110 protein-coding genes and 1 pseudogene (2 of these 111 running past the window's edge) are annotated in these 111511 nt (G+C 63.9%); 59 read left to right on the forward strand and 52 right to left on the reverse strand.

Features of this window, described 5'->3' with window-relative positions; all coding sequences use genetic code 11:
- The 3 genes from BPNPMPFG_RS24200 to BPNPMPFG_RS24210 all read right to left on the reverse strand — a co-directional run.
- Window positions 1–802 carry the 5' portion of a sugar ABC transporter ATP-binding protein gene (locus tag BPNPMPFG_RS24200; protein WP_258591150.1) on the reverse strand. The gene continues 761 nt to the left of window position 1, outside the view, so only the first 802 of its 1563 coding nucleotides appear in the window; its start codon is at window positions 800–802; its stop codon lies beyond the left edge, outside the window.
- A 54-nt stretch (window positions 803–856) separates the two neighbouring features.
- The gene (locus BPNPMPFG_RS24205; protein ID WP_258591151.1) at window positions 857–1831 is read right to left on the reverse strand and encodes a sugar ABC transporter substrate-binding protein; all 975 of its coding nucleotides are present in this window, start codon (window positions 1829–1831) and stop codon (window positions 857–859) included.
- A 63-nt stretch (window positions 1832–1894) separates the two neighbouring features.
- Window positions 1895–2905, reverse strand: a complete 1011-nt coding sequence (locus BPNPMPFG_RS24210) for an ABC transporter permease (protein ID WP_258591152.1) — start codon at window positions 2903–2905, stop codon at window positions 1895–1897.
- A 270-nt stretch (window positions 2906–3175) separates the two neighbouring features.
- Between BPNPMPFG_RS24210 and BPNPMPFG_RS24215 the strand changes: the two genes are divergently transcribed.
- Window positions 3176–4207, forward strand: a complete 1032-nt coding sequence (locus tag BPNPMPFG_RS24215) for a LacI family DNA-binding transcriptional regulator (RefSeq protein WP_258591153.1) — start codon at window positions 3176–3178, stop codon at window positions 4205–4207.
- 208 nt (window positions 4208–4415) lie between these two features.
- On the opposite strand, the gene BPNPMPFG_RS24220 is transcribed toward BPNPMPFG_RS24215, so the two are convergent.
- Genes BPNPMPFG_RS24220 through BPNPMPFG_RS24235 form a run of 4 tightly spaced genes read right to left on the reverse strand, consistent with a single transcriptional unit; the run spans window position 4416 to window position 8213 of the window.
- Window positions 4416–5591 carry a mandelate racemase/muconate lactonizing enzyme family protein gene (locus tag BPNPMPFG_RS24220; RefSeq protein ID WP_258591154.1) on the reverse strand — a complete coding sequence of 392 codons (1176 nt, stop codon included), beginning with the start codon at window positions 5589–5591 and terminating at the stop codon, window positions 4416–4418.
- Between the two features lie 9 nt (window positions 5592–5600).
- A complete protein-coding gene (locus BPNPMPFG_RS24225) occupies window positions 5601–6590 on the reverse strand; it encodes a transketolase family protein (protein WP_258591155.1) in 990 nt (329 codons plus the stop codon).
- Window positions 6587–7435 carry a transketolase gene (locus tag BPNPMPFG_RS24230; protein WP_258591156.1) on the reverse strand — a complete coding sequence of 283 codons (849 nt, stop codon included), beginning with the start codon at window positions 7433–7435 and terminating at the stop codon, window positions 6587–6589. Before BPNPMPFG_RS24230 ends, BPNPMPFG_RS24225 begins: the two co-directional genes overlap by 4 nt.
- Window positions 7436–7439: 4 nt before the next feature.
- Window positions 7440–8213 carry an SDR family NAD(P)-dependent oxidoreductase gene (locus tag BPNPMPFG_RS24235; RefSeq protein WP_258591157.1) on the reverse strand — a complete coding sequence of 258 codons (774 nt, stop codon included), beginning with the start codon at window positions 8211–8213 and terminating at the stop codon, window positions 7440–7442.
- A gap of 139 nt (window positions 8214–8352) precedes the next feature.
- On the opposite strand from BPNPMPFG_RS24235, the gene BPNPMPFG_RS24240 reads away from it, so the two are divergent.
- The 11 genes from BPNPMPFG_RS24240 to BPNPMPFG_RS24290 all read left to right on the forward strand — a co-directional run bounded on the left by BPNPMPFG_RS24240 (window position 8353) and on the right by BPNPMPFG_RS24290 (window position 21895).
- A complete protein-coding gene (locus BPNPMPFG_RS24240) occupies window positions 8353–9573 on the forward strand; it encodes a mandelate racemase/muconate lactonizing enzyme family protein (protein WP_258591158.1) in 1221 nt (406 codons plus the stop codon).
- A gap of 132 nt (window positions 9574–9705) precedes the next feature.
- Window positions 9706–12102: a thiamine pyrophosphate-dependent enzyme gene (locus tag BPNPMPFG_RS24245; RefSeq protein ID WP_258591159.1), complete on the forward strand. Its 2397-nt coding sequence runs from the start codon at window positions 9706–9708 to the stop codon at window positions 12100–12102.
- 32 nt (window positions 12103–12134) lie between these two features.
- The gene (locus tag BPNPMPFG_RS24250) at window positions 12135–13145 is read left to right on the forward strand and encodes a C-terminal binding protein (RefSeq protein WP_258591160.1); all 1011 of its coding nucleotides are present in this window, start codon (window positions 12135–12137) and stop codon (window positions 13143–13145) included.
- Entirely contained in the window at window positions 13142–13855 is a 714-nt protein-coding gene (locus tag BPNPMPFG_RS24255) for an E3 binding domain-containing protein (RefSeq protein ID WP_258591161.1), read from the forward strand. The genes BPNPMPFG_RS24250 and BPNPMPFG_RS24255 overlap by 4 nt, the downstream gene beginning before the upstream one ends.
- A 183-nt stretch (window positions 13856–14038) precedes the next feature.
- Window positions 14039–14809, forward strand: a complete 771-nt coding sequence (locus tag BPNPMPFG_RS24260) for a GntR family transcriptional regulator (RefSeq protein ID WP_258591162.1) — start codon at window positions 14039–14041, stop codon at window positions 14807–14809.
- A 261-nt stretch (window positions 14810–15070) separates the two neighbouring features.
- Window positions 15071–16135 carry a substrate-binding domain-containing protein gene (locus BPNPMPFG_RS24265; protein ID WP_258591163.1) on the forward strand — a complete coding sequence of 355 codons (1065 nt, stop codon included), beginning with the start codon at window positions 15071–15073 and terminating at the stop codon, window positions 16133–16135.
- Window positions 16136–16189: 54 nt separating this feature from the next.
- Window positions 16190–17257, forward strand: coding sequence for a sugar ABC transporter substrate-binding protein (locus tag BPNPMPFG_RS24270; RefSeq protein ID WP_258591164.1), 1068 nt, complete (start codon window positions 16190–16192; stop codon window positions 17255–17257).
- Window positions 17258–17529: 272 nt separating this feature from the next.
- Window positions 17530–19032, forward strand: a complete 1503-nt coding sequence (locus BPNPMPFG_RS24275) for a sugar ABC transporter ATP-binding protein (RefSeq protein WP_258591165.1) — start codon at window positions 17530–17532, stop codon at window positions 19030–19032.
- 3 nt (window positions 19033–19035) lie between these two features.
- Window positions 19036–20046 carry an ABC transporter permease gene (locus tag BPNPMPFG_RS24280; protein ID WP_258591166.1) on the forward strand — a complete coding sequence of 337 codons (1011 nt, stop codon included), beginning with the start codon at window positions 19036–19038 and terminating at the stop codon, window positions 20044–20046.
- Complete coding sequence (locus BPNPMPFG_RS24285; RefSeq protein WP_258591167.1) at window positions 20043–21011, forward strand: ABC transporter permease; 969 nt, start codon at window positions 20043–20045, stop codon at window positions 21009–21011. Before BPNPMPFG_RS24280 ends, BPNPMPFG_RS24285 begins: the two co-directional genes overlap by 4 nt.
- Window positions 21012–21013: 2 nt before the next feature.
- Complete coding sequence (locus tag BPNPMPFG_RS24290) at window positions 21014–21895, forward strand: SMP-30/gluconolactonase/LRE family protein (RefSeq protein ID WP_258591168.1); 882 nt, start codon at window positions 21014–21016, stop codon at window positions 21893–21895.
- An 11-nt stretch (window positions 21896–21906) separates the two neighbouring features.
- Here the strand turns inward: BPNPMPFG_RS24290 and BPNPMPFG_RS24295 are convergent, their stop codons facing one another.
- The 12 genes from BPNPMPFG_RS24295 to BPNPMPFG_RS24350 all read right to left on the reverse strand — a co-directional run bounded on the left by BPNPMPFG_RS24295 (window position 21907) and on the right by BPNPMPFG_RS24350 (window position 34620).
- Window positions 21907–22599, reverse strand: a complete 693-nt coding sequence (locus BPNPMPFG_RS24295; RefSeq protein ID WP_258591169.1) for an amino acid ABC transporter permease — start codon at window positions 22597–22599, stop codon at window positions 21907–21909.
- A 104-nt stretch (window positions 22600–22703) separates the two neighbouring features.
- Window positions 22704–23369 (reverse strand): amino acid ABC transporter permease, encoded by a 666-nt coding sequence (locus tag BPNPMPFG_RS24300; protein ID WP_258591170.1) that lies wholly within the window; start codon window positions 23367–23369, stop codon window positions 22704–22706.
- Window positions 23370–23437: 68 nt separating this feature from the next.
- Window positions 23438–24247: a transporter substrate-binding domain-containing protein gene (locus BPNPMPFG_RS24305; RefSeq protein ID WP_258591171.1), complete on the reverse strand. Its 810-nt coding sequence runs from the start codon at window positions 24245–24247 to the stop codon at window positions 23438–23440.
- A 431-nt stretch (window positions 24248–24678) separates the two neighbouring features.
- Complete coding sequence (gene phnN, locus BPNPMPFG_RS24310) at window positions 24679–25308, reverse strand: phosphonate metabolism protein/1,5-bisphosphokinase (PRPP-forming) PhnN (protein WP_258591172.1); 630 nt, start codon at window positions 25306–25308, stop codon at window positions 24679–24681.
- Window positions 25305–26459: an alpha-D-ribose 1-methylphosphonate 5-triphosphate diphosphatase gene (locus BPNPMPFG_RS24315; RefSeq protein WP_258591173.1), complete on the reverse strand. Its 1155-nt coding sequence runs from the start codon at window positions 26457–26459 to the stop codon at window positions 25305–25307. The genes phnN and BPNPMPFG_RS24315 overlap by 4 nt, the downstream gene beginning before the upstream one ends.
- A 49-nt stretch (window positions 26460–26508) precedes the next feature.
- Window positions 26509–27216 (reverse strand): DUF1045 domain-containing protein, encoded by a 708-nt coding sequence (locus tag BPNPMPFG_RS24320; protein ID WP_258591174.1) that lies wholly within the window; start codon window positions 27214–27216, stop codon window positions 26509–26511.
- Between the two features lie 341 nt (window positions 27217–27557).
- Window positions 27558–28370 (reverse strand): 5-deoxy-glucuronate isomerase, encoded by an 813-nt coding sequence (gene iolB / locus BPNPMPFG_RS24325; protein ID WP_258591175.1) that lies wholly within the window; start codon window positions 28368–28370, stop codon window positions 27558–27560.
- Window positions 28371–28375: 5 nt separating this feature from the next.
- Complete coding sequence (locus BPNPMPFG_RS24330) at window positions 28376–28594, reverse strand: DUF3329 domain-containing protein (protein ID WP_258591176.1); 219 nt, start codon at window positions 28592–28594, stop codon at window positions 28376–28378.
- Between the two features lie 75 nt (window positions 28595–28669).
- Window positions 28670–29587, reverse strand: coding sequence for a myo-inosose-2 dehydratase (gene iolE, locus BPNPMPFG_RS24335; protein WP_258591177.1), 918 nt, complete (start codon window positions 29585–29587; stop codon window positions 28670–28672).
- 149 nt (window positions 29588–29736) lie between these two features.
- Window positions 29737–31587: a 3D-(3,5/4)-trihydroxycyclohexane-1,2-dione acylhydrolase (decyclizing) gene (gene iolD, locus BPNPMPFG_RS24340; RefSeq protein WP_258591178.1), complete on the reverse strand. Its 1851-nt coding sequence runs from the start codon at window positions 31585–31587 to the stop codon at window positions 29737–29739.
- Window positions 31588–31621: 34 nt separating this feature from the next.
- Window positions 31622–33556, reverse strand: coding sequence for a bifunctional 5-dehydro-2-deoxygluconokinase/5-dehydro-2-deoxyphosphogluconate aldolase (locus BPNPMPFG_RS24345; RefSeq protein ID WP_258591179.1), 1935 nt, complete (start codon window positions 33554–33556; stop codon window positions 31622–31624).
- Between the two features lie 218 nt (window positions 33557–33774).
- Entirely contained in the window at window positions 33775–34620 is an 846-nt protein-coding gene (locus BPNPMPFG_RS24350; RefSeq protein ID WP_258596898.1) for a MurR/RpiR family transcriptional regulator, read from the reverse strand.
- Window positions 34621–34774: 154 nt separating this feature from the next.
- Here BPNPMPFG_RS24350 and BPNPMPFG_RS24355 point away from each other — a divergent pair, with 154 nt between their 5' ends.
- The gene (locus BPNPMPFG_RS24355; RefSeq protein ID WP_258591180.1) at window positions 34775–35884 is read left to right on the forward strand and encodes a Gfo/Idh/MocA family protein; all 1110 of its coding nucleotides are present in this window, start codon (window positions 34775–34777) and stop codon (window positions 35882–35884) included.
- Between the two features lie 18 nt (window positions 35885–35902).
- Here BPNPMPFG_RS24355 and BPNPMPFG_RS24360 read toward each other — a convergent pair whose 3' ends face one another.
- Window positions 35903–36601 carry a helix-turn-helix transcriptional regulator gene (locus tag BPNPMPFG_RS24360; protein WP_258591181.1) on the reverse strand — a complete coding sequence of 233 codons (699 nt, stop codon included), beginning with the start codon at window positions 36599–36601 and terminating at the stop codon, window positions 35903–35905.
- Window positions 36602–36729: 128 nt separating this feature from the next.
- Here BPNPMPFG_RS24360 and BPNPMPFG_RS24365 point away from each other — a divergent pair, with 128 nt between their 5' ends.
- A complete protein-coding gene (locus tag BPNPMPFG_RS24365; RefSeq protein WP_258591182.1) occupies window positions 36730–37365 on the forward strand; it encodes a LysE family translocator in 636 nt (211 codons plus the stop codon).
- Window positions 37366–37420: 55 nt separating this feature from the next.
- Here the strand turns inward: BPNPMPFG_RS24365 and BPNPMPFG_RS24370 are convergent, their stop codons facing one another.
- Entirely contained in the window at window positions 37421–38527 is a 1107-nt protein-coding gene (locus tag BPNPMPFG_RS24370) for an ISAs1 family transposase (protein WP_258590727.1), read from the reverse strand.
- Window positions 38528–38805: 278 nt separating this feature from the next.
- On the opposite strand from BPNPMPFG_RS24370, the gene BPNPMPFG_RS24375 reads away from it, so the two are divergent.
- Entirely contained in the window at window positions 38806–39906 is a 1101-nt protein-coding gene (locus BPNPMPFG_RS24375) for an ISAs1 family transposase (RefSeq protein WP_258590528.1), read from the forward strand.
- Window positions 39907–39973: 67 nt separating this feature from the next.
- On the opposite strand, the gene BPNPMPFG_RS24380 is transcribed toward BPNPMPFG_RS24375, so the two are convergent.
- The 9 genes and pseudogenes from BPNPMPFG_RS24380 to BPNPMPFG_RS24420 form a co-directional block, all read right to left on the reverse strand.
- The gene (locus tag BPNPMPFG_RS24380; RefSeq protein WP_319945952.1) at window positions 39974–41065 is read right to left on the reverse strand and encodes a 3-deoxy-7-phosphoheptulonate synthase; all 1092 of its coding nucleotides are present in this window, start codon (window positions 41063–41065) and stop codon (window positions 39974–39976) included.
- Between the two features lie 255 nt (window positions 41066–41320).
- A complete protein-coding gene (locus BPNPMPFG_RS24385; RefSeq protein ID WP_258591183.1) occupies window positions 41321–41743 on the reverse strand; it encodes a type II toxin-antitoxin system VapC family toxin in 423 nt (140 codons plus the stop codon).
- Window positions 41740–42024, reverse strand: coding sequence for a type II toxin-antitoxin system Phd/YefM family antitoxin (locus BPNPMPFG_RS24390; RefSeq protein ID WP_258591184.1), 285 nt, complete (start codon window positions 42022–42024; stop codon window positions 41740–41742). Before BPNPMPFG_RS24390 ends, BPNPMPFG_RS24385 begins: the two co-directional genes overlap by 4 nt.
- 167 nt (window positions 42025–42191) lie before the next feature.
- Window positions 42192–42986 (reverse strand): SDR family oxidoreductase, encoded by a 795-nt coding sequence (locus BPNPMPFG_RS24395; RefSeq protein ID WP_258591185.1) that lies wholly within the window; start codon window positions 42984–42986, stop codon window positions 42192–42194.
- A 23-nt stretch (window positions 42987–43009) separates the two neighbouring features.
- Complete coding sequence (iolG, locus tag BPNPMPFG_RS24400; RefSeq protein ID WP_258591186.1) at window positions 43010–44005, reverse strand: inositol 2-dehydrogenase; 996 nt, start codon at window positions 44003–44005, stop codon at window positions 43010–43012.
- A 112-nt stretch (window positions 44006–44117) separates the two neighbouring features.
- Complete coding sequence (locus BPNPMPFG_RS24405) at window positions 44118–44885, reverse strand: ATP-binding cassette domain-containing protein (RefSeq protein ID WP_258591187.1); 768 nt, start codon at window positions 44883–44885, stop codon at window positions 44118–44120.
- A gap of 2 nt (window positions 44886–44887) precedes the next feature.
- Window positions 44888–45964, reverse strand: coding sequence for an ABC transporter permease (locus BPNPMPFG_RS24410; protein ID WP_258591188.1), 1077 nt, complete (start codon window positions 45962–45964; stop codon window positions 44888–44890).
- Window positions 45965–46073: 109 nt separating this feature from the next.
- Window positions 46074–47015: a sugar ABC transporter substrate-binding protein gene (locus tag BPNPMPFG_RS24415; protein ID WP_258591189.1), complete on the reverse strand. Its 942-nt coding sequence runs from the start codon at window positions 47013–47015 to the stop codon at window positions 46074–46076.
- A 364-nt stretch (window positions 47016–47379) separates the two neighbouring features.
- A pseudogene (locus tag BPNPMPFG_RS24420) lies at window positions 47380–48412 on the reverse strand (LacI family DNA-binding transcriptional regulator).
- 168 nt (window positions 48413–48580) lie between these two features.
- Here BPNPMPFG_RS24420 and BPNPMPFG_RS24425 point away from each other — a divergent pair.
- Genes BPNPMPFG_RS24425 through BPNPMPFG_RS24435 form a run of 3 tightly spaced genes read left to right on the forward strand, consistent with a single transcriptional unit; the run spans window position 48581 to window position 51253 of the window.
- Entirely contained in the window at window positions 48581–49669 is a 1089-nt protein-coding gene (locus BPNPMPFG_RS24425) for a fatty acid desaturase family protein (protein WP_258591190.1), read from the forward strand.
- Between the two features lie 34 nt (window positions 49670–49703).
- The gene (locus BPNPMPFG_RS24430; RefSeq protein ID WP_258591191.1) at window positions 49704–50018 is read left to right on the forward strand and encodes a MocE family 2Fe-2S type ferredoxin; all 315 of its coding nucleotides are present in this window, start codon (window positions 49704–49706) and stop codon (window positions 50016–50018) included.
- Window positions 50018–51253 carry an NAD(P)/FAD-dependent oxidoreductase gene (locus BPNPMPFG_RS24435; RefSeq protein ID WP_258591192.1) on the forward strand — a complete coding sequence of 412 codons (1236 nt, stop codon included), beginning with the start codon at window positions 50018–50020 and terminating at the stop codon, window positions 51251–51253. The genes BPNPMPFG_RS24430 and BPNPMPFG_RS24435 overlap by 1 nt, the downstream gene beginning before the upstream one ends.
- A gap of 311 nt (window positions 51254–51564) precedes the next feature.
- Here the strand turns inward: BPNPMPFG_RS24435 and BPNPMPFG_RS24440 are convergent, their stop codons facing one another.
- From BPNPMPFG_RS24440 to hslV, 6 genes are all read right to left on the reverse strand, one after another.
- Entirely contained in the window at window positions 51565–52521 is a 957-nt protein-coding gene (locus tag BPNPMPFG_RS24440) for a DUF1402 family protein (protein ID WP_258591193.1), read from the reverse strand.
- A gap of 174 nt (window positions 52522–52695) precedes the next feature.
- Window positions 52696–54009, reverse strand: a complete 1314-nt coding sequence (gene hslU / locus BPNPMPFG_RS24445; protein WP_258591194.1) for an ATP-dependent protease ATPase subunit HslU — start codon at window positions 54007–54009, stop codon at window positions 52696–52698.
- Window positions 54010–54013: 4 nt separating this feature from the next.
- Window positions 54014–54613 (reverse strand): DUF2585 domain-containing protein, encoded by a 600-nt coding sequence (locus tag BPNPMPFG_RS24450; protein ID WP_258591195.1) that lies wholly within the window; start codon window positions 54611–54613, stop codon window positions 54014–54016.
- Between the two features lie 46 nt (window positions 54614–54659).
- Window positions 54660–55820: a hypothetical protein gene (locus BPNPMPFG_RS24455; protein WP_258591196.1), complete on the reverse strand. Its 1161-nt coding sequence runs from the start codon at window positions 55818–55820 to the stop codon at window positions 54660–54662.
- Window positions 55817–56329: a GNAT family N-acetyltransferase gene (locus BPNPMPFG_RS24460; protein ID WP_258591197.1), complete on the reverse strand. Its 513-nt coding sequence runs from the start codon at window positions 56327–56329 to the stop codon at window positions 55817–55819. The genes BPNPMPFG_RS24455 and BPNPMPFG_RS24460 overlap by 4 nt, the downstream gene beginning before the upstream one ends.
- A gap of 71 nt (window positions 56330–56400) precedes the next feature.
- A complete protein-coding gene (gene hslV, locus BPNPMPFG_RS24465; RefSeq protein ID WP_258591198.1) occupies window positions 56401–56952 on the reverse strand; it encodes an ATP-dependent protease subunit HslV in 552 nt (183 codons plus the stop codon).
- A gap of 226 nt (window positions 56953–57178) precedes the next feature.
- On the opposite strand from hslV, the gene hisB reads away from it, so the two are divergent.
- The 10 genes from hisB (at window position 57179) to BPNPMPFG_RS24515 (ending at window position 63216) form a co-directional block, all read left to right on the forward strand.
- Window positions 57179–57778, forward strand: coding sequence for an imidazoleglycerol-phosphate dehydratase HisB (gene hisB, locus BPNPMPFG_RS24470; protein WP_258591199.1), 600 nt, complete (start codon window positions 57179–57181; stop codon window positions 57776–57778).
- Between the two features lie 4 nt (window positions 57779–57782).
- Window positions 57783–58259 (forward strand): DUF2628 domain-containing protein, encoded by a 477-nt coding sequence (locus tag BPNPMPFG_RS24475; protein ID WP_258591200.1) that lies wholly within the window; start codon window positions 57783–57785, stop codon window positions 58257–58259.
- Between the two features lies 1 nt (window position 58260).
- On the forward strand, window positions 58261–58911 hold the full coding sequence (gene hisH, locus BPNPMPFG_RS24480; protein ID WP_258591201.1) for an imidazole glycerol phosphate synthase subunit HisH: 651 nt from the start codon (window positions 58261–58263) through the stop codon (window positions 58909–58911).
- Between the two features lie 6 nt (window positions 58912–58917).
- Window positions 58918–59208 (forward strand): DUF1330 domain-containing protein, encoded by a 291-nt coding sequence (locus BPNPMPFG_RS24485; RefSeq protein ID WP_258591202.1) that lies wholly within the window; start codon window positions 58918–58920, stop codon window positions 59206–59208.
- Window positions 59209–59212: 4 nt separating this feature from the next.
- Entirely contained in the window at window positions 59213–59962 is a 750-nt protein-coding gene (gene hisA / locus BPNPMPFG_RS24490; protein WP_258591203.1) for a 1-(5-phosphoribosyl)-5-[(5-phosphoribosylamino)methylideneamino]imidazole-4-carboxamide isomerase, read from the forward strand.
- Complete coding sequence (locus tag BPNPMPFG_RS24495; RefSeq protein ID WP_258591204.1) at window positions 59959–60795, forward strand: arginase family protein; 837 nt, start codon at window positions 59959–59961, stop codon at window positions 60793–60795. The genes hisA and BPNPMPFG_RS24495 overlap by 4 nt, the downstream gene beginning before the upstream one ends.
- A complete protein-coding gene (hisF, locus tag BPNPMPFG_RS24500; RefSeq protein ID WP_413776804.1) occupies window positions 60795–61586 on the forward strand; it encodes an imidazole glycerol phosphate synthase subunit HisF in 792 nt (263 codons plus the stop codon). The genes BPNPMPFG_RS24495 and hisF overlap by 1 nt, the downstream gene beginning before the upstream one ends.
- Window positions 61587–61620: 34 nt before the next feature.
- Window positions 61621–61944 carry a phosphoribosyl-ATP diphosphatase gene (locus BPNPMPFG_RS24505; RefSeq protein ID WP_258591206.1) on the forward strand — a complete coding sequence of 108 codons (324 nt, stop codon included), beginning with the start codon at window positions 61621–61623 and terminating at the stop codon, window positions 61942–61944.
- Between the two features lie 24 nt (window positions 61945–61968).
- Window positions 61969–62928, forward strand: a complete 960-nt coding sequence (gene coaA, locus BPNPMPFG_RS24510) for a type I pantothenate kinase (protein ID WP_258591207.1) — start codon at window positions 61969–61971, stop codon at window positions 62926–62928.
- 75 nt (window positions 62929–63003) lie between these two features.
- Complete coding sequence (locus BPNPMPFG_RS24515; RefSeq protein WP_258591208.1) at window positions 63004–63216, forward strand: glycosyltransferase family protein; 213 nt, start codon at window positions 63004–63006, stop codon at window positions 63214–63216.
- 40 nt (window positions 63217–63256) lie between these two features.
- Here BPNPMPFG_RS24515 and BPNPMPFG_RS24520 read toward each other — a convergent pair whose 3' ends face one another.
- Window positions 63257–63820 carry a hypothetical protein gene (locus BPNPMPFG_RS24520; RefSeq protein ID WP_258591209.1) on the reverse strand — a complete coding sequence of 188 codons (564 nt, stop codon included), beginning with the start codon at window positions 63818–63820 and terminating at the stop codon, window positions 63257–63259.
- 15 nt (window positions 63821–63835) lie between these two features.
- Here BPNPMPFG_RS24520 and BPNPMPFG_RS24525 point away from each other — a divergent pair, with 15 nt between their 5' ends.
- Entirely contained in the window at window positions 63836–64783 is a 948-nt protein-coding gene (locus tag BPNPMPFG_RS24525) for a hypothetical protein (protein ID WP_258591210.1), read from the forward strand.
- Between the two features lie 139 nt (window positions 64784–64922).
- Here BPNPMPFG_RS24525 and BPNPMPFG_RS24530 read toward each other — a convergent pair whose 3' ends face one another.
- The 4 genes from BPNPMPFG_RS24530 to BPNPMPFG_RS24545 form a co-directional block, all read right to left on the reverse strand.
- Window positions 64923–65546: an alpha-ketoglutarate-dependent dioxygenase AlkB family protein gene (locus BPNPMPFG_RS24530; protein ID WP_258596901.1), complete on the reverse strand. Its 624-nt coding sequence runs from the start codon at window positions 65544–65546 to the stop codon at window positions 64923–64925.
- A 104-nt stretch (window positions 65547–65650) separates the two neighbouring features.
- Window positions 65651–66121, reverse strand: a complete 471-nt coding sequence (gene lysM / locus BPNPMPFG_RS24535) for a peptidoglycan-binding protein LysM (RefSeq protein ID WP_258591211.1) — start codon at window positions 66119–66121, stop codon at window positions 65651–65653.
- A gap of 87 nt (window positions 66122–66208) precedes the next feature.
- Window positions 66209–66646: an alternative ribosome rescue aminoacyl-tRNA hydrolase ArfB gene (arfB, locus tag BPNPMPFG_RS24540; RefSeq protein WP_258591212.1), complete on the reverse strand. Its 438-nt coding sequence runs from the start codon at window positions 66644–66646 to the stop codon at window positions 66209–66211.
- Window positions 66647–66732: 86 nt separating this feature from the next.
- On the reverse strand, window positions 66733–68343 hold the full coding sequence (locus tag BPNPMPFG_RS24545) for a phosphoenolpyruvate carboxykinase (protein ID WP_258591213.1): 1611 nt from the start codon (window positions 68341–68343) through the stop codon (window positions 66733–66735).
- Window positions 68344–68686: 343 nt separating this feature from the next.
- Between BPNPMPFG_RS24545 and BPNPMPFG_RS24550 the strand changes: the two genes are divergently transcribed.
- From BPNPMPFG_RS24550 to BPNPMPFG_RS24560, 3 genes are read left to right on the forward strand one after another with little or no spacing between them, the layout of a single operon-like run.
- Complete coding sequence (locus BPNPMPFG_RS24550; protein ID WP_013528337.1) at window positions 68687–69388, forward strand: response regulator transcription factor; 702 nt, start codon at window positions 68687–68689, stop codon at window positions 69386–69388.
- 21 nt (window positions 69389–69409) lie between these two features.
- Complete coding sequence (locus BPNPMPFG_RS24555) at window positions 69410–71194, forward strand: sensor histidine kinase (protein ID WP_319945953.1); 1785 nt, start codon at window positions 69410–69412, stop codon at window positions 71192–71194.
- Window positions 71191–71658, forward strand: a complete 468-nt coding sequence (locus BPNPMPFG_RS24560; protein WP_258591215.1) for an HPr kinase/phosphorylase — start codon at window positions 71191–71193, stop codon at window positions 71656–71658. Before BPNPMPFG_RS24555 ends, BPNPMPFG_RS24560 begins: the two co-directional genes overlap by 4 nt.
- A gap of 5 nt (window positions 71659–71663) precedes the next feature.
- Here the strand turns inward: BPNPMPFG_RS24560 and BPNPMPFG_RS24565 are convergent, their stop codons facing one another.
- Entirely contained in the window at window positions 71664–71876 is a 213-nt protein-coding gene (locus BPNPMPFG_RS24565; RefSeq protein ID WP_258597096.1) for a hypothetical protein, read from the reverse strand.
- Here BPNPMPFG_RS24565 and BPNPMPFG_RS24570 point away from each other — a divergent pair.
- The 10 genes from BPNPMPFG_RS24570 to BPNPMPFG_RS24615 all read left to right on the forward strand — a co-directional run bounded on the left by BPNPMPFG_RS24570 (window position 71823) and on the right by BPNPMPFG_RS24615 (window position 86559).
- A complete protein-coding gene (locus BPNPMPFG_RS24570; RefSeq protein WP_056589309.1) occupies window positions 71823–72224 on the forward strand; it encodes a PTS sugar transporter subunit IIA in 402 nt (133 codons plus the stop codon). The genes BPNPMPFG_RS24565 and BPNPMPFG_RS24570 overlap by 54 nt on opposite strands.
- Window positions 72221–72532, forward strand: coding sequence for an HPr family phosphocarrier protein (locus BPNPMPFG_RS24575; RefSeq protein ID WP_258591216.1), 312 nt, complete (start codon window positions 72221–72223; stop codon window positions 72530–72532). Before BPNPMPFG_RS24570 ends, BPNPMPFG_RS24575 begins: the two co-directional genes overlap by 4 nt.
- 181 nt (window positions 72533–72713) lie before the next feature.
- Window positions 72714–74114, forward strand: a complete 1401-nt coding sequence (gene ahcY, locus BPNPMPFG_RS24580; RefSeq protein WP_258591217.1) for an adenosylhomocysteinase — start codon at window positions 72714–72716, stop codon at window positions 74112–74114.
- A 199-nt stretch (window positions 74115–74313) separates the two neighbouring features.
- Window positions 74314–76869, forward strand: a complete 2556-nt coding sequence (locus BPNPMPFG_RS24585) for a sensor histidine kinase (protein ID WP_258591218.1) — start codon at window positions 74314–74316, stop codon at window positions 76867–76869.
- Window positions 76870–76877: 8 nt separating this feature from the next.
- Window positions 76878–78389 carry a tRNA (adenosine(37)-N6)-threonylcarbamoyltransferase complex ATPase subunit type 1 TsaE gene (gene tsaE, locus BPNPMPFG_RS24590; RefSeq protein ID WP_258591219.1) on the forward strand — a complete coding sequence of 504 codons (1512 nt, stop codon included), beginning with the start codon at window positions 76878–76880 and terminating at the stop codon, window positions 78387–78389.
- A complete protein-coding gene (locus tag BPNPMPFG_RS24595) occupies window positions 78386–79114 on the forward strand; it encodes a nucleotidyltransferase family protein (protein ID WP_258591220.1) in 729 nt (242 codons plus the stop codon). The genes tsaE and BPNPMPFG_RS24595 overlap by 4 nt, the downstream gene beginning before the upstream one ends.
- Window positions 79111–82245 (forward strand): double-strand break repair protein AddB, encoded by a 3135-nt coding sequence (gene addB / locus BPNPMPFG_RS24600; protein ID WP_258591221.1) that lies wholly within the window; start codon window positions 79111–79113, stop codon window positions 82243–82245. Before BPNPMPFG_RS24595 ends, addB begins: the two co-directional genes overlap by 4 nt.
- A complete protein-coding gene (gene addA / locus BPNPMPFG_RS24605; protein ID WP_258591222.1) occupies window positions 82242–85748 on the forward strand; it encodes a double-strand break repair helicase AddA in 3507 nt (1168 codons plus the stop codon). The genes addB and addA overlap by 4 nt, the downstream gene beginning before the upstream one ends.
- A 74-nt stretch (window positions 85749–85822) precedes the next feature.
- Window positions 85823–86146 carry a thioredoxin gene (gene trxA / locus BPNPMPFG_RS24610; protein ID WP_111545430.1) on the forward strand — a complete coding sequence of 108 codons (324 nt, stop codon included), beginning with the start codon at window positions 85823–85825 and terminating at the stop codon, window positions 86144–86146.
- Window positions 86147–86277: 131 nt separating this feature from the next.
- Window positions 86278–86559, forward strand: coding sequence for a cupin domain-containing protein (locus BPNPMPFG_RS24615; protein WP_258591223.1), 282 nt, complete (start codon window positions 86278–86280; stop codon window positions 86557–86559).
- Window positions 86560–86821: 262 nt separating this feature from the next.
- On the opposite strand, the gene BPNPMPFG_RS24620 is transcribed toward BPNPMPFG_RS24615, so the two are convergent.
- From BPNPMPFG_RS24620 to BPNPMPFG_RS24640, 5 genes are all read right to left on the reverse strand, one after another.
- Complete coding sequence (locus BPNPMPFG_RS24620; protein ID WP_258591224.1) at window positions 86822–88147, reverse strand: bifunctional folylpolyglutamate synthase/dihydrofolate synthase; 1326 nt, start codon at window positions 88145–88147, stop codon at window positions 86822–86824.
- Window positions 88148–88267: 120 nt separating this feature from the next.
- Window positions 88268–89194 (reverse strand): acetyl-CoA carboxylase, carboxyltransferase subunit beta, encoded by a 927-nt coding sequence (gene accD / locus BPNPMPFG_RS24625; RefSeq protein WP_258591225.1) that lies wholly within the window; start codon window positions 89192–89194, stop codon window positions 88268–88270.
- A gap of 48 nt (window positions 89195–89242) precedes the next feature.
- Window positions 89243–90082, reverse strand: coding sequence for a tryptophan synthase subunit alpha (trpA, locus tag BPNPMPFG_RS24630; RefSeq protein WP_258591226.1), 840 nt, complete (start codon window positions 90080–90082; stop codon window positions 89243–89245).
- A gap of 2 nt (window positions 90083–90084) precedes the next feature.
- Entirely contained in the window at window positions 90085–91335 is a 1251-nt protein-coding gene (trpB, locus tag BPNPMPFG_RS24635) for a tryptophan synthase subunit beta (protein WP_258591227.1), read from the reverse strand.
- A gap of 88 nt (window positions 91336–91423) precedes the next feature.
- Window positions 91424–92083, reverse strand: coding sequence for a phosphoribosylanthranilate isomerase (locus tag BPNPMPFG_RS24640; protein ID WP_258591228.1), 660 nt, complete (start codon window positions 92081–92083; stop codon window positions 91424–91426).
- A gap of 112 nt (window positions 92084–92195) precedes the next feature.
- Here BPNPMPFG_RS24640 and BPNPMPFG_RS24645 point away from each other — a divergent pair, with 112 nt between their 5' ends.
- Entirely contained in the window at window positions 92196–92414 is a 219-nt protein-coding gene (locus BPNPMPFG_RS24645; RefSeq protein WP_258591229.1) for a hypothetical protein, read from the forward strand.
- 96 nt (window positions 92415–92510) lie between these two features.
- Here BPNPMPFG_RS24645 and BPNPMPFG_RS24650 read toward each other — a convergent pair whose 3' ends face one another.
- From BPNPMPFG_RS24650 to BPNPMPFG_RS24665, 4 genes are all read right to left on the reverse strand, one after another.
- Entirely contained in the window at window positions 92511–93269 is a 759-nt protein-coding gene (locus tag BPNPMPFG_RS24650) for a M48 family metallopeptidase (protein WP_258591230.1), read from the reverse strand.
- A gap of 101 nt (window positions 93270–93370) precedes the next feature.
- Entirely contained in the window at window positions 93371–93841 is a 471-nt protein-coding gene (locus tag BPNPMPFG_RS24655; RefSeq protein ID WP_258591231.1) for a DUF2852 domain-containing protein, read from the reverse strand.
- Between the two features lie 74 nt (window positions 93842–93915).
- On the reverse strand, window positions 93916–95100 hold the full coding sequence (locus BPNPMPFG_RS24660; RefSeq protein WP_258591232.1) for a benzoate/H(+) symporter BenE family transporter: 1185 nt from the start codon (window positions 95098–95100) through the stop codon (window positions 93916–93918).
- Window positions 95100–95888 (reverse strand): alpha/beta hydrolase, encoded by a 789-nt coding sequence (locus BPNPMPFG_RS24665; RefSeq protein ID WP_258591233.1) that lies wholly within the window; start codon window positions 95886–95888, stop codon window positions 95100–95102. The genes BPNPMPFG_RS24660 and BPNPMPFG_RS24665 overlap by 1 nt, the downstream gene beginning before the upstream one ends.
- 201 nt (window positions 95889–96089) lie before the next feature.
- Here BPNPMPFG_RS24665 and infC point away from each other — a divergent pair, with 201 nt between their 5' ends.
- From infC to BPNPMPFG_RS24705, 8 genes are all read left to right on the forward strand, one after another.
- Window positions 96090–96626, forward strand: coding sequence for a translation initiation factor IF-3 (infC, locus tag BPNPMPFG_RS24670; protein ID WP_010912915.1), 537 nt, complete (start codon window positions 96090–96092; stop codon window positions 96624–96626).
- 199 nt (window positions 96627–96825) lie between these two features.
- On the forward strand, window positions 96826–97452 hold the full coding sequence (locus BPNPMPFG_RS24675; protein WP_258591234.1) for a methyltransferase family protein: 627 nt from the start codon (window positions 96826–96828) through the stop codon (window positions 97450–97452).
- A 204-nt stretch (window positions 97453–97656) separates the two neighbouring features.
- On the forward strand, window positions 97657–97860 hold the full coding sequence (gene rpmI, locus BPNPMPFG_RS24680) for a 50S ribosomal protein L35 (protein WP_006201248.1): 204 nt from the start codon (window positions 97657–97659) through the stop codon (window positions 97858–97860).
- Between the two features lie 37 nt (window positions 97861–97897).
- Window positions 97898–98299: a 50S ribosomal protein L20 gene (gene rplT, locus BPNPMPFG_RS24685; protein ID WP_023672281.1), complete on the forward strand. Its 402-nt coding sequence runs from the start codon at window positions 97898–97900 to the stop codon at window positions 98297–98299.
- A 193-nt stretch (window positions 98300–98492) separates the two neighbouring features.
- Complete coding sequence (gene pheS / locus BPNPMPFG_RS24690) at window positions 98493–99545, forward strand: phenylalanine--tRNA ligase subunit alpha (protein WP_258596902.1); 1053 nt, start codon at window positions 98493–98495, stop codon at window positions 99543–99545.
- Window positions 99542–99964, forward strand: a complete 423-nt coding sequence (locus tag BPNPMPFG_RS24695; protein ID WP_258591235.1) for a GFA family protein — start codon at window positions 99542–99544, stop codon at window positions 99962–99964. The genes pheS and BPNPMPFG_RS24695 overlap by 4 nt, the downstream gene beginning before the upstream one ends.
- Window positions 99961–102369, forward strand: coding sequence for a phenylalanine--tRNA ligase subunit beta (gene pheT, locus BPNPMPFG_RS24700; RefSeq protein ID WP_258591236.1), 2409 nt, complete (start codon window positions 99961–99963; stop codon window positions 102367–102369). The genes BPNPMPFG_RS24695 and pheT overlap by 4 nt, the downstream gene beginning before the upstream one ends.
- Before the next feature lie 39 nt (window positions 102370–102408).
- Complete coding sequence (locus BPNPMPFG_RS24705; protein ID WP_258591237.1) at window positions 102409–103011, forward strand: nucleotidyltransferase family protein; 603 nt, start codon at window positions 102409–102411, stop codon at window positions 103009–103011.
- 173 nt (window positions 103012–103184) lie between these two features.
- Here the strand turns inward: BPNPMPFG_RS24705 and BPNPMPFG_RS24710 are convergent, their stop codons facing one another.
- Window positions 103185–104180: an aldo/keto reductase gene (locus BPNPMPFG_RS24710; RefSeq protein ID WP_258591238.1), complete on the reverse strand. Its 996-nt coding sequence runs from the start codon at window positions 104178–104180 to the stop codon at window positions 103185–103187.
- A 95-nt stretch (window positions 104181–104275) separates the two neighbouring features.
- Between BPNPMPFG_RS24710 and BPNPMPFG_RS24715 the strand changes: the two genes are divergently transcribed.
- From BPNPMPFG_RS24715 to dapA, 8 genes are all read left to right on the forward strand, one after another.
- Window positions 104276–105166, forward strand: a complete 891-nt coding sequence (locus tag BPNPMPFG_RS24715; RefSeq protein WP_258591239.1) for a LysR family transcriptional regulator — start codon at window positions 104276–104278, stop codon at window positions 105164–105166.
- A 181-nt stretch (window positions 105167–105347) separates the two neighbouring features.
- The gene (locus BPNPMPFG_RS24720) at window positions 105348–105926 is read left to right on the forward strand and encodes a cytochrome b (RefSeq protein WP_258596903.1); all 579 of its coding nucleotides are present in this window, start codon (window positions 105348–105350) and stop codon (window positions 105924–105926) included.
- Between the two features lie 71 nt (window positions 105927–105997).
- Complete coding sequence (locus BPNPMPFG_RS24725; protein WP_258591240.1) at window positions 105998–106573, forward strand: YceI family protein; 576 nt, start codon at window positions 105998–106000, stop codon at window positions 106571–106573.
- Window positions 106574–106877: 304 nt separating this feature from the next.
- On the forward strand, window positions 106878–107864 hold the full coding sequence (locus BPNPMPFG_RS24730) for a Gfo/Idh/MocA family protein (protein WP_258591241.1): 987 nt from the start codon (window positions 106878–106880) through the stop codon (window positions 107862–107864).
- A 65-nt stretch (window positions 107865–107929) separates the two neighbouring features.
- Entirely contained in the window at window positions 107930–109588 is a 1659-nt protein-coding gene (locus BPNPMPFG_RS24735; protein WP_258591242.1) for an FAD-binding dehydrogenase, read from the forward strand.
- A gap of 201 nt (window positions 109589–109789) precedes the next feature.
- Window positions 109790–109981 carry a hypothetical protein gene (locus BPNPMPFG_RS24740; protein WP_258591243.1) on the forward strand — a complete coding sequence of 64 codons (192 nt, stop codon included), beginning with the start codon at window positions 109790–109792 and terminating at the stop codon, window positions 109979–109981.
- 20 nt (window positions 109982–110001) lie between these two features.
- On the forward strand, window positions 110002–110223 hold the full coding sequence (locus BPNPMPFG_RS24745; protein ID WP_258591244.1) for a hypothetical protein: 222 nt from the start codon (window positions 110002–110004) through the stop codon (window positions 110221–110223).
- A 442-nt stretch (window positions 110224–110665) separates the two neighbouring features.
- Window positions 110666–111511, forward strand: the 5' portion of a protein-coding gene (dapA, locus tag BPNPMPFG_RS24750; protein WP_258591245.1) for a 4-hydroxy-tetrahydrodipicolinate synthase. The gene runs 108 nt beyond the window's last position; the window shows 846 of its 954 coding nt (coding positions 1–846); its start codon is at window positions 110666–110668; the stop codon falls past the right edge of the window.

A 111511-nucleotide genomic window follows, 5' to 3' on the forward strand; every position in this document is an offset into this window, starting at 1 on the left:
CCTCCAGCGCGACCGGTGCGCCGGCAGGCGCAGCGTGCTCGGGAAACAGCCGCTGCAATCGCTGGCCCGACATCGAGAAGATGAAGGTCTCGGCATCAAAGTCGTCTCTTGCGATCCGCACCGCCACCTGCCCGTCGCGCAGCACCGTGGCGCGGTCGCAGATGGCGAGCACTTCGGGCAGCCGGTGGGTGATGTAGATCATCGCCACGCCTTGCGCCTTCAGGCGGCGCAGCACGCTGAACAGCGCGTCGACTTCGGTGCCAGACAGCGAGGCGGTCGGCTCGTCCAGCATCAGCACGCGGGGTTTCAGCACGATGGCGCGGGCGATCATCACCAGATGGCGCTGCGCCGAGGTCAGCGACGCGACATAGGCTCTCGGATCGATGTCGATGCCAAGCTCGGCGAAGATCTCGCCGGCCCGCTGTTCGAGCTTCCGCTGGTGGACCAGCACGCCGTCGCCGAGCCCGGTGCGGCCGGCAAAGACGTTCTCGGCGACCGAGAGTTGCTCAAGCACCTCGATTTCCTGCGGCACATAGCCGACACCGTTCGACCGCGCGTCGGCGGGCGAGGCAAAACTGACGGGCCGGCCTTCGAGCCCGATGGCGCCGGTGTAGGAGCCGGCCGGGTGAACGCCGTTGAGGATCTTGACCAGCGTCGACTTGCCGGCGCCGTTCTGGCCAAGCAGAGCGTGGATTTCACCTGATGTCACATCGAAATCGACGCCGCGCAGCGCTTGCACGCCGCCAAAACTCTTGACGATTCCAGTGGCCGAAAACAGCGGCTCTTGCGTGGTGCTGGACACAACGATCCTCTCAGGAGATGCCGGGCCTGCAAGGTGCGGACCCGGCGGCGGGTGCTACTGGCCGGCGCTGTCCAGCATCTTGTAATAGGGGCCGAGGTCGGCGGCGGTGATCACCTTGGCCGGCAACGGATTGCTGTAGGGCACGGTCTTGCCCTGGGCGAGGTCGCCGAGCAGCTCGGCAACCTTGGCGCTCTCTTCATAGAGCGGCTGCGCGACGATGCCGTAGGCGGCGCCCGATTTCACCAGGTCGAGGTTCTGCCTGATGTAATCCATGCCGATGATGACGACGTCGCGTCCGGCCTTGCGAGCCGCGCCCGACCAGGTCTGGATGCTGTTGCCGGTGGTGCCGAAAGCGGCGGTCACATCAGGATTGCCCTGCAGGATCGCCACCGCCTTGGCTTCGGCCGCCGACGGCTCGAAGCCCTCCATCTGCGTGTCGAGCACCTTGATGCCGGGGTATTTCGCCGCGATGGTCTTGCGGAAGGCATCCGACATGGCGTTTTCGGTGTCGTTGGACGCGCCTTGCGTCAGCGTCACGGTGCCCTTGCCGCCCAGCTTGTCGCCGATGGCGATGGCCGCATTGGCGCCGACATCGGCAATGTCCTCGCCGGTCGCAGCCTTGAGGCCGGTGACGGTGCCCTCCGGCGGCAGGACATGCCAGGTGACGATCGGAAAGCCTTCCTTGGCAAGCTTGGTGATGTAGGAATAGATCGCCGGATCCACACCATAGACGCCGATGGCATCGTACTTGGTGCGGGCAAGGGCTGCTTCGGCAAGCGGCACCGTCGCCGGAATGTCCCAGTTTGTCGCGCTCGGGTCGCCGACGACCTCGCAGGTGTAACCGAGTTCCTTGCACTTGTTGAGGAAGCCTGCCTGCATCAGCCGGTGCACGGGATGATCCTTCATCGCCTGCACCCACAGCAGGTGCACGTCGGCAGCCCGGGCAAGGCTCGCCGAGCCGAGCGACGTGGCAACCACCGCCGCCGCCAGCGCGGCGCCGATCAGTCCTTTTTTCAGATCGATTTTCATGTCCTACCTCCCTTGGTTCACCGGCTTTTTGCCGGCGCGATATCCACATTCTCTCCGGGCTGCTTAGGCCCCGGCGATGAAGTAGCGGCGGCGCAAAATGTCGAGGCCGACGGCCATGACCATGATCACGCCGACCGCGATCTGCTGCCAGTTGGAGTTGACGCCGATGACGACGAGGCCGCTCTGCACGACCTTCAGCATCAGGATGCCGACGACGCCGCCGGCGACGGTGCCGGCCCCGCCGAACAGGCTGACGCCGCCGACCACGACGCCGGCGATCACGGTCAGTTCCCAGCCGCTGCCGATCGAGGTGCCGCCGCTGCCGAGATCGGCCATGACGAACATGCCGGCGATCGCCGACAGCGCGCCGACGACGATGAAGGCGCCGATCTTGTAGGCATTGGTGTTGATGCCGACGAGATGCGCCACTTCCTTGTTGTCGCCGGTGGCATACATGTTGCGCCCGAGCACGGTGCGCCGCAGCACGAAGTCGGCGGCGATGGCGGCGATGATGAAGAAGGCAAAGCTCCAGCCGAGGCCGAAGGCCAGATCGGTGCCGCCGATGACGTTGATGGCTTCCGGCAGCGGATAGACCGGATAGCCGCCCGTCACCACCTGAATCAGCCCCTGGCCGATGAACAGCATGCCGAGCGTCTGGATGAAGGCGGGAATGCCGAGCCTGACGACGATCAGGCCGTTGACAACGCCGATCAGCGCGCCAACGCCGATGCCACCGAGAATGGCGACGGCCACCGGCAGGGCGGCAGCGGTCATCAGCTTGGCGGCGACCACGGCGGACAGGCCAGCCACCGAACCGACGGACAGGTCGAATTCGCCGGCAACCAGCAGGATGGTCTGGCCGATGGCGATGATGCCGACAAACGACACGACGTTGAGAATGGCGCGGATGTTGCGTTCGGACAGGAACGCCGGCTCGAGCAGCCAGAAGAAAGCGATCAGCAGGGCCATCGCCGCCAGCACGCCGACTTCGCCGACGGCAATGATGCCGATCAGTCGCCGCCGGAACGATTGCGCATCCCGGGGCGGCGAGCTTACGTCAGCCGCGCTGTTCATCCTGACCTCCCTGGCGGTGCCTGCTGCCGGCTCTTGGCGAGCCAGCCCCTTGCTCCCACGCCGATCCTGGCGCGCTCCTTGATGCCATTAAGATTATAATATTATAACTTGTCAACGGTGAAATTTTCCGGTCGCCCGATGACCAGGCATATCGCTGGGCGATAGCCAGGCGTGTCGCTGGAAAGCGTCCGCCGCAACCGCTATGAATGGGCTGATATCGCGTGATCCGGAGGACATCTTTGGTGGGTCGCGCTCTCTTGGAGCATGGTGATGACCGATAAGCCGTCGGCGGGCGAGAAGAAGCCGCAGCGCCTTGGCGTCCGCGAGATCGCCAGGCGCGTCGGCGTCGCGCCGATGACGGTGTCGCGCGTGCTGTCCAATCCCGACATGGTGTCGCCGGAGACGCGCGCCAAGGTTCTGGAAGCCATCGAGCAGGCCGGATTCGTGCCGAACCGGCTGGCCTCCAGCATGCGGGGCAATGGCAGCATGATCGGCACGGTGGTGCCGCCGCTGATCAATTCGGGCATCGCCGAACAGGTGCAAGGCATGTCCGACGAGTGCCATGAGAGCGGCTATTCGATGCTCCTGGTGCAGGGTGAGTTCACGCAGGAGGCCGAGGAAAAATCGATCCGCACCTTGCTCGGCTGGCGCCCGGTCGGCATGATCCTGCAGAGCTTCGTGCAAAGCGAGGCGGCCCGCGCGCTTCTGAGGAGCAGCGGTGCGCCGGTGGTCGAGATTTCCGAGATCAAGGGCCGCAAGCCGATCGACATGGTCGTCGGCGTCTCCAACTTCGAGACGGCGTATGCCATGACCATGCATCTGGCGGCCAAGGGCTACAAGCGCATCGGCTTCGTCTCGACGCCGATCCACGGCAATGACCGTTTGCAGCAGCGCCGCACCGGTTATCACGCAGCGCTCACCGAACTCGGTTTCACCAACCATGGCGACATGGAGGTCGAGGTGCCGATCACCGCGCAGGGCGGCGCCGAGGCGCTGGTAACGTTGACCTCGAGGCACAGGGACATCGATGCCATCTTCTTTTCCAGCGACACGCTGGCCGTCGGCGCCGTGCAGGAGTGCCATCGGCGGCGCTGGGCGGTGCCGGGCCGGATCGCCATCGCCGGCTATGGCGACATGGATCTGGCGGCGCAGCTCTATCCGCCGCTGACCACGGTGAAGGTCAATCGCTACGAGATGGGCCGGCGCGCCGTGCGGCAATTGCTGGCAAGGCTCGGCGGCGACACCAAGGTGCCGACCATCACCAGCCTCGGCTTCGAGATCGTCGACCGCGACAGCGCCTGACTTCGTCATCCTAGGGCGGAGCAGCCGCGAAGCGGCGTCGCGGAGACCCTAGGATCCATGCCGCGACCGATACCGAATAGCGCCGCGGAACAGAATTCCGCACCGCCGCGGCGCTCTGATGTCATGGCATGGATCCTAGGGTCTGCGCCGCGTCGCTGCGCTCCTTGCTCCGCCCTAGGATGACGATGGGAGGGGGCCGAGCCTAAGACTAGCCTGGCTTCCCTCCCTCACGGCGGCCAAGGCGCTTTTCCCAGCCCTCGGCATGGACGTTGAGATAGGCGTCGGGATCGTAGGGGTGATCCTTGATCGCATCGATGTTGAGATCGATGCCGAGCCCCGGCGCGTCCGGCAGCGACAGATGGCCATTGTCCGGGTTGACGGTCGGGTGCCAGGTCACGAGGTCGCGCGTCCATGGATCGTTGAAGGCGTCGAAATGCTCCTGGATCAGGAAATTCGGCACCGCCGCCGCCAGTTGCAGGCACACCGCCGTTGCCACCGGCCCACCGCTCTGATGCGGGGCGATATGGCTGCCATGCGCCAGGGCCAGATTGGCCACCTGCATCGACGGCCCGATGCCGCCCAGCGACATCGGCTCGGGCTGGAAGATGTTGACGCCGCCGCCGGCAGCCAGCGTGTAGAACTGGCCGACCGTGTCATACATCTCGCCGGTCGCCACGGGAATCGGCGAACGATGCGCCACTTCGTGCACGGTCTCCTGGCGGTCGCGCGAGGTCGGCTCCTCCCACCAGTAGATGTCGAGATCGGCGAATTTTTGGGCTGCTTGAATTGCGGCGATCTCGGTGAAGCGTGCATGCACGTCGATCAGGATCAGCGTGTCATCAGGCAGCCTGTCGCGCAAGGTTCGGCAGATCGCGTAGGAAAGCTCCAGCTCTTCGCGCGAGATGAAACCTTGCGCGGTGCCGAACGGGTCGAGCTTGAACGCCTTGAAGCCCTTGGCCAGCACCGCCTTGGCGGCCTCGAGAAAAGCCTCCGGCGTGCGCTCGGTGCGGTACCAGCCATTGGCGTAGCCGAGCACGCTGTCGCGCACTTGTCCGCCGAGAAGCTGGTGGATCGGCACGCCGAGGCTTTTGCCCAGAATGTCCCAGCAGGCGACTTCGATTGCCGCGATCACTGTGCGGTGGATATGGCCGCCATCCAGCGAAACACTGTCCAGCATGCGCTTGGCCAGCGCATTGATACGGCGGGGGTCCTGGCCGATGGCGAGATGCTTGAGCTCATGCACGCCGGCTTCGGTGGTCTTGATGAAGCCGTTCAGCGTGCCTTCGCCGACGCCGTGAATGCCCTTGTCGGTATGCACCTTGACGAAGAGCCAGTTCTTCCAGCCGGCGCCGACGGCGAAGGTTTCGATCTCGGTGATCTTCATGCGAAAGTCCTAACCCAGTGCAGCGATCGTTGCGATGACGGCTTCGGTCGTCAGGCCATACTTCGCTTGCAGGGTCGGCACCGCGCCGCATTCGATATAGCGGTCCGGCAGGCCGATGCGCGTCACTGTCTTCGCAATACCGGCATCGAACAAGCTCTCCACGACAAGGCTCGCCAGCCCACCGACGACGACATGGTTTTCGGCGGTAACGACATGGCTGACATCAGCCGCGAATTCGGCCACCGCCTCGGCGTCGAAGGGCTTTATGGTCGGCACATGCAGCACGCCGGCGGAGATGCCGCGCTTGTGCAAGGCATCCGCCGCGTCCAGCGCCCGCTCGGTCATGAAGCCGGTCGCGATGATGCCGACATCCGCACCCTCGCGAAGCCGCCGCGCCTTGCCGATCTCGAACTTGTAACCGGGCTCGAACACGACAGGCACGCTGCCGCGCAGCAGGCGCATGTAGACCGGCCCATGATGCTCGGCGATCGCCTCTGTCGCCGCCTCGATCTCGGTCGCGTCGCAAGGATCGATGATGGTCAGGCCGGGGATCATGCGCATCAGCGCCAGATCCTCGATCGCCTGATGCGTGCCGCCGTAGCCGGTCGTCAGGCCGGGCAGGCCGGCGACGATCTTGACGTTGAGGTTGGAGTGGGCAAGCGCGATGGCGACGAAATCATAGGCGCGCCGCGTCGCGAACACACCGTAGGTGGTGGCGAACGGCACCTTGCCGGTGCGCGCCAGCCCGGCCGCGACAGCGACCAGATTCTGCTCGGCCATGCCGACATTGAAGAAGCGGTCCGGGAAGGCGTCGCGGAACGGCAGAGTGTCGGTGTATTTGCCGAGATCGGCCGTCAGCCCGACAATGTCGGGATGGCTCTGGCCGAGCCTGGCCAGCGCCCGGCCGAACGGCGCCTCCACGCTTTGCCGGCCGCCGCCTAAAACTTCGTCCTGGCCCATGGCCAAGGTCCGTCCGGCCTCCATCGCGGGACCGCTCATTGCTGTGCCCCCACGCTTTTGTCGAACTCGGCGATGATGCCGTCCCATTGCGCCACGTCGATGCGGAAGAAGTGCGATTTCTCGCTGGTCTCGATGCGCGGCACGCCCTTGCCCGGCAGGGTGCGCAGCACGATCGCCTTCGGCTTGCCGTTGCGTTCGCGCGCATCGGCCAGCGCGCCAACCACGGCATTCATGTCATTGCCGTCGATTTCGAATGTTTCCCAGCCGAAGGCGCGCCATTTGTCGGCCACCGGCTCCATGTCGAGCACGACCGGCCCATCGGCCTGGATGCCGTTGCAGTCGATTAGCGCCACCAGCCCGTCGAGCTTGAAATGGCTGGCCGACATCGCCGCTTCCCAGGTCGAGCCTTCCTGCATCTCGCCGTCGGACAGTTCGACGAAGACGCGGGCGTCGGAGCGATCGACGCGCAGCCCGAGCGCCTGGCCGACGCCTTGTCCCAGGCCATGGCCGAGCGAGCCGCCGATCATTTCGACGCCGGGCGTTGTGTCGAGCGTCGACATCTCCAGCCGGCTGTTGTCGGCGCCATAGGTGACCAGTTCCTCGACCGGAAGGATGCCGGCCTCGGCAAGTGCTGCCCACAGCGCGATGGAATAGTGCCCGGTCGACAACAGGAAGCGGTCGCGGTCCGCCCACGCCAGATTGTGCGGGTCATAGCGCAATTCGTGGAAATACAGCGCCGCCAGCGTATCGGCGATGCCGAGGCCCTGGCCGATATAGCCCTGGCCCTGGCCGCGCGCCATGGTCAGCATGTGGCGGCGCAATTGCGTTGCCTTGCGTTCGAGCGCGCTGACGTCGGCGGTGCCGGGAGGGGAGTTTCGCAGCATCTGATCAGTCCTTGTCGAGCCCGCCCGACATGTTGAGCCGCTCGGCGGTCATGTATTTCGGCGCATCGAGGCAGAGCCAGACGACGGCCTCGGCGACCTCGGAAATCTCGGCGCGGCGGCCGAGCGGAATGCGGCGCGTGCGCTCGTCGAGAAAGGCTTGCAGATCGTTGCGGCCATTGGCTCGGGCGAGGTCGGCCTCGGTCGAACGCTGCATCTCGGTGTCCATCATGCCCGGCGCCAGGCTGTTGACCAGCACGCCGTAAGGCGCGAGCGCCACGGCGGCGGCACGGGTGATGGAATCGACGCCGGCCTTGCTCGCCGTGTAGGCGGTGTAGTCGGGCAGCGCCATGCGCGAGCCGGGCGAGGTGATGTTGATGATGCGCCCCGAGCGCTGCTCGCGCATCACCCGCCCCGCCGCCCTGCAGGCCATGGCAAGGGCTGTGACGTTGAGCGCCAGCGTGCGCGTCCACGCCTTGTAGGTGGCGTCGAGGAACGGCTCTATCACGCCATAGCCGGCATTGTTGACGAGGATGTCGATGCCGCCCCAACGCGCCACCACTTTTTCCACCGCCGCCTCCGGCGCGCCCTCTAGCGTGAAATCGCCGATGACGGTCTCGGCTTCGCCACCTTGCTCTCGAACCAGACGGGCGGTCTCGGTCGTTCCCTCCGCATTGATATCGGTGATTGCGACGGCGCAGCCGCGCCGGGCCAGCTGGATCGCCACCTCGCGGCCGAGGCCGCCGGCCGCGCCGGTGACGAGTGCTCTCTTGTGCGTCATGTCATGAATTTCGGCAGGCAAGCAAGCGCCCTCCCAGCGGTCATCTTGACGTATTTGATACCGGTACCATAAATGACTGTCAACGAGATATGCTATCGTCCGATCGGTCATATGGTCGTTCGGAACCGGGAGGAAAGAGATGAAAGTCGTCGCGCTCGAAACGCTGCAGCTGGCGGAGTTCCCGTTCCTGTTCTGGTTGCGCGTCCACACCGATGCCGGCATCATTGGCACCGGCGAGACCTTCTGGGCGCCGGGGCCGGTCGCCTCCTACATCCACGACAATGTCGCCGCCTATCTCCTGGGCAAGGACCCGCGCGACATCGAATTGCACGACCGCACGCTGGGCAGCGTCTATGTCGGCGCGCGCGATTCCGGCGCCGAGGTGCGCGGCAACTCCGCCGTCAACATCGCGCTGTGGGATATCTATGGCCAGGCGCTCGGCGAGCCGGTCTGGCGGCTGCTTGGCGGCCGCACGCACAAGAGCGTGCCGATCTATAATACCTGCGCCGGCTATAAGCATGTCCGCGCCACCAGGAAAAACGCCCTGTTCGAGCGCGGCGAGGACTGGTCGCTGAAGGCAGGCGATTCGAATGAAGGCCCGTATGAGGACCTGCTCGCCTGGCGCTACAATGCCGGCGACCTCGCCAAAAGCCTGAAGTCGGAAGGCATCAAGGCGATGAAGATTTGGCCGTTCGACATCGCCGCCGAGGCTTCGAACGGCACCCGCATTTCGCTTGCCGATCTCGACAAGGCGCTGGAGCCGTTCCAGAGGGTCCGCGACGCTGTCGGCCGCGACATGGAGATCATGGTCGAATTGCATGGGCTGTGGACCCTGCCGCCGGCGCTGCGCATCGCCGAAGCCCTCAAACCTTACGACGTCGCCTGGCTGGAGGAACCCATCCGCTACAATGAACTTGACGCCATGGCCGAGCTTGCCCGCCACACCTCCATTCCGGTGGCCGCCAGCGAGCGGCTGGCCTCGCGGCAGATGTTCAAGCAGCTGATCGACAAGCGCGCGGCCAGCGTGATCATGATCGACCTCGCCTGGTGCGGCGGCTTGAGCGAGGCGCGCAAGATCGCCAACATGGCCGAGGCCAGCGAACTGCCGGTGACCTTGCACGACTGCACCGGGCCGATCGTCTATGCCGCCAGCTGCGCGCTGTCCGCCACCTTGCCGAACGTCAACTACCAGGAAGCGGTGCGTGCCTATTTCACCGGCTGGTACACCGAGATCGTCGCCGACATTCCGCCTGTCAGCGAGGGCCATGTCGCGCCGCTCGAAGGTCCGGGGCTTGGTCTTGGTCTCAGGCCGGAACTGTTCCAGCGGCCCGATGCCACGGTGCGCATCACGAAACTCTAGCTCTGCGCACGGCCCCCTTCAGAGCCAGTAGACATTATGCTATTATAATCTATTATGAGCCGGAGCGGGTGACCAACAAGCTCGCCGCCGGCGCTCTGCCGCCCGGCGCAAGACGGATTCAGGGAGGCTTTGGTGGCAATTTCTGCGGCGCGCGCACGCGAGGATTCTAGGGGTGCGCCAAATCTGCCCGACCGGAAAATCCTGCTCGACCTGTTCGAACGCATGGTGCTGTTGCGCCGCTTCGAAAGCATCGCCCAGATCGCCTGCCGCAAGGGCGAAACGCCTGGGTTTCTGCATCTCTATATCGGCGAGGAGGCGACAGGCGTCGGTGTCTGCGCGCATCTGCGGCCGACCGACTGGGTCACCTCCACCCATCGCGGCCATGGCCATGCGCTGGCCAAAGGCGCCGATCCCGGCCGGGTGATGGCCGAGCTGTTCGGCAAGGCCGACGGCATTTGTGGCGGCCGCGGCGGCACCATGCATCTCTACGATCGCTCGGTCGGCCTGTTCGGCACCAACGGCATCGTCGCCGCCGGCATCGGCCATGCCGTCGGCATCGGCATGAGCGCGCGCCAGCAGGGCCGCGACGACATCGGCGTCGCCTTCTTCGGCGACGGCGCCGCCAACCATGGCGGCTTCCACGAGGCGCTCAACTTCGCTGCCGTGCAGCGCGCGCCGGCGGTCTTCGTCTGCGAGAACAATCTCTATGCCACCGCGACGCCGCTAAAATCCATCACGCTCAATCCCGAGATCGCCACCAAGGCCGCGTCCTACGGCATGCCTGGCGTCGCCGTCGACGGCAATGATGTGTTCGCCGTCTGGCTGGCCATGAAGGAAGCGACCGAGCGCGCCCGTTCCGGCAAGGGGCCGACGCTGATCGAGGCCAAGACCTATCGCACGGTCGGCCACCATGAGGGCGATCCGGTCATCGGCACCTACCGCACGCAGGAAGAACTCGACGCCTGGATCAAGCGCGATCCGATCGACATGTTCCGCAAGAAGCTGATCGAGGACTATGGCGTCGCCGACGCCGAGGCGCTGGCGGCCATCGAAAGCCGTATCGAGAAGGTGGTCGAGCACGCCTTGACCTTCGCCCGCAACTCACCCGAGCCGGACCCCGCTACGGTGCGGCTGCATGTCTTCGCCGATCCGATCAACCCGCCGGCCGCCCTGCAGCCGCGCGCCGTCGGCGAGACGCGCACGCAAGGCTGGCTGGAGGCGGTGCGCGACGGCATCGCCGAAGAGATGCGCGCCAATCCGGCGATCCTCTATTTCGGCGAGGGCACCGGCGAGCGCGGCGGCAGCTTCGCCCACACCAAGAACCTCTGGCAGGAATTCGGCGCCGAGCGGATGGTCGACACGCCGATCTCCGAACAGGGCTTTACCGCCGCCGCCGTTGGCGCTTCGGCCACCGGAGCGCGCACGGTCTCGGACCTGATGTTCGCCGACTTCGCTTTCGAGACCGCCGGGCAAATCTTCCTGCAGGCGGCGAAGCTGCGCTACATGACCAGCGGCCTGATGAGCGCGCCGATGGTGGTGCGCGTCGGTGCCGGCGCGCTGCGCAGTTCCGGCCCGCATCACAGCGGCATCTACCATCCGGTCTTCGCCCATATGCCGGGGCTCATCGTCTGTGTTCCCTCGACCCCGGCGGATGCCAAGGGGCTGATGAAGACGGCGCTGAGGGCTGGCGATCCCGTCATCATGCTCGAACCCAAGGCGCTGTTCGCCTCCAAGGGTGAGGTTCCGGTCGGCGACCATTATGTGCCGTTCGGCGTCGCGCGCATCGCGCGAGCCGGCGCCGACATCACCATCGTCGCCGCCGGCCAGATGGTGCAGCGCGCGCTGGAGGCGGCGGAAGCGCTGGCCACCGAGGGCATCGAGGCCGAGGTCATCGATCCGCGCACCATCATGCCGCTCGACATCGACACGATCGTCGCCAGCGTGCGCAAGACCCATCGCCTGCTCGTCGTCGACGAGGCCTGGGCGATGTGCGGCCTGGGCGGCGAGATCGCCCAGGCGATCAACGAACTCGCCTTCGACGAACTCGACGCCCCGCCCGGAAGGTTGCACACCGCGCCGACCTCCCACCCCTTCGCACCGGTGCTGGAGCGGGCCATGCTGGTGGACACGGCGCGCATCACCCAGGGCGTACGCGACGTCATATCAGGCAAGCCGCCGGTGCCGGATCACTGGTACACGGTTGGCCTGAAAAGTGCTGCGCCGGCTAAGCCTGCACTGGCCCCGGCCAAGCCGCAACCCAGCGCGCCGGCGGCTCCCGCTCCCATTGCCGGCGACGACGAGCCGATAACAATGCCGTTCGGCGATCTCACCGTCAGCGAGGGCACCGTCATCAAATGGCTGAGGGCGGTCGGCGACGCGGTGAGGGAAGGCGAACTGATCGCCGAGATCGAAACCGACAAGGCTGTCGTCGAGATCGAAGCGCCCATCAGCGGTACGCTTGTCGCGATCGACCAGCCGGTCGGCGCTGTCGTGCCGATGGGCGGTCGCATCGGCGGCATCAAGAAATAATCATCCTTTCACGCGAAATCCGAAGGGCAAGCATGAAGATCCTGTGCGCCAACTGGCAAGCCGCCGACGAAGCCGAACTCGAGCGCGAGCATTATCCCGACATCGAGTTCATCCTCGCCAGGTCGACCAACGACAAGGCCGCCGTGCTCGATCCGGCCGTCTGCGAGACGGTCGATGCCATCATCAACTATTCGCCGACCCACAATGTCGCCGCCGCCCCGACCGCCTTTCCCAGGGCCAGGATCGCGGTACGCTCCGGCGTCGGTTTCGACAACATCGACACGGCGGGCTGGGGTGCGCGCAAGATTCCCGCCTGCAACGTGCCGGACTATGGCACGACCGAAGTTGCCGACCACGCCATCGGCCTGATGCTGGCGCTGACGCGCGGCACCTCTGCCTGTGGCGCGGAGCTTTCGGGCAATGGCACTGAGGGCTGGCATTTTTCCAAGGCGCCGCTGGTGCGCCGGCACAAGGGCGCCATTTTCGGCATTGTCGGGCTCGGCCGCATCGGGCTGGCCACCGCGCGCCGTGCCTCTGCCTTCGACATGAAGGTGGTGTTTTACGATCCGCATCTTCTGTCCGGCGTCGACCTGTCGACCGGCTACGAGCGGGTGCATTCGCTGGCCGAGCTGATGGGGCGGGCGGATGTGGTCAGCGTCCACACGCCGTTGAGCGAAGAGACCCGCAAGCTGCTTGGCGCCGCCGCTTTCGCCGCCGCCAAACCAGGGCTCGTGCTGATCAACACCGCGCGAGGCCCGATCGTCGATCTCGACGCGTTGGAAGCCGCAATGCGCAAGGGCATTGTCGCAGGTGCCGGGTTGGACGTGCTGCCGAACGAACCCGGCGACCTCGACCATCCGCTGCTGGCGGCATGGCGTCGCCGCGAGCCGTGGATCGCCAACCGGCTGATCGTCACGCCGCATGCCGCCTTCTACAGCCCCGCTTCGATGCGCGACCTCAGGCTGAAATCGATCGAGGTGGTGCATGCCTATCTCGCCGAGGGCCGGCTGACGAACTGCGTCAATGCCGGGTATCTGAAATGAACGCAATGGCCCCGCAGACACGGCGGCTGGCGGTTTCGCCCTATGCGCGCCGTCTGGCGCGCGAGCGCGCGATCTCTCTCGAAGCGCTTCGCGGCAATGGCCCCGGCGGGCGCATCCTGGCAGCCGATGTGCTTGGCTTCATCCTGGTTACCGCGCCCATAAATCCGCCTGCTGCCACGCCCCCCGTTGCCGCGCCCCGCGTCGCTGCCTTCGCCACATCGATCGCGCTGGATGCATTGCGTGAATTGTTGGCTGCGCTGGAGAACTCGGGAAAAAAGTTCGCCATCGACGACATCCTGCTGCGAGCGGCGGGTCGGGCATTCGGAGAAACTCCTGACATCGCCAAGGCCGGCGAAGCGGCGGTGGCGCTGGAGCTGGCAGGCCGGCAAGCGCTGTTCGCGACAGCCCCGGAGATGCCCCTGACTTTGCTGCGCGCAGCAAGGCTTGCGGCTCTGGCCGACACCCTTGACGAGGCGGAAAAACTGGCTGCACTGTCCCTGCGGTTGCTGCCGGCGAGCGACATCCACCCGGTGATGATGCCGCTGTTGCCCGGCCGCGCCATGCGCCTGACTGTGTCGGTCAACACAGCCGGCGATCATGCCGACTGCCTGCTGACAGCGGATGCGGCGCGCGTTGACGAGGCGGCCGCCGCCGCGTGGCTCACGGCCCTGAAATCCGCGATCGAAAACCCGCTTCGGCTCTTCGTCTAGAGCAATTCCGGGAAAAGTGTGTAGCGGTTTTCCGTCCGGAATTGCGTCAAAACAAGAGATAGAGCGGTTCTGCGTTTCCATGAAACGATGAACCGCTCTAAGCCGGTCGATCGTCGTCGGCGTTGCCTAGCCTCGGGCGAAGGAAGCTATTATAAAAGCTCCGACACAGGCGCGACGAGGCTCATGGATCACTCCGTTCCCACCATCGACAGTCTTCCCAAGCGGACACTCGGCCGCGCCAACGGGCCGCTTTACCGCCAGCTCGCCGACATCCTGCGCGAGCCGATCGGCAATGGCACCTTTCCGGTCGGCGGCGAGTTGCCGAAGGAAGCGACCATTGCCGAGCACTTTGGCGTCAGCCTGATCACCGTGCGCCAGGCGCTTCGCGATCTCGAGGCCGATGGCCTGATCAGGAAGCGGTCGGCCAAGCCGGCGGTGGTCGCGGCGCGCAGCCCTTCTGTCAATCTGAGCTGGAAGTTCAAGAATTTCGCCGACATGGCGGCCTTCACCAAGGACGCGCTGCTGACAGTGAAATCCTATCGCAAGGAGGTTTCTCCCGTACTCCAGCGCCATTTCGGCATGGGCAAGGACGAAGCGGGCTATTGCCTGCGCAGCGTGCTGTCGATCGGCGAGCAGCGGAAGGCGCAGATCACCACCTATTTCCCGCCCGACATCGGCGCCAGGCTGAAGCGGGAAGACTTTTCCGACGTGTTGATCTTTCGCTCGGTGCAAAAACATCTCGGCCTGCGCCTCGACGTGGCGCATGTCACTGTGCGGGCCGAAATCGCCGACGAGGCGGTTGCCGCCGACCTCGGCATTGGACTGGGCAGTCCCGTGCTGACGGTGGAGATGCTCTATCAGTCGGCGGATCAGCGCAGCATCGAGTTTTCCGTCGCCCGCCACCCGGCCGATATTTTCAGCATCACCTACGACGCGCCCAACGACCTGTCCTGAGGGCGCCCGCTGCGGCATTTTCCTATGCTGGCCGCATGGACAGGCCTATAAAATTATAATAGCATGATAGCTAGGCTGAGTGCCGGCCGAAAGAGGAGTTGCCGGGAGGAGATCCGGTGAGAATCCACTCTCGAACGCAGCCTCGGGGGAAGCTCCGTCAAATTGACAACTGCAATTGGTACCGGTATCAATTTGTCGTCTTCATCCGATAGAGATGGCGCAGTCCATCGCCGGCTGGGCAGGAAACGCAGGGAGGAGACCATGAAATTGAAGAGCTTGTGCGCCGGCTTCGTGGCGCTTGCCGGGGTCGCGGCCTTCGTTGGAGCGACACCCGGCCATACGCAAGACAAGAAGCCATACACCATCTATCTCTCGAACAATTTCGTCGGTAATGACTGGCGCCAGCAGATGGAGCGCGTCGCCAATGTCGCGGTCAACAAGGGTCCGCTGAAGGGCCGCGTCGACCTCAAGATCGAAAATGCCGAGAACACCGTTCAGGCGCAGATCAATTCGCTGAACAACATCATCCGCCAGAAACCAGCCGCCATCCTCATCGATGCATCGTCGGCGGAAGCGCTCAATCCGACCATCAAGAAAGCCTGCGACGCCGGCATCATCGTCGTCAGCTTCGACCAGACCGTGTCGGCGCAATGCGCCTACAAGCTGCACTCCGATTTCGACATCATGGCCAACAACCAGGCGGAATGGATGGCATCCATCCTCGGTGGCAAGGGCAAGGTGTTCATGGATCGCGGCCTCGCTGGCGCGCCGATCTCCGAGCAGTTCGAGAAGAATTTTGGCGCCGTGCTGAAGAAATACCCTGACATTCAAATCGTCGGCTATTTCAACGGCAACTATGCTGCCGGGCCCGAACAGGAAGGCGTCGCCAGCCTGCTCGCCGCCCACCCGGAAGTCGACGGCATCTTCTCGCAAGGCTATGGCACCGGCGCCATCAAGGCGCTGCAGAATGCCGACCGGCCGCTGGTGCCGATCGTCGCCGCCGCCTTCAACGGTACCGGCGTGGTATGCGCCGAGACCAAGGGGGCAAAGTGCTGGCTGGGCGCCAACCCGCCATCGCTTTCCGCCGAGGCGATCAAGCTCGCGGTCGACATTCTGGATACCGGCAAGAAGCCGGCCGAGACCACCGTGCTGTTCAACTCACCCGGCCTGACTACGGATATGGTCAATGCCAAATACGCCGCCAACTCGTCGGCGGTCAGGATCGAACTCGGCAAGACCGTGTTCGCCGATCTGGCGCCGGGCCTGTCGCTGCCGGTCACGCCAAGCTGGGTCGAGATCACACCCAAGGAGGCATCCGGAAACTGATTCGCGCCGGCAATGGCGTCGATATTTCGAAACGAAAAATGGGAGGAGAAAATCATGAAATCATTGAGCCGTAACATCGGTCTTGCCGCACTTGCCGCCACCATGATGGCGATCGGCATGCATGCAGGCCACACCGAGGACAAGAAGCCCTACACCATCTATCTCTCGAACAATTTCGTCGGCAATGACTGGCGCCAGCAGATGGAACGCGTCGCCACCGTTTCGGTGAACAAGGGACCGCTGAAGGGCCGTGTCGACCTCAAGATCGAAAACGTCGAGAACACGGTCCAGGCGCAGATCAATTCGCTCAACAACATCATCCGCCAGAAGCCCGATGCCATTCTGGTCGACGCCGGCTCGGATTCGGCGCTCAACCCGACCATCAAGAAAGCCTGCGACGCCGGCATCGTCGTCATCAGCTTCGACCAGGTGGTGACCGAGCCCTGCGCCTTTGCCGTGGCTTCCGACTGGGACCGCATCCCCTCCGTCATGGCCGAGTGGATGGCCAAGCAGCTTGGCGGCAAGGGCAACATCATCCTCGACCGCGGCCTTGCCGGCGCGCCGATTTCGGCGCAACTCCAGCAGGGCTATGAGAAGGTGCTGGCCAAATACCCCGACATCAAGGTCGTCGGCTATTACAACGGCAACTACGCGCTCGGGCCGGAGCAGTCGGGCGTCGCGGCACTTCTCGCCGCCAACCCGCAAATCGACGGCATCATGACCCAAGGCTATGGCTCAGGCGCCATCCAGGCGCTGAAGGATGCCGGCCGGCCGATCGTCCCGGTCGTCGGCTTCTCCTACAATGTCGCAGCACTCACCTGCGCACAGACGCAAGGCGCCAAGTGCATCCTCGGCTCGAACCCGGCCTATCTCTCGTCGGAAGCGATCAAGCTGGCTGTCGACATTCTCGACACCGGCAAGAAGCCGGCTGAACGCTCCGTCTCGGTCAAGGGCGACTTCGTCACCACCGATCCCTTCGAGTCCCAGCTTTACCCCGGCACCAAGATGATCAAGATCGCGGTCGGCGAAAACGCCTTCCCCGACCAGGCGCCGGGCCTGACGTTGCCGATCACGCCCGACTGGGTCGAGATCACCGCCGCGGAAGCCGCCGGCAGCAAGTAAGTTCTGGTACGGGCAATTGCTTGGGTGATTGTTGGATCATCGGGCGTTGGCGCCGCCCCTCATTGCCCTGCCGGCACTTTCTCCCCGTATAGTGACGGGGAGAAAGACGCTTTCGCCGATGATTTCGCCAATTGTCGGCGGTGCAGCCAGCTCCCTTCTCCCCGTCACTATACGGGGAGAAGGTGCCGGCAGGCGGATGAGGGGCGGCGCTGACCTTGCCAATCGGCCCGAAGCGACCGCCTACAATAGAAACGGCCTTCGAAAGTGCATTCATGGACCTCGTCACCGTCAAAGGCCTGTCCAAACGCTATGGCGGCATCGTCGCGCTGAGCGAGGCGACATTCAGTGCCCGCGCCGGCGAGGTGCACGCGCTGCTCGGCGAGAACGGTGCGGGAAAAAGCACCTTCATCCAGATCCTGTCGGGCGCGGTGCGGCATGATGGCGGCTCGATCCTGGTTGACGGCCGGGACTATCGCCCGGCCAATCCGGATGCGGCCCAGGCGCGCGGCATCGCCGCCGTCTTCCAGGAACTGTCGCTGATCCCCGACCTCAGCGTCGAGCAGAACATCTGGTTTCGCCACGAACCAAGGACACTTTTGCGCACCGTCCATCGCGCCGAGATGCGCCGCAAGACGTTGGCGCTGCTCGAAAAGTACAATTTTCCGAGCCTCCGCCCCGACCAGGAGTTGCGCCGGCTGACGCTGGCCGAACGGCAGATCGTCGAGATCGCCAAGGGCCTGGCCAAGGATCCGCGCATCCTGATCCTCGACGAGGCGACCTCGGCGCTGCCAGCGCGGGAGGCGGAATGGCTGCTCAACCTCACCCGGCAACTGGCCGCCGAGGGCAGGCTGGTCATCTTCATTTCGCATCGCATGGCCGAGGTGCGCGCCATCGCCGACCGGCTGACCATCTTTCGCAATGGAAGCACCATCGCGGTGCATGAGGCCAACGCCGTCTCCGACAACGAGATCGTCACCCAGATGATCGGCCGGCACCTCGACCGGCTCTATCCCGAGCGCATTGCCACCGCGACCGATCGCATCGCGCTGAGGGTCAAGGGGCTTTCGAGCGGCAGCCGGCTCTCCGGCGTCGACTTCGCGCTGCGTGAGGGCGAGGTGCTCGGCGTCGGCGGCTTGCAGGGCCACGGCCAGCGCGAACTGTTCCAGTCGCTGTTCGGCGCCGGCAAGGCCAGCGGCAGCATCGAACTCTGGGGCAAGCCGGTGTCGATCGGCAATCCGCGCCAGGCGCTGACCGGCAAGGACGGCATCGCGCTGGTGCCGGAGGACCGGCGCGGCCAGGGCCTGCTGCTGACCAAGAGCGTGCGCGAGAACCTGACTCTGTCGGTCATCAAGCGTTTCACCGAAAACGGTTTTCTGAGCCGGCAAAAGGAAGCGGCGCTGGTCAAGGAAATGGTCGATTTCCTGCACATCAAGGCCGGCACGTCGGAGCAGCTTGCCGGCACGCTGTCTGGGGGTAACCAGCAGAAAGTGATCTTCGGCAAGATGCTGTTGACGCAGGCGCGCGTGCTCTTGCTTTATGACCCGACGCGCGGCGTCGATGTCGGCACCAAGGGCGAGATTTTTCAGCTGATGCGCGATCTGGCAGCCAAGGGTTATGCCATCCTGTTCCATTCGAGCGACATGCCGGAGCTCGTCCATGTCGCCGACCGGGTGCTGGTGATGCGCAACGGCCGCATTGCCGCGACCCTCGAGGGCGACCGCATCTCGGAAGCCGGCATTTTGCGCGCCGCCATGCTTGAAAGCGAGGCGGCCTGAGGCATGGTAGTGTCCGTGGCGGAAAGATCGGTCGAGACGAAAATGCAGCAACCCGGCATCGACTGGCGTGGCCGTGCGCTCGACCGCGCGCCGTTCCTGGTCGCTTGCCTGATGCTGGCCTTGATCGTCGCCATCTATGGCAGCCTGCAATCCGGTGTCTTTTCGCTCGACGAGCTCAACCTCGACACAGCTGCGGCGATGACGCTGATGCTGGCGGCGACGGGCCAGACCATCGTGCTGGTGCGCGGCGGCATCGATCTGTCGATCGGCGGCATGATCAGCCTCGGCACGGTGATCGCGGCGACACGCTTCACCGACGATCCGTCCACCGTCGTACTTTGGGCGATCATCATTTTGGCCCTTGGCTTCCTGATCGGTGCGCTCAACGGCTTGCTGATCTCGCTGCTCAAGCTGCAACCCTTCCTCGTCACCCTTGCCTCCTGGTCGATCCTCAACGGCATCGCCATGATCATCCTGCCGACCGATGGCGGCAGCGTTCCGTCCTGGTGGGTCGGCTTGGGCTACGCGCAGCTGTTCGGGCTGACCAGCCCGGTGTGGATGCTGGTGGCACTGCTGCTGTTCTGGTGGTGGTTCCGTGCCACCCGCATCGGCATAACGATCCAGGCGACAGGCTCCAACGAAAAGTCGGCCTTCCTGTCCGGCGTTTCGATCACGCATGTCAATCTCGTCACCTATGGCCTGTCCGGCCTGTTCGCGGCGGGGGCGGCGCTGTTCCTGACGACGCAGACCGGCGCCGGCTCGCCGACCATCGGCAAGGACTATATCCTGCCTTCGGTGGCGGCGGCGGTCATCGGCGGCGTCAGCCTGTTCGGCGGCCGCGGCCATCTTGCCGGCACGCTGATCGGCGCCTTCGTGCTGACCCTGATCGGCAATCTGGTCTTCGTCCTGCATGTGTCGAGCTACTGGCAGCCGGTCGCCTCGGGCGTCATCCTGCTGCTCTCGGTGCTGGCCAGTTCCGTCGCCGAAAAAGCCGCAAGGGGTCGCGTCCAATGAGCGCCTTTCTCGCCCGCAACCGGCTCATCGTGCTCGCCTATGCCGGCATGGTCGTACTGCTCCTGGTCACGGCTTTGTTCTCGCCGGGCTTCCTGTCGGTCTCCAACATGCGCTCGACCGTCGTGCTGGCGGCCTTCGTCGGCATCGTCGCGCTCGGCCAGACCTTTGTCATCATCGGCGGCGGCATCGACCTGTCGGTGCCGTGGGTGCTCAATTCGGCAGCGATCGTCATGGCGCTGCTGTGCGGCGGCCAGGATCTGCCGCTGGTCTGGGTCATGCCGCTGCTGCTTGCCGGCGGCGCCTTCATCGGCCTGATCAACGGCGTCGGCGTTGCCCAGTTCGGCGTGCCGCCAATCATCATGACGCTGGCCACCAACGTCATCCTGCAAGGCTTGATCCTGGTGCTGACCGGCGGCTCGCCGACGCCCTCGGCGCCGGCTCTGATCCAGTTCCTGTCGGTCGGGCGCATCGGCGCCTTCCCGGTCATCGCGCTGATCTGGCTTGCGCTGACCTTGGTGGCGACGCTGCTGCTCTCCAAGGCGGCGTTCGGCCGCCATCTCTATGCGCTCGGCACCAGCGCCACGGTCGCCGAATTCTCCGGCGTGCCGACGGCGCGCACCACCATCGCGACCTATGTCATCTCCGGCCTCACCGCTGCCTTCGCCGGCATGCTTCTGACCGGCTATTCCGGGCAGGCCTATCTCGGCATGGGCGACGCCTATCTGTTCACCTCGATCGCGGCGGTGGCCATCGGCGGCGCCTCGATCCTTGGCGGCAGCGGCCACTATCTCGGCACAGTCGCCGGCGCCATGGTGCTGACCATCCTGACCGGCCTGCTCCCGGCACTGAACCTGTCGAGCGGCGCGCTGCTCATCGTCTATGGCGCGGTGATCCTGCTCACCGTATCGATCGGCAGCGAAACCTTCGCCGGCCTCGGCGGCAGACTGCGCGGAAAAGAGGGCTGACCATGGTCGAAATCATTTGCGTCGTCGATGCCGGCGCGGAGCTGGGTGAAGGCACGCTTTGGGACCCCAAGGCCGGCGTTCTCTGGTGGATCGACATCTGGAAGAAGCTGATCCATCGCTACGATCCCTCAACCGGCAAGGACGAGGTCTTCGAGACGCCGGAATATCTCGGTTGTCTCGGCCTGCGCGAAAAGGGCGGCCTGGTGCTGACCATGACCGACGGCTTCCATTTCTTCGACCCGGCGACCGGCACATTCGAGGCGATCGTCGATCCGGAAGCGCACATGCCGGAAACCCGCTTCAACGACGGCAAGCCGGATCGCCAGGGCCGTTTCTGGTCGGGCTCGATGTTCGAGGTGCCGGGCAAGCCGGTCGAGTTCATCGGCGCGCTCTACCGGCTCGATCCCGACCTTTCGGTGCACAGGATGATCGACGGCATCGGCTGCTCCAACGGCCTGGCCTGGAGCCCGGATTCGAAGACCATGTATTTCTCCGACAGCCATGCCGGCGCTGTCTGGGCCTATGATTTCGATGCCGCCACCGGCGACATCGAGAACCGCCGCACCTTCATCGACATGACGGTGACCGGCGGCGTCGCCGACGGAGCCACCGTCGACGCCGAGGGCTGCTACTGGGTGACCATCCCGGTGACGAGCAAAATCTGCCGCTACGACCCCCAGGGCAAGCTGATGCAGACCGTGCTGCTGCCGACCGACCTGCCGACCTGCTGCGAATTCGGCGGCAAGGACCTCGACATCCTTTATGTCACCTCGGCCGTGCTCAGGCGCCCGGCCAGCCATTTCGTTGGCCAGAAGAATCCCGGTGGGCTGTTCGCGCTCGACGTCGGCGTCGAGGGCCTGACCTTGCCGGCGTTCAAGGGTTAGCGGCCGTTGCGCTACGCAGCCGACATCACCAGCGGTTTCTCGACCTTGCGCATCATTCCGGTGGCGAAACGACGCTCGAGATAGCCGGCATAGAGCGACAGCGGCCAGCACAGAGCGAAGTAGATGACCGACACAGTGCCGAACACCATGACCGGCTGGAAGGTCACGGTGTTGACCTGTGTGGCGGCGCGGGCAAGCTCGGTCAGCCCGATCAGCGAGGCGATCGACGTCGTCTTGACGATCTGCACCATGAAGCCGACGGTCGGCGGCAGCATCAGCCGCACTGCCTGGGGGATGATCACCAGCCGCAGCGTCCTGACAAAACGGAAGCCGAGCGCTGTCGCCGCTTCCCACTGCCCCTTCGGGATCGCCTCGATGGCGCCGCGAAAGATCTCGCCGAAGAAGGCGCCGCCGTTGAGCGAAAAGGTCACCGCCGCCGCGACCCACGGGTCCGGCCGGTAGCCGAGGAAGGATGAACCGTAATAAGCCATGAACAGCTGGATCAGGATCGGCGTGCCCATGAAGAACTGGATGTAGCCGGCCGCCAGCCAGCGCAGCGGCCGCGCCGGCGCCACCCGGATCGCCGCCACCACCAGGCCGATCAGCCCGCCGCCGGCAAAGGCGACCAGCGCCAGCAGGATCGTCCAGCGCGTCGCCAGCAGCAGGAACATCAGCTCGTTGGGACCGAAATCACGCAGGCTCATGGTCTAGAGCCTGTTCCATCCCGATGGAATCGGGATGCGGCTCTATCTTCCTGTTTGAGCATGATCTTCTCCGGAAACCGGATTCCACTTTTCGGGATCATGCTCTAGACCTTCCAGCGGAACATGAGCTTGCCGATGCCGGCGAAGAGCAGGCTGGCGGCCTGCACCAGCACGAAATAGATGATGGCGATGACGATGTAGACCTCGAAGGAGCGGAACGTCTGCATGACCAGATTGTTGGCCACCGCCGTCAATTCCTCGGCGGCAATGGCGCCGACGATCGAGGTGCCCATGATCTGCAGAATGAACTGCGCCGACAGCGACGGGTAGACCGCGCGTGCCGCCGGCACCAGCATGACATGGCGGATGATGCGGTAGCGGCTGAGGCCGAGCGACTTGGCCGCCTCGATCTGACCTTCCGGAATGGACTCGATCCCCGCCCGCAAGATCTCCGTCGCATAGGCGCCGAGATGGATCGAGAGCGCAACGACGGCCGCAATGTTGCTGGACAGCTTGAAGCCGAACAGCGGCAGCGAGAAGAACACGAAATAGAGCTGGATCAAGAGCGGCGTGTTGCGGATCAGCTCGACATACCAGGCGATCGGCCACGACAGCCATCGTGGCCCGAAGCTGCGGCCGACAGCGCCGAGGATGCCGATGGCGGTGCCGAACAGGATCGACAGCGCCGCCAGCTGCATGGTTTTCACCAGGCCGCGCAGCAGCAGGTCGAGATGCACCAGGATCGGGCCGAATTGCAAGGCGGTTTGCATGGGCATCCCGTCACGAGGTCAGGCAAGCGGGGCCGATGCTATGGCGGCCCCGCCACGGAATGAAGCGATCAGAAAACCGGCAGTGCCGGCAGCGGCTGGTTTCGGTACTTCATCGACAGCGCATCCAGCGTGCCGTCGGTCTTCATGCTGAACAGCCAGGTGTTGATCCATTGGCGCAGATTGTCGTTGCCCTTGGCGACGCCGATGCCGAAATAGAAGGTCTTGAGCACATATTTCTGCTCGAAGGCGTCGCCGTTCTGCGCCTTCTTCAGATAGATCTCGCCATAGTCACCGCCGCCCATGGCGTCGATCTGGCCCGACACCATCGCCTGCAGCAGCGAGGAATAATCATCGAAGCGCAGGATATCGATGCCGGGATTGGCCGTGGCCGCCGCGGTCAGCAGGCCGTCCTCGCCGGTGCCGCGGGTCAGGCCGATCTTCTTGCCGACGAGATCGGCCACGCCCTTGATGGCGGTGCTCTTCGGCGCGATCACCACCGCCGACTGGCCGGCATAGGGGATCGAATAGTCGATCTGGATGGCGCGCGCCGGCGTGATCGAGAAGATCGAGATCACGGCGTCGACCTGCTTGGTCAGCAGCGCCGGGATTCGGCCGGGCGAGGTGACGGTGACGAATTCGACCGGTACGCCCAGCGCTTCGCCCATCTTGTTGGCGACCTCGATGTCGAAGCCGGTCGGCTTCAGATTGGCGTCGAGAAAACCGTAGGGCGGCGTCGTGGTGTCGACGGCGACGACAAGCTTGCCGCGCGAAATGATCTCGTCGACTGTCTGTGCCGAAGCGATCGACGGCTTGAGTGCCGAAAGCGCCAGCACGATGCCGGCCAGCAAGGCGCCGGCCCCTCTCAGGAAAGTCCGCATGTTTTCCTCCCATGCATTTTTGGGCGCCTGTGTCGGCATCGCTCGTGCGGGGCGCAAGCCGCTCGACGACGTAAAATTTCGCTCGCTGACGTCCCCTTGAAAGACCGGGGCGCAACGTTCCTCCACGACTTATAATGGTATGCTATTATAATACATAAAGCCTGTCTATGCGTGCTCCACACAGTTCCGGTTGACCAATTTGGTACCGGTACCATGTTCCCATCCTATTGTGGATGCCGTCAAGTCGCTACGCGATCGGATTGTCGCCTGCATGGCTCCAGCCGAATCCGGAAGCCACAGGAACCTAGAGCAGTTCACAGTTTCACGGAAACGGCGAACCGCTCTAACTCTTTGTTTTGACGCAATTCCCTAAGGGAAAGCGCTATGCGCTTTTCCCGGGAAAACCGTTTCACACTTTTCCTGGAATTGCTCTAGATCAAGCCCGATATGTCGGAAAAGGCCATCGCCTTGCGCAGCACCTCGGCGAAGCGTTCGCCGGCCACCTCGCGTGGGCCGCTGTTGTCGATCGAGGTGACGTCAGGGCCGGACAAAGTCACATTGGCGCTGCGCGCCAGCCGCGCCAGCACCTCGCCGCGCGATTCACGGCCGCGCATCGCCAGCCGCTCGGCCAGCACGTCCGGCGTGGCGTTGATCTCGACGACAGCCAGATTGGCGTAACGCTCACGCAACACCGGGATGATCGCGCGCGACACGTTGGCCACGGCAACACGGCCGTTGGCGACAGACCAGTCGACATCGACCGGGATGCCATAACGCAAGCCATGCGCCTCCCAGGAGATGGCGAAAGCGCCGTCGGCTTCGGCTTCGACGAAGGCGGCGTCGGCCAGCGTGTCGTGATCCTCGCTCGCGGCATCGCTTGGCCTGGTGATGACACGGCGGACGAACTCCAGCCTTGTCTCGTCGGCGAAGCGGGCGCGGGCGTAGCCGATCACCGTGTCCTTGCCGGCGCCGCTTGGCCCGACGACGGCGATGAACACGCCGTCGCGGATCGGAAACGTCTCGGCCGACAACTCACGCTCGATCAAGGCCGACACCATCATGCCACGCGGCGTCCCTGCCGCCAGACCGTGCGCACCACCGGAACATGGTCGTCGACGCGCACGCGAACCAGATCGGCGCGCCGGCCCTGCTCGATGATGCCGCGATCGGTCAGGCCAACCGCTTCGGCCGGGTTCTTCGAAACCATGGCCACCGCCTGCGGTAGCGATATGCCTTCGACGACATCGCCGAGGAAGAAGGCCGACTGGATCAGGCTGAACGGAATATAGTCGGACGACAAGATATCGAGCAGGCCGTCGCTGGCCAGCATGCGGGCCGAGACATTGCCCGAATGCGAGGCGCCGCGCATGACGTTGGGCGCGCCCATCAAGACGCCGAGCCCGGCCTGTTTCGAGGCCCTGGCGGCTTCTTCCGTGGTCGGGAACTCGGCGACGCGCACGCCCTGTTCAATCGCCTCGCCGACATGGCCAAGGGTGGCGTCGTCATGGCTGGCCAGCACGATGCCGCGCTCATGGCAGGCGGCGGCGATCACCGCGCGGTTCGGTGCCGAATTGCGCGCCGATTCCCCCATCCGCTTTTCGCAGAACAGCTTGAAGTCGCGGTCGGTCAATTTCAGCTTGCGCTGGTAGTAATAGGCATAGGTCTCGAGATTGACGAACTGGCGCTGGCCGGGCGCGTGGTCCATCAGCGATGCCAGCTTGACCCGTTCGTCGCCGTCGAAATTGGCGAAGGCCTTGAGGCAGTCCGGCGCCGAAACCTCGCAGCGCAGATGAATGAAATGATCGGCCCGCAGACGATCCTGCTGGACACTGTCCTCGATCGCGTCGGCCAGCTTGCGGATGTCGGCGGATGTCAGGTCGGCGTCCTCGTCCATGCCGACGCGCAAGGCATCGAGCACGGTGGTGATGCCGGCCGTCGCCACCTGCGCGTCATGGGCGAGCACGGCGGCGATCGGATTCCAGCGCACCTTTGGCCGCGGCGCGTAGTGGCCCTCGAGATGATCGGTGTGCAGTTCGACCAGTCCGGGAATAATGTAGTCGCCGCCCATATCCTCGCCGGCCATGGTCCCGCCGGTTTGGCCAGTGCCGGCATCGATGCCGGCGATAAAGCCGTCGCGCAGCACCAGCGAACCCTCGACGATCTCGTCGGCAAGCACGATGCGCGCGTTATGAAGAACAGTTTCGGCGGTCATTTCAGGCAGTCCTTGGTTGTTCCTGCTGGGGTTATTCAGGCAGGGTTATTCAGGCAGTTTTTCTGGCGGCGCGGCGCCCGAGCGCGTGATGGGAGAGCACCATGAACGGTGCGCCCGGTTCGGGTTCGACAAACAGCGTCAGCGCGTCAACCAGCACCGGCAGTTGCAGCACTTCCGTAAACAGGCTGTCGATTGCTAGGCGAAGACGAGGGCTTTCCTGTGACGCCGTCCGGCCGGACAGCGTCATGTGGAAGCGAAAGGTCTCGAAGACATAGGGGTAGCCCCACTGGCAGAGATTGCGGAACTCGGCCGGCTTCAGCGAATCCGGGCTGCGCCGCTCGATCTCCGCCTCGGTCAACGGCGCGCGAAACCGGTCGAAACCCAGCACCACATCGTCGGCGAAGCGGTTGAGCTGAGGCAGCGGTCCTTCCGGCACCAGCGCGAAGAAGCCGTCGATCTGGCTGACGACAAGACGCGGGATCGTCACCACCGGCGTCGCCTCGGCAAAATGGTCAAGTGCCGCGCGCAGCGAGGCTTCTGTCTCGTTCGCAGCCAGCCGGAAGGGTGCTTTCAGCGTCGCATGAAAACCGTAGCGCCGCGCCGAAGCGGTGTGGAAGGCGACTTCCGCCGCTGAAAGACCGGCTACCGCCTCAACCGGCCTTGTCGCGGCACCAAACGGGTCGCGGCCCAGCCAATTGGCGGCGATCCGAGCCAGAGACTCGTCCTGCCGGGGGGTGAAATAGATAGCGTAGCGCATAGAAAGTCCTCGTTAAAGCGCGCCGCGTTCGAAGAGATGGTGCGACGCGCTTTAAGTCTTTGTTTTTAGCATGTCGTCATCCCAAAACCGCTGGGCACTTTTGGGCAACATGCATTGGTCCCGCTGCCATAGGTGATTTCCATGACGGATTGACGAAGCTTTGAAGGGTTTTCGAAGGCAAATCGACCCAGACAGTCCTTAGCCGACGATTTTTCCAAGCTGGACCAATAGCTCCACCCGAAACGTGCGACCTGGATCCATCGGACGGATGAATCCAGGTTATTTTGTTTGGCCGCATTTGTGTGACGCCAAGCGAACCCACTTGGCTGCAAAATGCTCCGTCAGGCCTTCATCAACCATTCGTGCTCGGGCGCGTTGTGGAATTTCCACGTCCGCTTCGGCCCGGCCATCACATTGAGATAGTAAAGGTCATAGCCGTGGCAGGCAGCGCAGGGATGATAACCCTTGGGCACCAGCACGACATCGCCGTCCTCGATCGCCATGGCTTCGTCGAGCGCCCGATGGCCATTCTTGTCGGCGTCGGTGTAGACGCGCTGGAAGGCAAAGCCCTGCGGCGGGTTGAGGCGATGATAATAGGTTTCCTCGAGATAGGATTCATCAGGCAGATTGTCCTGGTCATGCTTGTGCGGCGGGTAGCTCGACGTGTGGCCGCCGGGCGTGATGACCTCGACCACCAGCAATGAATCGGCCGGCTGGCCCTCCGGCAATATGTTGGTGATGTAGCGCGTGTTGGTGCCCTTGCCGCGCACCTCCTGGCCGAGATCGTCCGGTCCGATCACCCGAACCGGCAGGCCGCCGCCAAGGCCCGGCGCCGAGCAGACGGCGAGTTCGAGGTCTGTGTCTGATGTAACCGACCAGTCCGATCCCTCGGGTATGTAGACCGACCACGGTTTACCCTCGAAAGGCGACATGCGCTCGCCGAGCAGGCCGAGCTCCTTTCCGCCGGCGGAGGCCGTGCCCTTGCCGGTAACGAACACCAGGCAGACTTCACGATCGCCCGTCTTCCCGGAGGCGCTTTCGCCGGGCTTAAGTCGATACAGATCGAAACCGACATAGGTCCAGCCGGCGATTTGTGGCGTCACATGGGCGACGCGGCCTTGGCCCTTTTGCGCCTTCACCAGCAGCTTCGACATCCGGGTCACTCCTTCGGTTCGGGCTCGGTCGTTGCCTTGCTCGCGTCGGCCGGCTTGTAGAGATAGAAAAACTGCCACACGCCATAGCCGGCGAAGCCGAGCGCGATCACGCCCCAGAACGGCGTGCCGGTGGCGAATTCGATGATCGACCAGATGACGCAGACCGCGACGACCGCGACGCGCCGCCACAAAGGCCGGAAGAATGGGTGCTCGGAATCTTTCATCCGGGCAACCTACAGCAACCCGGCTTCGCCGAGAACCAGCACATCAGGCATTCGGGAAGCCCTGGGCATTTGGCCCTAGGCATTTGGAAAACCTTGTGTCTCGACCGTGTAGCCGGCGGCCGTCATCACCCGCATCAATTCCTTGTGGCCGACCTCGGCCATCTTGAGCGGCGGGTTCTTCTTCGGATCCTGCTCAGCCTCGACCACGAACCAACCCTCGTAGCCATGGTCGGCGAAGCGTTGCACGATGGCGCCGAAATTCAGCGAGCCGTCCCCCGGCACCGTGAAGGCGCCCAGCGCCACCGCGTCGAGGAAGGATTGCTTCGTACGGTCGAGCTTGTCGATCACGCCCATGCGCACGTCCTTCACATGCACATGGCTGATGCGCTTGTGATGGTTGTCGATGGCGCGCAAAACGTCGCCGCCGGCAAAGGCGAGGTGCCCCGCATCGAGCAGCAGCGGAATGCCGGCTCCGGAATAATTCATGAAGGCGTCGAGTTCCGGCTCCGTCTCGACCACCGCCGCCATGTGGTGGTGATAGGAAAGCGGCATGCCTTGCTCCGCGCACCATTCGCCGAATTCGGTGAGGCGCTTGGCATACGCCTTCATCTCGTCGTCCGAAAGCTTCGGCTTGGTGGCGAGCGGCTTCGAGCGGTCGCCCTGGATCGAGCGGCCGACCTCGCCATAGACGATGCAAGGCGCCTTCACCGCCTTGAACAGATCGATCATCGGCTGGATACGGTCCTTATTCCTGGCCATCTCCTCATCGACCAGCGTGCCGGAGAACCAGCCGCCGCACAGCGTCACATCGGCCTTTTTAAGGATCGGCAGCATGACATCGGGATCATTGGGAAAACGCCGGCCCATTTCCATGCCGGTGAAGCCGGCCGACCGCGACTGGCGCAAACACTCCTCCAGCGACACGTCATCGCTGAGTTCAGCAAGATCGTCATTCCACCACGCAATGGGGGACATGCCCAGTTTGGCTTTCAAGTCGTCACTCCGGTTTCAGTTCGGGTCCACCCTCCCCCTTGTGGGGAGGGTCGCTGCGAAGCAGCGGGGTGGGGGCGGCGCCGGCCCCCACCCGGACCTGCGGTCCGACCTCCCCACAAGGGGGAGGTGGGGGCTTGCCAGCGCCGACATCAATCTCCAATCGTCTGCATCTGCCGCTTCTCGTCATAGGCCTTGCGCGCCGCGTTCACCTGGGCTCGCGCCGAGACTTCCGGCACCGCCACATCCCACCACGTGCCGCCGGCATCGGTGGAAACCAGCGGATCGGTGTCGATGACGAGAACGGTGGTGCGGTCGTTCTTCTTTGCCTTTTGCAGGGCGTTTTCCAGCCCGGCGATCGACGGCACTTTTTCGGCAATCGCCCCCATGCTCGCCGCATGCGCGGCGAAGTCGATGTCGGGCAGGACCTCGTGGCGCGAGTCCTTCAGGAGATTGTTGAAGTTGGCGCCGCCGGTTGCCATCTGCAGCCGGTTGATGCAGCCATAACCCCTGTTGTCGAGCAGCACGATGGTCAGCTTGAGGCCGAGCATCACCGAGGTGGCGATCTCGGAATTCAGCATCAGGTAGGAGCCGTCGCCGATCATGACGACGACCTCCTCGTCGGGCTTCGCCATCTTGGCGCCGAGCCCGCCGGCAATCTCGTAACCCATGGTCGAGAAGCCGTATTCGGCGTGATACGAGCCTGGCGCGCCCGCTTGCCACAGCTTGTGCAATTCGCCGGGCAGGCCGCCGGCGGCATGCAACAGCGTCACGCCGGAGCCCATGGCGCGCTGCACGGCGCCGATCACCTGCGCATCGGACGGATAGGCGGCATTGGTCGATGCCGTCACCTTGGCCGCATCGGCCTGCCAGGCCTTCTTGCCGGTGGCTGCATTGTCGGTCCAGGCGGAAGGCGCCTTCCAGCCCTTCAGCGCCGCTCCGAGTTCGGCGAGCCCTTCGGCCGCGTCAGTGACCAGCGGCAGCGCCCGATGCTTGCCGGCGTCGAAAGGCTGCACATTCAAGCCGATGATGGTCTTGCCGGAATTCTTGAACAGCGCCCACGAACCGGTGGTGAAATCCTGCAGCCGCGTGCCGATGGCCAGCACGACATCAGCCTCTTCAGCTAGCCGGTTGGCGGCCGAGGTGCCGGTGACGCCGACCGCCGCCATATTGAGCGGATGATTGTCGGGCAGCGAGGATTTGCCGCCTTGCGTCTCGCAGACCGGAATGCCGGCGCCCCCGGCGAATTTCGCCAGCTCGTCCGAAGCCTGGGAATAGAGCACGCCGCCGCCGGCGATCACCAGCGGCTTCTTCGCACCCTTGAGCGCTGCCACCGCGGCGGCAAGCTCGTGGCGGTCCGGACGCGGCCGGCGCTGGTGCCAGACCCGCTCGGCAAAGAAGCTCTCGGGATAGTCATAGGCCTCGGCCTGCACATCCTGGCAGAGCGACAGCGTCACCGGGCCGCAATCGGCCGGATCCGTCAGCACCTGCATGGCGCGGTTCAGCGCCGGGATGATCTGCTCCGGCCGCGTGATGCGGTCGAAATAGCGCGACACGGGCTTAAAGCAGTCATTGACCGTCGCCGTGCCGTCGGAGAAATCCTCGGCCTGCTGCAGCACCGGATCGGGAATGCGGTTGGCAAAGACGTCGCCGGGGAGAAACAGCACCGGCAGCCGGTTGACGTGGGCGAGTGCCGCCGCCGTCACCATGTTGAGCGCGCCGGGGCCGATCGAAGAGGTCGCGGCCATGAAACGGCGGCGGAAATTGGCCTTGGCATAGGCGATCGCCGCATGCGCCATCGCCTGCTCATTGTGGGCGCGGAAGGTCGGCAATTCGTCGCGCACCTGGTAGAGCGCTTCGCCGATGCCGGCGACATTGCCATGGCCGAAGATCGCCCAGACGCCACCGAAGATCGGCATGGTCTTGCCGTCGATCTCGGTCATCTGCTTGCTGAGAAAGCGGGCCAGCGCCTGCGCCATCGTCAGGCGGATTGTCTTGCTCATGGTGTTTTCCTCCGCAGTCCTATGCCGCGCCTTCTTATGCTGCTTTGCGGCCGCGCGCGGCAAGCCACGCTTCGGTCAGCTGTTCGAAGCGCGACGCCATGTCGGCGACAGCCTCGTCGTCAGACATCTTGCCGGCCAGCCATTGTTCGGCCGCGTGGACGAAGATGGTGCGGCCGACGGCAAACCCCTTGACGATGGGCGCCTTGGCGGTCGCGGCGAAGGCCGCTTCCAGCTCGTCCTGCGGCGCTTCGAGACCAAGCAGCACGACGCCGCGGCACCACGGATCGTGCTTCAGGATCACCGCTTCGATCTTGGCCCAGGCGCCGGCCGAAGCCTGCGGCTCGAGCTTCCACCAGTCCGGCTTGATGCCGAGCGCATAGAGTTCCTCCAGCGCGCGCGGGATCGTCGTGTCGTCGAGCTTGCCATGCTTGCCGGCGATGATCTCGACGAGAAGTTCCCTGCCGACTTTCCGCGCGGCCTCGAACAGCGCGCGCAGCTTCTGCTGCTGCTCTTCCTTGAGTGCCGCCGGATCGTCTGGATGATAGAAGCACAGGCACTTGATGCAGTGGTCGACCGGCCATTCCACGAGCTGAGAGCCGATGTCCTGCGAGAACTCGAAACGCAGCGGCCGCGAGCCCGGCAGCTCGACCGGGCGTCCGAGCCAGGCGAAGGGGTGGCGGGCGAATTCGAACATCGCCTCGCGGCCGTGTTTCTCGTCTATCAGCATGCCGTAGCCGTCGCGGCCGGCGGCAACCTTGGCCGCTGCCTTGACCGCCAGCACCTTGAAATCGCGGATGCGCGCCGGATCGGCACCAGCCTTCGCCGCGACATCCTCGAGCTGGACGCGGTGGTCGCAGGCAAGCGCCATCAGCGAGGGAATGTCGCGCCGACGGGTGGTCGCCCAATGGATGTGGTTGATCGCCTCGTCCTTGCGCAGCGCCCGATGCTTGCTGCCGTTCTTGAGGAAGAACTGCAACTCCTCGAAGGTCGGGTATTCCGGCGCGCAGAGCAGCCGCGACACGGCGAAGGCACCGCAGGCATTGGCCCAGGTCGCCGCCGTCGCGTGGTCTTCGCCACCCAGCCAGCCGCGCAGGAAGCCGGACATGAAGGCGTCGCCGGCGCCGAGCACATTGTAGATCTCGATCGGAAAACCCTTGCCGACGACACCGTCCTCGAGATCGTCGCTGATCGGCCCATCATAGACGATGCAGCCCATGGCGCCGCGCTTCAGAACGATGGTCGCCGAAGACAGCGAGCGGATCGTCTTCAAGGCGCTCAGGCAGTCGTCGGCGCCCGACGCGATCATGATTTCTTCCTCGGTGCCGACGATCAGATCGCAATCGGGCAGCACCGTCTTCAGCTGGGCTGAGACCCGGTCCGATTTGACATAGCGCTCGAACCCTTCGGCATGGCCGGCGAGGCCCCAGAGGTTCGGCCGATAGTCGATGTCGAACACCACCTTGCCGCCCTTGGCCTTGATGATGCGGATCGCCTTGCGCTGGGCGGCATCGCTGTTGGGGCGGGAAAAATGCGTGCCGGTGACGACGATGGAACGCGCCGAGGCGATGAAGGCCTCGTCGACGTCTTCCGGCGCCAGCGCCATGTCGGCGCAGTCTGAGCGGTAGAAGATCATCGGCGAGACGCCTTCGTCCTCGACCGACAGCAGCACCAGCGCGGTCAGCCGCTCCTTGTCGGTTTTCAGCCCGTCGACATTGACGCCTTCGCGCGTCAGCTGCTCGCGGATGAAGCGGCCCATATGCTCGTCGCCGACGCGGGTGAGCAGCGCCGAGCGCAGGCCGAGCCTGGCCGTACCGACCGAGATGTTGGCCGGGCAGCCGCCGACCGACTTGGCGAACGAGGTGATGTCCTCCAGCCGCGAGCCGATCTGCTGGCCATAAAGGTCGACGGAAGCGCGACCGATGGTGATGACGTCGAGCGGCGCCTGTTTCGCGTCCACGGCTTCGCTCATTGGAACCTCCCGTCGGCCTTGTTGTCTTGGGGTACACGCGCGAGCGGCAGCGTGGCGCCGGGAATATGAAATAATAATTCCAATCCATAGTCAATATGGAATGAGCGTTCCCCGGCCTAAATTTGCCCGACCATGATCCCGAACCGCAGGACCGCGTAAGCGAAAAGGGACTGCCGGCTTTCGGAAAAGATCATAGTCAAGGAGAAAGAAAGACCCGCTCAAGCCTTGCGCTTGCGGCCAGTGTCGCGCCGCTTCTCGCCGACGCCGACGGTCAGCGCCATGGCCAGCGCCATCGTCGCCGACAGCGAGCGGAAGCCGGCGAAATCCGCCTCGGCAACCTCGAACCAGACCCTGGCGAACTGGGCGAGCGGCGAAAACGAGCTGTCGGTGATGGCGACGATCGGCACGCCCTGTTCCGAAATGATGCGCGCCTCATCGATGGTGGCCGGCGCGTAGGGCGAGAAGCTGATGGCGATGACGGCGTCCGCCGGCGTGGCGAATGCAACCATCTCGGCGTTCAGCCCGGCGGCCGATTCGATCAACTGGTTGCGGATCTTCAACTTGCCCAGCGCATAGGCGATGTAGGTTGCGACCGGATAGGAGCGGCGCTTGGCCAGCACATAGATGGTCTCTGCCTTTGCCAGCAGGGAAATCGCGTCTTCCAGATGCGCTTCGTCCAGCGTGCGCGAAATGTCGTTGAGCGAGGTGCTGGCGGCGGCGACGAAGCCGTCGAAGATCGCCCGGTGGCCGGCGCCGCCCTCGGCCTTGGCGCGCAGCGCCTGCAAGCGTTCGTCATAGGAGGAGTTGCGCTCGCGCAGCCGCTCGCGAAACACCTGCTGCAGGCTGGTGAAGCCGTCGAAGCCAAGCTGCTGGGCAAAACGGATCAAGGTCGACGGCTGTACGCCTGCCGAGGCGGCGATGCTGGCGGCGGTGCCGAAGGCGATGTCGTCGGGATTGTCGAGCGCATAGGCGGCGATCTGGGCGATGCGCTTCGGCAGGCTTTCGCGCCGGTCCAGGATGGTGGCGCGCAGCGTCTCGAAGTCGCGAGGTACCCGTTCGTCCATCGTCGCTCTGTCCAGGCTCATCTATGGGTACCCTCTCTGCCCCATCATAGCGAGCTCGCGCAAGAACGCCATAAAAAATGAGGCAGACATTCCATTCCGAGAGAAAATGGATTAATTCATCCACGCAACGCTTCAGGCAATGGAGAAACGGAAAATGGTCGGCGTCGGTCTCATCGGCACGGGTTTCATGGGCAAGTGTCACGCCATCGCGTGGAGTGCCGTCGGCGCTGTCTTTCCCGACGTGGCCAAGCCAAGGCTCGTCCATCTCGGCGAGGTCAATGAGGATCTCGCCAGACGCAAGGCGGGCGAGTTCGGCTTTGCCAAGGCGTCCGGCGATTGGCGTGCCGTCGTCAACGATCCGGACGTCGATATCGTCTCGCTGACCACGCCCAACCAGTTCCACCCGGAAATGGCCATCGCCATCCTCGAGGCCGGCAAGCATCTGTGGTGCGAAAAGCCGATGGCGCCGAGCTTCGCCGAGGCCGAAGCCATGGCCGCGGCGGCGAAAAAGTCGGGCAGGGTCGCCGCCCTCGGCTACAACTACATCCAGAGCCCGGCCATCCGCCATATCGGCGCGCTGCTCGACGAGAAGATCATCGGCGAGGTCAACCATCTGCGCATCGAGATGGACGAGGATTTCATGGCCGATCCGGAGGCGCTGTTCTTCTGGAAGCACGAGGCCGCTTCCGGCTATGGCGCGCTCGACGATTTCGCCGTGCATCCGCTGTCGCTGGTCTCCGCCCTGTTCGGCCGCGTCGCCAGCGTCATCTGCGACATGGCCAAGCCCTATGCCGACCGCAAGCTCGCCACTGGCGGGCGCCGCGCGGTCGAGACCTGCGATATAGCCAGCGTGCTGATGCATCTGGAAAACGGCATCGCCGGCACGCTGCTGGTCAACCGCTCGGCCTGGGGCCGCAAGGGCCGCATCGCCATCCAGATCTTCGGTTCGAGGGGGTCGATCCTGTTCGATCAGGAGCGGATGAACGAAATCCAGCTCTATGTGACCGCTGATCGCCCGACCGAACAGGGCTATCGCACCATCCTGATGGCGCCGCACCACAAGCCCTACGACGCCTTCCTGCCGGCGCCCGGCCATGGCCTAGGCTTCAACGATCTCAAGATCATCGAATGCCACGAATTGCTGACGCGGCTTGCCGGCAAGCCAGCGCGGGTCATCGAATTTGCCGAAGGACTGGAGATCGAGCGCACCGTGCATGCGATGGCGCGGTCGTTCGCGGAAAAGCGCTGGGTCGATGTGAGATAATATCCGCTTCGCGATGGATCAGACGCCAGCGGCCGGGTTCGTCTCCCAGCCGTTTACCCAGACCTGCCGCAAGCGATCGCCTTCGCCCTTGAAGCGCAGCCCCGTCGCCTGGCAATCCTCGATCCGGTCACTGCGGAAATTGCGGATCGCCTGGCGCAGCTCGCACCAGGCGACGATGTTGGCGGTCTCGGCGTAGTAGATCAGGGCGATCGGGCGGATGAGGCGCTCGGAGGCGCGGCCAAGTTCGTCGCGATAGGAAAGGTCGAGCTTCTCCTCGTCGCGGATGGCGCGGCGCACCAGCGCCAGGTCGACGGCGCCGGCCGACGGCGCGGCGAACCCCCACGCATGCAATGCATTGGCGTCGAAGGTCTGGCGCAAGGGCGGCGGTACCGCGCCTGCGATCTTGGCGCTGACGCGTTTTGCCGCCTGCTTGAGTTCGCTGTCCCCCGTCCGCTCCAGCAGCGCGAGCGACAGAACGATCGCCTCCATCTCCTCGATCGAAAACATCAGCGGCGGCAGGTCGAAGCCTGGGCGCAATATATAGCCGATGCCACGCCCGCCCTCGATCGGCACGCGCATCGCCTGCAGTGCGGCAATGTCGCGATAGACGGAGCGCACCGTCACCTCCAGTTGCTCGGCCATCATGGCCGCCGTCACCGGCTGCCTAGCCAGCCGCACGATCTGGATGATCTCGAACAGGCGTGACGCCTTGCGCATTTCCTCACCAGCTCCGATCGCAACTGACACTACATCGTCAGTAGGGCTCGCCTATACGACTGCCTATCGACTTGAAAATCAACAGGTTCCTCGGTGGCTCAGCCGAGGCGAGGTGACAGGCAACTGACATGGGCTACGCGGAAAATCTCTGGCTGTTCTTCCTCCTCCTGTTCGGCATCATCGTCGTGCCCGGCATGGACATGCTGTTCGTGCTTGCCAATGCGCTGACCGGTGGCGGCAACAGAGGGCTTGCCGCCACCGGCGGCATCATGCTGGGCGGCATGGTGCATACGCTGAACGGCGCTGTCGGCGTGGGCCTGCTGATGCATTTCGTGCCGATCCTCTACAACCCGCTGCTGCTCGCCGGCACCGTCTACATGGCCTATATCGGCATGACTCTGATGCGCAGTTCGATCAAGGTCGGCAACGATGGGGCTGCCGGCAGCCGCTCCGCCTGGAAGGCGTTTCGCCAGGGGCTGGTGATCTGCCTGATCAATCCCAAAGCCTATCTCTTTGTCTTCGCGGTCTATCCGCAATTCTTGAAGCCGGCTTACGGTCCGATCTGGATGCAGGCGGCCATCATGGGATTGATGACGATCGCCGTGCAGTTCGCCGTCTATGGCGGGCTCGCCATATCAGCGGGGCGCAGCCGCAATCTGCTGGTCGCCAATCCCCGGGCGACGGCATTTGCCGGCCGGGCGGCCGGACTGCTTCTGGTCGTGGTTTCTGTGCTGACCGCCTGGGAAGGGTTGAGGGCAGCGTAGCATATAGATTCTTGCGAAGAGGACCCCCACCCTAACCCTCCCCACAAGGGCAGGGCTATCGCATATGAGTGATAAGGCTGATGAGGTCTTGATCGGCCCATCGTGCTTTGAGTCGTTTGTGGCTGAGCGGGATGTTTTCCGGGTCGGCTCTAAGGATGTTGAGAGTAAGGCGCCGAAGTATGGCGTGGTTTGCCGGCGCGTTGTTCTTGCGACCCCTGATGCGATCTTCGCAGAGCAGGACGTCGAGTTGCCAGTGCAGCTCATTCTCTATGCTCCAGTGGCGGCGAACGGAGGCGATCAGTTCTTTGGCCGGCATTGTGCGCGACAACGCATAGCAGCGGACCTTGTGGGTGGTCTTGCCATCGACGGTGCGCCAGCTTTCGACACGGCCGACGGCGCAAAGGTCGACGAGCGCGTTCTGGCCCGGCGTCTGGGCGAAGGGGACGACGAAAGCACGGCGCACCTCGTGGCGGCCATGGGCATCCTCGTCGACCTGATGGAACCTGGTTCTTTTGCTCGCAGCTGCCGCGTCGAGGGCGGCATTGGCCTGTACTGCCAGTTTCGACTGGTTGCCCTTGATGGCCAGCACATAGTTGCCGCCACCTTCGCGGATGGTCTTGGTCATGCGGCGATGGCAGTGCAAGGCATCGCCGGTGACGGTCAACCCCTTGAGCGACAACAGCTTGAGCGCCTCGATCGCAGCCTCGACCTCGCCACCCTTGTGTGCCACGACCTGAGCCAGGCTCATGAAGGTGTCGCAGGCAAAGACTGTAACCACCAGCGGCGGCATGTGGGCGCAGCCCTTGGCGTAGGCGCGCCTGAGGCTCTTGCCGTCGACGGCGACTTGGCCTTTCGGCACATCGATGTGCGCCTGTGTGCCGAAGGCGGCCATGAAGCGCATGAAGGCGGCGTTGAAGGCCACCGGATCGAGTGCGGCCAGCACCCGGCTGAAGGTGTCGTGGCTGGGCACGCCGTGCTTGAGGGGGATGAACTGCCGCAACAGATCGAGCCGCGACTTGGCAAACAGCACCATCTCCGTGCAGTGCGTCGCTCCGCAAAGCACCGCCGCCAGCGCCACGAACAAAATCTCTGGCAATTCGTGCTGGGCCGTGAAGTCTCGAGGGTCCGGAACCTCGTCGAATATATCCACAAACACCATCATGACCTCCTGTCTTCAAGAGGTCCGTCAGAATCAATTTCTCTCCACCACGCAAGTGACCCGATCTACTCATGTGCGATTCCCCTGCCCACAAGGGGGAGGGAATGCCGCCGCACGCTACCCGTTCTTTGGGGTCGAAACGTCGGCGAGTTGCGGAGGTCAACGCCTACCAAGTCTCCCTCCCCCTTGTGGGCAGGGGAATCGCATTTGAGTAAAAGTAGGTCTTGCGGACTGTGGAAAGGTTGATTCTTTAGGGGCTTTGTCTTTGAAGGAGAGGCCCAATGCCATTGCTGCTTTCGATTTTGCGGGAAGTACAAGACCCGCGTGACGTCAACGCGCGTCATGATCTGGCGGAGCTTCTGTTTTTGGCCTTGGCTGCGACGTTGTGCGGCGCCAAAAGCTGCGTGGATATTGCCGATTTCGTCGAGGGTCAGGAAGAAGAGCTGAAAGAGATCGTGGTGCTGGAGCATGGCTGTCCGAGCCACGACACGTTCAGCCGGGTGTTTCGACTTCTCGATGCCGATGAGCTTGCGCGCAGCTTTGCCGGCTTCATGGCGGCGCTGCGCCAAACGCTCGGACTTTCGCCGCCACGCGGCGTGGTGGCAGTCGACGGCAAGGCGTTGCGGCGCGGCTATGCGAAGGGGCGGGCTTTCATGCCACCTTTGGTGGTGAGCGTGTGGGACGCCGAGACGAGGCTGTCGATTGCCGCTGCCCGCGCGCCTGAGGGCGACGAGGTCAAAGCCACGCTGGATCTTCTGAAGAGCTTGGATTTGAAGGGCTGTACAGTGACGGCCGATGCGCTGCACTGCCGCCCCGACACCGCCAAGGCGCTGATCGGCAAGAAGGCGCATTATGCGCTGGGGCTGAAGCCCAATCGTCCCAAGCTGTTTGCCGCGGCCGAACGAAGCTTCGCCCAAGCCGGCGAGATCGCGTTCTTTGAGACCAGCGACAGCGCGCATGGCCGCACCGAGACGCGAAGGGCTTCGGTCCTGCCGCTCAAGCGGCTGCTCGACCTGCCGGGCTTTCCCGGCCTCAAGGCGATCGGACGCATTGAGGCCTCTCGCAGCGTGGCAGGCGGCAAATCCAGTACCTCCGTGCGCTATGTCGCGCTCTCCAAAGTGCTTACCCCTAAAAGACTGGCCGAGACGCTCAGAGCACATTGGACAATCGAGAACCAGTTGCATTGGAGCCTCGACGTCGTCTTCCATGAGGACGACGCTCGCTCCCGCAAGGACAACGCCCCGCAAAACCTCGCCGTCATCAGACGCCTCGCGCAAAACATCTTGCAAGCCCATCCTCTCGACAAACCCATCGCAAGCAAAATGCGCAGAGCCAGATGGAACAAAGACTTCTTCTTCCAGCTCTTTACTCATATGCGATAGCCCTGCCCTTGTGGGGAGGGATTAAGGGTGGGGGTATTCGTAGGGTTGGGGCCCGTGCGATTTGCCCTCAAGCGGCTCCCTGCCGGCTGTCGATCATGGCGCGGCGCACCGAGCGGCGCCATTCGACGGCGCCGGCAAGGCCGTGCAGCACAGTCTCGGTGGTCGCCCAGTCGATGCAGCCATCGGTGATGCTCTGGCCGTAGACCAGCGGCTTGCCGGGCACCACGTCCTGGCGACCGGCGACGAGATTGCTCTCGATCATGACGCCGATGATGCGCTCGTCGCCCGCCGCGACCTGGCCTGCTACATCGGCCGCCACCTTGGGCTGGTTCTCGGGCTTCTTGCCTGAGTTGGCATGGCTGACATCGATCATCAGCCTGGGCGCCACGCCGATGCGGGCGAGTTCCGTCGAGGCAGCCTCGACGTTCGTCGCGTCATAATTGGGCGCAACACCGCCGCGCAGGATGACGTGGCAGTCTTCGTTGCCGGTGGTCGTCGCGATGCCGCTGCGACCGCCCTTGGTCACCGCCATGAAATGATGCGGCTGGGCGGCGGATTTCACCGCCTCGGCGGCGATCCGCAGATTGCCGTCGGTGCCGTTCTTGAAACCAACCGGGCAGGAGAGACCCGATGCGAGTTCGCGGTGTATCTGGCTCTCGGTCGTGCGCGCGCCGATGGCGCCCCAGGCGACGAGGTCGGCAATGTATTGCGGCGTGGTCATATCGAGGAATTCTGTCGCCGCAGGCAGGCCGAGATTGTTGACGGCCGAAAGCACGTTGCGCGCCATCCTCAGCCCCTTGTCGATGTTGAAGCTGCCGTCGAGGTCGGGATCGTTGATCAGGCCCTTCCAGCCGACCGTCGTGCGCGGCTTCTCGAAATAGACCCGCATCACGATCTCCAGCCGGTCCGCCAGGCTCTCGCGTAGCGCCGCCAGACGGCTGGCATAGTCCACGGCGGCGACCGGGTCGTGGATCGAACACGGGCCGACGATGACGAGCAGCCGATCGTCGGTGCCGGTCAAGATGGCGTGGATCGCGTTGCGTGACCCGGTCACGGTGCGCGTCGCCGTCAGCGTGCGCGGGATCTCCCGCATCACCTGGTCCGGCGTACTCAATTCCCTGATTTCCTTGACCCGAAGATCATCTGTGGTGGTCAACACGGCTTTCTGCTCCTGATTGGGAGACCTGCCGGCTGAAACAAAAAAGCCGCCAGGTCTGGCGGCTGTTCGGATTTCGTTGCTGCAATCTTCAGATCGAGCGCAATCCTCCCGCCGCCAGCGAGCTCCTAAAGTACCAATACGTGGCGGTCAGGTTGATCATGAGGCTCATATAGTCGAAGCGGAGGCGCTTGTCACGCGTCTGATGAGGCTACTGACGTAGCAAAGGGTCGGGCCCAACGTGTAGCGCAGAGCGGTTCATGCAGTCCAGGGATCGAAGAGTTCAATTCCAAAGCCTTCGAAATCCTTCTTGTTACGCGTTGCCAAGGTGAGCTCCTGCGCAATCGCCGTGGCTGCGATCAGGCCGTCCATCGACGACAGACCGCGACCGCGACGCTTCGCAAGGCCCATCAGGTCGCCCCAGGCGAAGGCAACCGGTTCGTCCACCGGAAGAACCCTCTGCTCGAAGCGTTGCGGCAGGTCCCGAGCGAGCCATTCGGCCAGTGCCTCGCGTTTCCGGCCCTCATCCATGAGGGCGACGCCGCGCCGGATCTCGGCGATCGACACGACGCTGATGAATGAGCGGTCCTCATCGAGCCCGTCCAGCCAGTCCAGAACGCGTGCGTCCGGCGCCGGCCTTGTCACCTCGGACAGGACATTCGTATCGAGCAGTAGCCTCACAGCGGCAGATCACGCGGCTCGTCGCGCTGACGCTCAAGGTCGAGATCGGCGCCGCGCAGCGGCGACTCCAGCAGGAACTCCGCAAGCGTACCCTTGCGCGCGGTCTTCCGCTGCCATTCCTCGGCCGAGACGACAACCACGCTTGGTTTTCCGTTTCTGGTGATCGTCTGCGGCGAAGACTGCGCGCGCTCGATAACCTCCGAGAGCCGAGCCTTTGCCCCAGCGACCGTCCAGTTGGTACCCTCTTTGGGCGCAGATAGCATCGCGACCTCCATGACCATTCTGACCATCTTGACTATATGGGAATGGCGATGCGGCGGCAACAGGGGAGGGCCCTTCAGCCCGGATGTCTTGGTGAGGTGAGCCGATCACGCCGGCGCTGATATTCGGGTCAGCTCGGCCACTGCATGGCCGAACTGCTTCTGGACATGAGGCTACTCGGTTGAGACTACTCGCCGACCACTCCGGCGATGTTCTGGTCGTAGTCGACCAGCGACCCGGTCATGACGCCGGCTTGCGGGCTGATCATGTAGGTGATCAGCCGAGCGAGTTGCGCCGGTTTGACCAACTGGCCCATCGGCTGCGCGGCTTCGGCCTTCTCCAGCCAGTCGTCGGGCGCGTCATGCCAATTCTTCTGCACGATCGCCTCGCCCTCGGTGTCCATCCAGCCGGGCAGCACCGCGTTGCAGCGGATGCGATTCTTTCGATAGGAGCTGGCGACATTCTTGGTCAGCGTCATCAACGCGCCCTTGCTGGTCGAATAGGGCGTCAGGAACGACTGGCCGGCATGTGCCGACATCGACAGCACATTGACGATCGAGCCTGGCGCCTTGTTATCGAGCAAATGCGCGACCACGCCCTGCATCAGGAAAAACGGCCCGCGCACGTTGGTGTCGAAAATAGTGTCGAAAAGCTCTTCGCTCGTTTCGACCAGCGAACCGCGCGCCGATGTGGCGGCGGCATTGACCAGCGCGTTGATGGTGCCGAAATGCGAGATCGCGGTAGCGACCGCACGCTTGCAGTCGGCCACCTTCGAGACGTCGGCGCTGATGAAGATGGCGTCGACGCCCAATTTCTTGAAATGGGCGACAGCCTTGTCGCCCTTCTCCTGCGAGCGGCCGATGAGCGCCAGCGCCCGGCAGCCCTCGTCGGCCAGCGCCTCGGCGACGGCGAAGCCGATGCCTTGCGCGCCGCCGGTGACGATGGCGCGCGTTTCACGATTGCGATCGGCTGATGCGCTCATCGCTCTGCTCCTGTGCCTGGGTTTTACTTGTCGAGACGGACGGTCTTGCCTGACGTCGCCGACTTCAGCGCCGCATCGGCCAGCTTCAGCGCCACGAGGCCGTCGGCGCCGCTTGGCGCCGCCTTCTTGCCTGATGTCGCGGCTGTGATGAAGGCAGCGATCTCGTTGGCATAGGCGTCGAGGTAGCGGGTCATGAAGAAGTCATGCAGCGGCGGGCGCGTATAGCCCTTCTCGTTGGCCAGCTCGATCGACACCGGCCGCTGGTTCTCAGCCGCGATCATGCCCTTCGAGCCATGCACCTCGATGCGCTGGTCGTAGCCATAGGTGGCGCGGCGCGAGTTGGAGATGATGGCCTGCTTGCCCGAAGCGGTTTCGAGGATGACGCTGACGCTGTCGAAATCGCCGGCAGCACCGATCTTCTTGTCGACCAGCACCGAGGCATGCGCGCTGACCGCCACCGGCTCCTCGCCGAGCAGGAAGCGCGCCATGTCGAAATCATGGATGGTCATGTCGCGAAAAATGCCGCCCGAGCGCTTGATGTAGTCGATCGGCGGCGCGCCGGGATCGCGCGAGGTGATGGTCACCATTTCGACGGTGCCGATGGCACCGTCGTCGATCGCCTTGCGCACGGCGGCGAAATGCGGATCGAAGCGCCGGTTGAAGCCGACCATCAGCGTGGCCTTGGTTTTCTCGACCACGGCCAGGCACTTCTCGACACGCTTGACGTCGAGATCGATCGGCTTCTCGCAGAAGATCGCCTTGCCGGCCTTGGCGAAGCGTTCGATCAGATCGGCATGGGTGTCGGTCGGCGTGCAGATGACGACGGCGTCGATGTCCTTGGATTTCTCGATGGCGTCGATGGTCCTCACTTCGGCGCCATAGGCCGTCGCCAGCTCGGTCGCCGCCTTCTCGAAGGCGTCGGCGACGGCAACCAGTTTGGCCTGCGGATTGGAGCCGACGGCGCGGGCGTGGACCTTGCCGATGCGGCCGGCACCGAGGAGGGCGAAGCGGAGTACCATGGATATTTCCTCTAGGGATGGTTCGAAGCGGGGCGCCGGTCATGGGCGCGGGTGATTTTCCGGTCAAGACAAGATCGACAGGGAGGCGGCGACCACCGCCTCCGCGCCCGGCCTAGGCCGCGAGTTCCGCCTCCCCGGTCTTGGCGCCGGTGATGTAGGAGACGATATCGTTTCCGTCGGTGTCCTGCTTGCGCAGGTTGGCGACGATGCGGCCGCGCCGGAAGACGACGATGCGGTCGCAAAGGTCGAACACCTGGCGCATGTTGTGGCTGATCAGGATCAGCGGCTCGCCATTGTCCTTCAGCGTGCGGATGATGTTTTCGACCTGTGCCGTCTCCTGCACGCCGAGGGCTGCCGTCGGCTCGTCCATGATGATCAACTTGGAGGCGAAGGTTGCGGTCCGGGCAATCGCCACGCACTGGCGCTGGCCGCCCGACATGTGGCGGATGGTGTTGGACAGGTTGGGGATCTTCACCGCTGTGCGGATCAGCGCCGCCTCGGTCGCCTTGCGCATGTACTTGCGGTCCAGGATCGAGAATGGGCCGAGGTTGAACAGCACCTTCTCGCGGCCGAGGAACAGGTTCGACGGCACGTCGAGATCGTCGGCCAGCGCCAGGTTCTGGAACACGGTCTCGATGCCGGCCTCGCGCGCCTCGATCGGCCCGGTGAAGTTCACTTCCTTGCCGTCGAACCATATCTTGCCGCTGGTGCGCTGCTCGACGGCGGTGATCTGGCGCACGAAGGTCGACTTGCCGGCGCCGTTGTCGCCCATGATGGCGACATGCTCGCCCTTGCGCAGCTCGAAATTCGCGCCTTCCAGCGCATGCACGCCGCCATAGCGCTTGGTCAGGTTTTCGGTCTTCAGGACGATGTCTGCCATGATCAAGCCCTCAATGCCCGCATGCGTTGACGCCACTGGTCGAGAACGACAGCGCCGACGATGATCACGCCCTTGACCATCTCCTGGTAGTAGGCGTCGAGGCGCAGGAAGGTGAAACCGGAGATGATGACGCCGAAGATCAGCGAGCCGATCACGGTGCCGATGATCGAGCCGCGGCCGCCCGACAGCGAGACGCCGCCGATGACCGCCATGGCGATGGCGTCGAGTTCGTACATCACGCCCATGCCCGACTGCGCGGTGAGGTTCTTGGAACTCAGCACCACGGCGGCGAGCGCGGCGAGCACGCCGGCGATGACATAGACCAGGATCTTGTGGTTGGCGATCTTGATGCCGGACATGCGCGCGGCGTCTTCGTTGGAGCCGATCGCGTAACAGTGCTTGCCGTAGCGTGTGTAGGTCATGATCAGCTGGAACAGCACCGCCAGCGACAGGAAGATGATCACGGGCATCAGGCCCTTGCCGATCGCCGCGAAACTGTCGGTTGGAAACGAGATCGGCTGGCCCTTGGACCACCATTTGGCGATGCCGCGCGCGGTCACCATCATGCCGAGCGTGGCGATGAACGGCGGGATGCGCGTGTAGGCGATCAAGGCGCCGTTGACCAGTCCGGCGAGCAGGCCGCAGCCGATGGCCACCAGCAGCGGCACGACGACAGGCAGGTCGGTCCAGCCCTGCGCAAGGAACATCGCCTTGGGGTTGGGATTGCCGTTGACGGTCGCCACCTGGGCAAAACTCATGGCGATCATCGCGGTCGCGCCGACGATCGAACCCGAGGACAGGTCGATGCCGCCGGTGATGATCACTTGCGTGACGCCGATGGCGATGATGCCGACGATCGACACCTGCAGGATGATGATCTGCAGGCGCGCCTCGTTGAAGATCGCGCTGACGTCGCTGCGGGTGTTGAACAGGAAGCTGTCGCCGAGAAAGATCCTGCCGATCAGTTCGAAGGCGATGACGAGGATGACAAGCGCCAGGAAGACGTTGATTTCGGCAGGCCATGTGCGTTTCTTCGCGTCATAGCCGACCCCGCCGACGCCGTGAGATGTCTGTGCCAAATCTTCTATCCTCCGTCAGCCGCGGTCGCCCCTCGCAGCCTTGCCGGCGCTGAGGGAAGGGGAGCGGCGCTCTTGCTTGAGCGCCGCTCCGTATGAAGCGTTCCGCTGCTCAGTTCTTCTTCATAAACTTGTCGATGTTGGCCGGCGTCACCAGTTGGAAGGGGACGTAGACCTTGTGTTCGACCTTCTCGCCCTTGGCCAGCTTCAGCGCTGCGTCCAGCGCGCCCGCGCCCTGGCCTGCCGCATCCTGGAACACGGTTACGGCAAGGTCGCCCGCCTTCATCGCCACAAGCGCGTCCTGGGTGGCGTCGACGCCGCCGACGATAACGGTTTTCATGTCGATGTTGGCGGCCTTCATCGCCTGGATGGCGCCGATGGCGCTTTCGTCATTGTTGGCGATGACGCCGTCGAACTTCTTGCCGGTCGACAGCCAGTTGGTCATCAGGTTCTGGGCCTCGTCGCGATTCCAGTTCGACGTCTGCTTGTCGATGATCTTGATGAAGCTGCAATCCGGCGTGGCGATCACGTTGTCGATGTCCTTGGTGCGCTGCACCGCGGCCTGGTTCGACAGCTCGCCCATGATCACATAGACATTGGCTTCCTTCTTGCCGGCTTCCTTGAACAGGCGGCAAACTTCCTTGGTTTCCAGCGTGCCGGAATCGGCCTCGTTCGAGGCCACGAATGCCTGGTTGGCCGGCAGCGTGTTCACATTGACCGGCTCGCGGTTGACATAGACCAGCGGGATCTTGGCAGCGGCCGCGGCGTCGGACATTGCCTGCGTGGCCGAGGTGTCGACCGGGTTGACGATGATCGCATCGACGCCCGAGGCGGCGAAGTTCTTGATCTGGTCGAGCTGCTTGGCGACGTCGTTTTGCGCGTCCTCGACCTGCAGCTCGACGCCGCTCATGCCCTTGGCCTGCGCGATCATGCCGTTGCGCAGCACGGTCAGGAAGTTGTCGTCGAATTTGGCCATCGATACGCCGATCTTGGCGGCCATGGCGGATGAACTCATCAGCGCCGCGAAAGCGACGCCCAAAATCAGTTTCTTCATTGTGTTTCTCCTCCACATGTTGGTGTCCGGCTGCACCGATCTACCCGGAATCCCCGATCTCCCCGGGGAATCTCTCCCGATTGCCAGTTCTGTTCCGGGTGACGTTTCCCGTTTGCTGGAACGCCAAACCCTCCGCTTGAAACAGATGGTCCGGAACGAAAGAACCAAAATACACTGTTGGTGAAATATTTATTCCATTTTGCCTCGGGACGTCAAGGGAGATTCCAGAACCGGAGGCGCGATTTTCGGATGATGGGGCCTATCCGTTCGTCATCCTCGGGTCTCCGCGACGTCGCTTCGCTCCTGCTCCGCCCGTGGATGACGAAGTGTTAGGCGCTTCGGCCGACCGCGAAGAGTCGAGCGGCTAGATATTCTCGGGCAGATAGATGTCGAACGGCAGGAAGGTCTGGCCCGGCGCGTTCGCGGCGCCCGTCTCGATGGCATGCGCCATCAGGTCGACCAGCTCACGGCAGAGTGCCGCTAGTGGCGTCGAGATCACCATCGTCAGGACACCGTCGGCCAGGGCGGAGCGCGATACGGCAGTGATCTCGTTGCAGATGATCGCGGGCATTTCGGCCGGCCTTGCTTGCCTGAGCGCGGCGACCGCGCCCTCCATGCCGCCGCCGGCGACATAGCAGCCAACGAGATCGGGGTGGCGGCCGAGGAGCTCGAGCAGCGTGTCCTGCGTGATCTGGTTGGCTTCCAGATTGACCAGCGTTTCGAGCAAGGTGAATTCCGGCGCCTGCTCGCGAAAGAAGGAGCGAAAACCGATCTCGCGCAGCTCATGGCCATGGAAGCGATGGCTGCCGACGAACAGCGCGACCTTGCCCGGCCGCTTGGCGGCCTTCGAAATCATCCAGGCCGCGGTGCGGCCGACCTTGCGGTTGTCGAGGCCGACATAGCCCTCGCGAATACCGGCGGCGAAGTCGGACAGCAGGGAAAACACCGGCAGCCCTTTGGCCTTCATCTCCTCGACGGCGACAGTCAGTGTCGGGTGATCCGGCCCGACCAAAGCGACGGCCCTGCACTTGGCCGCCAATTTGGCGCGCGCGCTCGACGATTTCGTCCGGTGCCAGCGAGTCAGCGAAGTCGATGGTCGCGACACCGCGGAACCGCGGCGATCGCGACACGGCGAGTTCAAGCTCGCGTGCGAACTCGCTGTAGAAGACGTAATTGCCCTTGAGCAGCAGGAAACCCAGCCGGTACTCCGGCAGTTCATGGCGCATCCGCTGCTTGATCAGCCCGGCCGCGTGATAGCCGATCTCTGTCGCCGCCTCGTAGACGCGGCGCGCCGTATCCTCGCGCACCGGCAGGCGGCTGTTGAGCACGCGGTCCACCGTGGCAACACTGACGCCGGAGATGCGCGCCAGGTCGGTAATGGTCGGCCGTTTTGCCATGCTCGCCTCATTGGTTGTTCGGCCCCTTCTTACATCAGATTGATAGGAAATGATAGAAACTATCTTTCTAATGTTGAGTCTATCATGGGTTGGCGCTATTTTTAAACCTCGAAGTGAAGGGATATCAGGCATTCGCCCTGGCGAGTGCCTTTGCCCAGGGAGGCAACCATGTCCACTGCGCCGTCCCGGCGTGACTACAGCCTGATCGGCCGCGACGCCAAGCTCGCCGTCGAGACCGGCCTGTCGGCGGCCGAATGGTATCACACCGACATCCCGCGCAAGCAGATGAAGGAGCTGATGCAGCGCTCCGACGCGCCGGCGATCCGCGATACCATCATCTGGCTCGCCGCCCTGATCGTCAGTGGCGCCGGCGCCGCCTGGTTCTGGGGCAGCTGGTGGTGCGTGCCGTTCTTCTTCGTCTATGGCGTCCTCTACGGCTCTTCCACCGATTCACGCTGGCACGAATGCGGCCATGGCACCGCGTTCCGGACGCAGTGGATGAATGACGTGGTCTATCAGATCGCCTGCTTCATGATCATGCGCAATCCGGTGACCTGGCGCTGGAGCCACACGCGCCACCATACCGACACCATCATCGTCGGCCGCGACCCGGAAATCTCGGTCATGCGGCCTCCCGATCTGCTGCGGGTCATGCTTGCTTTCGTCGGCGTGCTCGACGCCTGGCATGCGATGAGCGACATGCTGCGCAACGCCGCCGGCAACATCAGCGCGGCGGAAAAGACCTTCATTCCCGAGCAGGAGCAGCCGAAGGCGATCCGTGTTGCCCGCATCTGGACGGCAATCTACGCCGCGACCATCGCGCTGGCGCTGTATTTCGGCTCGTTTCTGCCCCTGATGCTGGTCGGCCTGCCCAGACTCTATGGCGCCTGGCATCACGTCATGGTCGGGCTGCTGCAGCATGGCGGCCTGGCCGACAACGTCACTGATCATCGGCTGAACAGCCGCACCGTCTACATGAACCCGATCAGCCGTTTCATCTACTGGAACATGAACTACCATGTCGAGCATCACATGTTCCCGATGGTGCCCTATCACGCATTGCCGAAGCTGCATGCGTTGATCAAGCACGACCTGCCGGCGCCGACCCCGTCGATCCTGGCCGGCTACCGTGAAATGATCCCGGCCTTCCTGCGCCAGCTGCGCAACGAGGATTATTTCCTCAAGCGTGAACTGCCGCCGACCGCCAGACCATACCGCGAGGAATTCCACGACGCCGTCGCCGCCGCGGCGGAGTGATCGTGCGGTTATCCAATTTTTAGGGGAGGACTGAATGAGTGACTGGGTCGAGGCCTGTGCCGCCGGCGATGTCGACGAGGAGGATGTGATGCGCTTCGACCATGGCGGCCGCACCTTCGCCATCTATCGCAGCCCCGACGATGATTATTTTGCCACCGACGGACTTTGCACGCATGAAAAGGTCCATCTGGCCGACGGGCTGGTGATGGACGACATCATCGAATGCCCCAAGCACAATGGCCGCTTCAGCTACAAGACGGGTGCTGCCCGGGGCGCGCCGGTCTGCGTCAACCTCAAGACCTATCCGGTCAAGGTCGACGCCGGCAAAGTCCTCATTCAGATCGGATAATGGCCATGCAGGCAGGAATGGTCATCATCGGCGCTGGCGAATGCGGCGGTCGGGCAGCATTGGCGCTGCGCGATCTCGGCTATGAAGGGTCGGTGACGCTGGTCGGTGATGAACCGCATCTGCCTTACGAGCGCCCGCCTCTGTCCAAGGAGGCGATGGTCAGCGATGCGCCTGAAATCAAGGCGATCGCCAGCGACGAGATGCTGGCCGAAAAATCGATCCGGCACATCCATTCCGTTCAGGCCGTCGCGATCGACCGTGCGGCGCATACGGTGCGCCTGTCGGACGGTTCGGTCCTGCCTTACGACAAGCTCCTGCTGGCCACCGGCTCGACCCCTCGCAAGCTGCCGATGCCGGGATTGGGTTCGCGCTGCGTCTATCTCCGCACCTTCGCGGATGCGCTGGCCATTCGCGCGCATCTCAGCGCCGGCAACCGGATCGCCATTGTCGGCGGCGGCTTCATCGGTCTCGAACTTGCCGCAGCGGCGCGCAAGCTCGGCGCCGCGGTCACCGTCATCGAGGCGCAGCCGCGCATCCTGATGCGCGGCGTACCGGCCGAGATCGCCGAAATCATCCATGACGCGCATGTCGCCGCGGGCGTCGACATTCTCTGCGGCAACGGCATTGCGTCCATCGCCGACGACGGCAAGGAGGTTCGCCTGACGCTTGCCGGCGGACAGGAGATATCAGCCGATCTCGCCATCATCGGCATCGGCGCCGTGCCGGTGACCGGGCTCGCCGCCGAATCGGGGCTGGCGATCGACAATGGCATCGCTGTCGATGCCGAGCTGCGCAGCAGCGATCCCGATATCTTCGCCGCCGGCGATTGCTGCTCGTTTCCGCTTGCTGTCTATGGCGGCCGCCGGGTGCGGCTCGAAGCCTGGCGCAACGCTCAGGAACAAGGCGCGCTGGCGGCCAGGAACATGCTGGGCGCCGGCGAGGCGCATGCGGCGGTGCCGTGGTTCTGGTCGGATCAATATGGTCTATCCCTGCAGATCGCAGGGCTTTCCGACGAAGGCCATAGCACCGTGCGCCGAGATCTCGACGACGGCGCCTTCATTCTCTTCCATCTCGCCGAAGACGGCAGGCTGGTGGCAGCCAGCGGCATCGGTCCCGGCAACGCGGTCGCCCGCGATATCCGGCTGGCCGAAATGCTGATCGGCAAGCGGGCGAAGCCGGCGCCGGAAGCGCTGGGATCGCAAATGATCAAATTGAAATCACTACTGGCAGCGTGAGCGGTCATCAATTGTAGGGCAGGTTGAGATTGGCCGGCATAGGGGGCAATTGTCGAGTTCGGCGCTGCCCCTCATCTGCCTACCGGCATCCCAGGACTTGGGTTCCTCGCCCCTGCGAAGCGGGGAGAGGTGGCCGCGAAGCGGCCGGAGAGGGGGCTTTCGTAGGGCGCGGCCCCCTCTCCGTCTCGGCTTTGCCGAGCCACCTCTCCCCCACTTCGTGGGGGCGAGGAACCCAAGCTGAAAGCAGGGCAATGAGGGGCAGCGCAAACGCCGGCGAATTCGATGTCTTCGCGGCCCTTATCTGAACGCCCCTAGAACAGTGCCTTCAACTCGGACAATTTGTCGTTGACCAGCCAGCCGTAGTAATTTTCCTCCGGCAGTTTTTCCGGCTCGCCGGCGGCGCGGCGCTTGTCGTTCTCCGCCTTCAGCGCAGTGGCGCGCTGCTCCGGATTGCCGACATTGTAGAGCGTGGCGGTGAGCCCGGGATTTCCCGAAATGTCGAAGCCGGCAATGCTCTTGTAGGCATCGATCGATTTCTTGATCGTCGCCGCGACGTAGGGCAGCGTCAGGTCCGGGTCCATGATGGTCTTGTAGACCGAGTTGGGATCGCCGACGTCGAGCTTGGGCAGGCCCGAAACCCTGTGCACGAGATCGCTCATCTGCAGGGCGGTCAGCGGGTTGAGCTGGCCGAGGCCGAAGGTCTGGCCGGCATAATACGGCTGGAAGAAGGTGGCGCCGAAACGGTCGTCGGGGAAGCTCTCGCCACCAACGCTCTTGCCGCGAAACGTATGGTTCCAAACCTGCTCGCGGCACTCCCACACATCGTAACTGTCCGACATGCTGCATTTCTTGAATTCCGGCCGCTGCACGAAATCGGTGATGTCCTCGCCGTCATAGGCAAAGGACAGCTTGCTGGAGAGGTAGGAGATCGCCTTGACGTAATAGGTCTGCAGCCGGTCATAGGCGTCGACATTATAGGTGTGCTCGCCGACGATGGCGCCGACAATGTGCATTGGATCGATGCCGTAGGCGGCTGCTGCTTTCTTGATCTTGGCGCGCAGATCGGCGTCGTTCTGCAGCAGGGCGTAGACCTTGCGGTACTTCGCCTGGAAGGTGGTGTTGGTCGCTTGCGTGCGCCGGCTCGAGGCTCCTGGTATCTCGGGCTGCTCGGCATTGCGGTTTCCCGCCGGCACCAACGTTGCCGCCTCGGCGCCGAACAGCGTTGCCGCCAGCGTCAAGCCGAGAATGACCAGGATCAGTTTTTTCATGCGCCCGCCGCCTGCAAATCTTGCGGGCAAACTAGGGTAGTGCTCCGGGTTGAGTCGAGAGCGCCCCTATGTCCGGCAAGACGAAAGGTGGCCAGATGGTACCATCTGGCCACACATGATTGTGTACCGGGTTGTGTTGCCTGAACCGGCGCCGGACTGGTCCGGCGCCGCTGTTTAAAGGATGAACCGCGACAAATCCGTGTTTCGCGACAGGTCGCCGACATGCTTTTCGACATAGGCGGCGTCGATTGTGACGCTCGTTCCGTTGCGGTCGGGCGCGTCGTAGGAGATCTCGTCCAGCACCCGCTCCATCACCGTCTGCAACCGCCGGGCGCCGATGTTCTCGACGCTGGCGTTGAGGTCGACTGCGATGCCGGCCAGCGAATCGATGGCATCGTCGGTGAAAGTCAGGTCGACGCCCTCGGTCTTCATCAGCGCGATATACTGCTTGATCAGGCTGGCTTCGGTCTCGGTCAGGATGCGGACGAAATCGTCCTTCTCCAACGCCCTCAGTTCGACACGGATCGGCAAGCGGCCCTGCAATTCCGGCAGCAGGTCGGACGGCTTCGAGACATGGAACGCACCGGAAGCGATGAACAGGATGTGGTCCGTCTTCACCGGCCCATACTTGGTCGCCACCGTGGTGCCTTCGATCAGCGGCAGCAGGTCGCGCTGCACGCCTTCGCGAGAAACGCCGGCGCCCATGCCGCCTTCACGCGAGGCGATCTTGTCGATCTCATCGAGGAAGACGATGCCGTCATTCTCCGTCGCATCCAGCGCCTGGCGCACCACCTCGTCCTGGTCGAGCAGCTTGTCGGACTCGTCGTTGACCAGCAGCGCGTAGGATTCCTTCACCGTCGTCTTGCGCGTCTTGGTCTTCTTGCCGCCCATCGCCTTCGACAGCATGTCGTTGATGTTCAGCACGCCGATATTGGCGCCCGGCATGCCGGGAATCTCGAAGCCGGGCATGCCGCCAGTGCCGGTATCGGCCACCTCGATCTCGATCTCCTTGTCGTCGAGTTCGCCGTCGCGCAGCTTCTTGCGGAAGCTGTCGCGAGTCGCCGGGCTGGCCGTCTTGCCGACCAGCGCTTCCAGCACGCGTTCCTCGGCGTTGATGTGGGCGCGCGCCTTGACGTCCTCGCGCAGCTTCTCGCGCACCAGGCCGATGGCGATCTCGACCAGGTCGCGGATGATCTGCTCGACATCGCGGCCGACATAGCCGACTTCGGTGAACTTGGTTGCTTCGACCTTGACGAAAGGCGCACCGGCAAGGCGCGCCAGGCGGCGCGAGATCTCGGTCTTGCCGACGCCCGTCGGCCCGATCATCAGGATGTTCTTCGGCATCACCTCTTCGCGCATCTGGCCCTCCAGCTGCTGGCGGCGCCAGCGGTTGCGCAAGGCGATGGCCACGGCGCGCTTGGCGTCCTTCTGGCCGATGATGAAGCGGTCGAGTTCCGAAACGATTTCGCGGGGAGAAAATGTGCTCATATCACTAAATTCCACTTTGCCACTGCTTGATGGCCTCGAACGGATGCAGCAGCATGATCACGTTGAGTGTCAGATTGTCCCGGATGAGATAGCCGGTACCGAGTTCGAAGAGGATGGCGAGGCTGACGATCACCCATATAGGTAGCCTTCGCGCCATCACAAATCCCAGCATCATGGCCAGCGTGTCGGACACCGAATTGATGATGCTGTCGCCGTAGTAATCGAGCGAGATCGTTCCGGCGCGGTAGCGGTCGATGATGAACGGGCTGTTTTCCAGCAGTTCCCAGCCGCCCTCGATGAGAACCGCGAATGCCAGCCTCAAGCCGATCGGCGAGCGCGGAAACAGATACCTGGCCAGCGCGTAGAACAGGAAGCCGTGAATGATGTGGGAGAACGTGTACCAGTCCGAAATGTGCTGGGAATTCTCGGAACTGTTGACCACGCCGTGCCAGAGCTTGACGTAGCCGCAGGTGCAGATCGGCGGGTGGCCCATCAGGTAGAGCGTGATGGCCTGGACAATGATCAGGCCAAGCACGATCAGCAGCCCCATCCGCCAGCTGTTTTCGTAGGCCGAGACAGTTTTGTCGTCGCCTGAAATCTTCATACCCTATCGCCCTCTCGAAAGTCGCTTCTCACCACTACAGCGTCCATCATGCCTTCAGCGGCGGCAGCCGGCGGATCACGGCTGCCGGCAAGGTGGGCTTGACGACCATTCGCCGGATACGCTGCCAGCCGGCGCCAAACAGGATAATCGACGCGCCAACAAAGACCAGGATCAAGGCAAATGGCGGGATGCCGGTCGAATCGGAGGCGGAACTCACCAGATAATAAATGCCCAGCGAGCCGAAATAGGCCAAGGTAGGAACCAAGAGCGAACGGCGGTCTATGGCGAGTGCAATATAGAGGAAGCCAAGGATCAGAATCGCCAGCATGATGGTTGCATTGGCGTCCGGCGCGATGTGCCCGAATACGACATTCTGTCCGGTTGCCATGATAAAGAGCGGGTGCACCAGCATGGGTGCCGAGACGACATGCAGCCAGAACGCGCAATCGGACCAGATCCTGCGTCGATCCCGGTCGTAAATGTCAAAAGCTACACCCGTTGCGAACACGATCAGGCCGCAGATCAGCGGCATGTAGAGTGCCGCGCGGAGCAGTTCGGGAGCATCCTCAAGGCGTGGTGGCGCAATCGCGCCTGTTGTCACACTGTCATACAGGATTATCGCCGTTTGCAAGAAGGCAAGCAGTGTGAAGGCGATGGCGATAGCCCCGGCAATGATGGGAACGCGAAAACGCCAGAAATAGATCGCCGCCGCCGCAATCCCCCCGCCCAGGAAAACATATCCGGCCCGGGAAGCGGTTTGGCGCAGCGCCAACAGTTGCCAGATCGTCTCCGGAACGCGTATGCCAAAACTGGCCTCCACTTGCTGCGCCAGAGCAACCAGAATGGCGACAATGAAAATCAGGGCAAGCACGGACGACGATAATTTCATCCGATGCTGACGCGTGACAATTTCGGCGAGCGCCCAGGCAAAAACCGCGAGGATGCCAGCGATCCAGAATGTCTGGCCTGGAAGCAAGGTGGTGAGGACAAAGAAGAAGCCGGCGCTGAGCAGAACGGTTCCCACAGTGACAAACAGATCGTTACCGCCGCCGACCAGCCGCAGGTTTTCCTCGTCACCCTCGTCATCGGCGCGCCTGGCCTCGGGGGCGAGAGCGGCGCCGCGCTCCATGACCTCCAGCTGATCCCGCGTGGTTTGCGAGATCAGACCAGCTGCGACTGCCTTATCGAGTGTTTCAGCGCTGATCAACTGGCCTCCTGCGGTGCTTCGCGCGCCATCATCAGGGCTGGCCCGTATTCCGTTGTTCTGGTGTCAAAGGCGGCAAAGCCGGCTTTCTCATAAGCGCGGATCGCCGGTGCATCGTTCGGATGCGGGTCGATGATGACACGGGGCACGCCCTCCTCGAACAATTGTTCGACGAACTGGCGCACGATCGCCGAGCCGTGGCCGAGGCCGACCAGCTCCGGCCGGCCGATCGAAATGTCGATGCCCAGCGTACCGAAAGGCTGGTCGGCATAGAGGTGGTCGTCTTCCAGATGCGGATCGTAGCTCTGCAGGTAGGCGATCGGCTTGCCGTCGAGCTCGACGATCAGCGGCTCGACGGAAATCGAGTCGATATGATCGCGAATCCCGGCGATCTCCGTCTCAGGGTCGTCCCACCACTGCGCGACATGCGGCTCGGCGAGCCAGCCGGCGATCATCGGCAGGTCCTTCTCGGTCACCGGCCGAAAATCATAACTAACTTCTTGTTTGACCATGATCTTCTCCGAAAACCGGTTTCCATTTTTCGCTTACGCGGTCCTGCGGTTCGGGATCATGGCCAGCCTTTTCAGGCGGCATCGAGCGTTTCGATGACGAAGTTGTTGTTGGTGTACACGCAGATGTCGGACGCGATCTGCATCGCCTTGCGGGCGATCTCCTCGGCATCCTTGTCGGTGTCCATCAGTGCGCGCGCCGCGGCCAGCGCGTAATTGCCGCCGGAGCCGATGGCCATGACGCCATGTTCGGGTTCGAGCACATCGCCGGTGCCGGTCAGCGCCAGCGAGATCGACTTGTCGGCGACCAGCATCATCGCCTCCAGCCGGCGCAGATAGCGGTCGGTGCGCCAGTCCTTTGCGAGTTCGACGCAGGCGCGCGTCAGCTGGTCGGGATATTGTTCGAGCTTGGCTTCCAGCCGTTCCAGAAGCGTGAAGGCATCGGCCGTGGCGCCGGCGAAACCGGCAATCACATTGCCGCCCTTGCCGATGCGGCGCACTTTCCTGGCATTGCCCTTCATGATGGTCTGGCCAAGGCTGACCTGGCCGTCGCCGGCGATCACCACCTTGTTGCCCTTGCGCACCGTCACGATGGTCGTGGCGTGCATGGTCAGTTCATTCGACATTTCCTGGCTCCGATTCGCGCTATCCCAAAAAGGCGATTGGCGCGGTACGAGTGACGTGATCGGCCATATGTATGCATGGGCCCGGTGATTGCAAACGGCTCGATAGCGACCGGGATGGCAACTGGCAATCGCCGGATCATGCTGCTAGAAGGCTTTCGTTTTCAAGCCTGGGAACGCTCGAAGCTTAACCTCCTGAGCTTTGACGCCCTGCAACAAGGACAAGGCCATGGCGTCCCGTTCCGCCGAAGTCAGCCGCAAGACCAAGGAAACCGATATCGCGGTATCGGTCCATGTCGACGGCTCGGGCAAATCAGACATGGCGACGGGCGTCGGCTTCTTCGACCATATGCTGGATCAGCTGTCGCGCCATTCGCTGATCGACATGACGGTCAAGGCCACGGGCGATCTGCATATCGACGACCACCACACGGTCGAGGACACCGGCATCGCGCTCGGTCAGGCGCTGGCCAAGGCGCTCGGCGAGCGGCGCGGCATCATGCGCTATGCCTCGATCGACCTGGCCATGGACGAAACGCTGACGCGCGCGGCGATCGACGTGTCGGGCCGTCCGTTCCTGGTCTGGAACGTTTCCTTCTCGTCGCCGAAGATCGGCACGTTCGACACCGAACTGGTGCGCGAATTCTTCCAGGCGCTGGCGCAGAATGCCGGTATCACGCTGCACGTCACCAACCACTATGGCGCCAACAACCACCACATCGCCGAGACCTGTTTCAAGGCGGTGGCGCGCGTCCTGCGCGCCGCTCTCGAACGCGACCCGCGCCAGCCGGACGCGGTTCCTTCCACCAAGGGATCGTTGAAGGGATAGCGTGATGGCCGCTTATGTCGTGATGGAGCCGCCCGGCCGCAGCGAGAAGATCGACGCAACGGCCTTTGTCCGCGATGGCTTTACCTGGCTCGGTTTCCTGGTGCCGCCGCTGTGGTTCGCCTGGCACCGGCTGTGGATCGAGGCGGCGCTCGCCTTCGTCGTCATGGGCCTGCTTTCCATGCTTGGCCAAAAGCTCGGCCTCGGGCTGGCCGGTTCGCTGCTGTCGCTGCTGGTTTCGCTTTATGTCGGGCTGGAAGGGCAGGGCCTGCGCATAGCAGCACTTCGCCGCCGCGGCTGGCATGAATGGGGCGTGGTCGAGGCCGGTTGGCTCGACGATGCCGACAGGCGCTATGCCTTGGAAGCCGATGCGCTTTCCGATCAAGCCGCACCGCTGCCGCGCATTGTTCCGGATGCCGCCCTGGCGCGCCCGTCGCAGCATGGCATGGCGCTTGGGCTGACCCACATCCCGGGACGGACCTGACATGCGGGTTGCGATCATCGATTACGGTTCGGGCAATCTGCGCTCGGCCACCAAGGCCTTCGAGCGCGCCGCGCGCGAAGCCGGCATATCGGCTGACATCGACCTGACCGCCGATGCCGAGCGGGTGCGCACGGCCGACCGTATCGTCCTGCCCGGCGTCGGCGCCTATGCCGACTGCGCGGCCGGCTTGCGCGCCGTCGACGGCATGTGGGAAGCGGTGGAGGACGTCGCGATCGCCAAGGGCCGGCCGTTCCTCGGCATCTGCGTCGGCATGCAGCTGATGTCGCAGCGCGGCCTGGAAAAGACCGTTACCAACGGCTTCGGCTGGATCGCCGGCGACGTCAAGGAGATCACGCCGGCCGATCCGGCGCTGAAAATCCCGCAGATCGGCTGGAACACGATTGAACTCATGCGTGAGCATCCGCTGTTTGCGGGCATTCCGACCGGAAACAACGGTTTGCATGCATATTTCGTGCATTCCTACCATCTCGATGCGCGGAAGTCCGATGAGGTTCTGGCGGTCGCCGACTATGGCGGCCCGGTGACGGCCACCGTCGCCCGCGACAACCTCGTCGGCACGCAGTTCCATCCGGAAAAGAGCCAGGCGCTGGGCCTGGCGCTGATCACCAATTTCCTGCGCTGGAGGCCTTGAGGCATCATGAGCAAGAAGGGCTATTGGATGGCGATGATCGATGTCCGCGATCCCGAAATGTACAAGCAGTACATCGAGGCGAACGCGGTGGCGTTTGCGAAATACGGCGCCAAGTTTGCCGTGCGGGCCGGCCGCCATCAGAACACGGAGGGACCGACCGGCAATCGCCATGTGCTGGTCGAGTTCGAATCCTACGACAAGGCGGTCGAATGCTATCATTCGCCGGAATATCAGCATGCCTCGAAATTCAGGCTTGCCGCCTCGACCGGCCATTTCGTCATCGTTGAAGGCGCCTGAACGGATGATCCTGTTTCCAGCCATCGATCTCAAGGACGGCCAATGCGTGCGCCTGAAGCACGGCGACATGGCGACCGCGACCATCTACAATGACGACCCGGCGGCCCAGGCCAAAGCCTTCGAGCAGCAGGGCTTCGAATGGCTGCATGTCGTCGACCTTAACGGCGCCTTCCAGGGCCAGAGCGTCAACAGCGCGGCGGTCGGCGCCATCCTCAAAGCAACGAAGAACCCGGTCCAGCTCGGCGGTGGCATCCGCACCCTGCCGCAGATCGAGGACTGGCTCGATCGGGGGCTGGCCCGTGTCATCCTCGGCACGGTGGCGGTGCGTGACCCCGATCTGGTCAAGCAGGCCTGCAAGGCATTTCCGGGCAAGGTCGCCGTCGGCATCGACGCCAAGGGCGGCAAGGTCGCGGTCGAAGGCTGGGCCGAGGCATCGAGCCTCGGCGTCATCGAACTGGCGAAGAAATTCGAGGGCGCCGGCGTCGCCGCCATCATCTACACCGACATCGACCGCGACGGGGTGCTGACCGGCATCAACTGGGACGCCACCATCAGTCTCGCCGATGCCGTGTCTATTCCCGTCATCGCGTCCGGTGGCCTCGCCTCGATCGCCGATATCGTGCGCATGACCATGCCCGATGCGCAAAAGCTCGAAGGCGCGATCTCCGGCCGGGCGCTCTATGACGGTCGCATCGATCCGGCCGAGGCGCTGGCGATCCTGCGGGGCCGGCCGGCGAAGGAGACGCGGCCGTGAAGATCTCCATCATCCTGGCCTCCTATGACAGCGGCCACTACCATGGCGGCATGGGACAGGGCCCGGACGCGCTGATATCAGGCGGGCTCGTCGAAGCCTTGACCATGGCCGGTCACGACGTCGCGGTCGAGGACATCGGCAAGGTCGAAGACGACCAGGAGCGCGAGATCGCCACCGGCTTCGCCGTCTGCAACGCGGTCGCGGCCGAGGTTCGCCTGGCTTGCGACAGGGGCCGGTTTCCCATCGTGCTGGCCGGAAATTGCCTGACCAGCGCCGGCGCGGTCGCTGGCGAAGATGCCGATGCAATCATCTGGGCCGACCAGCATGGCGACCTCAACACGCCCGAGACATCCGTATATGGCTTTCTCGACGGCATGGCGCTGGCGACGGTGCTTGGCCTGTGCTGGCGGCCGATGGCGGCGGCCATTCCCGGCTTCCAGCCGATCGATCCGTCGCGTTGTGTGCTGGTCAACGCACGCGATCTCGATCCGGCGGAAAAAGAACTGCTCAAGACCTTGCCGGTGATCCGGACGGAATGTCCCGGGGTTGGCCAGGCGACCGAAAGACTGAAGGTCGCCGGCGCCGAACGGGTGCACATGCATCTCGATCTGGACGTACACGATCCCAAGGAATTGCAGGCCAACCGCTACGTCCGCCAAGGTGGGCCGAACCCGGAACAGTTGCGCGACGCGGCTTGCGCCATGGCGCTTGCGGTGCCGGTCGTCGGCATCACCGTTTCCGCCTACGATCCGGCCTTCGATGCGCAGGCCGATGTCCCGCCGCTGGTCGGCCAGTTGCTCAACGATCTCATCGCCACGATTGAGGGAAGGTGATGCTGAAGGCCCGCGTCATTCCCTGTCTCGATGTCAAGAACGGCCGTGTCGTCAAGGGCGTCAATTTCGTCGATCTCGTCGACGCCGGCGATCCGGTCGAAGCGGCAAAGGCCTATGACGCGGCCGGTGCCGACGAGCTTTGCTTCCTCGACATCACCGCTTCATCGGACAATCGCGAGACCATCTTCGATGTCGTTGCCCGCACCGCCGAACAATGCTTCATGCCGCTGACCGTCGGCGGCGGCGTGCGCCAGGTCGCCGACATCCGGAAGCTGCTGCTGGCCGGCGCCGACAAGGTGTCGATCAACACGGCGGCGGTAAAGAACCCGGATTTCGTCGCCGAGGCAGCCGACAAGTTCGGCAACCAGTGCATCGTCGTCGCCATCGACGCCAAGAAAGTGTCCGGCGCCGGCGAGGCCGACCGCTGGGAGATATTCACCCATGGCGGACGTGAGAAGACCGGCATCGACGCGGTCGAATTTGCTCGGCGGATGGTCGATCGCGGCGCCGGCGAGATCCTGTTGACCTCTATGGACCGTGACGGCACCAAGGCCGGCTATGACATCGCGCTCACCCGCGCGATATCAGATGCCGTGCGCGCGCCGGTCATCGCGTCCGGCGGCGTCGGCACGCTCGATCACATGGTCGAGGGCATTCGCGATGGCCATGCCGGTGCGGTGCTCGCGGCTTCCATCTTCCATTTCGGCACCTACACGATAGGGCAGGCCAAGGCGTATATGGCCAAGGCCGGCCTGCCGATGCGGCTGGACTCGTCCGCGGATCGGCCCTAGAGGCTTTCCGGCTAAGAAAAAGGCTCTTGGCGCCATGGCTGAGTTTTCGCTTTCCGATCTGGAAAAAATCGTCAGGGAACGCGCCCATTCCGGTGACCCGGAGTCGTGGACGGCCAAGCTGTTCGCGCGTGGCATCGACAAGGCGGCGCAAAAGCTCGGCGAAGAGGCGATCGAGACTGTCATTGCCGCGGTCAAGGGCGACAAACAGGGTCTCGTTTCGGAAAGTGCCGATCTTATATATCATTGGCTCGTCGTTCTCGGCATCTCAGGGATTCCGCTGAGCGATGTGCTTAGGGAACTCGAAGGTCGCACAGGGCGTTCGGGCATTGCCGAGAAGGCGTCACGGCCCCAGGGCTGACCGCGAGGGAGGGCAGGTATCTCGATGGATCAGCTCGCGCCAACCGAGAAATATTCCCCCTTTCGTTTCTTTTCCGCCGAGCAATGGTCGCAATTCCGCGCCGACACGCCACTGACGCTGAGCGCGGACGAATTCCGCCGCTTGCGGTCGCTCAACGACCCGGTCGACCTCGAAGAGGTCAAGCGCATCTATCTGTCGCTGTCGCGGCTTTTGTCCGCTCATGTCGAAGCGAGCCAGCTGCTGTTCAGGCAACGCCAGGCCTTCTTCAACGCGGTGGACGTGGTCAAGACACCGTTCATCATCGGCATTGCCGGCTCCGTCGCGGTCGGCAAATCGACCACCGCGCGCGTGTTGAAGGAGCTGCTTGCGCGCTGGCCGTCGAGCCCCAAGGTCGATCTCATCACCACCGACGGTTTCCTGCTGCCCAACGAGGTTCTGCGCCGCGACAATTTGATGGAACGCAAGGGCTTCCCCGACAGCTACGATGTCGGCGCGCTGCTGCGCTTCCTGTCGGGCATCAAGTCGGCGCAGCGCAATGTCCGCGCGCCGCTCTATTCGCACCTGACCTATGACGTCATTCCCGGCGAATTCGTCACCATCGACCGGCCAGATATCCTGATCTTCGAAGGCATCAATGTCCTGCAGCCGGGCAAGCTGCCGCAGGACGGCAAGATCGTGCCCTTCCTGTCGGACTTCTTCGACTTCGCCATCTATATCGATGCCGACGAGAAGCTGATCCACCAGTGGTACACCGCCCGTTTCATGCGGCTGCGCGAGACCGCCTTCCGCAATCCGGATTCCTTCTTCCACCGCTATTCGCAACTCTCGGAGGATTCGGCCCGCGCCATCGCCGAAGGCCTGTGGACCAACATCAACCTGAAGAATTTGCGCGAGAACATCCTGCCGACGCGGGCCCGCGCCGACCTCATCCTGCGCAAGGGCGCCGACCATCTGATCGAGGAAGTGGCGCTGAGAAAGCTGTGACGACGCGGTTAACGGCACCTTAGGCAATCCCGACTAGCTTGCGACGCTAATTCCAGCAGGTGTCGGGAGCAGCCTGTGATCAATGCGGACAGTGTCGCAGGTCGAGAGACCCCGGTTTATTCTCCGGTTATTCCGATCCTCAACGAGAAAGCAGGACGTCCACCGCTCATCCGGCGGATTGTGACACTGCTCGACACGCTGGACGCATCCGCGGAAACCGTTCTTGTCGACGACGGCAGCAGCAACACCAGCGTCATCCACGGGCGCCGGGTTTTCCGTGGTGTCTAGTTCGCAATCCATCGACGGGTTGCCGGCAGGCGAAGGTCGCTCATTGCGCTTCGCCAAGCTGAATGCCGTTCCATTGCTGCTGGCTTGCATGATCATAGCGTACGCGACCTGGCTCTCGACCGCCGCGATATTGACCAATGTCGATGTGTCCTGGCTTCTGATCGTCTGTGATCGGCTGCTTGGGGGAGAACGACTGAATACGGATATGATCGAAGTCAATCCACCCTTCTCCATCTGGCTCTATATGCCGTTCATGGTGTTGGAGAAACTCACTGGCATACGCGCGGAACTCTGGCTGACGCTGGGTGTCATCTGCCTCGGTGTGGCCAGCTTGGTTCTTTCCGCTCGAACTCTCGCAAGCGTCGACCCGGTCTACCGGCGGCCCGGCGCTCTTTGGACGGCAGCGGGCGCGCTGTTCCTGATCCTGTGTTTCCTGCCGGATCAATTCGGCCAGCGCGAACATTTCGCGCTGATCGCCATCCTGCCTTGGCTGGCGCTGCAATGTGCACGGCAACGCATGCCGGACTTCATCGCCGGGACGCCTGTCCAGCGCATCATGGCGGGATTGGGAGCCGGCGTTGTGGTCCTGACAAAGCCGCCGCATTTTGCGCTGGCCTTGATGCTGCCGTCGCTGTGGCTTGCGTTCGAACGGCGGTCCCTGAAACCATTCTTCGTCGCGGAAAATCTCCTCGGTGCCGCGATCGTTGCCGTCTACGTCGCCTCCATAGCAATCTTCGATAACGCCTATTTCAGCGAGATTCTGCCCTTCGTCAGGGACGTGTATTTGCCCATGCGTGTTCCGTTGATGGACAATCTGGCGAATTGGCCAAGGATCGTGCTGCTGCTGGCGGTCGCAACCGTGATCGCAGCGGGCGGACTGCGGACCACGCATTGGGATACGAAGATTCTGCTGGCGACCGCTCTCGGCTTTGTTCCTGCGTTCCTGGTGATGGGCAAGGGCTGGCCAAACCACGCGCTTCCAATGGTCGTTGTCGCGATGTTGGCATTTGGCGTCGAACTGTTGCGGTTCGGCAAGCTCCGCGACGCCGGCACCGTTCGCAAAGCCGCGCTGATCTTCGGCTGCGCGCTCGTGCTGCAAATGACGATCAGGGCACAACACGCGGCGCTGACGGCGGACAGCGGACCCGTCGAGCGGTCTGCCGCCGCGATCCGCGGCACGGTGGAAAACCCTACGATCGTGTCGATCGCGGGTCAGATGCAGGTTGCCCATCCCCTCACCAGGCTGGTCGGCGGCAGGTACATATCACGCTACCCAGGCGCCTGGGCGGTATCCTATGCGGAAATACTCGCCCGCGGCACCGACGATCCGGTACAGAGGCGGAAGCTGGAAGGCATCCGCGATCGGATCATTGGTGAAGATGCCATCGAGATCCTGGCGGAAAAGCCCGATATCGTGCTGTCGGGCTGGGAAACCGACCCTTCTTGGAACGCCTTGATGCTGAGGGACAAGAGGATCGCGGCGGCCTTGAACGACTATCGGGTGCTGCATACCGAACCGGAAATCACCGTCTATGTGCGCGACAACGGAGCACTCGTGAAGCCGTGACGACGCCACGTCGATTGGCTGTTTTCTTGCATTTCGTTAATGCATGCCGCCGAAAAGTGGCCCCGGTTTTGGGACAACGACATGCATAAAAACAAAGACTTAAAGCGCGTCGCCTGGATCCATTTCAATGCGACGCGCTTTAATCGCAGCCGGCTCGCGTCACCCGCCGCAGCGTCAGATTGATGCGGCCGCCATTCCTCAACAGCGCCGAGGTCGAGGGGTAGATGCGGTCGACCCCGTGGAAGCAAAGACGCCCCTCGCCGCCAAGCACCACGACGTCGCCGCTTTTCAGCCGGAACGACTTCGTGCCGCCCTCGCGCGTCGTCTGGCCGACCCGAAACAGGCAATCGTCACCCAGCGAAACGGAGACCACCGGCGCCGAAAAGTCAGCCTCGTCGCGGTCCTGGTGCAGGCCCATTTTTGCTTCCGGCGTATAGAAATTGATCAGGCACGCTTCCGGCGGATGCGGATAGCCCGACACTTGCCGCCACAGATCGAGCAGCCCGTCCGGAATTGGTGGCCATGGCATTCCGGTCACCGGGTGCGTCGGCTGATAGCGGTAGCCGTGCTCCTTGTCGGTGACCCAGCCGAGCGGACCGCAATTGGTCATGCGCACACTCATCTCCTTGCCGGTGCGCGGCATGGCCGGGACGAACAGCGGCGCTTGCTGCACGATACTTCTCACCGCCTCGACCAGCGCTTCCTGCACGCTGCGTGACAGGTAGGCCGGCATGTGGCGGACGCCTTTGGGCAGCACGAGCATGAGGTCGGTCACTTGATCCGTTTCGTCGGGAGCCAAGCATTACACCGCCAAATGAAAACGGCGACCCGAAAGCCGCCGTTCTTGGCAAATTGGCAGGCGCCCGATCAGGCGGGGTCTGGAATTCGCAGCACCTGGTCCGGATAGATCTTGTCGGGATGGGTCAGCATCGGCTTGTTGGCCTCGAAGATGACCGTGTTCTTGGCGCCCTGGCCCTTGCCATAGCTCTTCTCGGCGATCTTCCAGAGATTGTCACCCTTCTGGACGGTATAGAAGGTGGGTTCTTTGGCCGGGCTTGCTGCCTTGCCGGCGTCCGGCGCGACCTGCAATTCATCCGCCTGCACTTTGGACACGCCGAGCGTGTTGCCGACGGCGATGACCGCCTTTTCGAAGATAGACTGGTCCTTGACCACGCCTTTCAACACCGCCGTATCGCCCTTGACGACGACCTCGACGCCATCGGTGCCGAGCTTGTGCGAATCGAGCTCCTTCTTGAGTGTGTCGGCCGTGGGGGCGGCGTCCTCGCCGCCGATGCCCAGTTTCTTGCCGACGCTCTTGACGAAATCGAACATGCCCATCTTTGGTCTCCCTTGCTGTGGCAACGGTGGAACCTTGCATCTGCGGTGCGAAATGGGAAGCCGTTTTGCGCGCGATTGGTGTGGTGCTTAATCGTTTTCCACCCGGCCGCGCAGTTTCTTGATCGTGCCGCGTCCGGCCTTGCTCTTCAGTCGCCGCTCCACTGACCCTTTCGACGGCCGCGTCTTCTTGCGCGGCGGCGGCGGCGGTTCGGCGGCCTTGGCGACCAGAGCGGTGAGCCTTGCCCGTGCGTCCGCCCGGTTCTGTTCCTGTGTGCGGAAGCGGCCGGCCTCGATGACGATGACACCGTCCTTGGTGGCACGCTGGCCGGCAAGCTTGATCGTCCGTTCGCGCACCCGCTCCGACAGGCCCGTCGCATTTTGCGCGTCGAAGCGCAGCTGCACCGCCGTCGCCACCTTGTTGACGTTCTGGCCGCCAGGCCCGGACGAGCGGATGAAGTCCTCGTGCAGGTCGCCCGGGTGGATCACCGCATCGTCGGCAATGATGATGTTGTCGTCGCTGGCCATGCCGCAGTCATGGCGTGGCGGATCAAAAAAGGAAAGGCCCGATCGAGACCGGGCCTTTCAGGGCTGGGCTGCAGGCGATGTCGCGACTACTCGGCGGCTTCCTGCATGCGTGGCGCGGCGCCCAGAACAGTGGCGTCGACATGGGTTTCGAACTTCTCGAAATTGTCGATGAACATGCCGACCAGCCTTGCCGCCTGCCGGTCATAGCCGGTCTTGTCGGCCCAGGTCGACCGCGGATCGAGAATGGCGCTGTCGACGCCCGGGACAGCCACCGGCACCTCGAAACCGAAATGCGGGTCGGTGCGGAACCCGGCCGTCTTCAGCGAGCCGTCGAGTGCCGCCGCAAGCAGCGCCCGCGTTGCCTTGATCGGCATCCGCTTGCCGGTGCCGTAGGCGCCGCCGGTCCAGCCAGTGTTGACCAGCCAGCAATCGGCGTCGTGGCGGGCAATCAGCTCGCGCAGCAGATTGCCGTATTCCGAGGGATGGCGCGGCATGAACGGCGCGCCGAAACAGGTCGAAAACGTCGCCTCGGGCTCGGTCACGCCCTTTTCGGTTCCGGCCACCTTGGCCGTGTAGCCGGACAGGAAATGATACATCGCCTGCGCCGGGGTCAGCCGCGCGATCGGCGGCATCACGCCGAAGGCATCGGCGGTCAGCATGATGATGTTCCTGGGATGATTAGCGCGTCCCGTCTTGCTGGCGTTGGGGATGAAGTCGAGCGGGTAGGCGCAGCGCGTGTTTTCGGTGAGCCTTCCGTCGTTGAAATCCGGCACGCCATCCGCGTCGAGCACGACATTTTCCAGCACCGTGCCGAAGCGCTGCGTGGTTGCGAAGATTTCCGGTTCGGCTTCCGCCGACAGCTTGATCGTCTTGGCGTAGCAGCCGCCTTCGAAATTGAAGATGCCGTGCGGTCCCCAGCCATGCTCGTCATCGCCGATCAGCGTGCGCGACGGATCGGCCGACAGTGTCGTCTTGCCGGTTCCCGACAGTCCGAAGAAGATGGCGGCGTCGCCGGCCGGCCCTTCATTGGCCGAGCAATGCATCGGCATGACGCCCTTCGCCGGCAACAGATAGTTGAGCATGGTGAACACCGACTTCTTCATCTCGCCGGCATAGGAGGTGCCGCCGATCAGCACGATCTTGCGCGAGAGATCGACGGCGATCACCGTTTCTGTGCGGCTGCCGTGGCGGACGGGATCGGCGCGGAACGACGGCAGGTCGATAATCGTCATGTCGGGCACGAACTGCCCGAGCGCGGCGGCATCGGGACGAATGAGCAGATTGCGGATGAACAGCGAGTGCCAGGCGAGTTCGGTGATCACCCTGGTCGGCAGCTTCAGCTCCGCATCGGCGCCGCCGACCAGATCCTGCACGTAAAGATCCTTGTCCGCGGCATGCGCCGTGAAATCGGCAAGCAGCGTCTCGAACTGGGCCGGCGAGATCGCCTTGTTGTTGTCCCACCAGACATGCGGCTCGGAGGCGCCGTCGCGCACGACGAACTTGTCCTTGGGCGAGCGGCCGGTGTGCTGGCCGGTCTCGGCAACCAGCGCGCCATGTGCGGTCAGCCGGGCTTCGCCACGCCGGATCGATTCCTCGTAAAGGGCCGCCGCACCGAAATTATAGCGCACCACGCCGGTGGTTTTCAGGCCGATATGATCGATCGCGCAAGCAGGATTGCGTTTGCCGACTTCCGACATTGGTGTCCCTTCTTGGGTTTGACGCATCTTTGCCGGCACGTTTCCGGCATGCCCACTACGCAGGCTGAGATCGTCAGAACCAGAAAAGCCAAATGATATCAAATCATTAATCGATTTAAAAATTTTGAAAGTTGTTTAAATCGTTTATATGTGCAAAAAGTTTGGCGGTTGCCCAAAGGATTGGCGGTGTTCGTTCGTCCAATCCATATCGGGGTAGGATTGTGGCCGCCGGCATGCCGCGCGTGACAGCGGACAAGGCCTATGCCACATTTTGTACCTAATTTGTCCTGCAAAAGCCCCTTCTCTACGAAAGAAGGGACAGCTCATGAGGGAGCCGCTTGAAATGGCAACAATCGCGCTTGTCGATGACGACCGCAACATTCTGACATCGGTATCGATCGCCCTCGAATCCGAGGGGTATCGCGTCGAGACCTACACGGATGGTGCGTCGGCGCTGGAAGGGCTGGCGGCGCGCCCGCCGAATCTTGCCATCCTCGACATCAAGATGCCGCGCATGGACGGCATGGAGCTGCTGCGCCGGATGCGCCAGAAATCCGACCTTCCGGTGATCTTCCTGACGTCCAAGGACGACGAGATCGACGAGTTGTTCGGCCTCAAGATGGGCGCCGACGATTTCATCCGCAAACCGTTCTCGCAGCGTCTGCTGGTCGAACGGGTGCGCGCCGTGCTGCGCCGCGCCAGTGCCCGCGAGGCCGCGGCAAAGACGCCCAGCCAGCAGGCCCGTTCGCTCGAACGCGGCCAGCTTGTCATGGACCAGGAGCGTCATACCTGCACCTGGAAGGGCGAGCCGGTGACGCTGACCGTCACCGAATTCCTGATCCTGCATTCGCTGGCACAGCGTCCCGGTGTGGTAAAAAGCCGTGATGCGCTGATGGATTCGGCCTATGATGAACAGGTCTATGTCGACGACCGCACCATCGACAGCCACATCAAGCGGCTGCGCAAGAAGTTCAAGGCCGTCGACGACGACTTCGAGATGATCGAAACCCTTTACGGAGTCGGATACCGGTTCCGCGAAGCGTAAGTCAGCAGGGACTGCTAGTCGATGGCAGTGGAAGCACAGCGAAGCAGACCGGCGGGCGCCTCCAGGCGGCCGTCGCGCATCATGCCGTCATTCGTGTCGAAAATCACGGTGCCGATGCGCCGCTTCCTCGGCCATCATATCTTTTCCAGCCTGACACGGCGCATCCTCTTCCTCAATCTCGCCGGGCTGGCCGTCCTGGTCACCGGCATCCTCTATCTCAACACCTTCCGCGACGGGCTGATCGACGCCCGCGTCGAAAGCCTGATGACCCAGGGCGAGATCATCGCCGGCGCCATCGCCGCGTCGGCGACGGTCGAGACGGACTCGATCAGCATCGATCCCGAAAAGCTGCTGGAGCTGCAGGCCGGAGAAAGCCTCGGGCCGGGCTCCGACCAGCTCGACAATCTCGACTTCCCGATCAACCCGGAGCGCGTAGCGCCGGTGCTGAGAAGGCTGATCTCGCCGACCCGGACGCGCGCCCGCATCTATGACCGCGACGCCAATCTGCTGCTCGATTCGCGCCATCTCTATTCGCGCGGCCAGATCCTGCGCTACGACCTGCCGCCGGTCGAAGAGGAAGAGCCCGATCTGGTCGAGCGCATCCAGAAGTTCGTCTTCGATTTCTTCCGCAACACCGAACTGCCGGTCTACCACGAACAGCCGGGAGGCAATGGCGCCACGTTCCCGGAAGTGGTCAAGGCACTCACCGGCAGCCCGTCGACCATCGTGCGCATCTCCGAACAGGGCGAGCAGATCGTTTCGGTGGCGGTGCCGATCCAGCGCTTCCGCGCCGTCCTGGGCGTGCTGATGCTGTCGACCGAGGGTGGCGACATCGACAAGATCGTCGCCGCCGAGCGCAAGGCGATCCTGCGCGTGTTCGGCATCGCGGCCCTCGTCACCGCCATCCTGTCGATGCTGCTGGCCTCCACCATCGCCAACCCGTTGCGCCGGCTGTCGGCGGCGGCGGTGAGGGTGCGGCGCGGCGTCAAGAGCCGTGAGGAAATCCCCGACTTTTCCGATCGCCAGGACGAGATCGGCAATCTGTCGATCGCCATACGCGACATGACCAACGCGCTCTACGCTCGCATCGAGGCGATCGAAAGCTTTGCCGCCGATGTGTCGCACGAATTGAAGAACCCGCTGACCTCGCTGCGCAGCGCAGTGGAAACCTTGCCGCTGGCCAAGAACGACAATTCGCGCAACCGGCTGATGGACATCATCCAGCACGACGTCAGGCGGCTGGATCGTCTCATCACCGACATTTCCGATGCCTCCCGTCTTGATGCCGAGCTGGCGCGCGAAGATGCAGGCACGGTCGACCTGAAGAAATTCATCACCGATCTCGTCGCCGTTTCGCGCGAAGCCACCCGCAACAAGAAGGCGGTCGAGATCGAATTCAAGGTCGCCAAACTGCCGCAGGGCGTCAAGGGCTACGTGGTCGTCGGCCATGATCTGCGCATCGGTCAGGTCATCACCAACCTGATCGAGAACGCCCGCTCCTTCGTTCCCGAAGAGCATGGCCATATCAGCCTGTCGTTGGCGCGCGCCGGCAAGTTCAACATCGTCACCGTCGACGACAACGGTCCCGGTATCCGCGCCGACAACATCGACCGCATCTTCGAACGCTTCTACACCGACCGGCCGGCCGGCGAGGCCTTCGGCCAGAATTCGGGCCTTGGCCTGTCGATATCGAGGCAGATCGTCGAGGCCCATGGCGGCACCCTGACCGCCGAGAACATCCCCGGCACCAAGCCCGGCGAGATCAAAGGCGCGCGCTTTGTCGTGACATTGCCGGCCGAAGCATGATCGGGACTGATCCGGTTGTGCAGCCTGAGAACATTCATGCCACGGCGATCCTGATCGGCGAGCGCGGCATTCTCGTCACTGGTGCATCCGGTTCGGGCAAGACGACGCTGGCGCTGGCGCTCATCGACCATTGTCGCCAGCGTGGATTGTTCTCGCGGCTCATCGGTGACGATCAGCTCTTTGTCGAGGCGCATGCGGGCCGGTTGCTGTGCCGCGCTCCCGCCACCATCGCCGGCCTCGTCGAGGTGCCCGGGCTCGGACCCCGACCTCTGCCGTTCGAGCCGGCCGGCATCGTCGATCTGCATGTCCGCCTGATGCCGTCTGGTGAAACGGCGCGCTTTCAGGAGGACGCCGGCAGCAGCATCGCCGGCTGTCAGGTGCCGCGCATCGATGTCGCCGAACGCAATATCGTTGCCGCCTTGCCGGTCGTGATGGCGCGGTTGTCGATCGCGCCTTTTCTGTGATCCGCTCAAGATTTTTTGCTGCAATGCGTCAAAATGGCATGGGCCGGCGCAATTTGGGGCTTGTCAACCGGCCGCGCGTCGACAAGATAGCGCTCCCGCCGCCTGGAATGGCTGGCGAGCATAAAATGCGCCTGTGAAGCGGCGATGACGGGAGCCACCAAAGAATGATCGGACTCGTGCTTGTAACGCACGGTCAACTGGCCGCCGAGTTTCGACATGCCGTGGAACATGTCGTCGGGCCACAAGACAATTTCGAAACCGTGGCGATCGGCGCCGACGACGATATGGAGCAGCGTCGCCGCGATATCGTCGATGCCGTCGCCCGTGTCGATACCGGGACGGGCGTCATCGTGCTGACCGACATGTTCGGCGGCACGCCCTCCAACCTTGCCATTTCGGTGATGGAGTCCGGTCGCACCGAAGTCATCGCCGGCATGAACCTGCCGATGCTGATCAAGCTCTCCTCGATCCGCAAGGGCGACAACATGGCGGCGGCACTCGACGAGGCGCAGGCGGCCGGCCGCAAATACATCAATGTCGCCAGTCAGCTTTTGAGCAGCAAATGAACGCGCTGTCCCCGGAAAAAGACCAGATCGCCAAAGATCCGATCATCAGGGACTTTCCCATCATCAACCAGCGCGGCCTGCACGCGCGCGCCTCGGCGAAGTTCGTCCAGCTGGCCAGCGGTTTCGACGCCTCGGTGCATGTCGAGAAGGACGGCGTCAAGGTCGGCGGAACCTCGATCATGGGCCTGATGATGCTGGCGGCAAGCCCCGGCTACTCGATCCGTGTCACCGCCAGCGGGCCGGAAGCGCTGCAGGTCATCGACGCGCTGGAGCAACTGGTGGCGTCCCGCTTCGGCGAGGAAAGCTGATCTTCGCGCGGGAGCGAGGAAGCTCTTCGAGACATGCACGGATAAAGATTTCTTTATATCCCATTGTCGTTCCGGCACCGATCTGCTAGTCAGGCCGGCAATTCGCGCCTTCGACGCGCCCACCGGCGCGGGCGCATCCGCAACCAATTCGCAGCACAACAATTCGCATCGGAGCACTGCCATGACGGGTAGCAAGGACTATGTGGTCGCCGACATCTCGCTTGCCGGCTGGGGCCGCAAGGAAATCGAGATCGCCGAAACCGAAATGCCGGGCCTGATGGCCTGCCGCGAGGAATTCGGCGACAAGAAGCCGCTCAAGGGCGCGCGCATCACCGGCTCGCTGCACATGACCATCCAGACGGCGGTGCTGATCGAGACGCTGAAGGTGCTCGGCGCCGATATCCGCTGGGCCTCCTGCAACATCTTCTCGACCCAGGACCATGCGGCCGCGGCCATCGCCGAAGCCGGCATCCCGGTGTTCGCGGTCAAGGGCGAGTCGCTCGAGCAGTACTGGGACTACACCGACAGGATCTTCCAGTGGGCCGACGGCGGCACCTCCAACATGATCCTCGATGATGGCGGCGACGCCACCATGTACATCCTGATCGGCGCCCGCGCCGAGGCCGGCGAGGACGTGCTGTCCAATCCGCTGAGCGAGGAAGAGGAATACTTCTACGCCCAGGTCAAGAAGCGCCTGAAGGCTTCGCCAGGCTTCTTCACCAAGCAGAAGGCGGCGATCCGCGGCGTCACCGAAGAGACCACGACCGGCGTCAACCGGCTTTACCAGCTGCAGAAGAAGGGCCTGCTGCCCTTCCCCGCCATCAACGTCAACGACTCGGTCACCAAGTCGAAGTTCGACAACAAATATGGCTGCAAGGAATCGCTGGTCGACGGCATCCGTCGCGGCACCGACACGATGATGGCCGGCAAGGTCGCGGTCGTCTGCGGCTATGGCGACGTCGGCAAGGGCTCGTCGGCCTCGCTCAAGGGCGCCGGCGCCCGCGTCAAGGTCACCGAGGTCGATCCGATCTGCGCCCTGCAGGCGGCGATGGACGGTTTTGAAGTCGTCACGCTGGAAGACGCGGCACCGACCGCCGACATCGTCATCACCACCACCGGCAACAAGGATGTCGTCACCCTCGACCACATGCGCTCGATGAAGGACATGGTGATCGTCGGCAACATCGGTCACTTCGACAACGAGATCCAGGTGGCTTCGCTGCGCAACCTGAAATGGACCAACGTCAAGCCGCAGGTCGACATGATCACCTTCCCGGACGGCAAGCGGATGATCCTGCTGTCGGAAGGCCGCCTGCTCAATCTCGGCAACGCCACCGGTCATCCGAGCTTCGTCATGTCGGCGTCGTTCACCAACCAGGTGCTGGCCCAGATCGAGCTGTACACCAAGCCCGGCCAGTACGAGAATCAGGTCTATGTCCTGCCCAAGCATCTCGATGAAAAGGTCGCGCGCCTGCATCTCGACAAGCTCGGCGCCCGTCTGACCGAACTGTCCGGCGAGCAGGCCGCCTATATCGGCGTCACCCAGCAGGGACCGTTCAAGCCGGAACACTACCGCTATTAACCAAAGCTAAAATTGCTACCAGATATTGACGCCGGGCGATTGACTTTTCGCCCGGCTTTATTTTTGCGCGCTATCGCCTTCACGGCGATTCGGCGAGGGTTTATTGTCAGGTGATTCGCGACGCTTCCGGCCCGAGAGGGGATCGAGAGAGGCACGCATCAGGGCGGTCTTGCATTCAGGCGGCGGAGAGGACCAAGACATGCCGGGGCAACACCCGCACGGAGCGGGACGGGCCGTTTCCGGCGGCCATGACGATTCGGGGACCATCGGTTCCGCCTTGCAAGGCGGGAGACCTTCTTGGCGTGCCCGTGCAGGACTGTTCCTTGCCACCTCCGCGCTTGCCGGCCCCTTGTTCGGTGCGGTCGCGCATGCCGAAGCCGTTGCTGTGGCGGCGTCAGGCTTTTCGATGAGCGCGGTCGACGTCATGCAGCTTGCCGTGTTTGTCGGCGTGACCGGCACCGCACTTTTGTCGGCCATCGTTCTTATCCGCGAAAGAACCCGTACCTCGGCGGAAAACGTCGAACTCAGGGGCCGCATCGCCGACATCAACGCGGCGCTGCGCCGCTCCGAGGCGCTGCTCAATCTGCGCGACCAGCGCGTCGTCGTCTGGGCCGCGGAAAACAAGAAGCCCGAACTGATCGGCACATTGCCGGTCGAAAGCGGCGCTCCCGAGGATCGGGCCGCTTTCCTCGCCTTCGGCCGTTGGCTGATGCCGCGCTCGGCGGCGGCGCTCGAACATGCCGTCGCGGGGTTGCGCGAAAAGGGGAAATCCTTCGACCTCGTCATCGAATCGCAAGCCGGCGCACCGGTCGAAGTGCATGGCCGCAAGAGCGCAGCACACGTGCTCGTGCGTTTCGTCTCGCTTTCGGAGACACAACGCAGCCAGGCCAGGCTGAAGATCGAGAACCAGCGGCTGGCCGCCGACCATGACACGATGATCGGCCTGCTCGACGCGCTGAAGATGCCGGCATGGCTGCGCAGCGAGGACGGTCGGTTGAAGTGGGTCAACCGGGCCTATGCCGATGCGGTCGAGGCCGACAATGCCGAAACCGCCGTTCGTGAGGCGAAGGAGTTCCTGGGCGGCCAGGCGCGCGACGCGATCTCTGCCCAGCACAAGACGCATCCGGTCTTCGAGCAGTCGCTTTCCACCGTGATCGAAGGCGATCGCCGCGTGTTCGCGGTGACCGATTTCGCCGGCGCGGATGGCGCGGCCGGCCTTGCCTGCGACACCAGCGCCATCGAGGCCGTTCGCGGCGAATACGAGCGGACGGTGCGGAGCCACGCCGACACGCTCGACCAGCTCAACACGGCGGTCGCCATTTTCGACACCGACGAGAAGCTGCGCTTCTTCAACCAGGCCTTCCAGAAACTATGGGGTCTCGACAGCGGCTTCCTGCACAGCGCTCCCGACAATGCCCTGCTGCTCGACCGGCTGCGCAGCGAAGGCAAGATCGCCGAGCAGCCTGAATGGCGCCGCTGGAAGGAAGGCCTGCTCGGCGCCTATCGCGCCGTCGAATCGCAGGAACATTGGTGGCATCTGCCGGATGGCAAGACCATCCGCGTCGTCGCCAATCCGCAGCCCAAGGGCGGCGTGACCTGGGTGTTCGAGAACCTGACCGAGAAGATGGACTTGGAAAGCCGCTACCAGACCGCGGTGCGGGTCCAGGGCGAGACGCTCGACAATCTTGCCGAGGGCGTGGCGGTGTTCGGCCCTGACGGCAAGCTTCGGCTGTCGAACCCTGCCTTTGCCAAACTCTGGGGGTTGAGCACCGAGGCCACCAAGCCAAATGTGCACGTGTCCACCATCCGTGACCTTTGCGACCGGCAAGCCGTCGACAGCCCCTGGCCAGGCTTCGTGGCCGCCATCACGGGGTTCGATGACGAACGCCGCGACCGCCACGGCCAGGCCGAACTCAACAACGGCAATGTGCTGAGCTACGCCATCATCCCGCTGCCCAATGGGCAGGTGATGATGACCTTCGTCGACGTCACCGACAGCGTCCATGTCGAGCGGGCGCTGAAGGACAAGAACGAGGCACTGCAAAGATCCGACCAGCTCAAGAACGAATTCGTCCAGCACGTCTCCTATGAACTGCGCTCGCCGCTGACCAACATCATCGGCTTCACCGAACTGCTATCGCTGCCGACGACCGGCCCGTTGACGCAGAAGCAGCACGAATATGTCGAGCATGTCAGCTCGTCCTCCTCGGTCCTGCTCACCATCGTCAACGACATCCTCGACCTGGCGACGGTCGATGCCGGCATCATGCAGCTCGACATTTCCGAGGTGCGGGTCGACCGCACCATCGCCGCTGCCGCGGAACTGGTGGCCGACCGGCTGGAGGAGCATTCGATCAGGCTCGCGGTCGACGCTGCTGCCGCGCCGAAGACGTTTCACGGTGACGAAATCCGCGTCCGCCAGATCCTCTACAACCTGCTCAGCAACGCCGCCAACTACGCACCGGAAGCCAGCACCATCACGCTCGCCTGCCGGCAGCTGGCGGAAGGGGTGGAATTCTCGGTTCATGACGACGGCCCCGGCATGCCGCCGGACCTGCTCGATTCGGTGTTCCGCCGTTTTGAGCCGCGCGCCAATGGCGGCCGCCGGCGCGGCGCCGGCCTCGGCCTGTCGATCGTCAAGAGCTTTGTCGAGCTGCATGGCGGCAGCGTTCGCATCGAAACCGGCAAGGACAAGGGCACCACCGTGATCTGCACCTTTCCCGACATGCCGGGCATCCGCGCCGCGGCCGAGTAGCGCGCTCGATGACGGGATTGGTGTTGGAGCGTTTACTCGCCGACGAAACACAGACAGCACGGCTGGGCGAGGATCTCGCGCTGTCGCTGCGCCCAGGTGATGTGCTTGCCCTCAAGGGCGACCTCGGCGCCGGCAAGTCGACGCTGGCGCGGGCGTTGATCAGGGCCTTGGCAGAGGATGCGAGCCTCGACGTTCCGAGCCCGACCTTCACGCTGGTGCAGAGCTACGACGCCCGCATTCCGGTCCATCATTTCGATCTCTACCGCCTGTCCTCGGCGACTGAGATCGACGAGCTGGGTTTCGAGGAAGCGCTGGCGCAAGGTGCTGCCCTGGTCGAGTGGCCGGAACGGGCCGAGGCCTATCTGCCGAAAACGACGGTGCTGATCGAGCTTGTCCAGCATGGCGAGGGACGGCTGGCGCGGCTGTCGGGTGAGGGCGCAGCCTTCGATCGCGCGGCACGCTCACTGGCCATGCGCGACTTTCTCGAGCGCGCCGGCTGGGGCGAAGCGCGGTGCCGCCATTTCATCGGCGATGCCTCGGCACGCTCCTATGAGATCGTGTCGCTTGCCGGCCGGGAGCCGCAAGTGCTGATGAACTCGCCGCGACTGGTGCTTGGGCCGCCGGTTCGCGACGGCAGGCCCTATGCCGAGATCGCCCATACCGCGCAGTCGGTCTCGGCCTTCGTCGCCATCGACCGCGCTTTGAAGGCCGGTGGCGTCAGCGTTCCGGAAATCCATGCCGAGGACCAGGATCAGGGGTTCCTGCTGCTCGAACATCTTGGTTCCGAAGGATTTCTCGGCGCCGATGGCCAGCCGGTGGCCGGGCGCTACGCGGCGGCGGCCGAACTGCTGGCCATGATGCATGGCAGGGCCTGGCCGCGGCGCATGGCAACGGGACAGGGCGGCTTCCATGACGTGCCGCCTTTCGACCGCGATGCGATGATGATCGAAGCCGATCTGCTGGTCGATTGGTATGTGCCGGCGATCTCGGGTGGTCCGGCCAACGATGCCTTGCGCATGGGTTACCACCGGGAATGGAACGCGCTTCTCGACCGGCTGCACGGCCGCGAGTACACGCTGATGCTGCGCGATTTCCATTCGCCCAACATCATCTGGCGCGGCGACCGTGCCGGGCATGACCGGCTGGGCATCGTCGATTTCCAGGACGCGCTGATCGGCCCGTCAGCCTATGACGTCGCCTCGCTCGCCATGGATGCGCGCGTCACCATGTCGCCCGAGATCGAGAGAGGGACGCTTGATGCCTATATCGCGGCGCGTCACAAAGCCGGCAGCTTCGACGAAGCAAGCTTCCTGGAATCCTATGCAATCATGGCGGCGCAGCGCAATTCCAAGATCCTCGGCATCTTCGTCCGTCTCGAAAAACGCGACGGCAAGCCCTATTATCTGAAACACCTGCCGCGCATCCGCGACTATCTGCGCCGGGCGCTGTCCCATCCTGCCCTGGCCAGCCTGCGGGATTTCTACGACACGCACGGTCTGCTGGAGGAACGTGTGCTGTGACGGCAAGACCGAATACTGCCATCGTGCTCGCCGCCGGGCTTGGCAAGCGCATGCGGCCGATCACCGACACCCTTCCCAAGCCGCTGGTCAAGGTCGCCGGCAAGACGTTGCTCGACTGGGGGCTCGACAGCCTGGCCGCCGCTGGTGTCGGCAAGGCGGTGGTCAACGTCCATTATCTTCCCCAACAGATCGTCGCTCATGTCGCCGCGCGCCACGCGCCACGCATCATCATTTCCGACGAGAGCAAACAACTGCTCGATTCCGCCGGCGGTATCGTCAAGGCATTGCCGGAACTGGGCGAGCAGCCCTTCTACATCCTCAACGCGGACACCTTCTGGATCGACGACGGTCCCCTCAATCTCGGCTGCCTTGCCCTTGCCTGGGACGCGGCGAAAATGGATATTCTGCTGATGCTGGCGGATCTCCATCAGGCGACCGGACACTGTGGCAGCACCGATTTCCTGGTGGCGCCGGATGGCGGCTTGCGGCGCTCTAAGGGCGATCCGGCGGGCCTGATCTATGCCGGGGCCGCGATCGTCCATCCGCGGCTGTTCGAGCATGCGCCCGCCCGGCCGCACTCGCTCAACGCCTATTTCGATACGGCCATTGCTGCCGGCCGGCTGTTCGGCATGCCGATGCACGGCCATTGGATCACCGTCGGTACGCCCGATGCCATTCCGCTCGCGGAAGCGGCGGTTGCCGACGCGCTAGCCGAGTTGAAATGAGCGGCTCAAGCCGCGTTTTTTCCATCCCCTCCGGAGCGCCGTTTCTGCCGACGCTTGCCGAGGCGCTGCTTGCCGGCCGTCTCGTTCCGTGGTTTCGGTTCGACGGCGATCCGCTTGCTCTGGCCGATGTCACCATCTACGTGCCGACGCGCCGTGCCGCGCGCGCCTTGCGCGGTGTCTTCGTCGACAGCCTCGCGGCGCGCGGCGGCGGCGGTTCGGCGATCCTGCCGGTCATCCGGCCGCTCGGCGAGTTCGACGAGGATGAGGCCGCTTTCGAGGCCGAGGCATCGGCGGCAATCGACCTTGCGCCGCCGATCGCGGCAACCGAACGCCTGTTGCTGCTGGCGCCGCTGGTGCGTGCCTGGAAACGCCGGCTGCCGGCGCATGTCGCCGCCCTGTTCGCCGAGGAAATCGTCATCCCGGCCTCCACCGCCGACGCGATCTGGCTGGCGCGCGATCTCGCCGGGCTCATGGATGAGATCGAGACGGAAGGCACGGACTGGGCCAAGCTCACCGACCTGGTGGAAGGAAATCTCGCCGGCTGGTGGCAGGTGACGCTCGAATTTCTCGGCATCGTCACCGACGCCTGGCCGAAATTCCTTGAAGAGCGCGATCGCTCCAACCCGGCCGCGCATCGCAGCGCGCTGATCCGCGCCGAGGCCGCGCGGTTGCAGCGCAATCCGCCTGCCGGGCCGGTCATTGCCGCGGGGTCTACCGGCTCGATACCCGCCACGGCCGAACTGCTTGCCGTGATTGCCGGCTTGCCCGGCGGCGCCATCGTGCTGCCCGGTCTCGACCGGACGCTGGACGAAGCGTCCTTCCAGGCAATCGCGACGCCCGGCGCGCGTCCGGCCGTGCTCGGCCACCCGCAATATGGCCTGGCAAAACTCATCGGCAAGATCGGCGTGCTGCGCGGCGATGTCGAGGAGATCGGCGCGGCCGAGCCGCAACTGGCGCTTCGCGCCGCCCTTGTCGGTGAAGCGCTGCGGCCGGCCGAGACCACCGAACTATGGGCCGAGACACGCGCCGGATTTTCGGCGCCCGACATCGCCGGCGCCTTCGCCGGCGTGACCCTGCTCGAAGCGGCCAGCGAACGCGACGAAGCGGTCGCGATCGCTGTCGCGCTCAAGCGTGCCGTTGAGCAAGCCGGCCAAAGGGCGGCCCTTGTCACCGGTGATCGCGCCCTGGCGCGGCGCGTCTCGGTCGAGCTCCAGCGCTTTGGCGTCGTCGCCGACGATTCCGGCGGCACGCCGCTCGCCAACACCCCGGCGGCCAGCCTGCTCAGGCTGACGCTCGAGGCTGTGTTCCGGCCGGGCGATCCGGTTGGCCTGCTGTCGCTGCTCAAACATCCGCTGCTTGGTCTCGGTCTCGAACGCGCTGAAGTGCGCCATGCGGCGGAGCTTGTCGAGCTGGTGGCGCTGCGCGGCGGCACCGGCCGGCCCGACATCGTTTCGCTACCGGAACTGTTCGAATCCCGCCTCATCGGCCTCGGCAGCGACAGCCGGCCGCCCTTCTGGTTTTCCCGTCTGACCGTGCGCTCCATCGAAAGCGCGCGGGATCTGCTCCAGCGTCTCACACAGGCGCTGGCGCCGCTCGCGGCGTTTGGCGGCCAGACGGACGCCGACCTTGCCGTGCTGGTCAGGGCCAGCATCGTGGCACTGGAAAATCTCGGTCGCGCCGCGGATGGCGGGCTTGGCGAACTCTATGCCGGCGACGCCGGCGAAAAGCTTGCCGAATTGCTGCGTGGGCTGGTCGCGGCTTCAGAATCGCTGTCCTTCGCCGCAAACGAATGGCCCGACGTGATGGCGGCACTGATCGCGCCTGAAACGGTCAAGCCGGCACAGGGCACCGACAGGAACATCGCCATCTGGGGCGCGCTGGAGGCGCGCTTGCAGGATGTCGACACGCTGGTCATCGGCGGGCTCAACGAGGGTGTGTGGCCGCGCAAGCCGGAGAGCGACCGTTTCATGTCGCGGCTGATGAAGACCGGCATCGATCTCGAACCGCCCGAACGGCGTATCGGCCTTGCCGCGCATGATTTCCAGATGGCCATGGGCGCGAGACAAGTGGTGCTGGCCCGCTCGGCGCGCGCCGGCGACGCACCCGCCGTGCCATCGCGCTGGCTGCAGCGCCTGCTGACCTTTATCGGCAAGGACCAGGCGACCGAACTGCGCCGGCGCGGCGACGAGTTGCTCGCCTGGGCACGCGCGCTCGATGCCGGCCCAAGGCAGGACTTCGCGCCGCGGCCGCAGCCGAAGCCGCCGCTGTCGGTGCGCCCAAGCCATTTCTCGGTCACCGAGATCGAGACCCTGCGCCGCGATCCCTATGCCGTCTATGCGAGGCGGATCCTTGGCCTGATGCCGCTCGATCCGGTGATCCGCGATCCCGGTGCCGCCGAGCGCGGCACGCTGTTCCACGCCATCCTGCATCTGTTCTCGGCGCGCGTGGCCGATCCGCGCGCGCCGGATGCGCTCGCCGGCCTCATCGCCGCCGGCCGCGCCTGTTTTGCCGAAGCGGCACTTCCGGCCGATGTCGAGGCGGTGTGGTGGCCGCGTTTCGAAAAGCTGGCCGCCAACATCATCGAGTGGGAGCGCACGCGCGCCGACGCGGTGGTACGGCGGCATGCCGAGGAGCGCGCCGGCAAGACGGTCGTCGGCCAGTCCGGCGTGACGCTGTCCGGGTACGCCGATCGCGTCGATCTGCTGGCCGGCGGCATGGCCGACATACTGGACTTCAAGACGGGCTCCTCGCCGTCCAAGGCGCAGGCGCACACGCTGCTTGCGCCGCAACTGGCGCTTGAGGGTGCTCTGCTCAGGCGCGGTGCCTTCAAGGATTTGGGCGCACGCGAACCCTCGCAACTGGCGTTCGTGCGGCTGAAGCCGAATGGCGAGGTGTTCGAGGAATCCATCCTCGAACACAATCGCCAGCCGAGGACCGCGACCGATCTTGCCGAAGAAGCCTGGGCGCGGCTGGAGAAGCTTCTGATCCACTACGCCGATCCGGCAACCTTCTATCTGTCGCGCGCGCTGCCGTTTCGCGAAGGCGAGACCGATGGCGACTACGACCATCTCGCCCGCGTGCTCGAATGGTCAGCCGGCGGCGATGCCGGTGACGAGGGAGGGGAGGCATGAAGAAGGCCTATCCCATCCCGAGCGATACCGCCTCCAGCCAGGCCCGCGCCGCCGATCCCCAGAACTCCGCCTGGGTGTCGGCCAATGCCGGCTCCGGCAAGACCCATGTGCTGGCCCAGCGCGTCATCCGACTGCTGCTGCGCGGCACAGATCCGTCGAAGATCCTGTGCCTGACCTATACGCGCGCCGCCGCCGCCAACATGTCGAACCGGGTGTTTTCGACACTGTCGGAATGGACGACGCTCGCTGACGCGGATCTGGCGGCAAGGGTCGAGGCGCTGGAAGGCCGCCGGCCAGACGGTGAGACCATGCGCCGGGCGCGGCGCTTGTTCGCCGAGGCGCTGGAAACGCCCGGCGGGCTGAAGATCCAGACCATCCACGCTTTCTGCGAATCGGTGCTCCACCAGTTCCCGCTGGAGGCCAACATCCCTGCCCATTTCGAGATGCTCGACGGCCAGATGGAGGCATCGCTTTTTGCCGCCGCGCGCCGCGAGATGATTTCCGCCGCCGGCGACGCGGATCTGGCCGAGGCGTTTGCCACCATCCTCGATCGCGGTGGCGAAGCCGGGCTCGACGCCTTGCTGGGCGAGATCGTGCGCAAGCGCGACGGCCTGCGCAATTTCATCGACGCAATCGGGGGCGACGGCACGCGGCTCCAGGCGCTGTTCGACGAATTCCATTTCCGCCCCGGCCAGACCGCCGATAGCATAGCGGCTTCGGTCTGGCCGTTGCCGGGCTTCCTGCCCGATTATTTTGCCGGCTTTGTTCATGCCGCCGATGCCACCGACGCCAGGACGGTGCTGAACAACATCCTGCCCTATGCGCGCCAGGCCTTCACCGAGGCCGATCCGGTTCGCCGTCTGCAACTGCTTGCGAGAGCCTTCCTCAAGACTGATGGCGATGCCTACGATCCGGCCAAGGCCTTCAAGAAGGCGCTCGTCGATCGACTGCCGGACCTGGCGGAACGCTATCTCTCGGCGGCCAATGCCATCGTCGAAACCGTCGACCGGCTGGCCTTGTTCCGGATGCTGGAAGGCACGCGCGCCGCGCTGACCGTCGCCGACTGGCTGATCGCCCGCTACGAAGTGCTGAAGCGCAGCCGCGGCTTTCTCGACTTCAATGACCTGATCACCCGCACGGTCAATCTCCTGGCGCGGCCCGATGCCGGCCCCTGGGTGCAATACAAGCTCGACCAGGGCATCGATCACATCCTGCTCGACGAAGCGCAGGACACCAGCCCGGATCAGTGGGAGGTGGTGAAGCGGCTGGCGGAAGAATTCTTTGCCGGCTTCGGCGCCCGCGACAGGACCCATCGCACGGTCTTTGCCGTCGGTGACGAGAAACAGTCGATCTATTCCTTTCAGGGCGCGGCCCCGGACTCCTTCGCCGACAGCCGGCTGTTGTTCGCGGGACGGGTGCGCGACGCCGAGGCGTCCTTCGCCGACCTCAAGCTGACCTGGTCGTTCCGCTCGACCGACGATGTCCTGGCCGCCGTCGACCGCGTCTTTGCCGATCCTATCGTGCGGCGCGGCATCAGCCACGATCCCGATCCGTTGAGCCACAAGGCGATCCGCACCGACGCGCCGGGCTATGTCGAAGTGTGGCCGTCGGTCGGCGCCGACGTCGTCGACGAGCCCGACGACTGGACGCAGGCCATCGACCATGCCCATGCGCCGGCGGTGCGCGTAGCCGAGAACGTCGCGGCGACCATTGCCGGCTGGATCGGCGCGGGCGAGATCATCGAAGGCCGTGGCAAGCGGCTGCGGCCCGGCGACGTGCTAGTGCTGGTGCGCAAGCGCGATCGCTTCGTCCACGCGCTGACCCGGGCGCTCAAACGCCGCGACATTCCGGTCGCCGGCGCTGACCGGCTGAGCCTGCCCGGCCATATCGCGGTCAAGGACCTGATCGCGCTCGGCCATCTGCTCATCCAGCCGCAGGACGATCTGTCGCTCGCCGCCGTCCTGCGCAGCCCGATCTTCGATCTGCCGGAGGAAGCGCTTTTCACGCTCGCGGCGCAGAGGCAGCCTGGTCTGTCGCTGATCGCATCGCTGCGCGCCCACGCCGGCGAAAGCGAGGCTTTGGCGCGGATCGTCGCCAAACTCGACAACTGGGCGAACGAGGCTGCTTTCAAGCCGGTGTTCGAGTTCTACGCCAGCCTGCTGGCACGCGATGGCGTGCGCCGGAGAATGATCGCGCGGCTCGGTCCCGAGGCCGGCGATATTCTCGACGAGTTCCTGAGTTTTTGCCTTGCCGAGGAGCGAACCGGCTTGCCGGGGCTGGAAGCCTTCCTGTCGACGCTGGAGAACGCCGGCCCCGAGATCAAGCGCGAGATGGACCAGACCCGCGACGAGGTTCGCGTCATGACCGTGCACGCCGCCAAGGGCCTGGAGGCGCCGGTCGTGTTCCTGGTCGATGGCGGTTCGGCGCCGTTCAGCGACCAGCATCTGCCAAGGTTGATGCCCTTCGATGGTTCGGGCTGGGGTGGCAAGGGCTATCTCTGGCGCTCGGCCAGCGATGTCGCCAACGGTTTTTCGAAGGCGGCGGCGGTCAGGGCGCGAGAACTCGCCGACGACGAATACCGCCGTCTGCTCTATGTCGGCATGACCCGCGCCGAGGACCGGCTGATCGTCTGCGGCTATCACGGCAAGCGGGCGCCGAATGCCGGCACCTGGCATTCGATCGTCAATCGCGCGCTGACCGATGCCCCCGAGAGCGAGGAGCGTCCGCACCCCGCCGGCGGAGGCCCGGTGCACCGCTTCCACGTCACAAGGCTGCCGCCCGTTGCACTGGTTTCCAGCGAGCAGGCACGTCAGGCGGACACTTTCGCGCCTTTGCCTGCGACCCTGTTCCGGCCCTTGCCGCCTTTCGAGGATTTGCCGCGTCCGCTGTCGCCATCCGGTGCCTCGGCGCTCATCGACGAAGGCAAGGAAGCGGTGGTCGACGAGCTTTCGCCGGTGCTTGATGCGGATGCCGAGCCCGGTTTTGCCGTGATGCGGGGGTTGGCCCTGCACAAATTGCTGCAGATGTTGCCCGGCATTGCCGAACCCGAGCGGCAGGCCGCAGCGGAACGCTATCTCGCGCGAACGGGCGCAGGCTGGCCTCAATCGGAACGGGAAAAGGCCTTGGCGTCGGTCGCCGCCATCCTTGCCGATCCCGGCCTCGGTCAACTGTTTGCGCCATCGTCGCGTGCCGAGGTCGCGATCATGGGCAGCCTGGAGGTCAAGGGCAAAAGGCGCTCGATTTCCGGCAAGATCGACCGGCTGGCCGTGACATCGGACACGGTCTCGATCGTCGACTACAAGACCAACCGGCCGGTGCCCGCCTCGTTGGCCGAGGTTCCGCCGGCCTATGTCCTGCAACTCGCGCTCTATCGCGCCCTGTTGCAGCCGCTTTACCCAGGCCGCGCGGTAAAGGCGGCCTTGCTGTTCACCGAGGCGCCGCGTCTGATCGAACTGCCGCCCGGCGTCATGGATGACGCCCTTGCTCGACTCACCGGAGCGTGACACAACACCTGCTTGAAGAAGGGCCTGATCACCACCACATTTGGTGCGACGAAAACTTTCGAAAGGATTTCCGCATGACCACCGTCAAGGTCGACAAGAGCAATTTCCAGGCCGATGTGCTTAACGCCAGCGTACCGGTCGTCGTCGATTTCTGGGCGGAATGGTGTGGTCCTTGCAAGATGATCGCCCCGGCGCTCGAAGACATCGCCACCGAACTCGGCGCCAAGGTCAAGATCGCCAAGCTGAACATCGACGAGAATCCCGAGCTCGCCGCGCAGTTCGGCGTGCGCTCGATCCCGACGCTGATGATCTTCAAGGGCGGCGAAGTGGCCGACATGAAGGTTGGCGCAGCACCCAAGACCGCGCTGTCGCATTGGATCAACGGCAGCCTCGCCTGATCCGTCTGACATCTTGATATCAAGCCCGGCCTCGCGCCGGGCTTTTTGTTGGCGTCATCGCTGCGCCGCTCTGGCTCTCACGTTGCGCCACTCCATGTCTTCTGTTGGCAGCAGAAGCAGGGAGAAACGCTATGACCGGATCCGCCAAGGCCACCGTCTTCATCGACAATGAGCGCGTCATCGTCACCGAGTACCGCTTCCAGCCGGGCGACAACACCGGCTGGCACCGCCATGGCCACGACTATGTCGTCGTGCCGCTGATGGACGGCAAGGTGAAGCTGATGACCAAGGACGGAGAATCCTTCGCCGAGATGAAGAAGGGCGCACCCTATTTCCGCAAGGAGGGCGTCGAACACGACGTCATCAGCGCCAATGAAGGCGAATACGCTTTCATCGAGATCGAGCTGAAGTAGGAGCGGGCTCTGCGATCGATGAGCGCCGGTGATACTGGAAACGTTGGCGCCGCCCCTCATCTGCCTGCCGGCATCTTCTCCCCGTATAGTGACGGGGAGAAGATGCCGTCGCAATCCTCGGCGCCTTTCCTGCAACGGCGACAATTGGCGAAATCGTTCGTGACAGCGTCTTTCTCCCCGTCACTATACGGGGAGAAATGTCCGGCAGGACAATGAGGGGCGGCGCTGACCGCCGATGTAAACGGCTTTACAACGCCACGCCTTAAGTCGGCGGCGTGCCGTTCTCGGCCAGCACGGCACCGGCCAGATAAAGCGACCCGCCGATCAGGATGCGCGGCGCTGGGCCATCCCAGGTGTCGCGCAGCAGCATCAGCGCGCTCGCGACGGAACTCACCGGCTCGGCAGTCAGCCCGGCTTCCGTCGCGCGGATCGCCAGTTCGTCGTTCGGCACGCCGGCGTCGCTCAGGCTCACCGGCACCGTGTAGACATGGCGGGCAAGGCCCTTGAAGGCACGGAAATAGCCGCTCTGGTCCTTGGTGTTGATCATGCCCGAAATGAGGAAAAGCGGCCGCGGGTTCTTTTCCTCCTGCTCGGCCAGCGCTTCGGCAACCACCACGCCGGCGCCCGGATTGTGGCCGCCGTCGAGCCAGATGTCGGCGCCCTTCGGCGCCAGTTCGGCCAGCCGGCCCTGCACCAGTTTCTGCATCCGGCCGGGCCAGGCGACACTGGTCATCGCCTTCTCGGCGGCGCGATGGCTGATTTCGAAGCCGGCCGCCTTGACCGCCGCGATCGCCGCCGCCGCATTGGCGAACTGGTGGCGTCCGGGCAGCCGTGGTGGCGGCAGATCCATCAAGCCGTCCTCGTCCTGATAGACCATGCGGCCGTTTTCCTCGAAGGCCAGGAAATCCTGGCCGTAGACGAAGGTCGGGCACTCAAGCCGCTCGGCGGTCTCGATCAGCACCTGCAGCGCCGTCTCGCTTTCCTGCGCGCCGATGACGACCGGGCAGCCGCGCTTGATGATGCCGGCCTTTTCGGCGGCGATCAGTTCGACACGGTCGCCGAGATAGGCCTCGTGGTCGAGCGACACCGGCATGATCACCGATACGGCCGGCTCGTTGACGACATTGGTGGCATCGAAACGGCCGCCGAGCCCGACCTCGATGATGGCGGCATCGGCCTGGTGCTCGGAAAACAGCAGAAAGGTCACGGCGGTGAGGATTTCGAAGACGGTGATCGTCTCGCCTTCATTGGCCCTGGCGACGCGGGCGATGGCGTCCGCGAACACCCTGTCGTCGACCAGCCTGCCGCCGCCATCGGCGGCCAGCCGGTAACGCTCGTGCCAGTTGACCAGATGCGGCGAGGTGTGGACATGGACGCGGTAGTCGGCCGCCTCGAGCAGCGCGCGCGAGAACGCCGCGCACGAGCCCTTGCCGTTGGTGCCGGCGATGTGGATCACCGGCGGCAACCGGTCCTGCGGATTGTCCAGCCGTTTCAGCAGCCGTGAAATGCGGTCGAGCGAAAGGTCGAAGCCTTTCGGGTGAAGTGCCATCAGGGCTTCGATTTCGCGGTCGGCGGCAAGCGTTGTCATGGCGCAATCCTGGTGCATGGCCCGAGAACCAGAATCGGTTTCGCAATGACCATGGCAATCAAAAAGCTACAGCGCGCCATGGATAGGGCGCAATCGCTGTTCGCGTCGCTCGGTGTCGCGTCAAGCCTGTGGGCGGGCTTCCTGAGAGATTACCGCCGGCGGCAGGATTTCCGGCTCGAGCGGCTTTTGCTCCTCCGGCAGCTTGAGCAGCATTTTCAGAAGCCGTGCGATCGTTTCGCGCATCTGAAGCCGCGACACCACCATGTCGACCATGCCGTGTTCCATCAGATATTCGGAGCGCTGGAAGCCGTCCGGCAGTTTTTCGCGGATGGTCTGCTCGATGACGCGCGGCCCGGCAAAGCCGATCAGCGCGCCGGGCTCGGCGATGTGCACGTCGCCCAGCATGGCGTAGGAGGCGGTGACGCCGCCTGTGGTCGGGTTGGTCAAAACGACGATATAGGGAAGGCCGGCTTCCTTCAGCCGGTCGACGCCGACCGTGGTGCGCGGCAATTGCATGAGGGATAAAATACCTTCCTGCATGCGGGCGCCGCCGGAAGCGGCAAACAAGATCAGCGGCCGCTTGCGCTGCAAGGCCACTTCGAAGCCGTGCACGATGGCATCACCGGCGGCCATGCCGAGCGAGCCGCCCATGAAGGCGAAGTCCTGCACGGTCACCACCACCGGCAGGCCTTCGACGGTTCCCAGCGCATTGATGATGGCGTCCTCGAGGCCGGTCTTGGCCTTGGCGTCCTTCAGCCGGTCGACATAGCGCTTCTCGTCACGGAATTTCAGCGGATCCTGCATGACCTTGGGGTTGTCCAGGGTCTCGTATTTGCCGTCGTCGAGGAAGAACTTCAGCCGCTCCTTGGCCGAGATCTTCATGTGATGGCCGGAGGACGGGATGACGAACTGGTTGGATTCCAGATCCTTGTGGAACACCATCTCGCCGGTCTCCGGATCCTTGATCCAGAGGTTCTCGGGCATGTCGGTGCGCCGGCCGAGCATCGAATTGATCTTCGGGCGAACGTAATTGGTGATCCAGTTCATCGCTTCGGCTCCTGTCCTGACGAAGATTTGGGAAGAGAGGTAGGAAAACTATTCGGCGGCAGCAAGGCGGGCCGAGCGCACGCCTTGCGCAAGGCCGCTGACCAGGGTGGCGACAGCTTCGGCCGGATCGGCGGTCTTTTCGCCCTTCGGCCCCAGCACATTGGCCACCGCGTTGACGATCGCCGTGCCGACGACGACGCCGTCGGCATTGGCGCCGATGACGCGCGCCTGCTCGGCGGTCTTGACGCCGAAACCGACGCAGACCGGCAGGTCGGTATGGCCCTTGATGCGCTTGACCGCCGCCGCCACCTTGCCGGTGTCGGCCAGCGCCGAGCCGGTGATGCCGGTCATCGACACGTAGTAGACGAAGCCCGATGTGTTCTGCAGCACCTTGGGCAGCCGTTTGTCGTCGGTGGTCGGCGTCGCCAGCCGGATGAAGTTGATGCCCGCCTTGAGCGCCGGAATGCACAGTTCCTCGTCCATTTCCGGCGGCAGGTCGACGACGATCAGCCCGTCGATGCCGCTGGCGATCGCGTCCTTGAGGAAGCGGTCGACGCCATAGATGTAGATCGGATTGTAGTAGCCCATCAGCACGATCGGCGTTTCATTGTCTCCGGCGCGGAATTCCGACGCCATCTTCAGTGTCTTGACCAGCGTCTGGCCGCCTTTCAGCGCCCTGAGGCCCGCCGCCTGGATCGCCGGGCCATCGGCCATCGGATCGGAAAAGGGCATGCCGAGCTCGATGATGTCTGAGCCGGCTCCAGGCAGTGCCTTCATGATCGACAGCGAGGTGTCGTAGTCGGGGTCGCCGCCCATGAAATAGGTGACGAGCGCCGGGCGGCCTTCGGTCTTCAGCTTCGCCATGCGGCGATCGATGCGGGTGGTCATGATCAGATCTCCATGCCCAGCATGCTGGCCACCGTGTGCACGTCCTTGTCGCCACGGCCCGACAGGTTGACGATGACGATCTGGTCCTTGTCCATGGCAGGCACGATCTTCACCGCATGCGCGATGGCGTGCGCCGATTCCAGCGCCGGGATGATGCCTTCGACACGCGTCGTCAGCTTGAAGGCCTGCAGCGCCTCGTCGTCGAGGATAGGCACGTATTCGACACGGCCGCTGTCGCGCAGCCAGGAATGCTCCGGACCGACACCCGGGTAGTCCAGCCCAGCCGAGATCGAATGGCCGTCCATGATCTGGCCGTCGGAATTCTGCAAGAGATAGGTGCGGTTGCCGTGCAGCACGCCGGGTTTTCCTGCATTCATGGAGGCGCAATGCTCGATGCCGTCGAGGCCGCGCCCGCCGGCTTCGATGCCGATGATGCGAACCTCTTTGTCGTCGAGGAAGGGATGGAACAGGCCGATGGCGTTCGAGCCGCCGCCGACAGCGGCGATGATGGTGTCCGGCAGCCGGCCTTCCTGCTCGAGGATCTGCGCGCGCGCCTCGGTGCCGATCACCGACTGGAAGTCGCGCACCAGTTCCGGATAGGGGTGCGGGCCGGCGGCGGTGCCGATCAGGTAATAGGTGTCTTCGACATTGGTCACCCAGTCGCGCAACGCCTCGTTCATGGCGTCCTTCAGCGTGCCATGACCGGCGGTTACCGGCCGCACTTCGGCGCCGAGCAGCTTCATGCGGAAGACGTTGGGGCTTTGGCGGGCGACGTCGGTCGCGCCCATATAGACGACGCAGGGAAAGCCGAAGCGGGCGGCGACCGTGGCCGATGCCACGCCATGCTGGCCGGCGCCGGTCTCGGCGATGATGCGCTTCTTGCCCATGCGCTTGGCCAGCAGGATCTGGCCGAGGCAGTTGTTGATCTTGTGCGAACCGGTGTGGTTCAAATCCTCGCGCTTGAAATAGACCTTTGCGCCGCCCCCGAGGCCCTTCGCCGAGGAAACCTCACGAAGATGCTTGGTCAGGCCTTCCGCGAAATAGAGTTTCGACGGCCGCCCGGCATAGTGGGTCGAAAGGTCCGTGAGTTCAGCCCGGAAATCCGGATCGTTCTTGACCTCGTTCCAGTTCCGCTCGAGGTCGAGGATCAGCGGCATCAGCGTTTCGGCAACGAAACGACCGCCGAAAATGCCGAACATGCCCTGTTCGTCGGGTCCGGTGCGGAAGGAATTGGGTGTCGCCGGCTTGTCCATCGCCGATCTCCTGCATCTTGACTGGTGGGCATGTCCTTGTCGGAAAAGCGGTTCCCACTTTTCCGGGACATGCTCTGGTTTGAGCCGGTCAGGCGGCGCGGTCGTCGCGTGCTGCCCTGACGGCCCGGAAAAACTGCTCGATCAGCGCCGGATCCTTGACGCCCGGCGCGCTTTCCACGCCTGAGGAAATGTCTATTCCGGGCGGATTGGCAAGCCGAAGGGCATCGCCGATGTTGGCGGCGTTGAGCCCACCGGAAAGCATGTAATCGACGCCGGCGTCAAGGCCGGTGAGAATGCGCCAGTCGTAGGCCACCCCGTTGCCGCCCGGCAGCTCAGAGCCCTTTGGGGGCTTGGCGTCGAACAGGAAGTGGTCGGCGATGCCGATGAACGGCTTTATCCGTTCGAGGTCGGCAGTCTCGCTGACCGGCAGCGCCTTCATGACGGGCAGGCCGAACCGAGCCTTGATCTCCACCACCCGCTCCGGCGTTTCCGAACCGTGCAGCTGCAGCATATCGGGCTGCATCGCCGCCACGATCTCGTCCAGGAAGGCGTCGCTGGCATCGACGGTGACGGCGACCGCTTTTGCCCTGCCGCGCGCCGCCTCGCGCAGGCGGCCAGCCTCGGCAGGTTGGACATAGCGGGGGCTTTTGGCGAAGAAAATAAAGCCGACATGGCTGGCGCCGCCGGCCAGTGCCGCGGCCATTGCCTGGTCGGTTTTTAAGCCACAGATCTTGATATCGAGCGCCATGACGCGGGAATTGGCATGAAAAGCGCTAAGAGTCGAGGAAAAGCATGCTGTTTGCCGGCGCAGCCAAAGGCGCTACCTATGGATGGACAGAATGCAAGGCGGGAGCACGATCATGGCCGACAGAACAATTGCCGAACTCAAGCAGAAGATCGCGCAGGCGCGCGAGGTCATCGCCCATCTGATGGACAAGGCCGCCTTCAACGGCGCCGAAGCGCATCGCGCGCTGGATTATTTCGGCGGCGATGAATTCGACGGTAACTTCCTGCCCTGGCCGCATCATGGGGATGAAGGGCTGCGACCGGATGAGCTCAACGCCGCGAATGATGATTGAGTTCGTCATCCTAGGGTCTACGCCGCGTCGCTTCGCTCCTTGCTCCGCCCTAGGATGACGAAGCTGGAGAGGCCTTCGCCAAGCTTCGACATATCCCTACTCGAACGCAATCGCCTGCAACGCGCCGCCATTGCGCTTTAGCCAATCCTTGCAGCGGTCGGTGTCGGGGCAGAGTTTCTCGCACAGTTTCCAGAATTTCGGGCCGTGGTTCATCTCCTTGAGATGCGCCACCTCATGCGCGACGAGGTAATTTATCACCGGCGCCGGCGCCATCATGATGCGCCAGGAAAACGACAGATTGCCGTCCGAGGTGCAGGAGCCCCAGCGGCTTGACGTGTCCTTGAAACGGATCGCCTTGGCGCGCTTGCCGAGCGCTTCGGTGTGTTTGGCCACCAGCTTCTCGATCTCGCGTTTGGCCTCGCGCTTGAGAAAATCGGCGATGCGGCGTGGCAGATGCACACGGTCGCCATGCACGATCAGCAGCGGGCCACGCTCGTCGCGTGACACTGTCACGGTACCGCGTTTCGAGGGCTCGTGGACGATGCGGTGTGGCACGCCACGCACCGGGATCCTGATGCCCGGCCGCACCTGCGGCCGTGTCGGAACCTTGGCCAGCCGCTGCTCCAGCCAGTCCTGGTGACGGTCGAGGAATCTCTCCACCTCGCCGCGGCGCAGGCCCGGCGGCACGGTGATGCGCAGGCCCTGGCCGCCCGAATCGATGCGCAGCGTCAAACGGCGCGCCCTGGCGCTCTCGACGATCCTGAGCGGCAGCGTGCGTCCGGCAACGACATGCTCGCGCTCTTCTACAGGCGCGGGCTTGGGCTTTGTCAGATTGCGGAAGAAGCCGAAAGACATGGCTCAACGATACGTGATTCGAGGAAAACGAATAGAACAAAAAAGAAACGGCGCCACTCGCGCGACGCCGTTTTTTTCACGATCTGGCCTGTCGCCGGGCCTTAGTCGTCAAGCAGGTTCGAGCCCTTGCCACGCTTGGTGGTGTTCGGATCGGTTTTCGTCGGCGCCGCCGACTTGTTGCGGTTGGCCATGAAGCGATCGAACTCGTCCTGGTCCTTGGCGCGGCGCAATTCGCGGGCGTATTCGTCGAACTGGGTCAGCATCTCGTCGAGCTTGCGGCGCTCTTCGTTCAGCCGTTCAAGTTCCTTTTCGCGCCAGTCGTCGAAAGCGACGTTGCCGGTGCGGTTGGAACCATTGCCCCAGCGTGCGGCCTTGTCGGAACCGCGGCGGCAGCCGGCGAAGATGCCGTCGGTCGCCCGGTTGACGTCACGCTTGAAGCCATCGAGGCGGTCGCCCCAGATGATGTAGGCGAGCATGGCGAAGCCGAGTGGCCAGAACACCATGAAACCGACCACCATCAACGCGATGGTTGCCGGCGTCCAGGCCGGACGGATCAATGCGGATGTGTTCATTTCTCCCATTCCTTCGGTTGGAGACAGCCAAATCCGGCTGCGTGGAATCGAAATGGGAAGAGAAAAACGGCGATTCAAGGCAATGTCCGCCAAAACCGGACAAGCTCCTGAAATGATTGTCGCTTTTTGAGCATATCGAGGAAAAGCACGACCAGGCCGGCAATCAGGCCCCAGAATGCGGCACCGACGCCGAACAGCGTCAGCCCCGACGCGGTGACGACAAAGGTGACGGTGGCGGCCATCCGATCGGCCTCTTCCTTCAGCGCGATCGACAGCGCGTTGGCGAGCGACGCCATCAGCGCGAGACCCGCGACCAGCACGATCAGGCTCTGCGGCAGGACGGCGAAGATCGCCACCAGCGAAGCGCCGAAAATCGCGAAGACGAGATAGGCGAGCGCATAGAAGGGACCGGTCTTCCAGCGCTCGGCGGGGTCGGGATGGACGTCCGGCCCGGTGCAGATCGCCGCCGAGATCGCCGCCAGGTTGGTGGTCGAGCCGCCGAACGGCGCTGACAGCAGCGAAAGCAGGCCGGTGACGCCGATCAGTGGCCCGGGCTCGGGGTGGTAGCCGGCGGCGCGCAGCACCGCCAGGCCCGACAGGTTCTGCGAGGCCATGGTGACGAGATAGAGCGGCAGCGCCAGGCCAATGATCGCCTTGGCGGTGAAATCAGGCGCAATCAGCGTCAGCGTCGATAGTTCCGGTGTCGGCAGTCCGCCGACACGCCCGGTCAGGAAGGCGGCGAGGCCGCCGCCGATCAGAACCGCCAGCACCGACAGCGCCGGATTGAACAGCCGGATGACGAAGAACGCTGCGATCAGCGGCAGGATCAGCCACGGGTCGACGGGAATGGTCCTCACTGCATTGAGCGCGAAGCTGACGACGATGCCGGCCAGCATGCCCGAGGCGACCGATGGCGGTATCCTCGAGATCAGCTGCGTCAGCGGTCGAAACAGCCCGGTGGCGATCAAAAGGACAGCGGTTACGATGAAGGCGGCGACGGCCTCGCCTATCGAGAAACCGCTCGAAGCCGCCATCAGCGCCAGGCCCGGCGTCGACCAGGCGGTGATGACAGGCATTTTCGTGCGCCATGACAGCCACAGGCTTTCGATCGCCATGGCAAGGCAGATGGTCGTCACCCAACTCGCCGTCTCGATCTGCGTCGCGCCGACCGCCTTGGCGGCGGCGATGACGATGGCCAGCGTGCCGCCGAAGCCGACGATGGCCGCGACAAAGGCGGATATCGGGATGGAGGCGCGCATCAGTTCCCCTTCCGCGCCATCGCACCGACGGCCCGCACCAGCATGTCGAGATCCTGCGGCCGCGACAGCCGATGGTCGCCGTCGGGGATCAGCGACAAGGTCACATCGTCGGCCGGCAGCAGACTGACCAGCTTCAGCGCGTGGCTTGCCGGCACGTCCGCATCGGCCAGTCCCTGCAAGATGTGCACCGGGCAATGCGTGTCGATCGGGCCTGTCATTGTCAGGTTGTTGCGTCCGTCCTCGATCAGCGCGCGCGTGTAGATGTAAGGCTCGGCAGAATAGTCCGACGGCTCCTCGAAGAAGCCTTTTTCGGCGAGGTCGCGCTTCTGCGCCTCGGTCAGATTAGGTTCGACCAGTTCAGCGGTAAAATCCGGCGCCGGCGCCAGCAGCACCAGGCCAGCGACATTGCTGTCATCAGCCTTGCGCAATTCCTGCACCATGCGCAGCGCGATCCAGGCGCCCATCGATGAGCCGACCAGGATCTGCTTGCCCCGGGTGAAATGCCGGAACACGGCAAGGCTCTGCGCAAGCCATGTCGAAATCGTGCCGTCGGCAAAGGCGCCGCCGGATTCGCCATGGCCGGAATAGTCGTGGCGCAGGAACGCGCGGCCTTCTCTTGCCGCCCAGTCCGACAGCGTCTGCGCCTTCGTGCCCAGCATGTCCGACTTGTAGCCGCCGAGCCAGACGATGCCGGGCTCAGCCCCTGTTGTATGGCGCACCGCGATGCTCGATCCCCCAACATCCAGAAAGATTGGGACATCCGGAAAGATTGGTGGCGTGGCAATCATGGCTTTTTCCTCACCGCTTGCTTTTGACACAGCCAGCGGCGAGGCGGAAAGTGCTCGTGATGTTTCTTTGTTTGGTGCAGCGATCAGGGTGATTTCCTGTCGACGCTGTGCTATTGACTCCGCCCGCGCGCTCCCCACATTGGCGCGTCCACGCATCAAGACTGACAAATCCTGAACGAAACGGCCAAGGAGACCACGACCATTCGCAGACCTTTCAAAGCAGCGGCGCCGACCAAGGATGGCCCGCGCTCCAACCGTGATATCCGGGTTCCCCGGGTCCAGCTTATCGACGCCGAAGGCCAGAACCGCGGCGATGTTTCCATCAACGACGCATTGCTGCTCGCCGAAGAGGCTGGGCTCGACCTCGTCGAGATATCGCCCAATGCGGTGCCCCCCGTCGTGAAGATCCTCGATCTCGGCAAGTTGAAATACGCCAACCAGAAGAAGGCGGCCGAGGCGCGCAAGAACCAGAAGGTCATCGAGATCAAGGAGATCAAGATGCGCCCGAACATCGACAGCCATGACTACGAGACCAAGATGAAAGCGGTTCGCCGCTTCTTCGAGGAAGGCGACAAGGTCAAGCTGACGCTGCGGTTCCGTGGTCGCGAGATGGCGCATATGGAACTTGGCATGCAGCTTCTGAACAAGGTTCGCGAGGAAGTGGCGACCATCGCCAAGGTCGAAGCGGAACCGAAGCTCGAAGGCCGCCAGATGATGATGGTGCTGGCACCGCGCTAGATCACGATCCGGTTAGTCGTGGCCCTCGCGCTCCAAATCCGCCTGAATTGTGCTACAGGGCGTCCCGACGATCGGCGGGACGCCTGTTTCTCGGCCGCAGCTGCGATCGCCGGCTCTGTTTTGTGCATGTCGTCCTCCCAAAACCGGGGACATTTTTGAGCGACATGCATTAGGCTTCTCGACGATCGGAGTCCTCACCTTGGACAAAGAACCCAAATACGGGCTGGGTAACTACCAGCAAATGCGTCGGCTGGTGCTTGCCGGGCTCGTGGTTGTGCTGTTCGCGGTGCTGCTGTTCGGGCAGTCAACCTTCCCGCCCGACACGCCGATGCATGAATCGATCGAGATGTTCGGCGTTCTGCTGATTTTCCTCGGTATCATCGGGCGCCTTTGGGCGACGCTCTACATAGGTGGGCGCAAATCGTCCGAAGTGGTGACGGGCGGACCCTACTCGATCACCCGCAACCCGCTCTATGTGTTCTCGACCGTGGCCGCGGCCGGTGTCGGCGCACAGATCGGCTCGTTCTCCGGCATCCTTCTCTTTGCGCTCCTCTGCGCCGGCGCCTTCCATATCGTCATCCTGCGCGAGGAGAAGTTCCTGACAGAAGCACTCGGCGCGCCCTATCAGGCCTATCTGGCGCGGGTGCCGCGCTTCTTCCCGAAGCTTTCGCTTTACCAGGAGGGCGATACCGGCAGCTTCAAGCCGCGCCTGCTGTTGACCACGCTGCTCGACGGCCTGGTGTTTCTCGTCGCGCTGCCGGCTTTCGAGCTGATCGACGGCGCCCAGCAGTCAGGTATTTTGCCGGTGTTGTTTAGGCTCCCCTGATCGAGGGGCGGGCGCCGCGTCCCGATGTCCCGGGAATACGCCGCGCAACGGGTGTTGCACAGCCGCCTGCTTTGACGTATAGGACCGCGTTCCAAAAAACCGCCCGGCAGGGCATGCCGTGGCGGTTTCATTTGCTTTTCGGGCTTTGGTCGGCCCGGAGCGAACAAGAAGCGCGATAGTGCGCCAACAATACGGAGTAGCAAAATGCCCAAGATGAAGACCAAGTCCGCCGCCAAAAAGCGGTTCAAGATCACAGGTACGGGTAAAGTCCTGTCGGCTGCGGCCGGCAAGCGTCACGGCATGATCAAGCGTTCCAACAAGTTCATTCGAAATGCCCGCGGCACGATGGTTCTGGCTGAACCGGATGGCAAGAAGGTCATCAAGAATTTTCTGCCGAACGGCCTCTAAGGCATTCGGTCCGGACACGTTTTAAGGAGATCATGACATGGCACGCGTAAAGAGAGGCGTCACCTCGCACGCCAAGCACAAGAAGGTCCTGAAAGCCGCGAAAGGCTTCTACGGCCGCCGCAAGAACACCATCCGCATCGCCAAGCAGGCGGTGGAAAAGTCGATGCAGTACGCGTATCGCGACCGCAAGAACCGCAAGCGCTCGTTCCGCGCTCTGTGGATCCAGCGCATCAACGCCGCGACGCACGAGCACGGCCTGACCTATGGCCGCTTCATCGACGGCCTCAACAAGTCGGGCATCGAGATCGACCGCAAGATCCTGTCGGACATGGCCATCCATGAGCCGCAGGCTTTCGCCGCCCTGGTCGCCAAGGCCAAGGTTGCGCTCGAATATCTGAAGAACACCACGCCGAACGCTTTTGAAAGCGCTGTCGCTTAAGACCAGCGCTTCCCAAGCATTCGAAATTCTGATTTGGGGAACCCGCGCTGGCACGGCTGGCGCGGGTTCTTTTGTCTCTGATGCCTGAACGTTCAACCTAAAAGTGACTTTCACCTTAAAGCCGACTTCCAACGTAGCGAGTTTGACCGTGAACGACGCAACCACTGGCCTGGATACGCTCGAAAATTCCCTGATGGCCGACATCGCCTCGGCCGCCGATGAGCCGGCCATCGAGGCCGTGCGCATCGCCGCCTTCGGCAAGAAGGGCACCGTGTCCGAGATGCTGAAAACGCTTGGCGCCATGACCGCCGAAGAGCGCCAGATCAAAGGCCCTGTCATCAACGGCCTCAAGAACCGCGTCACCGAGGCGCTGACGGCCCGCAAGGTCGAATTGAAGGATGTGGCGATCACCGCCCGGCTTAGCGCGGAAAAGGTCGATGTGACCTTGCCGGTGCGGCAGTCGCCGGCCGAGCGCGGCCGCATCCACCCGATCAGCCAGGTCATCGACGAGATCGCGGCGATCTTTGGCGACCTCGGTTTCTCCATAGCCGAAGGTCCCGATATCGAGAGCGACTACTACAATTTCACCGCGCTGAATTTCCCCGAAGGCCATCCGGCGCGCGAAATGCACGACACCTTCTTCTTCCAGCCGGACGAGAAGGGCGAGCGCAAGCTTTTGCGCACCCACACCTCGCCGGTGCAGATCCGCACCATGGAGACGAAGAAGCCGCCGATCCGCATCGTCATTCCCGGAAAAACCTACCGGCAGGATTCGGATGCCACCCACTCGCCGATGTTCCATCAGGTCGAGGGGCTGGTGATCGACAAGACGGCCAACGTCGCCAACATGAAGTGGGTGCTGGAGGAGTTCTGCAAGGCTTTCTTCGAGGTGCCGCAGGTCAAGATGCGCTTCCGGCCGTCCTTCTTCCCGTTCACCGAGCCGAGCCTCGAGGTCGACATCCAGTGCGACCGCTCAAGGCCCGGCGAGGTGCGCTTCGGCGAAGGCTCCGACTGGATGGAGATACTCGGCTGCGGCATGGTGCACCCCAATGTGCTGCGCCATGGCGGTCTCGATCCGGACGAATATCAGGGCTTTGCCTGGGGCATGGGCATCGACCGCATCGCCATGCTGAAATACGGCATGCCGGACCTGCGCGCCTTCTTCGATGCCGACGTCCGCTGGCTGTCGCATTACGGTTTTCGCCCGCTCGACATGCCGACGCTGTTCGGAGGCCTGAGCGCATGACAGCCGTCCACGCCGGCGGCTGCCGCTGCGGCGCTGTGCGGTTCGAGGCCTCCGCCGAGCCGCACCACGTCAGCTATTGCCATTGCGGCGATTGCCGGCGGGCCAGCGGCGCGCCGGTATCGGCCTTTGTCGGCTTCCTGGTCGATCAGGTCGCGTTCACCGGCAAGGCGCTGAAGATGTATGAGAACGGCCCGGTGACGCGCTCCTTCTGTGGCGTCTGCGGCTCGCCGATCGCCTATGTCGACGAGCGGCTGGAGGACGACATCTATTTCATGCTCGGTGCCATGGACATGCCGGCCGATTTCAGGCCGACGCAGCACGCCTATGTCAGCGAGCAGCTTCCCTTCCTGCATATGTCCGACGATCTGCCGAGACATCTGAAAACAAGCGTCAAAAGACCAGACGGAACAGTTCCATGAAATTCACCCTCTCCTGGCTCAAGGATCATCTCGAGACCGATGCCTCGCTCAACGAGATCGTCGAGCGGCTGACCTCGATCGGCCTCGAAGTCGAGCATGTCGACGACAAGTCGAGCCTGAAACCGTTCGTCATCGCCAAGGTGCTGACGGCGGTGCAGCACCCCGATGCCGACCGGCTGCGGGTGCTGACCGTCGATACGGGCGACGGCAAGCCACCCGTGCAGGTCGTCTGCGGCGCGCCCAATGCGCGGGCCGGCCTGATCGGCGCCTTTGCCGCGCCGGGCGCCTATGTGCCTGGCATCGACGTGACGCTGGCGGTCGGCAAGATCCGGGGCGTCGAAAGCCATGGCATGATGTGTTCCGAGCGCGAGCTGGAGCTTTCCGACGAGCATAACGGCATCATCGACCTGCCTGAGGACGCGCCGGTCGGCACCAGCTTCGCCGCCTATGTGCATCTCGACGACCCGGTGATCGAGATCAACCTGACGCCGAACCGGCCGGATGCCACAAGCGTCTACGGCATCGCCAGGGATCTGGCGGCAAGCGGGCTTGGCCGCCTCGTCGGTGGCGCCATCATGCCGCATGTCGGCAGCGGCATGTGCCCGGTCAAGGTGACGATCGTGGCACCGGAACTCTGCCCCGGCTTTGCGCTGCGGCTGGTGCGAGGCGTCAAGAACGGGCCATCGCCGAAATGGCTGCAGCAGCGCTTGATCGCCATCGGGCTGAGGCCGATCAGCGCGCTGGTCGACATCACCAACTACGTCACCTTCGACCGCGGCCGCCCGCTGCATGTGTTCGACGCCAGCAAGGTTGCCGGCAATCTCGTCGTGCGCCGCGCGCGCGATGGCGAAAAGGTGCAGGCGCTCGATGGCCGCGAATACACGCTGACGCCGGAGATGTGCGTCATCGCTGACGACAACGGCGTCGAGTCGATCGCCGGCGTCATGGGCGGCGAACATTCCGGCTGCGACGAGAACACGTCAGACGTGCTGATCGAATCGGCCCTTTGGGACCCGATCACCACCGCCCGTACCGGAAGGACGCTCGGCATCATCACCGATGCGCGCTACCGCTTCGAGCGCGGCGTTGATCCTGAATTCATGGTCCCCGGCATCGAGCTGGCGACAAAACTGGTGCTCGATCTCTGCGGCGGCACGCCGACGGAGACCGAAGTCGTCGGCTATGCCGGCCACCAGCCCAAGATCGTCTCCTTCCCACTGTCGGAAGTGAAGCGGCTGACCGGCATCGAGGTGCCAGGCTCGACAAGCCTCGATATCCTGTCGCGCCTCGGCTTCGAGCCGCGGGGCTCGGGCCGAATTGTCGACGTGAAGGTTCCGTCCTGGCGCCCCGACGTCGACGGCAAGGCCGACCTGGTCGAGGAGGTGATGCGCATCCACGGCGTCGACAACATCGCACCGCAGCCGCTCGGCGCGCATGACGCGGTCAATGCCAAGATACTCACCACGCTGCAGGTCCGCACCCGCACCGCCAAGCGCGCGCTCGCCGTGCGCGGCATGATGGAGGCCGTCACCTGGTCGTTCATTCCGGCCAAACACGCCGAACTGTTCGGCGGCGGCCAGACGGCGCTGAAGCTCGCCAACCCGATCGCCGCCGACATGTCCGACATGCGGCCGTCGCTGCTGCCGGGGCTGATCGCCGCCGCCCAGCGCAATGCCGACAAGGGCGTTGGCGACGTCGCCCTGTTCGAAGTGTCGGGCACCTATGAGGGCGACGCCGCCGACCAGCAGCGGCGCGTTGCCGCCGGCGTGCGCCGCGGTACCGCCAAGCTCGACGGGTCCGGCCGCAATTGGGCCGGCAATTCAGGTCCGGTCGGCGTGTTCGACGCCAAGGCCGACGCGATCGCCGCGCTCGAAGCCTGCGGCGCGCCGGTCGAGCGTCTGCAGATCGAAGCCGGTGGGCCGGCCTGGTATCACCCTGGCCGTTCCGGCACGATCAAGCTTGGGCCGAAAACCGTGCTTGGCACATTCGGCGAATTCCATCCGAAGACGCTGGAGGGGCTCGATGTTTCCGGCCCGCTCTGCGGCTTCGAAGTGTTCGTCGATGCCGTGCCCGAGCCGAAGGCCAAGCCGACGAAAACCAAGCCGAAGCTGGAATTGTCCGCCTTCCAGGCGGTCAAGCGCGATTTCGCCTTCGTCGTCGACAAAGCGGTCGAGGCCGGTACGCTGATCCGTGCCGCACTTGCCGCCGACAAGAAGCTGATATCAGCCGTTTCGGTCTTCGATATCTTCGAAGGCGCATCGCTCGGCGAGGGCAAGAAGTCGATCGCCATCGAAGTGTCGATCCAACCGGTCGAGAAGACGCTGACCGACGAGGATTTCGAGGCGCTGGCCAAGCGCATCGTCGAGAATGTCGGCAAGCAGACCGGTGGCGTGCTCAGGACTTGAGGGATTGCGGACAGGTGGCGAATCGCCCTCCAAAGGGCGATGGACCATCTGCGCTATTCCGGGCTGCCGTTCGAGGAACAACGCGCGGCGTTCCTCGCCATCGTGTCGGCCGATCCGCTGGTCCACAACGCCCTGGCGAGGGCACGCTCGCTCGACCTGCCGGGCTGGCTGGTCGTCTCCGGCGCGCTCTACAACTCCGTCTGGAATCACCTGACAGGCAAGCCGGCGGGTCATGGTATCAAGGACATCGATCTCTTCTATTTCGATGCGGGCGACCTGTCCTATGAGGCGGAAGACGCGGTCATTCGCCGGGCCGCGAAGCATTTTGCGGGGCTGCCGCTGCCGGTCGAGATACGCAATCAGGCCCGTGTTCATCTCTGGTACCCCCAGAAGTTCGGACAACCGTGTCCGCGCTACACGAGTTCCAGCGAGTCGGTCGGCTATTTCGCCTCCAAGACCCACGCGGTTGGGGTTCGCTTCGATGCGGATGGGCAGCTTGACGTTGTGGCGCCGTTTGGTCTTGACGACATTTTCTCGTTTCGCATCACCCCGAACCGGGTGATGGATAACCGGGAGACGCATGAGGCCAAGGGGGCGCGGGCGAAGGGCAACTGGCCGGAGATTACGGTGGTGCCGTGGTGACCTCACCCTCCCCCTTTGTGGACCCTTTGTGGGGAGGGTCGCGCAGCAAATGCCGCAGGGCGGCTTTTGCGAAGCGGGGTGGGGTCTCGTAGGGCGCGCCCCCACCCCGTCTCGCTGTCTCCGCTGCGCTGCGACAGCCAGCCGACCCTCCCCACAAGGGGGAGGGTGAGGCTTCACCCATTCACAAGCGCCAGTAACTCCTCGGTGTAGCGCTTGCCGACCACCTTATCCGGTGACAGCGCGTCGCCGATCGCTTGCACCTCGGCCGCGCTCAGCTCGATCACGGCCGCTGCCGTGTTCTGCTCGAGATGGCGGATTTTTCGTGCGCCGGGGATCGGCACGATGAAATCGCCTTGGTGCAGCACCCAGGCGAGCGCCAACTGTGCCGGGGTGACGCCCTTTTCAGCCGCCATCTTTTCCAGCGTGGCGATGACAGCGGCATTCGCTGCTATGGCATCGGCCTGGAAGCGCGGCAAGCCGCGGCGCCAGTCGTCGTCGCTCAAAGCCTCGGGCTTGGCGATCGTGCCGGTCAAAAGGCCGCGGCCGAGCGGGCTGTAGGGAACAAAGCCGATGCCAAGCTCGCGGCAGACGGCGAACACCTCGTCTTCCGGATCACGGCTCCACAGCGAATATTCGCTCTGCACGGCAGCGATCGGATGCACGGCATGCGCCCGGCGGATGGTCGCGGCACTCGCCTCCGAAAGACCAAGCGCGCGCACCTTGCCCTCGCGCACCAGCTCGGCCATGGCACCGACCGTGTCCTCGATCGGCACATTGGGGTCGACACGGTGCTGGTAGTAGAGGTCGATCACATCGGTGCCCAGCCGCTTCAACGAGGCTTCGGCCACCGCCTTGGCGTGCTCGGGGCGGCTGTCGACGCCGGCCATGCGGTCGATGCCGGTGCCTTCCTCCAAAATCTTGAAGCCGAATTTCGTCGCAATCGTCACTTTGTTCCGTACCGACTTCAGCGCCTTGCCAAGCAGGATCTCGTTCTCATAAGGGCCATAGACTTCAGCCGTGTCGAAGAAGTTGACGCCGATCTCGACGGCGCGGTGCAGCGTGGCGATCGCCTCTGCCTCCGGCTGGCCGCCATAAACGAAGCTCATGCCCATGCAGCCGAGGCCGACGGGGTAGACGTTCAACTCAGTACCTAGCTTGCGGGTTTGCATCACGCGTCTCCTTGTTGTGATGCAACGGAGATAACGCCTTGCTATGTGTTCGATAATCGGCGCTTCTGCGTACGGCCCGTACTAAAGATAGATCAATGAACCGAGCGCATCTTTCTCAACTGGCGGTGCTGGCAACCGTCGCCCAATGCGGCAGCTTTCGCGGCGCGGCCAGGGAATTGGCCATCGCGCCGTCGGCGGTCAGCCACGCGGTGTCCAGCCTTGAAGCACGGCTTGGCGTTCGCCTTCTCTCGCGCAGCACGCGCAGCGTCGCGCCCACCGAAGAAGGCGCGCAGTTGCTGGACCGATTGCGGCCGGCGCTTTCCGAGATCGAGCTGGCGCTGGAGACGGCGGTCGAGGCGCGCAACCGGCCGGCCGGGAATCTGCGGCTCAGCGTGCCGCGCACGGCCGCGCATCTGGTGCTGACGCCACGGCTCGGCGCCTTTGCGGCGGCCTATCCCGACATCGTGCTGGAGATCGTTGTCGAGGACCGCTTCACCGATGTCGTCGAAGGCGGTTTCGATGCCGGCGTGCGGCTCGGCGAAAGCCTGCAGCGCGATATGATCGCGGTGCGCATCGGACCGGACATTCGCGGCGCAGTGGTCGGCGCGCCATCCTATTTCGATGCCATGCCAAGACCGGGCCACCCGCGCGACCTAGCCGACCATCGCTGCATTCGCTTCCGCTTCTCCAGCGGCATCCTCTACCGCTGGGAGTTCGCCAAGGGCGGAGAGGAGATCGAGATTGCCGCGCAAGGGCCGCTGATCCTCGACGAGGACCATCTGATCGCCCAGGCGGCGGTCGACGGCGCCGGCCTCGCCTTCGTCTTCGAGGATTACGTCCGCGCGCCGCTGGCCGACGGCAGGCTGATCCGCGTGCTGGAGGACTGGTGCCCGTCTTTCGACGGGTTCTTCGTCTATTATCCCAGCCGCCGCCAGATGCGCCCGGCGCTCAGGGCTTTTGTCGATTTTTTCAAGGTGGGCGGCTAGGTTTACCCTCCCCCTTGTGGGGAGGGTCGATCCGCGAAGCGGATCGGGGTGGGGGTCCTCGTAGGGCGCACCCCCACCCCATCTCGCCATCTCCGCTTCGCTCCGACTGCGAGCCGACCCTCCCCACGAGGGGAGGGTGAAGAATCAGGAAGAAACCCGCCCCACCCATCGTTCACTCCCCATGCAGGCATCGATCACCAACAGCACGGCCCGCTACGGCTGGGGCTCGATCATTCTTCACTGGCTGATTGCGCTGATCTTCATCGGCCAATTCGGGCTCGGCTTCATTATGGTGCGGCTCACCAGCCAGCGCACTGCCTTCGAACTGATCCAGCTGCACAAATCCTTCGGCTTTCTGTTGCTCGGGCTGGTGATCCTGCGCATCGCCTGGCGCTTGGGCAATGCAGCGCCGGCGCTGCCGCGCTCGGTTGGAACCCTGGAGCGCCGGGCCGGGCCGCTCGCTCACCTTGCGCTCTATGCGTTTCAGCTGGCCCTGCCTTTGTCCGGCTGGGCGCTGGTGTCGGTGTCGATGCTGGAGATACCCTCGATGCCGTTCGATCTTTTCATCATGCCGAACCTGCCGCTGGCCGAATCGGATGGCGCCGAAAGCTTCTGGGCGGCGGCGCACTGGTATCTCGCCTATGCCGGCATCGCGCTTGTCGCCCTGCATGTCGCGGCGGCGCTGCGTCATCATTTCCAGCTCAGGGATGGCGTGCTCGCGCGCATGATCACGCCTTCGTCAGACGATGGCGCGGAATAGAGCGGCCGGTTCATTCGTTCATGGGGCGAGGGCGCGCGGGAAATGCGCTGCCTCCAACAAGGAACAACCCCATGTACACGCGCATCCTCGGATTTGCGGCGATCGCCGCTTGCCTTGCCATGCCGGTTTCAGCCGCCGTCGCGCTCAGCGACGCCGCCGGCAGCTACGCGATCAGCCCGGCCAGTTCCAGTATCCGCTTTTCCATCGGCAAGGTCGGCGGCGGCGACCTCAATGGCGCCTTCGCCCGCTTCAAGGGTTCGATCCGCATCGACAACAGCGATGTCGGGCGCTCGCAGGTCAATTTCACCATCTTTCCTGAAAGCGTCGGCACCGGCCAGGGCCGCATCGATGCCTTCCTGCGCTCCGACGCCGTGTTCGACGCCGCCAACAGCCCGGAAATCCAGTTCCGCTCGACCAGCGTGACCCGCACCAGCGACACCACGGCTCTCGTCAGTGGCCGGCTGACGGCGCGCGGCAAGACGTTCCCGGAAAAGTTCACCGCCGAACTGGGTGGCCTCAAGGCCGGCACGATAAAATTCCACGTCACCGGCAAGGTACTCAGGTCGCGCTACGGCATGGATGTCGGCACGCCGATCTATTCCAACATCGTCGACTTCGACATGACGCTGACGGGTAAAAGGGGCTGAACAGGACTTGGGTTCCTCGCCCCGCGGACGGGGAGAGGTGGCCCGGCGAAGCCGGGACGGAGAGGGGGCGACGGTCGCGAGGCCACAATCCTGCAAAAGACTGAGCGAGAGACTGGCCTTGATGATACGAAGCCTTTCAGGCGCGCTTGGACACCGAATGTCAGCTCGCTACGAAGACCCCTCTTCGTCCCGGCTTCGCCGGGCCACCTCTCCCCACTTCGTGGGGCGAGGAACCGGTCTCCAATTTGCTTTTCCTCCGATTTCGGGCAAACCTCTTCGCCTGTAATCGATAGGGAGAAGCCTGATGTTCCGATGGGGTGTGTTGTCGACGGCCAAGATCGGCCGCGAGCATTTGTTGCCGGCAATGGTCGAGGCCGAGAACGGCGTTCTGTCGGCGATCGCCAGCCGCGACCTGTCGAAGGCCAAGGCGCTGGCCGAACGCTTCGGCGCGCGCCATGCCTTCGGCTCCTATGAGGAACTGCTCGCCTCGAAGGAAGTCGACGGCGTCTACATTCCGCTGCCGACCTCCCAGCATGTCGAATGGACGGCGAAGGCTATTCAAGCCGGCAAGCATGTGCTGGTCGAAAAGCCGCTGGCGCTCGACGCCAAGGACATTGTCCCGCTGATCAAGCTGCGCGATGCCAAAAAGGTGCTGGTCTGCGAAGCCTTCATGGTCATCTACCATCCGCAATGGATCAAGGTGCGCGACCTCATCGCCAGCGGCGCCATCGGCCGGCTGCGCCATGTGCAGGGCGCCTTCTCCTACTACAATGTCGACCCCAACAACATGCGCAACCAGCTCGACCTCGGCGGCGGCGCGCTGCCCGACATCGGCGTCTACCCGACCGTGTCGACGCGCTTTTCGACCGGCAAGGAGCCGCTGCGGGTGCAGGCGACGATCGAGCGTGACAAGAAATTCGGCACCGACATCTATTCCTCGATCCGCGCCGATTTCGGCGATTTCGAACTGTCCTTCTATCTGTCGACGCAGATGGCGGCGCGCCAGGTGATGGTGTTCCACGGCGAGAAGGGTTTCATCGAAGTGTTCTCGCCCTTCAACGCCGGGCTCTACGACCATCACCGCGTCGAGCTGCACAACCAGAACCACACCGAGGCGCAGGTCTTCCGCTTTCCCGGCACGCAGCAGTACAAGCTGGAGGTCGAGACCTTCGCGCGGGCGGCACAGGGCGGCAAGGAGCGCGTCTTCACGCTGGAGGAGTCCGTGCTCAACCAGAAGGTCATCGACGCCATCTTCCGCGCCGGCGGCAAGGACAGCTGGGAAACCGTCTAGCTCTTTGTTTGACGCAATTCCGGAAGGAGAGCCGGAGTTACCAAGCCGGCTAATTGGAGGGGGAAATGGCTGACGACGCGGATGTGATCATTGTCGGCGCCGGCCTTGCCGGGCTGGTTGCCGCCGCCGAGCTTGCCGAAGCCGGCAAGAAGATCATCATCGTCGACCAGGAGCCGGAACAGTCGCTGGGCGGCCAGGCGTTCTGGTCGTTCGGCGGCCTTTTCCTCGTCGATTCGCCCGAGCAGCGGCGCATGCGCATCCGCGATTCGCATGATCTGGCGCTCGAGGACTGGCTGGGCACCGCTGCTTTCGACCGCCCGGAGGATTTCTGGCCGCGCAAATGGGCGCAGGCCTATGTCGGCTTCGCCGCCGGCGAGAAGCGTTCCTGGCTGATGCAGCGCGGCCTGAAGTTCTTTCCCGTCGTCGGCTGGGCCGAGCGCGGTGGCGGCAATGCCATTGGCCACGGCAATTCGGTGCCGCGCTTCCATATCACCTGGGGCACCGGTCCCGGCGTGCTCGAACCCTTCGTGCAGCGCGTGCGCGAAGCCGAGAAAAGCGGGCTGATCCGCTTCAAATTTCGCCACCGCGTCAACGAATTGACCCGCACGGGTGCCACCGTCGACGGCGTGCGCGGCGACATCTTGCAGCCAAGCCCAGTCGAGCGCGGCCACAAGAGCTCGCGCGACATATCAGGCGATTTCGAGCTTCATGCGCAAGCGGTGATCGTCGCCTCCGGTGGCATTGGCGCCAACCATCAGCTTGTCCGGGAAAACTGGCCGCAACGGCTGGGCACGGCACCCAAGCGCATGATCACCGGCGTGCCCGACCATGTCGACGGCCGCATGCTGGCGATCACAGAAGCCGCCGGCGGCAATCTCATCAACCGCGACCGCATGTGGCACTATGTCGAGGGCATCAAGAACTGGGCGCCGATCTGGACCGACCATGCTATCCGCATCCTGCCCGGCCCGTCATCGCTTTGGCTCGATGCCAGGGGCAAACGCCTGCCGGTGCCGCTCTATCCCGGCTTCGACACGCTGGGCACGCTCAGCCACATCATGAGCACCGGGTTTGATTATTCCTGGTTCATCCTGACCAGGAAGATCATCCAGAAGGAGTTCGCCCTGTCGGGCTCCGAACAGAATCCCGACCTGACCGGCAAGAGCTGGCGCCAGGTACTCGGCCGCGCCACGTCAGGCATTCCGGGCCCGGTGAAGGCCTTCATGGAGAAGGGCGAGGATTTCATCGTCGAGGCCGACCTGCCGGCGCTGGTCGCCCGCATGAACGCGCTGGCCGGCGGCGAGCCGCTGCTTGAGTTCGCTGAGGTCGAGCGCGAGATCCGCGCCCGCGACCGGCAACTCGACAATCCCTTCGCCAAGGACATGCAGATCACCGCCCTGCGCGGCGCCCGCGCCTATCTCGGCGACCGGCTGATCCGCACGGCAAAACCGCACAAGATGCTCGACCCGGCAAACGGCCCGCTGATCGCGGTCCGCCTCAACATTCTGACCCGCAAGACGCTGGGCGGCCTGCAGACCGATCTCGACAGCCGCGTGCTGGGTGGCGATGGCCAGCCGGTGGCGGGGCTCTATGCTGTCGGCGAAGCCGCCGGTTTCGGTGGCGGCGGCGTGCATGGCTATGCAGCACTTGAAGGCACGTTCCTCGGCGGCTGCATCTTTTCCGGACGCGGCGCCGGCCGGGCGGCGGCCGCCTCGGTGGCTTGAAACGACGCCATCACGGTCCGATTTCCGGCCTGGGTCCCACATAGGCCCAGGCGATAAACATATGACTTTTTTATATTTTTCAGTTTTGGGCCGCCTCGAATACAAATGCGGATGCTTTTATCTTTCCGAGTGCAGCCGGTCCTGAGCCGCTGCAGGCAGTCACCACCTCGTGGCGACAGTTAAGAAAGAAGGAAGTCTTCGATGTTCCTCTCGGACGGGCTCTATCTGCCCACCCATCGTCCGCTGCCGGCGTCGCAGCTCGAACAGGCGCGGCGTGCTGCCGATAACAATCGTCGGCCGGTCAGCCTGGTCGCGCCCTTCACACCGACATGGTGGCTCCTGGTCGTCGGCGCCTTATTGGCCGCGGCGGCAATCGCCGCTCAGGTTTCCTGATCGCAAGGCAGGAGATCAAGATGCAACGTTCTCACATCCCCCCTGACGGAAACGCTCTTCACCGTTTCGTGGTCGGACGCGACGGCGAAGGCCATTGGATCGCGCGTGACGAGCAAGGCTCGACCGGCGGCGTTTTCGCCGACAGGAGTTCCGCCGTCCGTTTCGCCACGATGGAAAGCGGTCATCAGGCCGGCGCGATACGCTTCGCACCGGCGAGCGTCCGCCTTTCCCTGTTCAACTGATCCTGTTTCCGGCTGCTTTCATCTTTCCGGAACGGTCTGACCATGGACACTTCCAACACTGCCGATCTGGCCGGATTGTTCGATCGTCTCGCGCATGTCGGCAGGCTGCTCGAACACCAACTATGGGAGGCCGCACGCGGCCTGTCGCTCGACAGATCGTCCCGGCAGGGCCGGCGGTTTGCCGGTCTGGTCGAGGCCGGCGCCACGCTCGACGCCGTCCTCTTGCTCGTCGCTCTGTCGAAGCCGGAGCGTTCGGTGTCGTCGATCGGCAAGGTCGGCGAGCGTTGGCTCTGCAGCATTCAAATAACGCCTGAAGGGGCGCCGGGCAAGGCCGGCAAATTCGAGGCGGACCACACTGACCTTGCCACCGCGCTGCTGTCGGCGCTGCTTTTCTCGCACCTCGAACCGGCAGCATACCCAAAGATTCACCCAGGAGAATCCCATGACGTCAGAACAAGCACGAGTACGCCTGACCGGAGCGATGACCGCGCTGGTGACGCCGTTCACCGACGGCGAGGTCGATCTGAAACAGCTGACCACGCTGTTACGTTGGCAGATCGAACAAGGGATCAACGGGCTGGTGCCGTGCGGCACCACCGGTGAAGCACCGACCCTGTCGTGGGAAGAGCGCCTCGACATCATCGCGCTCTGCGTGAAAATTGCCGGGGGCAGGGTGCCGATCATCGCCGGCACCGGGACCAACAGCACCGAGACGACGATTGCTTTCTCGACAGCCGCCGAAGCTTTCGGCGCCGACGCTGCCCTGATCGTGACGCCGTACTACAACAGGCCGAGCCAGGAGGGGATTTTTCGCCACTTCGAAGCGGTCGCCAGCAAGGTCAAGATACCGATCATCGTCTACAATGTCCCGGCGCGAACCGGCGTCGACCTGTCGCTGGAGACGGTCGAGCGCCTGGCGCAGATTCCGACCATCGTCGGCATCAAGGACGCCACTGGCGATGTGAACCGGCTGTCCTCGCTTCCCGCTGTGCTCAGGCGCCGCTTCATCTGCCTGTCCGGCCACGACGCGACGTCGTTCGGCTTCAACACGATGGGCGGGCGCGGAACGATCTCCGTGGTCTCCAACGTCGCGCCTCGACTCTGCGTCGAGATGCATGATGCCTGCCGGCAAGGCGACCACCACACCGCCCGCGCTATCCATCATCGCTTGCGGCCGCTGATCGCGGCGCTTGAACTGGAGAGCAATCCTGTACCGGTCAAATACGCCCTGCATCTGGCGTTGGGGCTGAGCCCCGACGTTCGCTTGCCGTTGACGCCTGTCCGCCCT

This window comes from Mesorhizobium sp. AR07, assembly GCF_024746815.1.
Lineage (GTDB): Bacteria > Pseudomonadota > Alphaproteobacteria > Rhizobiales > Rhizobiaceae > Mesorhizobium.

Bases quoted from the DNA above. Each gene is read 5' to 3' on its own strand.
- BPNPMPFG_RS24205 (WP_258591151.1), bottom strand. From the start codon at position 1,831: ATGAAAATCGATCTGAAAAAAGGACTGATCGGCGCCGCGCTGGCGGCG.
- BPNPMPFG_RS24210 (WP_258591152.1), bottom strand. From the start codon at position 2,905: ATGAACAGCGCGGCTGACGTAAGCTCGCCGCCCCGGGATGCGCAATCG.
- BPNPMPFG_RS24215 (WP_258591153.1), top strand. From the start codon at position 3,176: ATGACCGATAAGCCGTCGGCGGGCGAGAAGAAGCCGCAGCGCCTTGGC.
- BPNPMPFG_RS24220 (WP_258591154.1), bottom strand. From the start codon at position 5,591: ATGAAGATCACCGAGATCGAAACCTTCGCCGTCGGCGCCGGCTGGAAG.
- BPNPMPFG_RS24225 (WP_258591155.1), bottom strand. From the start codon at position 6,590: ATGAGCGGTCCCGCGATGGAGGCCGGACGGACCTTGGCCATGGGCCAG.
- BPNPMPFG_RS24230 (WP_258591156.1), bottom strand. From the start codon at position 7,435: ATGCTGCGAAACTCCCCTCCCGGCACCGCCGACGTCAGCGCGCTCGAA.
- BPNPMPFG_RS24235 (WP_258591157.1), bottom strand. From the start codon at position 8,213: ATGACGCACAAGAGAGCACTCGTCACCGGCGCGGCCGGCGGCCTCGGC.
- BPNPMPFG_RS24240 (WP_258591158.1), top strand. From the start codon at position 8,353: ATGAAAGTCGTCGCGCTCGAAACGCTGCAGCTGGCGGAGTTCCCGTTC.
- BPNPMPFG_RS24250 (WP_258591160.1), top strand. From the start codon at position 12,135: ATGAAGATCCTGTGCGCCAACTGGCAAGCCGCCGACGAAGCCGAACTC.
- BPNPMPFG_RS24255 (WP_258591161.1), top strand. From the start codon at position 13,142: ATGAACGCAATGGCCCCGCAGACACGGCGGCTGGCGGTTTCGCCCTAT.
- BPNPMPFG_RS24260 (WP_258591162.1), top strand. From the start codon at position 14,039: ATGGATCACTCCGTTCCCACCATCGACAGTCTTCCCAAGCGGACACTC.
- BPNPMPFG_RS24265 (WP_258591163.1), top strand. From the start codon at position 15,071: ATGAAATTGAAGAGCTTGTGCGCCGGCTTCGTGGCGCTTGCCGGGGTC.
- BPNPMPFG_RS24270 (WP_258591164.1), top strand. From the start codon at position 16,190: ATGAAATCATTGAGCCGTAACATCGGTCTTGCCGCACTTGCCGCCACC.
- BPNPMPFG_RS24275 (WP_258591165.1), top strand. From the start codon at position 17,530: ATGGACCTCGTCACCGTCAAAGGCCTGTCCAAACGCTATGGCGGCATC.
- BPNPMPFG_RS24280 (WP_258591166.1), top strand. From the start codon at position 19,036: ATGGTAGTGTCCGTGGCGGAAAGATCGGTCGAGACGAAAATGCAGCAA.
- BPNPMPFG_RS24285 (WP_258591167.1), top strand. From the start codon at position 20,043: ATGAGCGCCTTTCTCGCCCGCAACCGGCTCATCGTGCTCGCCTATGCC.
- BPNPMPFG_RS24290 (WP_258591168.1), top strand. From the start codon at position 21,014: ATGGTCGAAATCATTTGCGTCGTCGATGCCGGCGCGGAGCTGGGTGAA.
- BPNPMPFG_RS24295 (WP_258591169.1), bottom strand. From the start codon at position 22,599: ATGAGCCTGCGTGATTTCGGTCCCAACGAGCTGATGTTCCTGCTGCTG.
- BPNPMPFG_RS24300 (WP_258591170.1), bottom strand. From the start codon at position 23,369: ATGCAAACCGCCTTGCAATTCGGCCCGATCCTGGTGCATCTCGACCTG.
- BPNPMPFG_RS24305 (WP_258591171.1), bottom strand. From the start codon at position 24,247: ATGCGGACTTTCCTGAGAGGGGCCGGCGCCTTGCTGGCCGGCATCGTG.
- phnN (WP_258591172.1), bottom strand. From the start codon at position 25,308: ATGATGGTGTCGGCCTTGATCGAGCGTGAGTTGTCGGCCGAGACGTTT.
- BPNPMPFG_RS24315 (WP_258591173.1), bottom strand. From the start codon at position 26,459: ATGACCGCCGAAACTGTTCTTCATAACGCGCGCATCGTGCTTGCCGAC.
- BPNPMPFG_RS24320 (WP_258591174.1), bottom strand. From the start codon at position 27,216: ATGCGCTACGCTATCTATTTCACCCCCCGGCAGGACGAGTCTCTGGCT.
- iolB (WP_258591175.1), bottom strand. From the start codon at position 28,370: ATGTCGAAGCTGCTGGTGAAGGCGCAAAAGGGCCAAGGCCGCGTCGCC.
- BPNPMPFG_RS24330 (WP_258591176.1), bottom strand. From the start codon at position 28,594: ATGAAAGATTCCGAGCACCCATTCTTCCGGCCTTTGTGGCGGCGCGTC.
- iolD (WP_258591178.1), bottom strand. From the start codon at position 31,587: ATGAGCAAGACAATCCGCCTGACGATGGCGCAGGCGCTGGCCCGCTTT.
- BPNPMPFG_RS24345 (WP_258591179.1), bottom strand. From the start codon at position 33,556: ATGAGCGAAGCCGTGGACGCGAAACAGGCGCCGCTCGACGTCATCACC.
- BPNPMPFG_RS24350 (WP_258596898.1), bottom strand. From the start codon at position 34,620: ATGGACGAACGGGTACCTCGCGACTTCGAGACGCTGCGCGCCACCATC.
- BPNPMPFG_RS24355 (WP_258591180.1), top strand. From the start codon at position 34,775: ATGGTCGGCGTCGGTCTCATCGGCACGGGTTTCATGGGCAAGTGTCAC.
- BPNPMPFG_RS24360 (WP_258591181.1), bottom strand. From the start codon at position 36,601: ATGCGCAAGGCGTCACGCCTGTTCGAGATCATCCAGATCGTGCGGCTG.
- BPNPMPFG_RS24365 (WP_258591182.1), top strand. From the start codon at position 36,730: ATGGGCTACGCGGAAAATCTCTGGCTGTTCTTCCTCCTCCTGTTCGGC.
- BPNPMPFG_RS24370 (WP_258590727.1), bottom strand. From the start codon at position 38,527: ATGATGGTGTTTGTGGATATATTCGACGAGGTTCCGGACCCTCGAGAC.
- BPNPMPFG_RS24375 (WP_258590528.1), top strand. From the start codon at position 38,806: ATGCCATTGCTGCTTTCGATTTTGCGGGAAGTACAAGACCCGCGTGAC.
- BPNPMPFG_RS24390 (WP_258591184.1), bottom strand. From the start codon at position 42,024: ATGGTCATGGAGGTCGCGATGCTATCTGCGCCCAAAGAGGGTACCAAC.
- BPNPMPFG_RS24395 (WP_258591185.1), bottom strand. From the start codon at position 42,986: ATGAGCGCATCAGCCGATCGCAATCGTGAAACGCGCGCCATCGTCACC.
- iolG (WP_258591186.1), bottom strand. From the start codon at position 44,005: ATGGTACTCCGCTTCGCCCTCCTCGGTGCCGGCCGCATCGGCAAGGTC.
- BPNPMPFG_RS24405 (WP_258591187.1), bottom strand. From the start codon at position 44,885: ATGGCAGACATCGTCCTGAAGACCGAAAACCTGACCAAGCGCTATGGC.
- BPNPMPFG_RS24415 (WP_258591189.1), bottom strand. From the start codon at position 47,015: ATGAAGAAACTGATTTTGGGCGTCGCTTTCGCGGCGCTGATGAGTTCA.
- BPNPMPFG_RS24425 (WP_258591190.1), top strand. From the start codon at position 48,581: ATGTCCACTGCGCCGTCCCGGCGTGACTACAGCCTGATCGGCCGCGAC.
- BPNPMPFG_RS24430 (WP_258591191.1), top strand. From the start codon at position 49,704: ATGAGTGACTGGGTCGAGGCCTGTGCCGCCGGCGATGTCGACGAGGAG.
- BPNPMPFG_RS24435 (WP_258591192.1), top strand. From the start codon at position 50,018: ATGGCCATGCAGGCAGGAATGGTCATCATCGGCGCTGGCGAATGCGGC.
- BPNPMPFG_RS24440 (WP_258591193.1), bottom strand. From the start codon at position 52,521: ATGAAAAAACTGATCCTGGTCATTCTCGGCTTGACGCTGGCGGCAACG.
- hslU (WP_258591194.1), bottom strand. From the start codon at position 54,009: ATGAGCACATTTTCTCCCCGCGAAATCGTTTCGGAACTCGACCGCTTC.
- BPNPMPFG_RS24450 (WP_258591195.1), bottom strand. From the start codon at position 54,613: ATGAAGATTTCAGGCGACGACAAAACTGTCTCGGCCTACGAAAACAGC.
- BPNPMPFG_RS24460 (WP_258591197.1), bottom strand. From the start codon at position 56,329: ATGGTCAAACAAGAAGTTAGTTATGATTTTCGGCCGGTGACCGAGAAG.
- hslV (WP_258591198.1), bottom strand. From the start codon at position 56,952: ATGTCGAATGAACTGACCATGCACGCCACGACCATCGTGACGGTGCGC.
- hisB (WP_258591199.1), top strand. From the start codon at position 57,179: ATGGCGTCCCGTTCCGCCGAAGTCAGCCGCAAGACCAAGGAAACCGAT.
- BPNPMPFG_RS24475 (WP_258591200.1), top strand. From the start codon at position 57,783: ATGGCCGCTTATGTCGTGATGGAGCCGCCCGGCCGCAGCGAGAAGATC.
- hisH (WP_258591201.1), top strand. From the start codon at position 58,261: ATGCGGGTTGCGATCATCGATTACGGTTCGGGCAATCTGCGCTCGGCC.
- BPNPMPFG_RS24485 (WP_258591202.1), top strand. From the start codon at position 58,918: ATGAGCAAGAAGGGCTATTGGATGGCGATGATCGATGTCCGCGATCCC.
- hisA (WP_258591203.1), top strand. From the start codon at position 59,213: ATGATCCTGTTTCCAGCCATCGATCTCAAGGACGGCCAATGCGTGCGC.
- hisF (WP_413776804.1), top strand. From the start codon at position 60,795: ATGCTGAAGGCCCGCGTCATTCCCTGTCTCGATGTCAAGAACGGCCGT.
- BPNPMPFG_RS24505 (WP_258591206.1), top strand. From the start codon at position 61,621: ATGGCTGAGTTTTCGCTTTCCGATCTGGAAAAAATCGTCAGGGAACGC.
- coaA (WP_258591207.1), top strand. From the start codon at position 61,969: ATGGATCAGCTCGCGCCAACCGAGAAATATTCCCCCTTTCGTTTCTTT.
- BPNPMPFG_RS24520 (WP_258591209.1), bottom strand. From the start codon at position 63,820: ATGCGGCGGCTTTGTCAGGACCACAACGCCGGCTCCCAATCCCGCCAT.
- BPNPMPFG_RS24525 (WP_258591210.1), top strand. From the start codon at position 63,836: ATGCTGCCGTCGCTGTGGCTTGCGTTCGAACGGCGGTCCCTGAAACCA.
- BPNPMPFG_RS24530 (WP_258596901.1), bottom strand. From the start codon at position 65,546: ATGCTCGTGCTGCCCAAAGGCGTCCGCCACATGCCGGCCTACCTGTCA.
- lysM (WP_258591211.1), bottom strand. From the start codon at position 66,121: ATGGGCATGTTCGATTTCGTCAAGAGCGTCGGCAAGAAACTGGGCATC.
- arfB (WP_258591212.1), bottom strand. From the start codon at position 66,646: ATGGCCAGCGACGACAACATCATCATTGCCGACGATGCGGTGATCCAC.
- BPNPMPFG_RS24545 (WP_258591213.1), bottom strand. From the start codon at position 68,343: ATGTCGGAAGTCGGCAAACGCAATCCTGCTTGCGCGATCGATCATATC.
- BPNPMPFG_RS24550 (WP_013528337.1), top strand. From the start codon at position 68,687: ATGGCAACAATCGCGCTTGTCGATGACGACCGCAACATTCTGACATCG.
- BPNPMPFG_RS24555 (WP_319945953.1), top strand. From the start codon at position 69,410: ATGGCAGTGGAAGCACAGCGAAGCAGACCGGCGGGCGCCTCCAGGCGG.
- BPNPMPFG_RS24560 (WP_258591215.1), top strand. From the start codon at position 71,191: ATGATCGGGACTGATCCGGTTGTGCAGCCTGAGAACATTCATGCCACG.
- BPNPMPFG_RS24570 (WP_056589309.1), top strand. From the start codon at position 71,823: ATGATCGGACTCGTGCTTGTAACGCACGGTCAACTGGCCGCCGAGTTT.
- BPNPMPFG_RS24565 (WP_258597096.1), bottom strand. From the start codon at position 71,876: ATGTCGAAACTCGGCGGCCAGTTGACCGTGCGTTACAAGCACGAGTCC.
- BPNPMPFG_RS24575 (WP_258591216.1), top strand. From the start codon at position 72,221: ATGAACGCGCTGTCCCCGGAAAAAGACCAGATCGCCAAAGATCCGATC.
- ahcY (WP_258591217.1), top strand. From the start codon at position 72,714: ATGACGGGTAGCAAGGACTATGTGGTCGCCGACATCTCGCTTGCCGGC.
- BPNPMPFG_RS24585 (WP_258591218.1), top strand. From the start codon at position 74,314: ATGCCGGGGCAACACCCGCACGGAGCGGGACGGGCCGTTTCCGGCGGC.
- tsaE (WP_258591219.1), top strand. From the start codon at position 76,878: ATGACGGGATTGGTGTTGGAGCGTTTACTCGCCGACGAAACACAGACA.
- addB (WP_258591221.1), top strand. From the start codon at position 79,111: ATGAGCGGCTCAAGCCGCGTTTTTTCCATCCCCTCCGGAGCGCCGTTT.
- addA (WP_258591222.1), top strand. From the start codon at position 82,242: ATGAAGAAGGCCTATCCCATCCCGAGCGATACCGCCTCCAGCCAGGCC.
- trxA (WP_111545430.1), top strand. From the start codon at position 85,823: ATGACCACCGTCAAGGTCGACAAGAGCAATTTCCAGGCCGATGTGCTT.
- BPNPMPFG_RS24615 (WP_258591223.1), top strand. From the start codon at position 86,278: ATGACCGGATCCGCCAAGGCCACCGTCTTCATCGACAATGAGCGCGTC.
- BPNPMPFG_RS24620 (WP_258591224.1), bottom strand. From the start codon at position 88,147: ATGACAACGCTTGCCGCCGACCGCGAAATCGAAGCCCTGATGGCACTT.
- accD (WP_258591225.1), bottom strand. From the start codon at position 89,194: ATGAACTGGATCACCAATTACGTTCGCCCGAAGATCAATTCGATGCTC.
- trpA (WP_258591226.1), bottom strand. From the start codon at position 90,082: ATGACCACCCGCATCGATCGCCGCATGGCGAAGCTGAAGACCGAAGGC.
- trpB (WP_258591227.1), bottom strand. From the start codon at position 91,335: ATGGACAAGCCGGCGACACCCAATTCCTTCCGCACCGGACCCGACGAA.
- BPNPMPFG_RS24640 (WP_258591228.1), bottom strand. From the start codon at position 92,083: ATGGCGCTCGATATCAAGATCTGTGGCTTAAAAACCGACCAGGCAATG.
- BPNPMPFG_RS24645 (WP_258591229.1), top strand. From the start codon at position 92,196: ATGGCCGACAGAACAATTGCCGAACTCAAGCAGAAGATCGCGCAGGCG.
- BPNPMPFG_RS24650 (WP_258591230.1), bottom strand. From the start codon at position 93,269: ATGTCTTTCGGCTTCTTCCGCAATCTGACAAAGCCCAAGCCCGCGCCT.
- BPNPMPFG_RS24655 (WP_258591231.1), bottom strand. From the start codon at position 93,841: ATGAACACATCCGCATTGATCCGTCCGGCCTGGACGCCGGCAACCATC.
- BPNPMPFG_RS24660 (WP_258591232.1), bottom strand. From the start codon at position 95,100: ATGCGCGCCTCCATCCCGATATCCGCCTTTGTCGCGGCCATCGTCGGC.
- BPNPMPFG_RS24665 (WP_258591233.1), bottom strand. From the start codon at position 95,888: ATGATTGCCACGCCACCAATCTTTCCGGATGTCCCAATCTTTCTGGAT.
- rpmI (WP_006201248.1), top strand. From the start codon at position 97,657: ATGCCCAAGATGAAGACCAAGTCCGCCGCCAAAAAGCGGTTCAAGATC.
- rplT (WP_023672281.1), top strand. From the start codon at position 97,898: ATGGCACGCGTAAAGAGAGGCGTCACCTCGCACGCCAAGCACAAGAAG.
- pheS (WP_258596902.1), top strand. From the start codon at position 98,493: ATGGCCGACATCGCCTCGGCCGCCGATGAGCCGGCCATCGAGGCCGTG.
- BPNPMPFG_RS24695 (WP_258591235.1), top strand. From the start codon at position 99,542: ATGACAGCCGTCCACGCCGGCGGCTGCCGCTGCGGCGCTGTGCGGTTC.
- pheT (WP_258591236.1), top strand. From the start codon at position 99,961: ATGAAATTCACCCTCTCCTGGCTCAAGGATCATCTCGAGACCGATGCC.
- BPNPMPFG_RS24705 (WP_258591237.1), top strand. From the start codon at position 102,409: ATGGACCATCTGCGCTATTCCGGGCTGCCGTTCGAGGAACAACGCGCG.
- BPNPMPFG_RS24710 (WP_258591238.1), bottom strand. From the start codon at position 104,180: ATGCAAACCCGCAAGCTAGGTACTGAGTTGAACGTCTACCCCGTCGGC.
- BPNPMPFG_RS24715 (WP_258591239.1), top strand. From the start codon at position 104,276: ATGAACCGAGCGCATCTTTCTCAACTGGCGGTGCTGGCAACCGTCGCC.
- BPNPMPFG_RS24720 (WP_258596903.1), top strand. From the start codon at position 105,348: ATGCAGGCATCGATCACCAACAGCACGGCCCGCTACGGCTGGGGCTCG.
- BPNPMPFG_RS24725 (WP_258591240.1), top strand. From the start codon at position 105,998: ATGTACACGCGCATCCTCGGATTTGCGGCGATCGCCGCTTGCCTTGCC.
- BPNPMPFG_RS24730 (WP_258591241.1), top strand. From the start codon at position 106,878: ATGTTCCGATGGGGTGTGTTGTCGACGGCCAAGATCGGCCGCGAGCAT.
- BPNPMPFG_RS24735 (WP_258591242.1), top strand. From the start codon at position 107,930: ATGGCTGACGACGCGGATGTGATCATTGTCGGCGCCGGCCTTGCCGGG.
- BPNPMPFG_RS24740 (WP_258591243.1), top strand. From the start codon at position 109,790: ATGTTCCTCTCGGACGGGCTCTATCTGCCCACCCATCGTCCGCTGCCG.
- BPNPMPFG_RS24745 (WP_258591244.1), top strand. From the start codon at position 110,002: ATGCAACGTTCTCACATCCCCCCTGACGGAAACGCTCTTCACCGTTTC.